This is a genomic window from Streptomyces sp. TRM70350, from assembly GCF_019219825.1.
Classification (GTDB): Bacteria; Actinomycetota; Actinomycetes; order Streptomycetales; family Streptomycetaceae; genus Streptomyces.
The window spans coordinates 623,571-726,485 of sequence record NZ_JAHUXH010000001.1; the positions used below are offsets into that span (position 1 = coordinate 623,571).

Below are 102,915 nucleotides of genomic sequence, written 5' to 3' on the forward strand. Positions count from 1 at the left end.
GCCGCCCGTCCTTCTGCTGCACTGCACCCGACCAGTCGTCACGTCGTCACGTCGTCACGTCGTCACGTCGTCACAGAGCAAGGAGCCGATTCGATGCGCGCAGCGTTCATGTCCCCCGCCGTCGCACTGACCCACACCACAAAGGACATGACGCTTCGTGCACTTGCTCAACCTGGGGATTCTCGCGCACATCGACGCTGGTAAGACCAGCCTGACCGAACGGCTGCTGCACACCGCCGGGGTGATCGACGAGATCGGCAGCGTCGACGCCGGCAGCACCCGGACCGACACCCTCGCGCTGGAGCGGCAGCGCGGCATCACCATCAAGTCGGCCGTCGTCTCGTTCCCCGTCGACGGCGTGACCGTCAACCTCATCGACACACCCGGTCACCCGGACTTCATCGCCGAGGTGGAGCGGGTGCTCGGCGTCCTGGACGGCGCCGTCCTGGTCGTCTCCGCCGTCGAGGGCGTCCAGGCCCGGACCCGCGTCCTGATGCGGACCCTGCGACGACTGCGCATCCCCACCCTCCTCTTCGTCAACAAGATCGACCGCCGCGGAGCCCGGTACGAGGACGTGCTGCGCTCGGTCTGCGAACGGCTCGGCGCACCCGCCGTCCCCATGGGCACGGCCACCGCCCTCGGCACCCGCGCCGCCGACTTCGTCCCCGGCCTCGGCCCGACCGCGCTCGACGTCCTCGCCGACCACGACGACGGCCTGCTCGCCGCCTACGTCCAGGGCACCGTCTCGGACGACCTGGTGCGCACGTCCCTCGCCGCGCAGACCCGCCGGGCCCTGGTCCATCCCGCGTACTGTGGCTCGGCCATCACGGGCGCGGGCGTGGACGCCCTGATCGGCGGCATCAGGGACCTCCTGCCCACCGCCGACGGCGACCCCCAGGGCCCGGTCTGCGGGACCGTCTTCAAGGTCGAGCGGGGCCCGGCGGGGGAGAAGGTTGCCTACGCGCGCATGTTCTCCGGCACGCTGCGCACCCGCGACCGAGTGCCGTACGGCGAGGCGCGCACGGAGGGCCGGATCACCGCGATCAGCGTCTTCGACCACGGCACGGACGCCCGGCAGGACGCCGTCCCGGCGGGGCGTATCGCCCGGCTGAGGGGCCTCGCCGACATCAGGATCGGCGACTCCATCGGCGTACCGCGGGGGCCGTACGGGCACTTCTTCGCCCCGCCGACCCTGGAGACGGTCGTCGTGCCGGGCCCCGGGACGGACCGGCGGGCCCTGCACCTCGCGCTCACCCAGCTCGCCGAGCAGGACCCGCTGATCGCCCTGCGGCACGACGAGGTGCGCCAGGAGACCTCCGTGTCCCTGTACGGCGAGGTGCAGAAGGAGGTCGTCCAGGCGACGCTCGCCGACGACTACGGACTGGACGTCACCTTCCGGGAGACCACACCGCTGTGCATCGAGCGGCTGACCGGGACCGGGGCGGCGGTCGAGTTCAACAAGAAGGACGCCAACCCGTTCCTCGCCACGGTCGGGCTGCGCGTCGCCCCGGCGCCGCCCGGTGCGGGCGTCGACTTCCGGCTGGAGGTGGAGCTCGGCTCCATGCCGTACGCCTTCTTCAAGGCCGTCGAGGACACCGTCCGGGAGACCCTCGGGCAGGGCCTGCACGGCTGGCGGATCCCCGACTGCACGGTCACCATGACCCACTCCGGCTACTCGCCCCGCCAGAGCCACGCCCACCAGGGCTTCGACAAGAGCATGTCCAGCACCGGCCACGACTTCCGCGGCCTCACCCCGCTGGTGCTGATCGACGCCTTGCGGCGCGCGGGCACCCGGGTGCACGAACCGATGCACCGCTTCCGCATCGAGGCCCCGGCCGACACCCTCGGCGCCCTGCTGCCGACGCTGGCCGCGCTGCGGGCCGTACCGCAGACGACCGGCACCCTCGGCGCCGCCTGCGTCCTGGAGGGCTCGGTGCCCGCGGCCCGGGTGCACGCCCTGGAGCAGCAGTTGCCGGGCCTGACCCGGGGCGAGGGCGAGCTGGACAGCGCCTTCGACCACTACGCGCCCGTCACCTCCGGCACCCCGGTGCCCGAGCGGCCGCGCACCGACCACAACCCGCTGAACCGGAAGGAGTATCTGCTGAACGTGACGCGCCGCCTGGGCCCGTGAGGTGGCCGAGAACGAACTTACTCCCGAGTCAGAAGTGTTGACGATGTCCGGAATTGGGCGGACTGTAGTGGACATGCCGAATAAGCGTGCGCGTTTGCTCGTTGTTCTGGTTGTCCTCTGTGGATTCCTGTCGGTCGCGGGCACCCGTCCCGCCCCCGCCGACTCCCTCCCCGACTCCCTCTGGTTCGACGGCTCCCCGCTCACCGTGCAGGGCGGCCGCTTCACCGACGCCTCCGGCCGCGAGGTGGTCCTGCGCGGCTACAACGTCTCCGGCGAGACCAAGCTCGCCGAGAACAACGGCCTGCCCTTCGCCTCGGTCGCCGACGCCCGCAAGTCGGCGACCGCGCTGCGCGCCCTCGGCGGCGGCAACACCGTCCGCTTCCTGCTCTCCTGGGCCTACGCCGAGCCGGTACGCGGCCAGGTCGACACGGCGTACCTGGCCGCCGCCACCGACCAGATGCGCGCGTTCCTCGACGCCGGCATCCGCGTCTACCCCGACTTCCACCAGGACCTCTACTCCCGGTACCTCTTCGACCCCGACAGCTGGTACACCGGCGACGGCGCCCCGAAGTGGGCCGTCGACCTGGGGAACTACCCCGACGAGTTCTGCGGGATCTGCCTCTTCTGGGGCCAGAACATCACCCAGAACGAGGCCGTCAAGCAGGCGACGTACGACTTCTGGCACAACGCGTACGGCCTCCAGGACGCCTTCCTCGCCACCGCCGAGAAGACCATGGCGTACGTCAGGCAGCACCTGTCCGCCGAGGACTTCGCCGGTGTCGTCGGCTTCGACCCCTACAACGAGCCGCACGCCGGCGTGTACGACTCCGGGCAGACCAGCCGCGCCTGGGAGCGGGACGTGCTGTGGCCGTTCTACGAGCGGTTCCGCGCCCGGATGGACGCGGCGGGCTGGCGGTCCAAGCCCGCCTTCGTCGAACCGAACCTCTTCTGGAACGCCAACCTGGGCTTCCAGAAGGAGGAGGGCGGCCTGCTCGACGCGGGCACGCTCGGGCCGCGCTATGTCTTCAACACCCACTTCTACGACCAGAAGGCCATCTCCGGCGTCTTCATGTGGGGCAAGGCGCAGGACGGCCAGTACGCCGGGGACTTCGGCACCGTCCGGGACCGGGCGGCGGCGACGGGGACGCCCGCCATCGTCAGCGAGTTCGGCCATCCACTGTCGGGCAACGTCTCCGACAAGGCGCCGACCGTCCTCAAGGCGATGTACCAGGCCCTCGACTCCCGCCTGCCCGGTGCGCGTTGGTGGTCGGACCCGACGGCGTCCGGACCCGTGCTGTCCGGCACGCAGTGGCAGTGGGACATCTACAACGGCCGCCACCACGAGTTGATGAACGGCAACCCCGGCAAGGTGCTCACCGAGGGCGACGCCTGGAACGACGAGGACCTGTCCGCGGTCCACCTCGACGACTCCGGTGCGGTGACCCTGCGTCAGGACGCCCGGCTGCTGGACCGCGTCTACCCGAGCGCCACCTCCGGCACGACGGTCGCCTTCACCTACGAGGACCGCTCCCGGGACGGCTCGACCACCCTGACCTGGAACCCGGTGCCGAGCTCACTGCCGAACGTGGGACGACTGGTGGGGCCGGGCCAGTACGCGCTGCTGCTGTGGCGCTCGAACGGCGGCTCCGCGCCGACCGAACTGCACCTCCCGGCGTCCTTCCCCACCTCGGCCACCACGGTGGTGTCGGACCTCGGCACGGCGTACGCGCCACCGGCGTACACCGGCACGACCCCGATCGGCGTGGCCGCCGAGCCGGGCGGCGCGGGCAGCCGCCGCCTGCTGCTCACCGCGCCGGACTCGGGGGTCCTGCACTACGCGCTGGTGACCAACGGGGCGACGGCTCCCTCCGCCGAGCTGCTGAGCGCGGCCCGCACGGAGCTCACGGCGTGGGCCGCGCAGGCCATCAACTAGCCGTCAACTGGCCGACGGACCGGTCCAGTCGGCGGGCACCCGGGCCAGCCGCACGCGCTGGGGGTGGTCGCCGACCGGGACCGACACGAGCTTCCTGCCGGTGGCGAAGTCGATCGCGGTGACCTGGTCGGCGCCGCTCTCGGAGACCACACAGGCCTTGCCGTCGCCGCTGACGGTCGACCAGTAGGGCTTGGAGGCGGGGACGAGCGGGCCCTGCTGGAGGGTGGCGCGGTCGACGACGACCGCGTAGTCGTCCATGGTGCCCGCGACGCACAGCTTGGTGCCGTCGGGTTTCATGGTGATGCCGTGATGGCGCGAGTCGTTGACCCAGGTGGTGCGGTCCTCGCTGGTGTCCGGGTTCTCCGGCAGGGTCTTGGTGCGGGTGATCCGGTCGGCGGCGATGTCGTACTCGAAGAAGCCGTTGAAGAACGACACCTGGAAGTACAGCTTGCTCTCGTCGGGGCTGAAGACGGCGGGGCGGACGGCGTCGGAGTAGTCGTCGAGCCCGATCGCGTCCAGCCGCTCGCGCATGTCGATCACCTTGACCTGCCGGAACGTGGTCGCGTCGACGACGGTGATCCGGCGGTCGCCCTTCGTCCAGTCAAGCCAGGGCGCGTCGAGGGCGGTATTGACGTCGCCGATGGACATGTTCCAGATGTACTTGCCGTCCTTGCTGAAGACGTTCTCGTGCGGCTTGTCGCCGGTGGTGAACGAGCCGACCTGCTCACCCGTGCCGATGTCCAGGACATGCACGGTGTTCGAGGTCGAGGCGGAGACGGCGACCCGGGTGCCGTCGGGAGAGACGGCCATGTGGTCGGAGCGGTAACCCGACACCGGGAAGCGCCAGTTGATGTCGCCGGTGGCCAGGTCGATGGAGACGACGTCGGCGAAGCTCGGGCGGGAGACCACCATCGCCGTGCCGTCCGGGGTGGCGTACATGTCGTCGACGAACTGGTCGTGGCCCTCGCCGACGCTGTTGCGGATCGCCATGAAGTAGATCCACTTGATCGGGTCGGCGTTGATCTCCGCCATCCGCTCGTCCTTGTCGGGGATGACGTTGATCCGGCCGATCTTGGCGAAGTCGCCGGTGGACTTGATGACGTCGGCGGTGCCGTCCCAGTTGTTGCCGACGAACAGGACCTCGCGCAGGGCGGCGGAGTCGGGGGTGTCGGCGAGGGCGGTGGTCGCGGGGGCGGTGAGGGTCAGGGCGAGGGCGGCGGCGATGGCGCAGAGGTGCCTGGGGCTGCTGGCAGGCATGACGGCTCTTTCCTCTGGATTCTGAATACGAGGTCGTTCAGAATTTGACTTACTGGAAAGTAAGGAGGGGGCGCCCTTCTCCACAAGACTGCGTACACGACAAAATTGGCCAACGGTTGGGGACAGGAGGGGCGTTGGCGGGCAGGCTCAGGGCGCCGACGGGCCGTTACGGCGGCAGGTCGGCGGAGGAACGGCAGGCCGAGCGGCACCGGCGGTTCCTGGACGCGGCGCTCCAGCTCTTCGGCGACAGCCCCGGCTACCGGTCCACGACCGTCGCCGCGCTCAGCGAGGCGGCGGGACTGTCCACCCGGCAGTTCTACGAGGAGTTCCGCACCCTGGAGGATGTGCTGGCCGCCCTCCATCTCCAGGTCAACGCCTGGGCGGAGGAAGCCGTACTGACGGCGGCGGCCGCCACACAGGACTCACCGATCGCCGAGCGGGCCACCGCGATCTTCCGCGCCTACGCCGGGAATGTCACCGCCGACCCCCGCCGCATGCGCATCACCTTCGTCGAGATCGTCGGTGTCAGCCCGCGCATGGAGGAGCAGCGGCTCACGCGCCGCGCCCGCTGGGTCGACCTGATCTGCGCCGAGGCCCAGGCGGCCGCCGAGCGTGGAGAGGCGGCCCGCCGTGACTACCGCCTGGCGGCGACCGCCTTCATCGGCAGCGTCAACGGCCTGATCCACGACTGGAGCGCGGGGTGGGTTCCGGCGACGCTGGACGAGGTGGTGGACGAGCTGGTGCGACAGCTGCTGGGTATCTTGCAGCCCGCGGGGTGGCGGCCGGGGGCCGGGTGAGCCCCCCCGCCGCCCTTGTCATCGCCGGTCGGTATGGCTGGTGCGGCGACCAGCTCGGTGGTGAACTGTCCTGGCCGGACGCGTGGTTCAGGCCACCCCGAGCTGCCGCTCGGCCGCGTCGACCGTCTGCTCCAGCAGCGTGGCGATCGTCATCGGCCCGACCCCGCCCGGCACCGGGGTGATCAGCGCGGCCCGTTCCACGGCCGAGTCGAAGTCGACGTCCCCGACGTTCCCGGCGTTGTAACCGGCGTCGATCACGACGGCGCCGGGCTTGATGTCCTGGCCCCGGATCAGGCGCGGGCGGCCGACGGCGGCGACCACGATGTCCGCCTCCCGGACGACCGCCGACAGGTCCCGGGTGCGGGAGTGGCAGTACGTCACGGTGGCGTCCCGGGCGAGCAGCAGCATGCCGGCCGGCCTGCCGAGGATCGCGCTGCGGCCGACCACCACGGCCCGCTTGCCGGCCGGGTCGACGTCGTACTCGTCGAGCAGCCGCATGATCCCGCCGGGCGTACACGACACGAACCCCGGCAGTCCGAAGCTCATCGTCGCGAAGGACGCGAAGGTGACCCCGTCGACGTCCTTCTCCGGCGCGATCGCCTCGAACGCGGCCCGCTCGTCGATGTGCTCGCCGACCGGGTGCTGGAGCAGGATGCCGTGCACCTCGGGGTCGGCGGAGAGGGCCCTGAGTGTGCCGACGAGTTCCTCGGTGGTCGTGGCAGCGGGCAGCGCCACATGCCGGGAGGTGATCCCGGCCTTGCGGCAGCGGTTCTGCTTCATACGGACGTAGGTGACGGACGCGGGGTCCTCGCCCACCAGCACCGTCGCCAGACACGGCGCGGTGCCGGTGCGGTCGGTGAGAGCGGCGGCGCGCTCCGTGGTGTCCTCGACGACGCGCCGGGCGGGCGCGGTGCCGTCCATGAGCCGGGCCTCAGACATGATCCACTCCTGGGTCGATCTACGGAATCGCCCAGGCGCGCGGCATCGACTCTGCGTGGACCGCTCCCCGGTGGTACCCCACCTCAGCGCCAGTCACGGCCCCGGACCAGCGTAACCGAGGCCGTGCCGCACCTGCTCTCCTGCTCTTGCGCTACTGCTCGTCCCACGCCTGGATCAGGGTCTGCTCGGTGATCTTGCCGTCGCGCAGCCTGATCATCGACTCGGCGAAGACCCGGACCCCGTCCGAGTACTCGCAGGACTCGCTGTAGGCCGCGCGGTCGCCCTGGACGACGCAGTCCTCCAGCTTGTGTGTCATGTCGCGGCCGTAGACGTCGTCGAGCAGGGTGCTGATCTCGTCGCGGCCGTGCAGCACCCGTGGGTGGCTGGGCTGTGTGTTGTGGTCCACGACGCGCAGTTCGGCGTCGTCGGCGTAGAGCGACAGGAGGGTGTTCGGATTGCCTTCTATGCCCCGGCGCAATGTCTCGGCGTCGAAGGTTGGACTTGCCGCAGTACCCATCGTGACCTCCTTCGAGGGCCGCGGCCCACGGGGACGCGGGCCGCGGAGGGCCTCTCCTACGAGATTCCTCCGCCCCGCCGCCCTCGGCAAGCGCAACGGCGGCTGCGCCTGACGGATGAGGGGGCTGGGCCGACCGCGTCCGGCGGAAAATGCCGAAAACGCGACCTCAACACGTCGATGCGGCACCGCCGTTGGTCTCACGGCCGGTGTCACCGGTCTCGCCGCCCGGTCGGTGAACGCGGCCGACGCCGACGCCCCGGGCCCCGGGCGGCTCGGACCGGTCACCGACTTGGTCGCCCCGGTCACCGGCCTGCTCCCCGCCGTCCGGTGAGCCCGCCCGCCGTGGCCGGTCAGCCCGCGGTGGCGAGGAACTGTGTGGCCGCCAGCTCCGCGTACAGCGGGTCGGCGGTCACGAGTTCGCGGTGGGTGCCCACCGCACGGACCTTTCCCGAGTCCATCACTACGATCCGGTCGGCCATCGTCACCGTGGACAGCCGGTGCGCGACGACCAGCACGGTGGTCGTACGGGCCACGTCGGCGACGGTGTCGCGCAGCGCCGCCTCGTTGACCGCGTCCAGCTGCGAGGTCGCCTCGTCCAGGAGCAGCAGTCTCGGGCGGCGCAGCAGCGCCCGGGCTATCGCCACCCGCTGACGCTCCCCGCCGGACAGCTTGGTGCCGCGATGCCCGACGAGCGTGTCGAGCCCGTTCGGCAGCCGCCCGACCAGCCCGTCCAGCCGGGTCGTCTTCAGCACCCGCGTGAGCGCGTCGTCGTCCGCCTCCGGATTGCCCAGCAGCAGATTGTCGCGCAGCGATCCCGACAGCACCGGCGCGTCCTGCTCGACGTAGCCGATCGCCGAGCGCAGCTGCGGCAGCTCCCACTCCGTGAGGTCCCGCCCGTCCAGCGTGATCACGCCCGACTCGGGGTCGTAGAACCGCTCGATGAGCGAGAAGACGGTCGTCTTGCCCGCGCCGGACGGGCCGACGAACGCCGTCATGCCCTGCGCCGGCACCTCGAAGCTCACGCCGTGGTGGACGTACGGCAGGTCGTCGCCGTAGCGGAAGCGAACGTCCTCGAAGGCGAGCGCCGCCGGGCGCGCGCCGGCCGTGGGCAACGGGGCGGCGGACGCCGGGGGTTCGGCGGGCAGCCGCAGCGCCTCCTGGATGCGGGCCAGGGCCGCGGCACCCGTCTGGTACTGGGTGATCGCGCCGACGACCTGCTGGATCGGCGCCATGAGGTAGAAGACGTACAGCAGGAAGGCGACCAGCGTGCCGACGTCGACGGCGCCGGTCGCGACCCGCGCGCCGCCGACCGCGAGCACCGTGATGAAGGCGATCTGCATCGCCAGCCCGGCCGTGTTGCCCGCGGCCGCCGACCACTTGGCGGCGCGTACGCTCTGCCGCCACGACTCCTGAGCCGCCGCGTGCAGGGTCTGCTCCTCGCGGTGCTCGGCACCGGACGCCTTCACCGTGCGCAGCGCGCCCAGCACCCGCTCCAGCGAGGCGCCCATCACACCGACCGCGTCCTGCGCCCGCCGGCTGGCCTTGTTGATGCGCGGCACGATGACACCGAGGACCGTGCCCGCGCCCAGCACCACGGCGAGCGTGACGCCGAGCAGCACCGGGTCGACCAGGCCCATCATCACCACGGTCGCGACCAGCGTGAGCCCGCCGGTGCCGAGGCCGACCAGGGAGTCGGTGGTGACCTCGCGCAACAGGGTGGTGTCCGAGGTGATCCGGGCCATCAGATCGCCCGGCTCGCTGCGGTCCACCGCGGAGATGCGCAGCCGGAGCAGATACGACGACAGGGTGCGCCGCGCGCCGAGCACCACCGACTCCGCGGTGCGCCGCAGCACGTACGCGCCCAGCGCGCCGACCGCGGCGTTGGCCACCACCAGGCCCGACATGGCGAGCAACGCGCCGGTGATGGCCCGGTCGTGGGCGAGGTCGTCGATCAACTCCCGTGCCACCAGCGGCAACAGCAGCCCGGTGGCCCCGGTGACCAGCGAGAGCACCGCGCCCACCAACAGGGCCCACCGGTGGGGTCTTACATAGCCGAGGAGCATGCGCCACGGGGGCGGGGCGGTCTCCGTCTGTGCGATGCTCACGCTGCTCCTTCACGGGTCCGGCGGGATGGTCAGAGACTACGGGGGAGCACTGACAACCGACCTCCGGATTTCACCGTCGGCCGCTACCGCGCCCTGAGCGCCGCCAAGGTGGCGGCGAGGTCGGCGGGGCGCGGCCGGTTGTACGGCAGCCTGCCGAGCAGGGCGGCCAGGCCGCACGTGTCGGTCAGCGCGGAGAAGACCAGCCCGCCCGCGATGCCCGCGGCGAGCAACTGCCAGACGGGGTGCAGCAGTCCGAGGGCGAGGCCGGTGAGGACGAGGGCGCCCGCGGTGAGCCGGACCTGGCGCTCCATGGACCAGGTCGTGCGCGGGGTCTGGTGAGGACGGCCCAGTTCGTGACCGCGCCGCGCCCACTCCTGCGTACCGCCCGCCAGTGTCATGGCGGGTACGCCCTCCTCGGCGAGGGCCACGCAGGCCTGCTCCGAACGGCGGCCGGAGGCACAGACGACGAGCAGGTCGCCGCGCGCCTCGCGCAGCGCGGGCAGGGCACGGTGGAGCTGGTCCAGGGGGATGTTGAGGGCGCCGGGGAGGTGGCCGGCGGCGTACTCGGCAGGGGTGCGGACGTCGACGACGCTGAGGTGGGGCAGCCGGGTACGGGCCTCTTCCGGGCTGAGGGCGACGGGAGCGGTCATGATGGTGCGATCCTTCCGTGGAGCGGGGAGGTAAAATACCCCCACCGGTATATGGGCCGGTAGGTGGAGGAGTGGGTGGCTGTGGAGTTGCGGTTCGAGGGTGATGAGCTCAAGTCGGTGCTGAACCGGCTGCGCCGGGCACAGGGGCAGATCTCCGGAGTGATCAGGATGATCGAGGAGGGACGCGACTGCGAGGACGTCGTCACCCAGCTCGCCGCGGCGTCCCGTGCCCTGGACCGGGCCGGGTTCGCGATCATTGCGACGGGGCTCCAGCAGTGTCTGGCCGACGCGCAGGACGAGGAGACCACGGACGCGATGAAGGCCCGCCTGGAGAAGCTCTTCCTGTCGCTGGCCTGAGCGGCCGCGCAGGTCGTCGCTCCGAGCCGCCGCACAGGTGCGTTCGTCCGAGGCTCCTCACAGGACGGCGTCCGCCAGCATGAACGCGGCCACCGCCAGCAGCGCCCAGGCGAAGATCCGCTGCAGCGAACCCGCGGAGACCCGGGCCGCCAGCCGCCTGCCGTCCCACGCGGCGAGGACGGCCGCCGCCGCGAACGGCGCGACGCGCGCCCAGTCGACGCCCACGGCCGCTCCCGCGCGGGCCGCCAGGGCGACCAGCGAGTTGACGGTGATGACCAGCAGCGAGGTGCCGACGGCCGCTCGCATGCGCAGGCCCACGACGTTCACCAGCGCCGGTACGGCGAGGAAGCCGCCGCCCACGCCCAGCACCCCGGTGACGGCGCCGAGCCCGGCCCCGGCGGTGGCGACGCGCCGACGACGGACCGGCGCGTCCTCGCGCAACGGTGTCGAGGGGCGCAGCATCCGCACCGCGGCGACGGCCGCGAGGAGGGCGAAGGCGCCGGTCAGCAGCCCGGCCGGGAGCCGCACGGAGACCGCCCCACCGATGGCGGCGGGCACCAGACCGGCGAGTGCGAACGGCACGCCGTGACGCCACCGGACCGTGCCCGCGCGGGCGTGCCCGAGCAGTGCGATGCCGGAGCTGACGGTGACGACCAGCAGGCTTGCGGTGGCCGCCGCGGCCGGGGTGAAACCGAGCAGGTAGATCAACGCGGGTACGGCCAGCACACTGCCGCCACCACCGAGGGCACCCAGGGCCAGACCGGTGACGGCACCGGCGAGCAGGGCGAGCGCCAGGGCGGTCACGTGCGGGGCGTGCGGTGCGGCGTCAGGCCCGCCTCCCGCGCCGCGTCGAACCCGTCGTCGACGGCCACCACGTCCCACCCCGCCGCGTCCAGCAGCGAGGCCGCGATGGCCGCCCGCATCCCGCCGGCGCAGTGCACCCACACCGTGCCGTCCGGCACCTCCGCGAGCCGGTCGCGCAGCTGGTGCAGCGGGATGTGCAGCGATCCCGGGATGTGCTCGGCCGCGCGCTCGGAGTCGCGCCGTACGTCGAGGATCACGACGTCCTCCCGGGCGGCGAGCTGCGCGAACGTGCCGCGCGGGAAGGAGCGCGGCCGCTCGCCCGCGGGCAGCCAGTCGGCGGGGGTGCCGGTCGCGGCCGCGGCGGGGCGGTCGATGCCGACCCGGACGAGTTCGCGCTGGGCGTCGGCCAGCTGCTCGGTGGACTCCGCGAGCAGCGTGACCGGCTTGCCCCACGGCAACAGCCAGGCCAGATGGGTGGCGAGCTGCCCCTCCGCCTCGAAGTTCAGCGCCCCGGCGACATGCCCTTCGGCGAACGCGACCCGGCTGCGCAGGTCCACCACCCACTCACCGGCGGCCAGCCGGGCGGCGATCTCCCCCGCGTCGGCCCTGCGCGGCGGCGTGAGGTCCACGGGCGCCGGGCCGTCGGCGTTGGCGGGACCCATGTGGGCGTAGTACGCCGGTATGTCGTCCAGCGCGGCCAGCAGATCGGCGACGAACGTGTCGGCGTCCTTGACGAGCGCCTCGTTGGCGGTGCGCTCCCGGCCGATCGTGGTGTGCGTCCGGCCGTCGTTCTGCGCGGCGGAACAGAAGCTGCCGAAGCCGTGCGTCGGCAGCACCTCCGCCTCGTCCGGCAGCGCGGCGGCCAGCCGGTGCGCGGAGTCGTGCTGCGCCCGCGCCAGCCGCTCGGTGAGCCGCGGCTCGACCAGGTCCGGCCGCCCCACGGTGCCGACGAGCAGGGAACCGCCGGTGAAGACGGCCACCGCCCGCCCGTCGTCCTCCAGGGCGTACGACATGTGGTGCGGGGTGTGGCCGGGTGTGGCCAGCGCGCGCAGCGCCAGGCCGTCCTCGATCCGGGTGCGGTCGCCGTCCTCGACGGCTGTCCGCTCGTACGCCACCCGCGCTCCGGCCGGTACCAGATAGCGGGCGCCGGTGACCCGGGCCAGCTCCAGGCCGCCGGTCACGTAGTCGTTGTGGACGTGGGTCTCGACGACGTACGTGATGCGCACGCCCCGTCGGGCGGCGGCCGCGATCACCCGATCGATGTCACGCGGGGGATCGACCACGACGGCGCGGTGCGCACCACCCGCCAGATAGCCGCGGTTGCCCAGACCCGGCACGTCGATGGTGTCGACGAAGTACACGGCAGCGCTCCTCTCCTAGTGGAACTGGTACCCCGGGGGGTATGTTCAGCACCGTAGCACAAGTACCCCCGGGGGTATCGAGGGAGGCGGCCGGAAGCAACCGCCCCACCTCCTCCGGCCCCACGAACCGCCCCCCTACCGATCAGTCACACGTAAGGTCGGGAGCGGGACGGACGCCCGGACACGGAAGGGGTCGGCACCATGGCGCAGGAAGTACGCGGCGTGATCGCACCGGGGAAGGGCGAGCCGGTGCGGGTCGAGACGATCGTCGTGCCGGACCCGGGGCCGGGGGAGGCCGTGGTGCGGGTGCAGGCCTGCGGGGTCTGCCACACCGACCTGCACTACAAGCAGGGCGGCATCACCGACGAGTTCCCCTTCCTGCTCGGCCACGAGGCCGCCGGGGTCGTCGAGACGGTCGGCGACGGTGTCACCGACGTGGCGCCCGGCGACTTCGTGATCCTCAACTGGCGTGCGGTGTGCGGCCGGTGCCGGGCCTGTCTGCGCGGTCGGCCCTGGTACTGCTTCGACACGCACAACGCCGAGCAGAAGATGACCCTCGCCGCCACCGGCCAGGAACTCTCCCCGGCGCTCGGCATCGGCGCGTTCGCCGAGAGGACGCTGGTCGCGGCCGGTCAGTGCACCAAGGTCGACCCGGCCGTCTCCCCGGCGGTCGCCGGACTGCTGGGCTGCGGTGTGATGGCCGGCCTCGGTGCCGCGATCAACACGGGCGAGGTCGGCCGCGGCGACACCGTCGCCGTCATCGGCTGCGGCGGCGTCGGCGACGCGGCCATCGCCGGGTCGCACCTGGCCGGAGCGGCGCGGATCATCGCGGTCGACATCGACGACCGCAAACTGGAGACCGCCCGCACGATGGGCGCCACCCACACCGTCAACTCGACCAAGGCCGACCCGGTCGAGGCGATCCGCGAACTCACCGGCGGTTTCGGCGCCGACGTCGTCATCGAGGCGGTCGGCCGCCCGGAGACGTACGAGCAGGCCTTCTACGCCCGGGACCTGGCCGGCACGGTCGTCCTGGTCGGCGTACCCACCCCGGAAATGAAGCTGGAACTCCCGCTCCTCGACGTCTTCGGCCGGGGCGGCGCGCTGAAATCCTCCTGGTACGGCGACTGCCTGCCGTCCCGCGACTTCCCCATGCTGATCGACCTGCATCTGCAGGGGCGGCTGAACCTGGAGGCCTTCGTGACCGAGACGATCCAGCTCGACGAGGTGGAGAAGGCGTTCGAGCGGATGCATCGCGGTGACGTGCTGCGCTCGGTGGTGGTGCTGTGATGACCGCCCGCATCGAACGCCTCGTCACCGCCGGGCAGTTCACGCTCGACGGCGGCACCTGGGACGTCGAGAACAACGTGTGGCTCGTCGGCGACGACCACGAGGTCGTCGTCATCGACGCCGCCCACGACGTCAACGCGATCGTGAAGGCGGTCGGCGGCCGCCGTCTGACGGCCATCGTGTGCACCCACGCCCACAACGACCACATCAACGCCGCGCCCGCGCTCGCCGAGCGCACCGGAGCCCTGATCTGGCTGCACCACGACGACCTGCAACTGTGGAAGCAGACCCACCCCGACCGCGACCCGGACGCCGGGCTGCTCGACGGCCAGGTCATCGAGGCGGCGGGCGCCGACCTGCAGGTCCTGCACACGCCGGGCCACGCCCCGGGCGCGATCTGCCTCTACGACGCGGGCCTCGGGGTGGTCTTCACCGGCGACACCCTCTTCCAGGGCGGCCCCGGCGCGACCGGCCGCTCGTACTCCCACTTCCCGACGATCATCGACTCGATCCGCGACCGGCTCCTCACCCTCCCGCCGGAGACCAAGGTCCTCACCGGGCACGGCGACTCGACGACCATCGGGGCCGAGGCACCGCACCTGGAGCAGTGGATCGCACGGGGCCACTGAAAACCGGGCGAAACTCGGCGGGAACGCCCGTACGATCACGCGTCATGACGTCCCACTCGCTCGTGACCCTGCACGACGTACGCGTGCTGCGCTGCGCCCCCGACGGTCCGCCGCTCGACGGTGAGCAGGCGGCGCTCGATCTGATCGGCGACGCGCTCGGGCAGGGGGCCGAGGTCGTCGCCGTGCCCGTCGAACGAGTCGCCGACGAGTTCTTCCGGCTGCGCTCGGGCGTGGCGGGGGCGGTGATGCAGAAGTTCGTGAACTACCGGCTGCGGCTCGCGATCGTCGGGGACGTCTCCCGCCATGTCGAGGAGAGCACCGCCCTGCGCGACTTCCTGCACGAGACCAACCGCGGCGGTCACATCTGGTTCGTGCCCAGCCAGGACGAGCTGGCGGCGAAGTTGCGCCCGGGGGAGTGACCCGCGAAGAAAGCGGAGTGCCACGCCCGGACAGTGGAGTGCCCCGCCGGGACAGTGGAGTGACCGGCCGGAAAAGGCGACAGAAGATGTCCGGCTTTCGCGTCAGGCTCGTTCCCGGGAACAGCCACACGGGAGGTCGGACATGTCACAGCCGCTGCAGGACAAGGTCGCGCTGGTCGCCGGAGCGACACGCGGAGCGGGCCGCGGGATCGCCGTGGAACTCGGCGCGGCCGGCGCCACCGTCTACGTCACCGGCCGCAGCACCCGCGCCCGCCGCTCCGAGTACGACCGCCCCGAGACCATCGAGGACACCGCCGACCTGGTCACCGAGGCGGGCGGCCAGGGCATCGCCGTACCCACCGACCACCTCGACCCGGCGCAGGTCCGCACCCTCGTCGACCGCGTCGACGACGAGCAGGGCCGCCTCGACATCCTGGTCAACGACATCTGGGGCGGCGAGAAGCTCTTCGCATGGGACACCACCGTCTGGGAGCACAACCTCGACAACGGCCTGCGGCTGCTCCGCCTCGCGGTCGAGACCCACGCGATCACCAACCACACCGCCCTGCCTCTGCTGCTCCGCCGCCCCGGCGGTCTGGTCGTGGAGATGACGGACGGCACGGCCGACTACAACCGCGACAACTACCGGGTGAACTTCTTCTACGACCTGGCCAAGGCGTCGGTCCTGCGGATGGCCTTCTCCCTGGGCCACGAACTGGGCCCGCGCGGCGCCACCGCCGTGGCGCTCACACCGGGCTGGCTGCGCTCGGAGATGATGCTGGAACACTTCGGCGTCCGCGAGGACAACTGGCGGGACGCCCTCGACAAGGTCCCGCACTTCGCCATCTCGGAGACCCCGCGCTACGTCGGCCGCGCCGTCGTGGCCCTCGCCGCCGACCCCCACGTCTCCCGCTTCAACGGCCGCTCCCTCTCCAGCGGCGCCCTCGCCCGGGAGTACGGCTTCACCGACCTCGACGGCAGCCGGCCGGATGCCTGGCGCTACCTTGTCGAGGTCCAGGACGCGGACAGACCGGCGGACACGACCGGATACCGGTGACCGATCCCACTGGGCCCGAATGTCACCGTTTCGTCGCGGTCGGCCCGCCCCCACAACCCCTTCCGCCCGGAACCGGTCTAGCTGGCAGAGACCGCGCGATTCGACGCGCATTCCCTGCGAGAGACAAGGCCACCCATGGGGGAGACACGCAGACGGGCGACCGTCGTTCTGGGGACCACCGCACTCGTGGCGCCGCTCACACTCGCGCTGGGCTCCGGCCCGGCGCAGGCGGCGAGCTGCACCACACAGACCGGGCCGTACCAGAAGCAGGTGGAGAAGTTCCTGGGCCGCCCGGTCGACGGCAGGCAGTCCGCCGCCGACTGCAAGGCGATCCAGGCGTTCCAGACCAAGCACGGCATCAAGCCGAACATCGGCTACGCGGGTCCGATCACCTGGGGCGTGATGGACCTGATGAACAAGCAGAAGGCCGTCGGGAAGAACCCGAACAAGGCCGGGAAGTGCCCGGTCAACAAGGGCCGCATCGCCTGTGTGAACCTCACGCTCCAGCTGAGCTGGATCCAGGACGGCAAGAAGCTCGTCTACGGTCCCGTCCCGGTCCGCACCGGACGCGACGGCTACGAGACCCGCACCGGCCTGAAGAAGATCTACTGGCGCAACATCGACCACGTGTCGACCATCTACGACGTGCCGATGCCCTACGCCCAGTTCTTCGACGGCGGCCAGGCCTTCCACTCCGTCGGCGTCAGCATGTGGAACCCGCCCGGCTCGCACGGCTGCGTCAACATGACCAAGACCGCCGCCAAGAAGTACTGGTCGCTGCTGAAGAACGGCGACGACGTCTACGTGTACGGGCGCAAGCCGGGCACCTGACGGGACCCGGGCCGCGCGGAGGTGTCAGGCCTCGGGCGCGTCGCCGAAGTCCGGGATCTCCCGTCGTACGCCACCCTGCCGCGCGGACTTGTGCGCGATGATGCCCGGCAGGGTGTAGCGGGCCGCCACCCAGTGCACCGGCGCCGAGCCCCGAGGTGAAGGCCGCCCGCAGAACCGGTGCGATGTGCTGCGGCGACGGGTCGTCGGGGGACATCGTCGGCGTGGGCTCCAGCACTTCGGGGAGATCACCGACGCGCCGACCGCGTGCCTCTGTCGGGTACAGCAGCGGCGGACAGCTCGCGGTCGCCTTCCAGTTCTCCTCTTCTGCCCTTGGCGATCTGGTTGCGGGCGTGCACGGTCGCCGGGTTGTACCGGCTGGTCTCGCCCATCATGTACGTCAGTCCGGTCGCCTTGACCGCGCCGACGGCCGAGGCCCCGACGGCGACCGCGGCAGCGCCGTCTCGCTGCTGACCGTCCCCGGCATCCGCTACCAGATCCGGGCCACCGGAGAAGATCCCTGCGGCGGATGCCTGAACTGCCCGGCCGGTTCGGGGAAATGGACGTGATCAGCAACACGGCCCGATATGTCCGTTTAGGTAGTGATTACTCACAACGTCTTCACCTCGGGCGCCGTATGCTTCACAGCATGTCCACCAGTGTTGAAGCCGCCACCGAGCGATCGGCAGCGGAGGTCAACGAGGAGATCCGGGCGCTGTGGCGCCGGTCGGGCGGGACACTGAGCACCGAGCAGCGCGAGGAGTACCAGCGCCTGGTCATGGAGTGGGCCGCCGCGACGCCGCATCCGGCGCGGGCCGCCTGACCCTCGCGACGGCCCCGGTGCCCCCTCGGCCCCCGGACCTCTCCGTCAGCCCCACGTTGCCGAGTAGTACCGCTGGTAGGCCTTGCGGTCCTGTTCCGTACGGATCCACCGCGTGGCCACCAGCGCGGTCAGACTGCCCCCGATGACCAGCAGGCCGGGCCCGACGTTGCGCGGGTCCGCCAGCCGGGCCAGCAGCTCCCCGCCCGCCTCCCCCGAGATCGGCGCCGCCGCCTGCGGGGGCGCGACCGCGCTCTGGGTGCCGGACGCGGACGGCGCCGGAGCGGCCGACGTGATCAGCTGGACGCCGAGCGCGGACAGCGCCTGCGGCACCGGCTGGAAGAAGGTCGTCCCGCCCGCCTCGCAGTCCCCGCTGCCGCCCGAGGTCACACCCAGCGCGATGCCCTCGGAGAACAACGGGCCACCGCTGTCGCCGGGTTCGGCGCACACGTTCGTCTCGATGAGACCGGAGACCGTGCCCTCGGGGTAGTTCACCGTGGCGTTGAGCGCGGTCACCTCGCCGTCCCGCAACCCGCTGCTGCTGCCGCTGCGGAACACCCGCTGCCCGACGGAGGCCTCACCCACACCCGTGATCCGCACCCCTTGCCCGTCGCCGATCGCCACGACGTCCGCCCCGTCGCCCGCCCGGCCCCCGGTGTACTGCACGAGGGAGTAGTCGTTGCCCGGGAAGCTGCCGGTCACCGTCCGGCCCACCGGCCGGTTGCCCCCGTTGTCCGCGAACCAGACCGAACCGCTCGGCCCGCAGTGCCCGGCGGTGAGGATGAAGTCGCTCTCCCCGTCGGTGACGTTGAAACCGGCCGAGCAGCGCCCGGCCGTGGAGAGGATGGGCAGGGCGCCGTTGATCCGGGTGGTGAAGGTGCCCTCGGTGCGCTCCATGCGGACGAAGCCGCCGATGCCGTCCGCGAGGTCGGTCAGCTCGGACCAGTCGTCGGCGGAGACGCTGCTGTCGCCTCGTACCACCACCTCGTTCGACCGGTAGTCCACCACCCACGCCGTGCCCGTCACCCTCGGCGCCGAACGCAGCGTTTCCGTGGCCGACCTCAGCTCGCGCATGCTGTGCCGCACCAGCTTGGGCGTCGCGCCCGCCTCGCGGACCTCGGCGGCCGCCTTGGCGTCGGTGACCGCGACGACCGGCCGCCCCTTGTCGTCGATCCAGCTGCCCGCCGTACGGGATGCGCCGAGCCGCTCGACGAGGTCCGCGCCGGTGTCCTCGGCGAGCACTCGGGGCGAGGCGACAGGGGGTTCGCTCGCGACCGCCTGCGTGACCATGGCCGCCCCGAGGACGATTCCGCCGACTGACGCCAGCCGTGTCACTCGCCGGACGATCCGTCGTCGTGCGTGCCTCATGCATGGCTCCCGAACCCCGAACACGCGGCGCGTCTGCGCCGCGGGGCGCCCGGGTCGTCGAGCGCCCTCTCTCCATACGTGCCGGGGTCCGGCGGCGTTCACCCCGAGGGGCGATCGGTTCAGTTCTTCCGGGCCACCCCGCCGTACATGGCGACCTCCTCCGGCTCGGCGCCATGGGTGTGCTCCGGCCGCCAGCGCGAGCACGACACGACACCCGGCTCCAGCAGATCCAGACCGTCGAAGAAGCGCGTCACGGCCTCGGGGGTGCGCTGGGTCAGCTTCGGAGTGCCGTGCTCGTTCCAGAACCTCACCGCCTCGTCCACGTCCGGCATCGACGGCGAGGTGACGGTGTGCGACAGCACCAGGTGGCTGCCGGACGGCAGCGCGTCCATCAGCCGGCGCACCACGCCGTACGGGTCCTCGTCGTCGCCGAGGAAGATGACGACGCCGAGCAGCATCAGCGCCACGGGCTGCGTGAAGTCCAGCGTCTTCGCAGCGTGTTGGAGGATCACGTCGACATTGCGCAGGTCCTCGTCGAGATAGTCGGTGCGGCCCTCGGACGTGCTGGTGAGCAGTGCGCGGGCGTGTGCGAGGACGAGCGGGTCGTTGTCGACGTAGACGATCCGGGCGTCGGGGGCGATCCGCTGGGCGACCTCGTGGGTGTTGTCGGCGGTGGGCAGGCCGGTGCCGATGTCCAGGAACTGGCGGATGCCGACGTCGGAGACCAGGTGCCGCACGGCGCGGCCCAGGAACAGGCGGTCCGCGCGGGCGTACTCGCCGATGCCCGGGTGCAGTTGGCGGATCTGGTCGCCGGCCGCCCGGTCGACCTCGTAGTTGTCCTTGCCGCCGAGCCAGTAGTTCCAGATCCGGGCCGTGTGCGGCTGGGACGTGTTGATGCGCTCGCGCAGCGACTCGGCCATGCCGTCCGCGGCTGGCGGGTTCTCGGTCACGGAATCAGCTCCTGGGGGTGCCTGGTGGCGGGGCGTGAAGACGCCTCGTGCGGTGTCAACACGCAATCTAAACCGCTGAATTGATCTTTGCCGGGCCTTGCCCGCGTTTTCGGTGGGCGGTCCGAGCCGTGCCGCCTATCGTGTGCCCATGACCAGCATCCCGCACGGAACGTCCGGTGAACCGAACCCGCTGCGCGCACTGGACCTCGACCGGCTCCGGCGCCGTACGAGCATGAAGTGGCGCACCTACCCCGACGACGTGCTGCCGCTGTGGGTGGCCGAGATGGACGTGCCGCTCGCCGAACCCGTCGTCCGCGCGCTCACCGACGCGCTGGCGCTCGGCGACACCGGCTATCCGGCGGGGACCCCCTACGCCGAGGCGCTCGCCGAGTTCGCCGAGAAGCGGTGGGGCTGGACCGGGCTCGACGTGGGGCGCACCGCGATCGTGCCCGACGTGATGCTCGGCGTGGTCGAGATGCTCAGGCTGGTGACCGGTCCGGGGGACGCGGTGGTGGTCAACCCGCCCGTCTATCCGCCGTTCTTCCAGTTCGTCGCGCACATGGACCGGCGCGTTCTGCAGGCTCCGCTGGGCGCCGACCTGCGGATCGACTTCGGCGTCCTGGAGGAGTCGTTCCGCCAGGCGGTGGCGGGCGGGCGCCGGGCGGCGTTCCTGCTGTGCAGCCCGCACAACCCGACCGGGACCGTGCACACCACCGAGGAACTGTCCGCCGTCGCGCACCTCGCCGAGCAGTACGGCGTGCGCGTCGTCGCCGACGAGATCCACGCCCCGCTGGTCGTCGGCGACACGGACTTCGTGCCGTACCTCGGCGTGCCGGGCGGCGGGAGGGGCCTGTCGCTGATGTCGGCCTCCAAGGCCTTCAACCTCGCCGGGCTCAAGGCGGCCCTCGCCATCGCGGGCCCCGAGTCCGCCGCCGACCTAGCCCTGATGCCCGAGGAGGTCAGCCACGGCCCCAGCCATCTCGGCGTCATCGCCCACACCGCCGCCCTGCGCGAGGGCACCGCCTGGCTGGACGCCCTGCTCGCCGGCCTCGACGAGAACCGGCGCCTGCTCGCCGAACTGCTGGCCGAGCACCTGCCCGCCATCGCCTACCGTCCCGGGGACGCCACCTACCTCGCCTGGCTCGACTGCCGGGCGCTCGGCCTGGGCGACGACCCGGCCGACGTCTTCCTGCACCGGGGCAGGGTGGCCCTCAACTCCGGCCTGCCGTTCGGCATGGGCGGCGCCGGGCACGTACGGCTGAACCTGGCCACATCGCCGGAGATCGTCACGGAAGCGGTACGGCGCATGGCCGCCGCGCTGGAGTGAGGGCGGCCTGCCTACACTTCCGGCCATGGACGCCACGTCGCCGGACCGGCTCGGTGCCGGCAAGTACCTGCTGATCACCAGCTACCGCAAGGACGGCACCCCGGTGCCGACACCCGTCTGGGTGGTCGCCGACGGCGACGCGCTCGGGATCTGGACGGTCGCCGACTCCTGGAAGGTCAAGCGGATCCGGCGCCGCTCCGACGTCCTCGTCGGCCCCTGCGACCTGCGCGGCAACCCGACCGGCGAGCAGGTCCCGGCCACCGCCGAGATCACCGACGCGGCGACCACGGCCCGTTATCGGCAGCTCATCGCCCGCAAGTACGGCATCATCGGCCGCCTCACCTTGCTCGGCAGCCGGCTGCGGCGCGGCCCGGACGGCACGGTCGGGATCCGGGTGACGCTGAAGGGCTGAGGGAACGGCCCGTCAGGTCCAGGCCCGGTACGGCTCGTCGACCAGCTGGAACACCGGCTCGCCCCGGACCGGGTCCTTCGCGGTGGACAGCCGCACCCGGTCACCGCTGTGGATGCCGACCGGCGGGCCCATCACCCGGCCCCGCACCACGAATCCCTCGGCCATCTCGATCAGGGACACATTGCGCGCGACGGGCGTGTTGCGGTGCACCACCGTCGTGTGGCGGACCGTGCCGGTGCCCTCGCTGCGTTCCGTCCGCAGATCGCTGCCCTGGCAGACCGGGCACAGCAGCCGGTGGTACATGGCGGTGCCGCACCAGGTGCAGCGCTGGAAGAGCATGGCCTCCCGGTCGGGGGCCCGATGGCCGAGAACGCCCGCGGCGGAGCCGGATGCCTGCTGAGCGACGCTTCCTGAGTGGTGGTACACGCTGGTCAACTCCCTGCGCTCGGCCGGAAATCCCGCGTGCGCGTCGCCGCGCGCACGCCTGTGCGCGGCTCACCGTGCCACCGTGCACGGCCCCAGCGTATGGCACTGAGTGCCACTCGTAAAGGCACTCCGTACCCCGAAAATCCCGGGGATCAGTCCCGGCCGAGCGTGGTCTCGATCTCCTGCACCACCCGCCACAGGGGAGCCCCGCGCCGGGAGACGACGACCACCACGTCCTCGGGCCGCTCGTCCACCGGGGGAGTGGGCCCGCCGCCGAAGGTGGCCTGCACCAGGCCCAGGGCGTGGTCCACCGCCGCGGTCGCGTCGCCCTTGCCGTCCGAACGGAGCCAGGACCGCAGCGCGTTGTTGTGGGCCGCGACCACGGCGGCCGCGATCACGTCCGCCCGCAGGGTGCCGTCGCGCCGGCCCGCGAAGCGCCCGCGCAGATACTCGGCGAGGGCGCGCTCGTAGCGCCACACCACCGACAGCTCGTACGCGCGCAGTCCCGGGACTTTCTTGGTGAGCCGGTAGCGCTGCACGGAGAAGGCCGGGTTCTCGGCGTACATCCGCAGCACCAGCCGGGCCGCGTCGCAGACCCGCCCGACCGGCTCGTCCTCCTCGCCGCCGGTCGACAGGAAGGCCGTCATGTCGGCCAGGCACCGCTCGTGGTCGGGGAAGACCACGTCCTCCTTGGACGGGAAGTAGCGGAAGAAGGACCGCCGCCCGACTCCCGCGAGGGCCACGATGTCGTCGACGGTGGTCTGTTCGTAGCCCCGCTCCAGAAACAGCTGGAACGCCGCCGCGACCAGGGCCTCCCGCATGGGCGGTTTCGCGCTCATGGGACGGAACGTAGCACCTGAACAGGCCCGATGGCACTCAGTGCAGCGCAGACGGGGAACTGAGTGCCCTGCGCGTGGAAGGCTCTATGTCTCCCCGTCGCCCTGTGCTCCCCGGCCGTCGGGCTCCGACAGCCGGGCCACCGCCGCGGCCACCTGACGCTGTACGGAGTCGGACAGTGGCTCTCCCCGTACGGCGGTCACCAGGTCCTGGGCGAGACGATGGAGCTTGGTGTTGGTGTTCTGCGACACCATCACCAGCACGTGCCACGCGTCCTGCGGGCTCAGCCCGAAGGTGGCCATCAGGACCCCGCGGGCCAGATCGATGGTCGGCCGGGTCTGCATGGCCCGGCGCAGTTGTACGACCTCCACGCCGAGCTCGTGGTCGGTGCCGTCGCCGGGCTCGGCGGTGAACAGCGGCAGGGTTCCGGTGAGGCTGAGGAGCCGTTCGGTCACGGGACTGGGGGACTGGATCGTCACCGTCCTGCTCTCCACGAGGGCCTGTTCGCGGAAGGCCAGCAGGACGTTCAGGGCCGAGCAGTCGCAGAAGGTGACGCCTCGCATGTCGAGGTCGATGCCGTCGGTCGCGTTCTTCAGCGCCCGGTGCAGGGTGGCACGCAGCTCGTCGGCCGCCTGCAGGTCCAACTCCCCGCTCACGGTCACGACCGAGCGGCCGCCGTCGGGCTGTGTGGCGATCGACAGCGGCCGCGGCCGCACGGCCGCGGGGGTAGCGGGCTGCGCGGAGTGCGCAGGCTCCGGCATGGCCGACACTCCTTCGAAACTACTGCCTGCCGTCTCCATCAGAGTCGACCTCACGCTGGGATACGTCAAGAGATACATGAAATATGATTCGCGTTTTTGAATGCGGGAAACGCCGGTCCTATGATGGGGCCATGGGTGGAGTGCCTGAGCCGCATACCGGATGGACCTTCCTCACCAACCACGCCCGGGTGCTGGCCGCCATCGCCGATGACCACAACGTCCGCGTACGCGACATCGCGGCGCACTGCCGGCTCACCGAGCGAGCCGTGCAGAAGATCATCGTCGATCTGGAGCAGGCCGGTTACCTGTCCCACCGGCGTGAGGGGCGGGGCAACAGGTACCGCATCGAGCCCACCAAGGTGCTGCGGCACCCGGCCGAGGCGGGGCTGACCGTGGCGTCGCTGCTCACCCTGCTCGCCCGCGACGAGGCGCACCGCGACCGGGACTCCGCGGACAGCGGGGCGTCGGCCCGCGAGAGCTGAGACCCGCGACGCCCGCTTCCTTGCCCGGGACCGCGCACAGCGGCCGTTCCGGCGTGGGATCACACGCGGCGGTCACCCCTGCGCGGGGTTCGTCGGGTCGGCTGGCACGCGGATGTCCACCACGCAGACGTCGTCCCGTCGTTCTTCCTCCAACACGGCCGCCAGCAGCGGGCCGAGTGATCCGGGCTCGTCGGAGTGATGGGTGACGAGGGCCTGCGCGAGCCGTTCCAGGCCTCGGTCAATGCCCTCCGAACGGCGCTCCACCAGACCGTCCGTGTACAGCAACAGCCGGTCGCCGGGCTCCAGTCGGCACTCCGCCTCCTCGAAGACCGGCGTGGTGCTCGCCCCGAGCAGCATGCCACCGGGTCGCCCGAGCCGCCGTACTTCACCGGCGCGCAGCAGCAGCGGCGGGGGATGGCCGGCCTGGGCCCAGACCAGCCGTCGTTCGCCGGGCAGGTAGTGGGCCAGCACCATGGTCGCCGTGCCGTGCGGGTCGCGGGAGTGCAGCAGCAGCGTGTTGAGCCGGCTGAGGGCACCGGTGAGTGAGGAGCCCGTGATGACCATGCCCTTGGCGGTGAACCGGAGTTGGGCCATCGTGGCGACCGCCTCGATGCCGTGACCGGCGACGTCCCCGACCACGAACAGCGCGGTGCCGTCGGGCAGTTCGATGGCGCTGTACCAGTCGCCGCCGACGTGGATGTCCGACTGCGCGGGCAGATACGCCACCTCCACCCGCAGCCCGGCCAGTCGCAACGGCTTGTCCGGCAGCGGCAGCAGCGCGTGCTGGAGCCGGGCGGCCAGCGCGCGTTCGGCCTGGAGCACCCCGTGCTGGGTGAGGATCGCCCGTTCGCTCGCCACCAGGGCGAGTTCGGCGCTGCGCTGTGCCGTGAGGTCCTGGACGAAGCCGTGCACCTCGACGGGCGTGCCGTGCAGGTCGGCCACCGCCTCGGCGACGACCCGCAGATGGCGTACCCCACGCGCCGTCCGGATCCGGAACGGCACGTCGACCGGACGCCCTTCGTGCACGAGTGCCCCGATGGCGCGGGTCAGGGCCGGCACGTCCTCCGGCACGGCGAGGCCGGGCAGTTCGAGGAGCCGCACCGGCCCGCGCGCGGGGTCGCGGTCGAGGACGGTGAAGATCTGGGCGGACCAGGTGACTTCGTGGGTGGCCAGGTTCCAGTTGGCCCAGCCGAGGTTGCCCAGCCGCTGTACGTCCGCCAGCCGCTGCTCCTGCCGGTCCGAAGGATCGTGCCGGATCCAGCTGATGACCAGCCCGTCGCCCAGCCGCGCCACCCGTACCGAGTACGTGGACAGTTCGGCGACACCGGCCACCACGTCCTGCTGCGCGAACGGCTCGCCCTCGTACGGCATTCCGGCGCTCAGCACGTCCAGGCACCGCTGCCACAGCGACTCGTCCGCGACCGGCGGCCAGCACTCCAGGATCCGCAGGCCCACCAGCTCACGGCCGCTGCGCCCGACGACGTCGATCGCCTCCGGGGTGGCCGCGTCGATGCGGTAGTCCTCGATGTCGCCGGAGGGGGCGCGCAGCGGGGTGAGCAGCATCGCCGCGCCGGGCAGGGTGTCGAACACGGCCTGTACGGCGTCGGCGGGGCCGTTGGCGGCGGGTTCCGGCCGGGCGCCGAAGGCCCGCAGCCGGCCCGCGCACAGCCGGACGACCGCCCGCAGATGCTCGCGGGTGCGCGGCGTGAACGGGCCGGGGCGGGTGCGCAGCACGCCGATGGAGATGTCGGCGGTGTCTCCGGTCACCACCGGCAGCCAGGCACGCGACCGCCAGCGCTCGGGCGGGTCGCCGATGAGCAGGAACCGCTTCCGGTCCTCCTCGAGGTCCTCCAGCCAGCGCGCCTGACGGGTGCGCAGCGTGTCCAGCGCGGCGATGCCGGTCAGTGGGGGCACCTGACGCCACTGGGCGGCCAGGGTGGCGTCGACGCCCGCGTGCCCGACCAGTTCCAGGCCGCCGGCGGGGAGCCGGGCGAAGATCATGACCGCGTCGGCGGCGGCGGTTTCCGCGAGATGCTCCAGCAGGCAGCCTGCCAGCTCCTGCGGGGTGCGGACGCCGACGAGCGCTCTGCCCAGCCGCCCCAGGGCGGTGGACCCGTCGTCGGACGGCTCGCGGGCGGGAGGGCAGACCGGGACGCCACGGTCGGGCGGCTGCGTGGCCCGGTCGGGGGCCGGGACGGCCTTGCCGGGGGAGCCGCTGCCGAGCGTGATCCAGCACTCCTCGATCAGCGTGCGGTTCCCGGCGTGTGCGCGCCTGAGGAGTTCCTTGTGCGCCGCGTCCGGGGAGCACCCGGTGAGCGCCATGACCGCGCCCTTGGCCCGCTCCAGAACAGCCGAGGTCGTCGCCAGGTCCCGCAGCCGGTCCGGCTCGGCGCGTGGCCCGGTCACGGCTCCGGCCGATGTGACCGTCTCGGACCCGGTGCTGTTCTCCGCCGGGATCGCGGGGTCGCTCGTCACGCGTCGAGCATCGCACAGAGACCCCCCTCAGAGCGCAAGGTCGTCGGCACGGATCCACTCGAAAGTGCAAGCCGTGGCCATGGCCGGTCATGGCGAGCGAGGACAGGGACCGCCCGACGCGGGCCGACCCCAAAGCGGCGCAGGCCCGGACCCGGCGCTGCCTCGGACGTGGGCGGACAGCCCGCGGGGCCGCGCTCGGGCAAGCCCTTGCCGGGATCGCGGTGGCCTTTCGTGTGTGCCGGTCTTGGCCTTCTCGGGTGCAGGGCAGGGCGTGGGGGACCGCCTTGGGTGGGGGTGCGACGGGGCCGCGCTCGGGTAAGTCCGTGCCGGGATCGCGGTGGCCTTTCGTGTGTGCCGGTCTTGGGCGCGCCCTCGGGCGCACGCTACGGACTGGGGGCCGCCTCGGGTGGGCGTGCCGTGGTCTGGGGGGCTGCCCAGGGAGGTGCCCACGGGGCCGTCGCTCGGGCAGCGCGCGGCAAGGCCCGTGCGTCGCCGCCCCCGATCGAGCCCGGCGCGCTGCGAAGGTCGTCTGGGACTGCCCCTCAGCGCCCCGAGTTGCGCTCCACCAGCGCGTCGGTCACCGCGCGTACGCTGCGCGCGATGTGCTGCAGTTGCAGCACCTCGGCGGCGTACAGCTTGATCGTGTGCTCGATGACCGACTCCGGCATGCCGAGCCGCGGCAGGTCGGCGCGGGCGGTCTGCAGGGCGGTGCGGGCGACCCGGATCTCGTGCTGGACCTGGATCTGCGCGTGCCGGGCGAGCAGCACGGGGTGGCGGATCAGCGCGGGATAGCCGGCGTACCGTGCCGGTACCAGCTCGCGCAGCCACTTGGCCGCCGACCGCTCCCAGTCGTAGCTGCCGGGGGTCTTGACCTGGCACGGCCAGTCCGGGCTGGTGCGCGGGGACGTCAGGGGCATGATCATCGCTTCCGGTGTGCTGCGGTGCGGCGGTGGTCCGCGGTGGTGGGGCGGCCCCGGCCTAGGGGATGACCGGGGCCGCCCCGACCGAACACCCAGGGCACCGACGCGGGTAGGGGTCATCGGCTTCGGGTGTTCGTGCGGGCGCCCTGGAAAGCAGGCCAGTGCATGGGCAGATGGTCGGCTCTCTCGGACGGTGCGGATCCGCGAGCAGTATTTATATATGCCGATCACTTTGCAAGACGTATGAAAACATTCATGCGTGCTTTGAAATGAAAGGTCCCTTTGTAATGCCGCTCGGGCAAGAGGGGGGCTCAGTCGCGCAGGAAGAACTGGTGCTGGTCGGAGACCTGCTCGTACGCCTCCAGCCGGGCCTGGGTGCGTTCGGGGTCGGCGTCCGTCATGGCCTGGAGCAGCGCGGCCGCCATCACACCGGGCGCGGCGTAGGAGTCGAAGACCAGCCGGGAGCCCGTGCCGGTGGCGAGGGTGACGTCGGCCTCGTCGGCGACCGGTCCGAGCGCCAGGTCGGTGATCAGGGCGACGCGCAGCCCGGCGCCCCGCGCGAGGCGTACCGCGGCGAGGGTCTCGTGGGCGTGCCGGGGCATCGAGAACGCCAGCACCCAGGTGCCGCCGGCCTCGCGGGACTGCAGCAGCGCGTCGTAGGCGACGCTGCCGCCCCGCGTCACCAGCCGTACGTCGGGGTGGATGCGCCGCGCGGCGTACGCGAAGTACTCGGCGAGCGAGGCGGAGATGCGCAGACCCAGGACCGTCAGCGGGGCCGACGCCGACAGCTGCCGACCGACATCGATGACCTGGTCGGGGTCGGCGAAGTCGCGGCGCAGGTTCTCCAGGTTCTCGATCTCGGCGTCCACCGCCGCCTGGAGTTCGTTGCCGCGGTCCTCCTCGGCGGTCGCGTGGCCACCGGCCAGCGCGCCGAGGGCGATGGACTGGAGCTTCTCCCGTAGCGCGGGGTAACCGCTGAAGCCGACCGCGGCGGCGAAACGCGTCACCGACGGCTGGCTGACCCCGGCCCGGTCGGCCAGCTCGGTGATCGACAGGAACGCCGCCTCGGTGAGGTGCTCGATCAGGTACTGCGCGATGCGCCGCTGCCCCGGCGACAGTCTGGGCTGGTCGAAAAGCGCCCTGAGCTGGGAAGTAGGGGCGGCCTCCGCCTCCGGTGCGGTCTTCCCCGAGGTGATCGCGGACGCCTGTGCGCGTGCCTGCTGCGGCGATGGCACCGGTGCGCCTCCTTTGCTTCCCACGGAGCTTCAACATAGCTCACGCACCGTGGCGACCAGGGGCGCACACCGATCACGGGGGCGGCCGGAGCCGGTGCGGGAGCCGGGGCGACACCCCCGCTGCCGCACCGGCCGGGCGTCACCGCTTCAGCAGCCGCACCGACAGACCGCGCGCGGTGTACACGGGCACGGCCCGCACCGTGTCGGAGTCCAGCTCGACCCGGTCGAACTGGCCGCGCAGCACCGGCGCGTCCAGCACGCGGACCGTCCTCCCCGCGGCCGGGGGCTTGTCCGCGTCGAGCCGCAGGGACAGCGTGCTGCCCCGGCCGAGCATCGCCCGCCGCGTCACCTCCAGCACGGGCTCCTTGCCCGAGCGCAGGGTCACCTCCAGCGTGCCGGACTCCTGGGCGTAGGTGCCGTGCACCTGCACCGACTTGGTGAGCCTCAGCGTGCCGCCGGTCACCCGCACGTCACCGTGGCCCAGCGCGTGGCCCGAACCGGCCACCAGCACACCGCCCGCGACCTCGGTGCCGCCGGTGTACTTGTTGTGGCCCGTCAGGGTCAGCGTGCCGGTGCCCCGCTTGGTCAGCCCGCCCCGCCCGTCGATGTCGTTGCGCCAGGCGTCGGCCGCGCCGAAGCCGCCGGCCGCCGCGTCCAGCGTGACCGTCACGTCGGAGTCGAAGGCGCCGTAACCGTCCGCCGCGGCGAACAGGTTGAGCCGGCCCCACTGCTCGAAGCCGTCCAGCAGCACGTACCCCGAGGGCAGCGCGGTCGTGCGCAGCACCTCGCGGCGCTGCTCGGCGGTCAGATACGGCAGCCGCGTCTCCAGCAGCACCTCCGCGCCCTTGGGTACGGTCATCGGCTTGCCGCGGCCGTGCCGGGTCAGGATGTACGTCAACCGGGGCCGCACGGAACGCGCGTTGGCGGTCCGGTCCGCGTACGGGTCGGAGTCGGTGTCGGCCGAGTGCGCGTAGGCGTACAGGGTGTCGGCCGTGGTGCCGGTCCGCGCCCGGAAGTAGGCGAGGGCCTGGGCGCGCGCCGCGGCCTTCAGCTCCGCGTTCGCCGGGTCGGCCAGCGCGGCCGCCGCCAGGGCGGTGGACATGACGCGGCCGCCGATGACGTCGACGGGGGAGTGCATACCGGCCACGATCCGGGTGTGGGCGAGCGCGAAGGCGTGCGTCACCAGCTCCTGGAACCGCTCGGGTATCGCGTAGGCGAACGCCAGGCACGCCAGGTGCAGGGCGTTGGCGTGACCGCTGGGGAAGCCGCCGTCGTCGGCGGGGCTGGTGCTGCGCTGGCGCAGCAGCTGCGGGGCGACGATCACCTCGGAGTCGTACACCGGGTAGCCGAGCGCGTCCGTCCGCCCGGTGTCGACGACCTCGCTGTCCTCGTTCAGGCGCCACGGGCGCGGGTACTGGAACGTGGACTTGGCGGGGTTGCTGGAGGCGAACGGGCCGCGCACCGTGTTGACCAGCTCGGCCACCTTGCCCAGCTCCGAGGTGGTCGAGCCCGCGCCGAGCGCCGATCCGGCGGGCGCGTCGGCCGGAACCGCGTCGCTGATCTTGGTGGCCGGCGTGCCGTCCGGGGCGCTGGTGATCGAGGTGACCGCCTTGGCGCCCTCCCGGTACAGGTCGGCCAGCGGGCCGAGACCCGCGATCATCGCGTAGCTCTGGTGCTGCCGGTCGACGATGAACGCCTGCTTGGCCTGCTCCGGTGTGCGCCCGGCCGTGATCCGGGCGCAGTAGCGCATGTTGGCGCGCAGCACCTCGGGTCGCAGCGGTGTGCCGGTGTTCCAGGCGTCACCGGTCTTCCACACCTCGGCCATCCCGCCGAGGATCCGCACCACGGCGTTGGTCTCGGGCGTCCGGTTCGCGGTGACGTTGCTCTTGTAGTCGTCGACGAACGCGGCGAGCGGGGTGGCGGCCTTGGCGTCCGCGGCGGCCAGCCAGCCGGCGAAGGTCGGGGCGGCGAGCAGCCCCGCGGAGGTGCCCAGCGAGGTCCTGAGGAAACCCCGGCGGTCGAGGGCGAGCTGACCCGCCGACGCGGTGGACGGGTGTCCGGCTGGTGACGGCATGAGAGTGCCTCTCTGGAGTTCAGGTGGGTGGGCGCGGTGGCGACGGGGGAGGCCCGTAAGGCGTGCCAGCGAAGATCTACGGGCGAGTTGTGTCGGCCCGGGGAGGGTCCGGCGACGGCGGCATGTCCTGCGGGTGAACGAGATCTGGTGATCTCTGTGCGGACGCGTTCGTTCCCCCTGGCGGACGTTGATGTCCGCTGTGCGGATAGGTGCGGTCGTACTCGGTCCCACGTTCGCGGAGGCGGCCGCGCGGAAAAGCTGACCGACGTGCATCTCCCTTACCAGCGCCGTCCGTTGCACGATCTGCCGGACACCCCCGAGGCCTACGACGCCGTCCTCGCCGCTGTCACCGAGCAGGCCCTCGCGCGCATCACGCCCGACGGCAACCTCGAACACCCCGCCGCCGTCCTCGACGTCGGCGACACCTCCCTCGGCGTCACCTCCCTGCTCGCGCTCGCCTGGCAGCTCGGCCGGGACCCCCGCCTGCCGGAGGCGGTGCACCGCAGCCTCGCCGGTCAACGTGCTGGACGCGGCGGACGGCCTCCTCGACGGCGAACCAGTCCGCGAGCTGCGGGAGTTGGCCCACGGCTACTGGCACTGGCTGACCGAGGCCACCTTCTTCAACCCGCAGCGGGCCGGTAACCAGGCGATCGCCTGCGTCGTCGGCGGCCTGATGCTGGCCCGCCACCTCCCGGCCGGAGAGGGCAAGGCGGTCCGGCTCCGCGCCATGCGCCTGTACGACCACGAGATCCGCGCCCGCCGGATCCGCGACCGGGGCGCCCTGCTGCCCCCCGAGCACGGAGGGGCGTACGACAACAACTACGGCCCGATCTCCCTGTCCTTCCTCGCCCAGGCCCACCGGGTCAGCGGCGAGGAGGTCTTCGCCGAGGACGGTGACATGCTCGCCCGCTATCTCGACGCCCGCCTGACCAACGGCGGGTTCGACATCGGCGGGCCCCGCTACAGCGAACAGCACTGCGGCTTCGAGGCGGTCCTGGGCCTGCGCCACTTCGGCCGCCGCATCGGTGCCGACCTGGGCCGCTACCGGGGCGACACCCGCTGGGCCCGGCACGCGGCACAGCCCGACGGCGGCCTCGACGGCCACTTCGCCTTCATGCTCGTCTGGCAGATCCAGGACACCCCGGGCTGGCACCGCACGCCCTCGACGACCCCGGCCCGCCACCAACTGCGCGCGGGCGGCGTCTCGGTGGCGTTCGACGACCGGATGACCCCGTCACTGATCGAGGCGGCGGGCACCTACTACCTCCCCGCCGCCGTCCACCGCCGGCACGGCTTCGGCCCGGTGACGGACGGTTTCCTGCTGTGCCGCCCCTTCGGCGAGGTCCGCGTCCGCGACCTCCGCACCGGCGGCCTCACCGGCAAGCTGGTCACCCAGCCGGTCGTGGACCGCGCGCACGTCCTGCGCCATGTGCGGTCCCTGTACGTCACCGACGGCACGCGTCTGTGGGTGACGGTCGCCGTGCAGCGGCTGGCCGGGACGCCGTATCTGCTGGCCGGAATGCCGTACGCGGCGGACGACGGCGACCGGGTGCGCAGGACCGCACAAGCGGCCCACGTGTCCTGCGCCGGTGCGCTGCGGCTGACTCATCCGCCGCTGCCGGGCACCGACCACTTCGACGCCCGCGCCGAGACCACCCAGGAGCAGGCGGCGTTCGCGCTCGCCGCCGACCCGCGTGTCTTCGGCAACCCGGACGAGAGCTGGCGGCACCTGGTCTCCTCCACCGCCCTGGAGGCGGACCCGGCCCCAGGGGCACCGGCGGACCTGCATGTCTTCGCCGTGCGCTTTGGCGACGCGACCCCGTTCGCTCCGGCCTTCGAGCCCTGCCCGCGCGGTCTGACGGCGTGCACCGAGGCCTTCACGGCCCTGATCGGCGACGCGGCGGGCGACGCCCACGGCGAACCGGAGCTGACGCTGGAGCCGTCCTAGCCCGTGGCCACGACCAGGTCCGCACGGTCCCGGGTCGTGGCCACCAGCTCGGCGTTGCGCTGGTCCGTCCCCAGCACCCACGCCACCGCCTCCTCGTGGCCCTTGCCGAACTCCTCGTGCCGGGCGACGAGGCGGCGGATCCGCTCAGGCTCGGGCAGCTCGCAGAACCACACCTCGTCCAGCTGCGGCCGGACACGCGCCCACGCGCCCGAGTCGAGCAGCAGGTAGTTGCCCTCGGTCACGATCAGCCGGGCGGTCGGCGGGACCGGGATCGCGCCCGCGATCGGCTGCTCCAGGACACGCTCGAATCCGGGCGCGTACACCACGTCGTCACCGTCCTCGTGCAGCCGCCGCAGCAGGGCCGCGTACCCGGCCGCGTCGAAGGTGTCGGGCGCGCCCTTGCGCTCGCGGCGGCCCAGCCGGTCCAGTTCGATGTCGGCGAGGTGGAAGCCGTCCATGGGGACGTGCGCGACCCAGGGCCGGACGGTGTCGTTCAGTACCCGCACCAGGCGTTCGGCGAGGGTCGTCTTGCCCGCGCCGGGGCCGCCGGTGATGCCGAGCACGGCCCGGTGGCCGTCCGCCGTGAGGGCACGGGCGCGGGCGAGGAGGTCGTCGAAGGTCACCGGCACACAGCAGAGTGTGTCACCCGGCCGACGGGCGATGAGTTCCGGCTCCGGGCGGAGTCGGACCAAGCAGGAGAGACCAGTCGGAAGGGAGCCACGGACATGTCCGACGACGAGACCCGGATCCGCGACCTCATCACCCGGTGGGCCGAAGCCGTTCACCGCGGAGACCTCGACGGCGTCCTCGCGGACCACACCGAGGACATCGTCATGTTCGACGTGCCGCCGCCGCACGAGGGCGTCCGCGGGATCGACGCCTACCGTGAGAGCTGGCCGCCGTTCTTCGAGTGGCAGTCCCAGGGCGCCTCCTTCGAGATCGAGTCCCTGGACGTCACCGCGGGCACCGACGTGGCCTACGCGCACGCCCTGCTGCGCTGCGGCACGCCCAAGGAACTCGCCGCGCAGCCCACCCTGCGCCTGCGGCTGACCATCGGCCTGCGCAAGGAGGACGGCCGCTGGCGGGTCGCGCACGAGCACCACTCGTTCCCACTTGACTGACCGTCGTACGGCCGTCGTTCGGCGGGGAAACGTCCCGTGTGGCCTCCGCCACCCACTGGACCCCGCCGTGCGGGGAACCGGTCCTGTATGACGGAGCTCGGTCTTCCCGAAGAAATCCTGGCCTGCCTCTTCGACCTCGACGGGGTCGTCACCAAGACGGCCGTGGTCCACGCCGCCGCCTGGAAGGAGACCTTCGACGCCTTCCTGCGCGAGCGGGAGGGCGCCGACTTCCGGCCGTTCGACCCCGTCGCCGACTACGACGAGTACGTCGACGGCCGCCCCCGCGCGGACGGCGTGCGCACCTTCCTCGCCGCCCGCGGCATCCACCTGCCCGAAGGCGGCCCCGGCGACCCGCCCGACGCCGCGACCGTGCACGGCGTCGGCAACCGCAAGAACGACCTCCTCCTGGAGAGGATCCGCACCGGCGGCGTCGAGGCCTACGACGGCACCCTGCGCTACATCGCGGCGGTGCGCGCCCAGGGCCTGCGCACCGCGATCGTCTCGTCCAGCGCCAACTGCCGCGACGTGCTGCGCGCGATCGGCGCCGAGGACCTGTTCGACGTACGCATCGACGGCGTCGTGGCGGCCGAACGCAGGTTGCCCGGGAAGCCGCGACCGGACACCTTCCTGGCCGCCGCCCGCGACCTCGGCGTCGAGGCGCGGCAGGCGGCCGTGTTCGAGGACGCGCTGGCCGGCATGGACGCGGGGCGCGCGGGCGACTTCGGTCACGTCGTCGGCGTCGACCGCGCCGGACAGGCGAAGGCCCTGTACGCGCACGGCGCGGACCGGGTCGTACAGGATCTCGCCGAACTGGGGGGCAAGGAGTGATCGCACAGGGGGCGTACGCCGTCGAGCCGTGGACCGTACGGGAGACGGACCTCAAGCTGGACGTGCTGGCACAGAGCGAGTCCGTGTTCGCGCTGTCCAACGGCCATGTCGGCTGGCGCGGCAACCTCGACGAGGGCGAGCCGCACGGCCTGCCCGGCTCGTACCTCAACGGGGTGCACGAGCTGCATCCGCTGCCGTACGCCGAGGCCGGGTACGGCTATCCGGAGTCCGGTCAGACGGTCATCAACGTCACGAACGGCAAGGTCGTCCGGCTGCTGGTCGACGACGAGCCGTTCGACCTGCGCTACGGGCGGCTCGTCGCGCACGAGCGCACGCTGGATCTGCGCCGGGGTGTCCTGGAGCGGGTCTGCGAGTGGACCTCACCGGCCGGTTCGACGGTCCGGGTGCGCTCGACGCGGCTGGTGTCGCTCACACAGCGGGCGATCGCCGCCGTGGCGTACGAGGTGGAACCCGTCGACCGCCGTACACGCGTGGTGATCCAGTCGGAGCTGGTCGCCAACGAGAGCCTGCCCGAGCCGAACGGCGACCCGCGTGCCGCCCGGGCGCTGAAGTCGCCGCTGGAGCAGGAGGAGGACTTCGCCGACGGCCCCCGGCTGCGCCTCGTGCACCGCACCCGGCGCAGCGGCCTGCGCGTCGCCGTGGCCGCCGACCACGTCGTGACCGGCCCCGAGCGGACGACCACGAGCGGCGAGAGCAACGTGGACGTGGCCCGCCTGACCGTCACCTCCGTGCTCGGCCCCGGCGAGCGGCTGCGGCTGGAGAAGCTGGTCGCGCACGGCTGGTCCGGCGTCCGCTCCCGGCCCGCGATGAGCGACCAGGTCGAGGCGGCGCTCGCGGCGGCCGCACACAGCGGCTGGCAGGGGCTGCTCGACGAACAGCGGGCCTACCTGGACGACTTCTGGGCGCGGGCCGACGTCGAGGTCGACGGCGACGAGGCGATCCAGCAGGCGGTCCGCTTCGCCCTCTTCCACGTCCTGCAGGCGGGCGCCCGCGCGGAGGGCCGGGCGATCCCGGCGAAGGGACTGACCGGGTCCGGCTACGACGGCCACGCCTTCTGGGACACCGAGACCTTCGTGCTGCCCCTGCTGACCCACACCTCGCCCGGTGCCGTCGCCGAGGCGCTGCGCTGGCGGCAGAACACCCTGCCCGCCGCCCGCGAACGCGCCGCCCAACTCGGCCTGCGCGGGGCGGCGTTCCCCTGGCGGACGATCGACGGCTCGGAGGGCTCGGCATACTGGCCCGCCGGTACCGCCGCCTTCCACATCAACGCCGACACCGCCGACGCCGTGGTCCGGTACGTGGCGGCCACCGGCGACCACGACTTCGAGCGGGACACCGGCGTGGAACTGCTGGTGGAGACCGCCCGGCTGTGGCGCTCGCTCGGCCACCACGACCACCACGGCGCCTTCCACATCGACGGTGTCACCGGCCCGGACGAGTACAGCGCCGTCGCCGACGACAACACGTACACCAACCTCATGGCCCGGGCGAACCTGCTGGCCGCCGCCGACGCCGTCGAACGCCACCCGGAACAGGCCGCGCGGCTGGACGTGGACGCCGAGGAGAGCGCCGCCTGGCGGGACGCGGCCGCCGCCATGCACATCCCGTACAACGACGACCTCGGCGTGCACGAGCAGCACGCGGGCTTCACCCGCTACCAGCGCTGGGACTTCGCGGCCACCGGCCCCGACCGGTTCCCGCTGATGCTGCACTTCCCCTACTTCGACCTGTACCGCAAGCAGGTCGTCAAGCAGGCCGACCTGGTCCTGGCGATGTACACCTGCGGAAGCCACTTCGACGACGAGCACATCGCCCGCAACTTCGCCTACTACGAGCCGCTGACGGTGCGGGACTCCTCGCTCTCGGCCTGCGTCCAGGCCGTCATCGCCGCCCAGGCGGGTCACCTGGGCCTCGCCTACGACTACACCGTCGAGGCGGCCCTGATGGACCTGGCCGACCTGCAGCAGAACACCCGCGACGGACTGCACATCGCGTCGCTGGCCGGTACGTGGATGGCCCTGGTCGCCGGTTTCGGCGGGATGCGCCACGACGGTGACACCCTGCGCTTCGCGCCCCGCCTGCCCGAACAGTTCAGCAGGCTGGCCTTCACGATCCAGCTCCTCGACCGCCGCCTGTGCGTGGAGATCACCCCCGACAAGGCCACGTACACCCTGCTCTCCGGCCCGCCCCTGGCGATCAGTCACCACGGCGAGCCCCTGAGCGTCAGCCCCGAAAGCCCCGCCGTGCGCACGGTCCCCCCGACGCCCACGCGCCCGGCCCCGGAACAACCCCCGCACCGCGCACCGAACGCCCGCTGAGCCGCTCCCGTGAGCTAGGGTTCTTGCTGTTTTCCATGAATTCGCCCGTAGTTCATGGATGGTGGGGGGTTTCAGCAACCCGGTGAACTTGGGGGAGGGGCCGGACCATGGCCGACAGTACGAGGGTCACCCGTGTCGGAACGCCGCGCCTCGGCTCGCCGGGCGCCCCGGCGCTGGTGGCGGGCGCCTTCACCGTGGCGCAACTCCTGCTGGTCCCACCCGGCATGGGCCTCGGCTGGGACGAGACGGTGTACGTCAGCCAGGTCGGCGACCAGGCTCCCGCCGCCTTCTTCAGCGCACCCCGCGCCCGGGGCGTCTCCCTGCTGGTGGCGCCGATCGCGTCCTGGTCGACGTCCACCGCCCTGCTCCGCGTCTACCTCGCCCTCCTCGCCGGGCTCGGCCTCTACCTCGCCCTGCGCTCCTGGCGCGGCCTGTTCCCGCCCCGCGTCCTGGCCACCGCCGGCGCCCTGTTCGGCACCCTGTGGGTGACGCTCTTCTACGCCCCGCAGGCCATGCCCAACTACTGGGTGGCGGTCGGCGCGCTCATCTGCGTCGGCTGTTTCCTGCGGGCCGGGGGAGCGGCGTTGTGGGGGATCGGCGCGAGCGCCGCGCTGATGGCGTTGATGCGGCCCACGGACGCGGTGTGGGTGACCGTTCCGCTGCTCGTCCTCGGCGTGTGCGTACGGCGGTGGCGGGCCCTCGCGGCACTGCTGGCGGGCCTCGCGGTCGGGGCAGCGCAGTGGATCGTCGAGGCGTACGTCAGCTACGGCGGCCTGGGCGAGCGCCTCGCCGAGGGCTCCCGCATCCAGGGCGGACTCGGCCTGAACTTCGCCGTCGACGACCAGCTGCGCAGCCTGGTCGGCCGCACCCTGTGCCGTCCGTGCACCGCCCCGATGCCCCACCCGGTCATCACCCTGTGGTGGTACGCCCTCCCGCTCCTCGCCGCGCTCGGCCTCGTGATCGCGATCCGCGCCGGCCGCACCAGAACCACCCTCGTCGCCCTGGCCTGCGCCACGACGGCCGCCGTCCCCTACCTCTTCCTGATCGAGTACGCGGCGCCCCGCTTCCTGCTGCCCGCCTACGCCCTCCTCGCCCTGCCCATCGCCGACGCGCTGTGGCACCAGGTCACCGCACCGGACGGCCGATGGCGGCCCGTGGCGGCGACACTGGTCGCGCTCGGGCTGGTCGGCCATCTGGCGGTGCAGTACGTCGTCCTGGACCGCACCGCGCAGCGCACCGTCGCCGACCGCGAGGACTGGGCGCGCACCGCCGACCGACTGCACCACCTCGGCGTGCGCCCGCCCTGCCTGCTCACCGGCCACCAGGCCATCCCCCTCGCGTACTACACCGGCTGCTCCTCCGGCGCGGTCCGCGGCCACAACGCCAACACCACCGAGGCGGAGATCCTGAGCAGCGCCCGCCGTATCCCCGTCGCCGCCCTGACCACAGCCGACGGCCGCCCACCGGCCTACGCCCGTGACTGGACCGTGCACCGCCTCGACGGGCTCCGGGTGTACGTCGCACCGGCGGCCCGCAGTGGCGGAGCGACGTGACGCCCCACCGGCCCTGCCCCAGTGGCAGGCCCTCCTCACCCGCGCCGTCCTGCCCGGCGCCACCACTGTCGCCGCGACCCGGTCGTGTGCGGTGCTCGCCAGCAGGGCAGCGGTTGCGCATGGGCTGCCCGCCGGACTTGGCGCGGGTGCGGTGAACCCGCGCTTCCTCATGCGTTGGGGCGCGCAGCGGCCCGCTGGGCGGCCACGCTCGCGGTCAAGGCCAGGGCGCGCGGACTGGTGCGCGGCGCCCTGATCGCCGTACACGCTCCGGCCTGCCCCGGTGTCCTGCGGTTACCGCACGTCCCCGGCGCATACCCGGCCGCCCCTCACGTCGCGGCCGGCGGACATCCGGCGGTCCACGCCACTGTGACCCGGCCGGGGCGTTTTCGCCGTGCCCACCTCAGGTAGGACTCCGGAAGTCGGCTCGGACGAGGGGGAGTGGCATGGCAGGACATGACAGCGCCGGACGACTGGGGGACGAGTTCCGCGTCCCCGGCAGCTCGTCCTTCACGGAGTTCCTCGCGGCGCACCGCCCGGAGTTGCTGCCCATGCGCCGCCCCCTTCCCGACGGCGTCCGCGCGGCCGACGGCCGGTTCCCGCACGGCACCACCGTGCTGGCACTCGCCTACCGGGACGGCGTGCTGATCGCCGGGGACCGCAGGGCCACCATGGGCAACGTCATCTCCCAGCGGGACCTGGAGAAGGTGCACCCCGCGGACGACCACACCGCCGTCGCCTTCGCCGGCAGCGTCGGGCTCGCCGTGGACATGGTGAAGCTGTACCAGGTCGAGCTGACGCACTTCGAGAAGATCGAGGGCACCCCGATGACCTTCAGCGCGAAGGCGACCCGGCTGGCCGGCATGATCCGGCAGAACCTCGGTCAAGCCATGCAGGGCCTCGCCGTCGTGCCGCTCCTCGCCGGTTACGACGTCAGGGGCGCCGGGCGCGCGCGGGGCCGCATCTTCGGCTTCGACGTCGCCGGCGGCGCGTACGAGAAGTCGGACTTCCACGCCGAGGGCTCCGGCTCGCCGTACGCGCGGGGCGCGTTGAAGAAGCTGTTCCGCCCGGGCATGTCCCGGCGCGAGGCCGCCCTGGCCGCCCTGCAGGCCCTGTACGACGCGGCCGACGACGACTCCGCGACCGGCGGCCCGGACCTCAGCCGCCGCATCTTCCCGGTCGTCTCCGTCATCACCGAGGACGGCTTCGAACGCCTGCCCGCGCAGGAGACGGGGGAACTGGCCCACGAGATGGTCGAACAACGCCGCACCCGCCCCGACGGGCCCAACGCGGCGCCCTGACAGCGGGGTTCAGTGAGCGAGCCGCCGAGGTGTCACGCCCCGCTCCACCGCCTCACCCCGACCGTCCGGCTCCACCCGGTACAGCCGGGCGCCCGGCGTACCCTCCCTGAACAACGCCCCCACTCCGTCGTCCACACCCCACCCGGCGGGCAGCGCACCGGCCGCCACGGCCGCCCGGTACGAGGGACGGCGGCCGGGCTCGCTGTCGTAGTGCGGGCAGACCGACCCGGGGAGCAGACCCAGCCCGTCCGGCAGAGAGGTGAGCGGGCCGAACGAGTCGGTGTGGGAGCCCTCGGCCCAGCAGTTGGCGCCGGCGCTGATCCCGCACAGCAGAGTCCCGCGGTCGTAGGCCTCGGCGAGCACCCGGTCGACGCCGTGTGTGCGCCAGACGGCCAGCAGGTTGGCGGTGTTGCCGCCGCCGACGTACACCACGTCCTGTCCGAGGAGGAACTCGCGCAGTGCGGAGTCGTCCGACTCCCGCCGGAACAGCGGCAGCACGGACGGCTCGCACCGCCGGGGCCCGAACGCGGCGAGGAACCGCTCGACGTAGCCGAGCGCGTCGCCGCTCGCGGTGGGGACGAAGCACACCCTCGGCCTGGACGCGCGCACCTGGCCGAGCACCCAGTCGTCAAGCAGCCCGTCCTCGTCGGTGGAGAACCCTCCGCCGAGCAGCGCCAGACGACGAGGGGGAGCGGCGGTCACGAGCATGCCTCCCGGGCGCGGGACGGGAACGTCGGGGGAAGACCCAGTCTGCCAGTGCTCACACCCTCAGCTGTCCCCGCCACTTGGCGATCTCCTTCGCCGGGTCCCCGGTGTACGACCAGGGAGTCCGGGTGCACCGGCGGCCGAGCACGCGGAGCAGTTCGGCGGCGATGTCGAAGGCTCCGGCGTGACAGGCGGCGTGTGTCAGGTAGTTGACGTCGCGCAGCTCGACCGGGGTGACCGGGGTGTCCGGGCGCTCGAGGATCCAGCGCTGCCAGGTGCGGCGTACGTCGCTGACGGCGCCGTCGTGGTCCCAGTGCTGGCCGAGACCGACGGCGGAGCGGTGGCCGCGCGCGGCGTCCAGGGCGTAGCGGAACTCCTCGACGCGGGCGTACTGCACCAGCACCGGCAGCGCGCAGCCGGGCGGGGCCACTCCGGCGGCGTCGCGGGCGAAGTCGTACATCAGGCCGTGGGTGCCGTGCCAGCGCGCGGAGTAGTAGTGCAGGATCTGGAGGTGGCCCTCCATGCTGTACGGGTCGCGCTGGTGCAACTCGTCCCACCAGCGGGCCAGTTCGCGTCGGCGTACCCCCTGCGGGTACAGGCGGGCCACGGAGATCAGCGAGGTCCACGGCGTCGGGTCCGCCGGGTACGCCTCTGTGGCGCGCATGCAGGCCAGCACCGTGCTGTCGATGCGTTCCCGGTCGATCGGCACGCCCCGGCCCGCCGCGATGGCCAGGTTGAACGCCCGGGCCGTCTCGGTCGCGGCCCGCAGGACCAGCGCGTCGGCGCTGTGCGGTTCGGCGGCCAGCCAGGACTCCACCGCCGAACTGCTCGCGCAGGCCTGCGCGAGCATCCGCACCCGGTGCCCCCGCAGGAGCCAGTCGGGGCCGGTGGACCGCAGCAGTTCGCGCAGCCCCTGCCAGCGGCCGATGACGATGTCGTGGCGGGCCGCGGTGAGGTCCGCGTCCCCGCAGTCGGGGTCGAAGTCGGGGGCGAAGCGGTCGCGCGCCATCGGGGTCTCTTTCAGAAGTCGGTGGAGAGACCCTCGTGGCTGCGGGCGCCCGCGGCCGCGTGGCCGTCGGGTGGGTAGTCCGGCGCGATGGCCCGGGTAGCGTCCAGCCGGTACGGGCGGTAGTAGTCGCTGCCCCGGTGCCAGTACCAGAGCATCGGCACCACGCCCACGGCGAGCCCGCCGACGCCGATCGCGACCGCCGCCGCGCTCAACTCGCCCAGGGACTCCACGAAGCCCCAGAACATGAACAGCGAGCCCAGCAACGGCCACACCCCGCCGAGCAGGAAGTGCGCCGGCGAGCGGAGCAGCATCCCCCGGTAGGCGGCGACCGCGGCGAGGCCCGCCAGGCCGTAGTACACCGCGATCTGCAGACCGATCGCCGAGATGGCCTCGGACAGGATGTCGCCCACCGAGCCCAGCGCATTGGCGGCGACGAACAACGCCAGCGCCACCGCGCCGACCACGGTGACCGCCACCCACGGCGTGTTCCACCGGCGGTGCACCCGGCCCAGCGCGGCCGGCATCGTACGGTCCCGGCCCATCGCGAACAGTGACCGCGTGACCTGGATCAGCGTCGTCTCCAGCGTGGCGATGGTGGACAGCATCACCGCCACGACGATCAGCTTGCCGCCCCAGCCCGGCCAGATCTCGTCGCCCAGCACGGCCAGCACGTCCGAGCCGCTCTCCTCGATCTGCCGGGTGGAGAGCACGATGTTCACGGCGATGGTGAACACCAGGAACAGCAGGAAGACGATGCCGACGCCGATGAGCCCCGCGAGGCCCGTCGTACGGCGGCTGTTGCGGGTCTCCTCGCTGAGATTGCAGGCGACGTCCCAGCCCCAGTAGTAGAACGCCGCGACCAGCGCGCCCGAAGCGAAGCCCGACAGGCCGTCGAAGTGTCCGAACCCGAGCCAGGACCAGTCGAACGCGCGGGCGTTGTCCGAGTGCAGCAGGGCCAGCACCGCGAAGACCGCGAGGATGACCAGCTCCACACCGGACATCAGCAGCTGCGCGCGCACGGTCAGCCGGGCGCCGCCCAGCACCACCAGCAGCATCAGCAGGAACCAGCCCGCGCCGACCACCGAGGCGAGCGCCGTGTCGCCGGCCAGGTCCTCGTCGAACAGGGCCAGCGTCATCGACCCGGCGGGCAGCGAACCGGCCACCATGAAGATGGTCGCCGACACCACCAGCGCCCAGCCGCTGATGAACCCCAGGAACGGGTGGAGCGTACGGCCCACCCAGGAGTAACTGGCGCCCGCGTTCACGTCGATACGGCTCAGACGGCTGAACGCCAGTGCGATGCCCAGCATGGGGATCGCGCAGTACAGCAGAGCCGCCGGGCCCGCCAGCCCCACCGCCGCGAACAGAACGGCCGTGGTCGCGGCCAGCGAGTACGCGGGGGCGCTGCCCGCGACCGCCATCACCACGGTGTCGAACGTACCCAGGGCGCCTGCCTGCAGCCCTCTGCCCGTGCTCTTGCTCATGCCTTGCGCTGCTTTCGACTTGCACGACGCGAGGGCGAACGCCCCGACGGCGTAAGGAGTGTGGGGGGGGTGAACCCGCCACCGACCAAGAGGGATGGCCTCGGGCCCGGGGCGGCAGAAAAGGGGAGGGTGCGGTGATGGCCGCCCTGTTGTCGGACGGTCACACCGTGTGTGCGAGTGATGATAGCCCCGCGCGTCGGCCGTGCACGATTGATCTCCGTGGAAATCTCGCGGACCGCCACCTGGCCAACTCCGATGCCGGTCAGGTGCCTTGCCGCCCGAGAAGCGGAACCGGCGTGGCGCGGTGCGATCCGCCGTGCCGGAAGCGCGCATGGAGCGCGCCCGACGGGAAACGCGGACAGGGACCAACGCCGAGACCGACGAGCCGACGCAGCAGGGAGGCAGCCATGGGCAGCGAAGGGACGCGCCCCGAACCGGTGGCGGACGACGCGATGGCCGACGACGTCTACCAGCCCACCGGGACCAACGAGGAGCAGGAGGACGCCGCGCCCCTCGACCTGCAGGACGCCGTCGACGAGCGCACGTACGACGACACCCTGGACGAGGGCTACTCGCCGCCGGAGAAGCCCCTCGGCGTCAGCAAGCACGGCACCACGGCCGCCGAGCAGCACACCGGCGAGACCCTCGGCCGGCGCCTCGCCCAGGAGCGGCCCGATGTGGCCGAGCCCGCCGGTGACGACATCGGTGACCTCCCCGGTGGCGAGGGCGAGCCGGTCGACCCCGAGGCGGGCGCCGAGCGTGCTGGGCGCCTGGTGGCCCCGGACGAGGGGGCGCACCCGGACACGACGAAGGAGGCGGTCGCCGAGGACAAGGGCGTCGACGCCGGTGCGGCGGGCGCCGAGGAGGCGGCCGTGCACGTCGTGGACGAGGACACGACCTGACCCGTCAGTCGGCGATGCGGTCGATCTGGCGGAGCTTGTTCGTGGCGTCCAGTGCGGCCACCTTGTAGGACTCCGCCAAGGTCGGGTAGTTGAACACCGCATCGACCAGGTAGTCGACCGTGCCGCCGCACCCCATCACGGACTGCCCGATGTGGATCAGCTCGGTCGCCCCCGTGCCGAAGCAGTGCACGCCGAGCAGCGTGCGGTCCTCGGGTGAGACGAGCAGCTTCAGCACGCCGTGCGAGTCCCCGATGATCTGCCCGCGGGCCAGCTCCCGGTAGCGGGAGACACCGACCTCGAACGGCACCCGGTCCTCGGTGAGCCGGTCCTCCGTACGCCCCACGAAGCTGATCTCCGGGATGGTGTAGATACCGATGGGCTGGAGGTTGTGCATCCGCCCCACCGGCTCCCCGAAGGCGTGGTACGCCGCCGCCCGCCCCTGCTCCATGGAGGTCGCGGCCAGCGCCGGATAGCCGATGACGTCGCCGACGGCGTAGATGTGCGGCACCTGCGTCCGGTAGTGCTCGTCGACCGCGATCCGGCCGCGCGCGTCGGCGGCCAGGCCCGCCCTGTCGAGGTCGAGGCCGTCCGTGAGGCCCTGCCGGCCCGCCGAGTACATCACCGCGTCCGCCGGTATCTTCTTGCCGCTCTCCAGCACGGTCAGGGCACCCCGGGGATGCCGCTCGACCGCGGCGACGGTCTCCCCGAACCGGAACGTCACCGCGAGGTCCCGCAGGTGGTACTTGAGCGACTCGACGACCTCGACGTCGCACATGTCGAGCATCCCGGCCCGCCTCTCGACCACCGTCACCTTGCTGCCGAGGGCGGCGAACATGCTCGCGTACTCCATGCCGATCACCCCCGCACCCACGATGACCATGGAGCGCGGGACGCGTTCGAGGGCCAGGACGTTGTCCGAGTCCATGATCGTGCGGCCGTCGAACTCCACGCTGTCCGGCCGGGCCGGCCGGGTGCCGGTGGCGATCACGATGTGCTCGGCGCTGATCAGCCGCTCCCGGCCGCCGACCTCGTGCAGGGCGACGGTGTGCGGGTCGACGAAGCGGCCCGTGCCGGAGAACAGGGCGACGTGATTGCGGGACAGCTGGCTGCGGATGACGTCCACCTCGCGGCCGACGACGTGCTGGGTGCGCGCGGTCAGGTCGGCGACGGTGATGTCCTCCTTCAGGCGGTAGCTCTGTCCGTACAGGTCGCGCTGGGTGAGACCGGTGAGGTAGAGCACCGCCTCACGCAGCGTCTTGGAGGGGATGGTTCCGGTGTGGAGGGAGACCCCGCCGACCATGTCGGGGCGGTCGACGACGGCGACACGGCGGCCCAGCTTGGCCGCGGCGATGGCGGCCTTCTGGCCACCGGGGCCGGATCCGAGGACGAGCATGTCGAAGTCGGGCACCCTCGGAAGTGTGACAGCCCGACCGGTCCCTCCGTAAGGGCGACAGCCATGGCGCAACCTCTACGTGGCGTGGGTCAACTCCCGCGGGCCACGGGGGAGCCGGACCTGCGGGCGCTCACCTACGCAGGGCTACGGCAGCAGCTTGTCGAGCGCGGCGTCGCCCTCCTGCGCCAGCTTGCGCCGCGCCCACTCCAGGTTCTTCGGCGTGAGGTCCTTGCCCGAGGCAAGCACCACGTCCTCCGGCGACACGTCCGTGCCGGTGCGGGTGTGGAGCAGGGCGTCCGGGGTGACGCGGTCCGCGGGCCTCCGGGACGCGTCGGGCTGTGGCGTAGACATGATCTCTGCTCCTCCGGTCCGGGGGTTCTGCTGTGGACCCGGTGCGGTCATCGGGTCCACTTACACCATTCAACGCCGGAGCACACCCTGCATCCGGAAGGCTCCGCGCCCGGCCTTCTCTGAAGGCCCGGGAGGGTGCCCGTCGAGAGCCTGTGCTGCCGCGCATCCGCGCCGAGGGAATCAGGGCCGCTCCGGCGGCCGGGGAGCGAGAACGAGCATCGTGACGTCGTCGTGGATGCTCCGGGTGTGCCGCAGCAGGTCCTCCCACACGCGGTCGGGCAGGGTGGCGCGGTCGTCCCCGTTCAGCAGCGCCAGCCGCTGGGTCAGCGGGTAGAACGCGCCGGCCGGGTCACGGGCCTCGAAGACGCCGTCCGAGGCCAGGAAGAGCCGGTCGCCCGGCTCCAGCCGCACGGTGACCCCCCGGTGCGGGGTGCTGTCGGCGAGGCCCAGCCCCAGCGGCGTACACGCCTCGACCTTGATGTCCGTGGCCGTTCCCGCGCGCAGCAGCACCGGCGGCGGATGCCCGCAGGCCAGCACCCGGACGGAACGCACGTCGCGGGCGAACTCCAGCAGCACGGCGGTCGCGAACAGATCGGCGTGCCGGGCGGCCGCCGAGTCCACCGTCAGCCGGCGGTCCAGCCGGCCGGCCACCGACTCCAGGTCCGGCTGGTCGAGCACCGCCTCCCGGAAGGCGCCCAGCAGCGAGGCCACCGTGCCGATGGCCGCCAGACCGTGCCCCTCGACGTCGCCCAGCACCGCGCGCACCCCGTACGGGCCGTCGCGCACGTCGTAGAAGTCACCGCCGACCAGCGTCCCGCGCTGCGCCGCCCGGTACAGGCCCGTACAGCGCACCGGGCCGACCGCCTCCGGCAGCGGCGGCAGCAGGGCGCGCTGCGCGGCCTCGGCGGTGGTGCGTTCGAGGTCGAGCTGGGCGTCGCGGTGACTGCGGACGAAGGACACGAACACGCTCAGCGCGGCGACGAAGCCGAGCGTCCACAGGTCGGTGTCGCCGGGCCGGTTCAGCTGGAGCGCCGGGATGTTCAGCAGCGTGATCGCCGCCGTGCCGAGGAGCGCCGTCGCCAGCGGCCCGTACGACAGGACGGCCAGCGGCGGGATGGCGCCCAGCAGGAAGCCGATGTCGAGCGGATCGTGGCTGACCGCCGTCGCCACGGCCACGCCCGCGATCAGGGCCACCGGCAGCACCCGCACCCAGCGTGGCGGCGGTGCGCCCCGCAGCCAGCCCCGCCGGTCCGGGCGCCGGAGCGGTGACAGGACGTGCGCCGTATCCACAGCACCACGCTACGCCGGGCCGGGGGTGTCGGTGCCGGGTGTCATGCGGCCTGCACCGCCGTACAGGACCTGTTCGCCCGCGAACCCGCCCTGGCGAAGCGAAACGACGAGGGCACCGGGAGACGGTGCACGGCGGGCGCAACGGTCGTCCGGTTTCTGGTTTGACAACGGCTTTTCGGTGCATCCGGTAGGGGAACACAGTTCCGACGGATGGTGGAGGAGACGTGGGCATCATCGCCTGGATCCTGATCGGGCTACTGGCCGGTGCCATCGCCAAGCTGCTGCTGCCGGGCAAGGACCCGGGCGGGATCATCATCACGATGCTGATCGGTGTCGCCGGTGCTCTGCTCGGCGGCTGGCTGGGGATGGTCATTTTCGGCATCGACTCGATCGGCGGGTTCTTCGACCTGTCGACGTGGGTCGCCGCGATCGTCGGCTCGCTCATCCTGCTCCTGCTGTACCGGGCGTTCACCGGCGGCCGGCGTTCGCACCGGCACGCCTGAGGCGTGACCCCCGAGCAGAGCGGGCCGCGGCCCGAGAGCCCCCCGTGCGGGGGCGCGGAACGGACGTCCGTTCCGCGCCCCCGCACTGTCACGACCTGCGGCTCAGTCGACGGGCCGGTCGAGCACGTCCTGCACCGCCGCCAGGATCTCGGTGACCCGCAGCCCGAACGCCGCGTCGCACGCGTGCGGGCGGCCGGTGCGGGCGGCGGTCAGCAGCGCGTCGGCGGCCCGGGAGAAGGCGGGCAGCGCGCCTTCGGAGCTCTCCGGGAGGGACGTCACCCCGCTCGCGCCCCGCAGTTCGACGACGGCGCCCGCCGCCGCGGGCGGGGCGGTGAGGCTGAGCGTCAGGGTGCTGGAGGCGCCGGTGACGTGGTCGAGGACGGCGTGCACGGTGTCCTGCGGACCGTGCGCCGCGGCCGACACGCCGGTCACGTCCCCGAGCACCGGCAGCAGGACGGACAGGGCGTGCGGGCCCACGTCCCACAGGGCGCCCTTCTCCCGCCGCCACGGTGAGGCGGCGAACGGGCTGTCGCCGCTGGTGAACACCGCGCCCAGCCACTGGGCGCGGCCGACGAACCAGCCGTCGCCGCCCGCCTGTTCGCTGATCCAGGCCTCGGGCTCGGTCTGGAAGCGGGTGGTGAAGAAGACGACCGAGGCGACACCGGCCCGGCGCGCGGCCTCCGCCACGGCCTGCCCTTCGGCGACCGTCGGGGCGAGGGGCTTGTCGAGCAGCAGATGACACTCCGCCCGCGCGGCCCGCACCGCGAGGTCCGCCTGCACCGCCGGGGGCAGCGCGACCGCCACCGCGTCCACCTCGCCGAGCAGGGCGTCCACGTCGTCGTAGGCACGTGTGCCATGACGGTCCGCCAGCTCCTTGGCGGCGGCCGGGCGGCGCCCCCACACACCGACGAAGTCCAGCCCGTCGTGCCCGCTCAGGGCGGGGGCGTGCACCATCTGTGCCCAGGGGCCGGTGCCGAGCAGTCCGATACGCATGCGTCGCCTCTCCCACGGTGCGGAATCCTGCGAGGACCGGCGTCGTGGGAGCCGGTCGGGGTGAGCGTGTCACACGGACGGGGGAAAGGGGTACCGCGTGCTGACGTGGGGGGTGGGTGCGCGGGCGTCGGGGATCACACTGGGGCCGGGGCGTAAGCGGGGGCGTTCGGGGACTGCGCCGGCGTGGGCGTTTGGTGGGCGGATCGGCCGGTGCGCGGGCGCGGGGATGCCACCGAGTGTCCCACCAAGTGCGCCGACGCCGCGGGTGCACTGGGGCCCGCGGGGCGTACGGCACGGGGCTCGGGGCCCTCGATCGACATGGGCAGCGCGCCCGGACCGCCGCGCCGACCTCCACGTCACCGATGCGGCGAGTGTGCATGGGTTCGTGATCTCTTCCGGCTGTCGCGCGGTACCGGTGTGGCTGGGGCCCCCGGGTGGACACCCTGGCTCCGCCAGCGTGACTGACCGTGCGGCCGCGGTCCAATACAGGAATGGGAACGGATGCAGTGCTGCGAGTGCTGAACAGCGGCGGCCCACCCGGCCCGCGGACGGCGGCGGGGTGCGGGTAGGGCGCCGACGATACGCGGGGGGACGTCGGGCGGCGCGTTCCCTCGCCACCGTGCACGCCGCCCTGGACGTGCGTCACGCCGATCGACACCGCCGACGCCCACCACCTGCCTGCTGACGAGGTGGGCCACAACGAGGCCCTGGTGGCCAAGGCTCGGGGCGCCTGCGACGTCCTGGTCGCCGCCAAGGGCGGCCACCTGCGCCCCGGCGACGGCGGCTGGACCCTCGACGGCAGCCCGGCCCACATCAAGGCGGCCTGGTCCGTCGGCGAGGTCCGCGACCTGTGGGACGAGGGCAAGATCCGGGTGGCCGACGACATCCTCGGCGGCCACCCGGTCTCCGTACAGAACGAGTCTTCCCCGGCGTTCCGCTCCAGCCGGCCCGAGCTGCGCCGGTGCGACGAACTCGGCATCGTCTCCTGCCCTGGAGCCCCTCGGCGGCCTCGCCCGGGTCGGTGAGCCGGGCTCCGCGCAGGCCGCGTTGCTCCGGATCGCCGAGGCCCCCGGCGTGAGCCCGCAGTGCGTGTGCCCGGCCTGGACGCTCGCCAAGTCGCCCCGTGGTCGTCCCCGTTCCGCGTGTCGGCCGCCCGGAGAACCTCCGCGACTGCGCCGCCGCCTCCGGCCTCGTCCGCCCTCCCCGAGGAACTCGCCGAGGCGGACGCCGCCTGTGTCGACGGGCGCGGGCAACCGGCCGCGGGCCCACGCCCGCTGCCCGCGCCCGCGACAACGTACCCGTTTCGCAGATGGGCTGGCACCGGCCGTCACCGCATCCCTAGGATGTACTCCCTGTCAGGCCAGTCGAGTTGGCGCTCGGCGCGAACAGGGGGATCCATGCACACCGACAAGCCGCTGTCCAAGGAGATCGACGCCAACGTCCCGACGGCCGCGCGGATGTACGACTACTACCTCGGGGGCAAGGACAACTACGCCGCGGACCGCGCGGCGTGCGACGAGCTCGACAAGGTCGTTCCCAGCACCCGCCGACTGGCCGTCAACAACCGCCGCTTCCTGCAGCGCGTCGTACGGACCCTCGCGGGCGAGTACGGCGTCCGCCAGTTCCTCGACCACGGCTCCGGCCTGCCCACCCAGGACAACGTCCACCAGGTCGCCCAGAGCCACGACCCCACCGTGCACGTCGTCTACGTCGACAACGACCCCATGGTGCTGGTGCACGGCCGCGCGCTGCTGGAGCAGGACGAGCGCACCTGTGTCATCCACGCCGACATGCGGGACACGGACACGATCTTCTCCCACCCCGACACCCAGCGCCTGATCGACTTCTCGCAGCCGGTCGCCGTGCTGTTCAACTCGGTCTTCCACTGCATCCCGGACAGCGACACCGACGGACCGCGGGCCGTGGTCCGGCGTGTCACCGAACGGCTCGCCCCGGGCAGTTTCCTGGTGATGTGCCAGCTGGTCAGCGAGGACCCCGAGGTCCGTGACTTCGTCACCAACTTCATGGACCAGGTGACCCAGGGACACTGGGGCCGGGTCCGCCAGGAGAAGGACGTCGCCGACCTGTTCGAGGGCCTGGAGATCCTCGAACCGGGCCTCGTGGAGGTGTCCACCTGGCGGCCGGACAGCGAGGTGGCACCCCGTCAGCTCACCCACGAGTGGATCGAGTTCGGCGGCGTGGGCCGTATGCCGATCCCGTAGTCATCCCGTAGGCAGGACCCCGTAGGCGTCACCCGCCGTCACGATCCCGTAGGCGCTCCCCGCAGTCACTCCTGCGGGTAGCGCCGCTCCATCGTCTCCCGCAGCAGCGCCAGCGACTCGCGCGGCGTGAGCGCCTCGTCGGCCAGCCGGTCCAGGGTGACCCGGTACTCCTCCGTCTCGTCCCGGTCCTCCAGGAAGTTCGCACTCCTGATGTGCTCCAGGTAGACGACGTCCGGCAGATCGAGGCCGTCGAAGCGGAGGTAGGTGATCGGGATGGACGGTGCCGACGCGTTGGTCGCGTCCAACGGCACGATCTGCACGCTGACATGGGGCCGCTGGGCCATCTCGATCAGATGCGCGAGCTGCTCGCGCATCACCGCCCGGCTGCCGAGCACCCGCAACAGCACGGACTCGTCGATGACCGCCCACAACTGGGGCGCGTCCGCCCGCAGCAGCAACTGGGCACGCCGCTCGCGCAGTTCGACCCGGCGCCGTACCTCGTGCGACGGCGCGATCGGCAGCCCGCGCTCCACGACCGCCCGGGCGTAGTCCCGGGTCTGGAGGAGTCCGGGCACGTACTGGATCTCGAACGTACGGATCGAGGCGGCCGCCTCCTGCAACCCCACCAGCCGGTCGAACCACTCGGGCATCAGCCGCTTGTCGTACCGCTGCCACCAGCCCGGCTCCCCGGCCCGGCGCAGCAGCTGGAGCAGCACCGACGCCTCGTACTCGTCCGCGCCGTACAGCTTCAGCAGCGCCTGGACATCGGTCTCGGTCGGCGGCCTGCGGCCCTTGCCCGACTCGATGCGCGACAGCTTCGCCGGGCTGAACCCCAGGGCGCGCGCCGCCTGGTCCTGCGCGAGCCCGGCGTCCTCGCGGAAACCCGCCAACTGCACACCGACGAGCATCTTCAGCAGAGTCGGGGCGGGCTCCGCCCGGTCGAGATAGGGTCGGAGGCGGGAGATGCGCTGTGACTCGGCGGACATCATGGCTCCCTGCGGACCGGCAGAAGTATCCATCACGCTACCGCACTTCGCCGATCCGCAGCAGGCGGAGCTCACACCAGATGGTCGAACTCGCCCTCCTTCGCACCGGCCAGGAACGCCGCCACCTCGGCCGCCGTGTACACGAGCGCCGGCCCGTCGGGATCGCGGGAGTTGCGCAGCGCGATGCCGCCGTCCACCAGCGGGGCGACCTCGACGCAGTTGCCCTCGGCGTTGCTGTGCCGGCTCTTGATCCAACGGGCGTCCAGCGAACTTGCCCGCACTCCGTTCGGCATCACTGGCATGGCGTCCTCCCTCAGTTCACGGTGCTGAGTTCCCTACCCGATTTTCGCGCAATTTCTCGTGCAATTGCACGCGGGCGCTCACGGCGTGGATAATAGCCGTGGCGTCAACCCGCCGGAAGACGCCCGATCATGACGCTGCCTCAGGGAAAAGAGCAGGTCCACGGACCTGTCTCCCCGTCCGACATGACTGCCGCGGAAAGGCCCGACGCCATGCGTACCGCTTCGACCCAGCAGCCGAGCAACGAGCGCACCGACCGCGAGACGCGGCCGAGTGGCGAAGTGACGCCGCTCCGGGCGCTGGGCGAGGTGCCGTGGCGGGAGATCCAGGACTCGACCGGATCCGCGGCCGCGATCCCGCTGCTGCTCAACACCATCGCGTGGGGCGGCCCCGAAGCCGCGAGCGGCGCGCTGCACGAACTGCGCGACCGCATCTGCCAGTACGGCTTCGTGGTGGAGCAGGCCACGGCCGCAACCGTGCCGTTCCTGTGGGAACTCGCCCAGCTGCCCCAGGTGACCTGCCGCGCCCGGATCATCCAGCTGCTGAAGAACATCGCCGACGCCCGCCAGTGGGAGCACACCGCCTCGGCCTACCCCAAGCTGCTCAACCACCGTGAGAACCACGTGGTCTGGGAGCGCGCCGCCCGCTGCGCCGTCCATGCCCACAGGGGTGTCCTCCGGCAGCTGATGGCCGAGGAGGACGCGGAGATCGCCCGTGCCTCCACCGAACTCGCCCGTTCTCTCGGCGAGTAGCCGCACCGCGCCGCCAGTCCACCCGCTCCTGGTACACCCCTGGCCGAACGAGGGGAGTAAGCGCTTTCACGCGCTTGTGCTCACCGCACCGCGCTTGCGCTCACCGCACGCACTCGGCCAACGGAGAGGACCACCGCGGATGGCGTCGTCGATGGAGCAACCGCTCGACCATCACTACCGGGGCGAACACCCGATACGCACCCTCGCCTACCTCTTCCGCGCCGACCGCCTGCGGCTCGCCGCAGCCGTCGGCGTCTTCACCGTCAAGCACAGCCCCATCTGGCTGCTGCCGCTGATCACCGCGTCCATCATCGACACCGTCGTCCAGCACGGGCCGATCAGCGGAGACCCTGTCGTCCCGCGTCACGGAGATGACCCGGCTCATCCCGGTGACCCGCGCGCACGGCCTGGAGGGCAAGGCGCTGCGCCGCATGGACGGCACCCTGCGCCGCCTGCTCACCTCCGGCATGCGCCTCGACCTGGTCAACGGCCGGTTCGGCTCGCTCGCCTGGGTGGTCCTCAACGTGATCGGCGTCCTCGTCCTCGCGGGCGCCGCACTGATCTCGTACTACGACGTCTGGGGCGTCACCCCCGGCGGCGTCGTCATGCTCAGCGCCTTCCTGACCACCCTCACCAACTCCACCACGACCCTCGCCGGCCTGGCCCCGGTCATCACCAAGGGCCTCGAATCGGTCCGCTCGGTCGGCGAAGTGCTCCAGGCGCCCGAACTGGAGGACAACGAGGGCAAGGCCCGGCTCACCGAACTGCGCGGGCAGGTCACCTTCCACACCGTGTGCCACGCGTACGAGGACGGCGGCCGGGCGGCGGTCCGCGACTTCACCCTCTCGGTCAGCCCCGGCGAGACCGTCGCCCTGGTCGGCGCGTCGGGCGCGGGCAAGTCCACGGTGCTCAACCTCGTCATCGGCTTCATCCGGCCCACCTCCGGCCGCCTGCTGCTCGACGGCACCGACATGACCACCCTCGACCTGCGCACCTACCGGCGGTTCGTGTCGGTGGTGCCGCAGGAGTCGATCCTGTTCGACGGGACGGTCCGGGAGAACGTCGCCTACGGCATGGACGACGCCGACGAGGAGACGGTCCGGGCGGCGCTGCGGGACGCCAACGCGCTGGAGTTCGTCGACGCGCTTCCGCAGGGGCTCGACACCCTGGTCGGCGAGCGCGGCGCACGGCTGTCCGGCGGGCAGCGGCAGCGCCTCGCCATCGCCCGCGCCCTGATCCGCGACCCCAAGGTGCTCGTCCTGGACGAGGCGACCTCGGCGCTGGACACCCGCTCCGAGGCCCTGGTCCAGCAGGCGCTCGCCCGGCTCATGCGGGGACGTACCACGTTCGTGGTGGCCCACCGGCTGTCCACCGTGCGCGGCGCGGACCGGATCGTGGTCATGGCGGACGGCCGGATCCAGGAGATCGGAAGCCACGAGGAGCTGCTGCGCCGGGGCGGGGCGTACGCGGCGCTGCACAGCGGTCAGGTGGCCTGAGATGTGAACGGCGGGCCGGCGGGGCTGTCCCGGTAGGCAACGGTATTGCGCCAAATGGGTGCCCCGGACTCGGGGAGGTGAATGGTCCGGCTCCGTTCGGGCATACGGTGCGCAAAAGTCGAGAGAGGGGCGCCCCGTGCTTGTTCCGGACCCGAAGGTCGTCAGGAAGCTGCTGACCAGGTACGCATCGCTGCGCATCGCCCAGGCGGAGAGCGAGACGTCGACGACTGCACGGGAGTTGGAGGACGTCAGTTACACACTGTGCGTGATGATGGGCACCACCAGCATCCATGACGCGATCGCCAAGGCGGACGCCCTGCTGATGAACGGGCGCCCCACCGATCCGGACGGAGAGAGCGGACTGTCGCTGGCCGTCTGAATCACGGCACGGCCGTCGTGGTGCCATTGATCCGCCGCTGCTTGTCGGCGGCGGGTCTCGCCAGCCACTCGGTGATGGTCCGGGCGATCGGCTGCCCCGTGTCGGCCTCGATGAAGCCGAACTGCCCGGACTGGTTGCACTCCAGGAACCACCACGTCCCGTCGGCGTCCTCGACGAAGTCGAAGGCACCGTAGGCGAGTTCCGCGTCCCGCAGATACGCCCGCACGCCCTCGGCGACCCGCGGCGGCACCTCGGTGCACCGCCAGGGCGTCCTGTCCGCGGCGAAGCGGACGTCCACCTCGTCGGGATCGGCGTCGGGCGCGGTCGGCTTGCGGGCGGCCAGCAGCCGCTCGCCGACCACCGTGAGCCGGAGGTCGGCCCGCTTGGCGATACGCCGCTGCAGCAGCGTCGGTCCGAAGGCGACCGCGGCGAAGTCGGCGTCCGGTGCCACCCGGCTCGTCGGCACCGCCCTCGGCGGCTCCTGCGGATGAGCCCCTGAGACCGGTTTGACCACAAGGTCGGGGAAGCGCTCGGCGAAGTCCCGCGCGGCCTGCGGGAACGTCGTGATGAGCGTGGCCGGCACGGGCAGCCCGCAGCGCTGGGCGAGGCGCAGCTGCCACGGCTTGTGCCGGGCCCGGCGGGCCGCGTCCGGGTGGTTCATCCAGCGCGCGCCGGAGCTGCGCAGCATGCCGTACAGCGCCTGTGAGGACTCCTCCGTCAGCCACGCGGACGGCTCGGCCACCCGCGTGGCCGGAGTTCCCGGCCGGCGCAGCCACACGGACCGCAGTCCGTCCATGCTCACCAGCCGGCCCGCGGACCACAGGTGTCCGCGGAACGTGCCGTGCACAAACTCGCCCGACAGGGCGGCCCCGCCGATCAGATCGGCGGGATCGAGGCGGACCACCGGAACCCCGGACGCGTTCAGGTGGACCACCACCATGTCCGCCGTGACGTCCTCGGCGTTGGTCAGGATCAGTACGGTCATGTCGGCGGCCCGGGGTCAGTCGTCGAAGTGCGTCTTCGAGCCGGCCGTGGAGGTCGTTGTCGCCAGCTCTCTGAGCAGCGCGAGGTCCGTGGCGGCTATCCGCCCGTCGAACAGCACGTTCACCTGCAGGCCGGGGTCGTACGCGTACGGCGTGGCGACGTCCAACTCCGCCGCCGGGCGTGCGTAGTTGAGCGCGAACGGTTGCATCGTCTCTCCCTCTCGGTGCTGCCCCGGTCAGGCCGTCGGCCTGCCGTGTGGTGGCATCTCCCGCTCGTTGTCCGGGGCTTCCATGGACTTATACGAATCGAACGGGTGGTTGGTTTCCTTACGCTCCGTGATTGCGGGCGAGTTGGCCGCTCTGAACCTGAGACGGCCGACGGATTCGGTCGGTTGACTGGTCGTGGGGTCGGGAGCCGCGCACACGCGGCGGCGGTGGGGCGCATCGGGGCGGTCGCGGGGGCGCGTGGCTCGGGCCGCGCCCTTGAGTGAGGGTGCGGAGTGCGGGGATCCGTCCGGAAACGTCAGGCGGGTTCGCCGGGCCGGCCGACCTCGGCAGGGGTGCGGTGCGTTCGTGCGGCAACGGGGGCGCGCAGGGTGCGCAGAGCGAGCAGGAGTACGCCGATGTCGTCCAGGTACACCGGATCGGGCAACAGGTCGGTCGGCAGTACGAAGTACAGGACGGCGCCCCAGAACACCCAGCGTGGCCCGGTCGGCAGCCCGGCCCGCCGCAGTCCGCGCCGGGCCCGGACCAGCCGTACCAACAGCCCCACGGCCGCGGCGAGCAGAAGCGCCGCGATCACGGCGACGACGGCGAGCACTGCAGTGGTGGAATCCACGGGCCCTCCTCGAATCCGGTGCAGCGCTACGCGCGTGCCCTACTTGGATTCCCTGATACGGCTCCGGTATTGCCTCCGTTGCGGCGTTTGTGCCCCTCGGCACGTCCCGTCCCGGTACGGGAGTGCCTGGGCTGACGCCCGTGAACGCGAGGAACGGGGCTGCCGGGGCGGCGCGGCCGCGCGGCGCGGTTCAGGTGGCCGCGTCCGTTGCGCGGGTGCGCCCGCCCGCCGCGCGCGCCTGCTGTGGCCGAGCCCGCCCGGCCGCGGCGTGCGCCCCGCTGGTGCGTCCGTCGGGACGCGGCCGTTCAGCCGGCCGGGCCGCCGGAGCCGCTCTCCCCGCCGCCCTCATCCGTCGCACGCCGGGCCTTCCCGCCGCCCTTGAGGCGTTCCAGGGTGCGGGTCAGCTGCTGCAGTGGGGACGCGGGGGGCGGGTCCTGGCGCTGTTCGCGGGAGGGCGGCTCGGGGATGACGGCGGCCGACTCGCGGTAGGCGGCGAGGGCCTCATGGGCGCGTTCGGCGGCCTCCCGGTACAGGTCCCGGGACCTGGTCATGGCCTCCAGCGCCTCGGCGTACATCTTCACCAGCGCCCGCTCGCGCGCCAGCTCCTCCTCCAAAGTCAGCAGATGCCAGTCCTCCCGCAGCACGGTCAGCACCTCCTCGGCCCCGTCCGGCAGCGGCCGCGCCGCGGCGGTGAACCGGCTCAGCGCCTCGATCAGCTCGGCCGGTTCCGAGCCGTCCAGGAAGACACTCCGCACGGCGAAGGCGTCACCGTCGTAGCCCTCCGGCGCCGGGGCGCCCGGCAGCACCACGGCACCACCGCGCGGCACCTGCGCCCCCGAGTCCCGCAGCGCCCAGTTCACGGCCCGCAACTGCTGCGGCGCGGCCCGGTGCTCCACCACCCGGTGCCGCAGCCCCGGCGGCAGCAGCCGGGCCAGCGGCAGGCGGCCGCGCGCGTCGGGCGTCATGGCCTCGTGGACGACGCAGTGGACGGACCACCCGCTGCGCGCGGCCGCCCTGAGGACGCGGCGCAGCTCCTTGTCGTCCGACGGCAGCGGGTTGACGTCCCGGAACCGCAGCTCCGCGCCCGTCTCCGCCTCGTGGTCCCAGGTCGCGTCGGAATCGTCCGGCCAGAACACCGTCGCGGGCGACGGCCACCGCGGATCCCAAGCGGCCTCCGCCTCCGCCACCAGCACCCACTCCCGCCCCTCGGCCGGGCCGTGCGCCAGCGACAGCCTGGCCCGCACGGTCACCCCTTCGCCGGTCTCCCAGCGCGCCTCGAAGACCCGCTCCCGCGCGCCCACGGCCTCGGGCAGCTCCAGCCAGTCGCGGATCACCCCGCTGTCCTTGAGCTGCTGCACATGCCGTCGGAGTACGTCTTCCGCGGCGGGCCCGACATGGCGGCCGCGGGCCAGCCACACCGTGGGGGGAGTCATGGGGCGGACAGAGGTGGAGGTCGACATGGGTCCATCTGTGAACGGGGGCGACGTGTGACTGCCAGTATCGTCGCCGCGGACGGTCGGGATCACCCGGGGGCACCCGGCGGGAGGCGGTCCGCCTGCGGTCATGTGCAAGGTCAGCGATGGTGGGCAGGAGGACATCGGCCGATCGTACGGTGGAGACCGGACAAGGAGTGACTCCTGTGAACGTGGACCTCGGCGGGCGAACCGCGCTGGTGACAGGCTCCTCCCAGGGCATCGGAGCGGCGATCGCGGTGGGCCTGGCCCGGGCCGGCGCCCGCGTCGGCGTCAACGGACGGGACGCCGAACGCCTCGAAAGGAGTGTCGAGAAACTGCGGGCCGAGGTGCCGGACGGCCTGTTCGTGCCCGTCGCCGCCGACCTGGGCACCGAGGAGGGCGCCGCCCGCGCCGTGGCCGCCCTGCCCGACGCCGACATCCTCGTCAACAACCTCGGCATCTTCGGCCCCACCCCCGCCCTCGACATCACCGACGACGAGTGGCGCCGCTACTTCGAGATCAACGTCCTGTCGGCGGTCCGGCTGATCCGCTCGTACCTCCCCCGGATGATCGACCAGGGGTGGGGCCGGGTGCTGAACATCGCGAGCGACTCCGCCGTCGTCATCCCCGCCGAGATGATCCATTACGGCATGTCGAAGACCGCGCTGCTCGCGGTGAGCCGCGGGTTCGCGAAGGAGGCGGCGGGCAGCGGCGTCACCGTGAACTCGGTCATCGCGGGCCCCACCCACACCGAGGGCGTCGAGGACTTCGTCTACCGGCTGGTCGACCGCGACCTGCCCTGGGACGAGGCCCAGCGCGCCTTCATGCGGGACCACCGCCCGCAGTCACTGCTCCAACGCCTGATCGAACCCGAGGAGATCGCGAACCTCGTCGTGTACCTGAGCTCCCCGCTCGCGTCCGCCACGACGGGCGCGGCCGTGCGGGTCGACGGGGGATACGTGGACTCGATCCTGCCCTAGCCGCTCACCAGCCCGTCCACAACAGGTGGTTGACGAGCAGCGCGACCACGGCCTGCGCCGCGAGCCAGCCGCGGGGGCGGGGCAGGAAGGCGCAGGCGGCCAGCAGCCAGAGGGCGAACGGCAGCCAGATCCGCTCCGTCTCCGCCTTGCTCATCCCCGACAGATCGGCGACGAGGAGAGCGAGGAGAGCGGCGAGGAGGAGGACGGCGAGACGGGGCTCGGGCGAGCTCAGGAAGCCGTCCCGCCCGCGCTGCCGCCGCAGCACCCCACCCGCGCGCACCAGCCCCGCCACCGTCGCCAGTCCCACGACCAGCACCGTGCACGCCGGATTGGCCCACACCCAGTACCAGTACGGCCGAACACCCCCCGCCCCTTGGTTGTAGCGCTCCACCAGCAGGTGGTACGCCTCCCAGTAGTTGAACCCGGCGAGGGTGAACGCCAACGGCACGACGATCACCCCGGCCACCAAGGGCAGCACCACCGCCCGCCGATTCCGCCCCAGGACGAGCACGCCCACCCCGATGATCCCGATCAGCGTCAGCCCGTACGACAGGTAACAGGTGAGCCCGTAGAGCAGTCCCGCCCCGAACGCCGCCGCCCGCGGCCGTCGCCCCGTCACCGCGAGGGCGAACAGGGCCACCGCCCAGGCGGCGACCGCCGTGAAGTACCCGTCGGCCGACGTCCCCATCCACACCGCGCCCGGCGCCAGCACCAGAAACGGCGCCGCCCGCCGCGCGAGCCGCTCCGCGGCCAGTGCCCGGACCGTCACCAGCACGGCCATCACCGTGGTGGCCCCCACGGTGATGCACCAGACGCCCGCCCAGGCACCGCCGCCCAGCCCGATCCGGTCGAGCAGGACGAAGGTGAGGGTGGCGCCGGGCGGGTGACCGGCGACGTGCGCGGGCCAGTGGTCGGGGCCCTGGATCACGATGTACTGGGTGAAGTTCCGCAGGGCCGCCGGAATGTCGTGGAACCGGTCGATGACCTGGAGGTACTCGTACCGCGTGGTCAGCCGGGCGGCGACGCCCCGGTGCCAGCCGTCGATGAGCGCCAGGGACCACGTCCAGGCCATCGCGGCGCCACAGGCCACGGCGAGCAGCGCCCGCCACGGCAGCCGGGCGGCGAGCCCGGGCCCGTACGCCACCACCGCCACCGCCACCACCACGGCGGCCGGGGTGCCGGGGCCCACGTGCGGGCCCCAGGAGGCGAACAGGGGAGGCCAGTTGAGGAACAGCGTGCCGTCGGTGTCCTGGATGTGGCGGCCGACCAGCACCGCCGCCACGAACAACAGCACGGCGGCCAGCGCGGCGGCCAGGTCACGGAGATGAGAGGAGCGGATCACACGCAGGACGCTAGGCCGCCCCCGGCCCGGCCAGGGCGTCCGGCGCCCCGATGTCAGCGTTTCGTCATGGGTTGCGCGGCCCCTTTCGCGCCGGTCCCGGCCTACCGTCAGGACATGCGAGACCAACGGCTTCCCTCCTCGCCCGGCTTCTGGCGCAGCCCCCTGCGCGGCCCCCGGTTCACCGCCGTGCTCGGAGTCGTGCTGCTGGTGGGCATCACGGTGCTGTTCGTGACCGGACTGCTGTCGTACGCCGCCTACAACCCGAACCTGTCGCCGGTGAACGACAAGACTCCGGACAAGGGGATCCTCGGTTTCTACCTGTTTTCCTGGCCGACGAGCCCGCACTGGCTGTACCGGCTCAACCAGGGCGTCCACGTCACCCTCGGGATCACGCTCATCCCCGTCCTGCTGGCCAAGCTGTGGTCGGTCATGCCGAGGCTGTTCACGCTGCCCCCGGCCCGCTCCCTGGCGCACGCGCTGGAGCGGATCTCGCTGCTCCTGCTGGTCGGGGGCGCCCTGTTCCAGTTCACGACCGGTGTGCTCAACGTCCAGCTGGACTACGTCTTCCCGGGCTCCTTCTACACGCTGCACTTCTACGGCGCCTGGGTCTTCTTCGCCGCGTTCGTCGCGCACGTCGCCCTGAAGCTGCCGACGGCCCTGCGCAATCTGCGCCGACTCCGCGGAGAAGAGGGCGACCTGGTCCCGCCGCGCCCCGCCGAGCCCACCGTCTCGCGCAGGGGTGCGTTCGGGCTGGTCGGAGGCGCCTCCCTGCTGCTGTTCGCCACGTCCGCGGGCCGCAACTTCGACGGGCCGCTGCGCCGGACCGCCCTGCTGACCCCGCACGGGGGACCGGAACCGGGCAGCGGTCCCGGCGGCTTCCAGATCAACAAGACGGCCGCCTACGCCGGGATCGACACCCGGGAGACGGCCGGTGACGTCTGGCAGCTGGTCGTCACCGGCCGTACCGGCGTCGTCCGGCTCGGCCGGGAGGAACTGCTGCGGCTGCCGCTGCACAGTGCCGCGCTGCCGATCGCCTGCGTGGAGGGCTGGTCGACGTCCGACCAGTGGTGGCGCGGCGTCCGGCTGCGGGACCTCGCCGCCCTCGTCGGGTACGACGACCCGGCCGACGTCCTGGTGGAGTCCCTGCAACGGCGCGGCGCCTTCCGCCGGGCCGCGCTGCGCGCCAACCAGGTGGCCGACCCGCGCTCCCTGCTCGCCCTGGACGTCAACGGCGAGCCGCTGACCCTCGACCACGGCTACCCGGCGAGGATCATCGTGCCTGCCGCGCCGGGCGTGCTGAACACCAAGTGGGTGGCACGGATGACGTTCGGAGACCTCTGATGCGCCCCATCCTCACCCGGCCGCGCCTCGTCGTCGGCAGCCCGTTCCAGCTGCTGCTGCTCGGCTGTTCGTTCGCGCTCGCCGGGTACGCGGGCGTACGGCTGCTCGCGGGTGACTGGTTCCAGGTCGTGCTCTGGTTCGTGGGCGCGGCCGTGCTGCACGACCTGGTGCTGGTCCCGCTGTACACGGCGGCCGACCGGGCGCTGACGGGCGCGCTGGGCGCGGTGCGGCGGCGGGAGTGGACCGGGTACGTCCGGGTCCCGGCCGCCCTGTCCGGGCTGCTGCTGCTCGTGTGGTTCCCGCTGATCAGCGGCCGGGTCGACGAGCGCTACCGGCTGGCCACCGGGCTGTCGGCGGACGGTTTCCTCACCCGCTGGCTGCTGATCACGGCCGTCCTGTTCGGCGGCTCGGCGCTGCTGCTGGCGCTGCGGGTGCGCAGGGCGACGAAGCAGCGGCCGCCGGCCGACCACTGACCGTCCACGGCAAGGCCCAGCACGCGCGCGTGCCGCAGCAGCGCCGGCGTGCCGAGGCGGGCCCACGGGAAGGGGGCGCCCGCCGTGCCCCGCCCGTCGGTGACATGGACCTGGACGCGTTCGTCGACGTCCGCGGGGACCGTCTCGGCGATCACCAGACCGCCGGGCGCGAGAACCCGGGCCAGCCGGTCGAGCAGGGCGTGCGGGTCGCCGCCGATGCCGAGGTTGCCGTCGATCAGCAGGGCGGTGCCCCACCGGCGCTCACCGGGCAGCGGCTGGAAGACCGAGCGACGCAGGGCCTGGCCGCCGAGGCGCGCGGTGTGCGCGACGGCGGCCTCGCTGACATCGATGCCGAGCGCCGTACGGCCCCGGGCGGCGAGTTCCGCGACCAGCCGGCCGGGGCCGCAGCCCACGTCGAGCACGGCGCCCTCGCAGCGGTCCAGCACGGTGAGGTCGGCCTCGTCCGGGCGGGCGCACCACCGCTCCACGTCCAGCGGGAGGAGCCAGCCGTCGCTGCGGCGCAGGAAGAGCGGGCCGCGGCCGGTGCGCAGGGCGTGCACATAGGGGTCGTCGGCGGTCCAGGGGAGCAGGCGCCGGGTCTCGTAGGGGGCGCTCATCGGTGGGTGGCCGCCCGCACCCGGGCCAGCTCCGCCGCGAACCGGCCCCGCGGCGCCAGCCCGGCCACCGCGTAGGCGTCGGCGGCCGTGTCGACGTCCCGCAGCCGGGGCAGATCCCGCACGCGGAGCCCGGCGGCGATCAGCCGGTCGCGCTGGACGGCCCCGGTGACCGGCGTCGACATCGGGACTCCCCGCAGCAACTGGGGGGCGGGCTCGGCGAGCCCCAGCGCCCAGAAGCCCCCGTCCTCGGCCGGACCGAGGTACGCGTCGCACCCGGCGAAGTCCACGGTGAGCAGCTCCGGCGTCACCTGCGGCGTGTCCATCCCGATCAGCAGCGCAGGTCCCGCACACCCGGCGAAGGCCGCGGCCAGCCGTTCGTCCAGCCCGCCCGCACACTGCGGTACGACGTCGAAGCCCGGCGGCAGCCAGGGTCCCGGACGGCCGTCCAGCACCAGGACCCGGCGGCGCGCCGGGGTCGCGGCCACCGTGCGCAGGGTGTCCGCCAGGGCCGCCTCGGCCAGCGCGGCCGCCTCGCCGGGCGTGAACGGCGGCGTCAGCCGCGTCTTGACGCGCCCCGGGCGCGGCTCCTTGGCGATGACGAGCAGCGTGGTCACCGGCGGCTCCCTTCGAGGGCGGCGGGCGGTTCGGCCAGAACGCGGCGCATGTCCCGTACCGCCTGCCAGGTGCCGCGCCAAGTGCCGGTGACCTTGGACGCGCCGGCGCGGGGCAGATACGGCACGTCGTGCTCGGCGACGCGCCAGCCCGCGTCGGCGGCGCGCACGACCATCTGGAGCGGATAGCCACTGCGCCGGTCGGTGAGCCTCAGGCCGAGCAGCGCCGCACGCCGGGCGGCCCGCAGCGGACCCAGGTCGTGCAGCCGCAGCCCCGTGCGCCGGCGCAGCAGCAGCGCCAGCGCGGCGTTGCCCACGCGCGCGTGGGCGGGCCAGGTGCCCCGGCTCCGCGGCCGGCGCCTGCCCAGCACCAGGTCGGACTCACCGGCCCGCACCTCACGCACGAACGGGACGAGGAGGGACGGGTCGAGCGAGGCGTCGCAGTCGCAGAAGCACACGATGTCGGCGGTCGCGGCGGTCAGGCCCGCGTGACACGCGGCGCCGAATCCGCGGCGCGGCTCGTGGACGACGGTCGCCCCGAGTGCGCGGGCGAGGTCCGCCGAGCCGTCGGTGGAGCCGTTGTCCACGACGAGGGCACGCCATCCGGCCGGGATGCGGTCCAGCACCCACGGCAGGGCCTCGGCCTCGTTGAGGCACGGCAGGACCACGTCGACGGGCGGCGGTGGGGGAGGGGTTGTCACGGCTTTCACCCTACGAATGGAAAGCGGGCATATCGGACTTTGGCTGCTTACGAAACACGGACGTCGGAGGGCGGGCGCAGCCCTCGCCTCACCCCTCGCGCAGCCCGGCCCGCGCGAACTCCCGCATCCCGTCCTCGAACCCGACCTCGGGCTTCCAGCCCAGCTCGGACCGCAGCCGCGAGGAGTCGGCGGTGATGTGGCGGACGTCCCCCAGCCGGTACTCCCCGGTCACCACGGGCTCCGGCCCGCCGTACGCCTCGGCCAGCGTCCGCGCCATCTCGCCGACCGTGTGCGGCTCACCGCTGCCGGTGTTGTACGCCGTGAGCGCGCCCGGCGCCGAAGTCGCCTCCAGGGCCGCCACGTTGGCCGCTGCCACATCGCGTACGTGCACGAAGTCCCGCCTCTGGCGTCCGTCCTCGAAGACGCGCGGGGCCTCGCCCCGGGCGAGCGCCGAGCGGAAGAAGGAGGCCACCCCGGCGTACGGGGTGTCGCGGGGCATCCGGGGCCCGTACACGTTGTGGTAGCGCAGCGACACCGCCGACCCGCCCGTGGCCCGCGCCCAGGCCGCCGCCAGATGTTCCTGGGTGAGCTTCGTCGTCGCGTACACGTTGCGCGGATCGACCGGCGCGTCCTCGGTGACCGGACCGGGCGCCAGCTCGGCGCCGCACGCGGGGCAGACGGGTTCGAAGCGTCCCGCCGCCAGATCGGCCACGGCCCGGGGCCCGGGCCGCACCACGCCGTGCCCGGCGCAGCTGTACCGGCCCTCGCCGTAGACCACCATCGACCCGGCAAGCACCAGCCGCCGTACGCCGGTCTCGGCCATGGCGGTGAGCAGTACGGCCGTGCCGAGGTCGTTGACGCGGACGTAGTCCGGCGCGTCGGAGAAACCGGTCCCCAGACCGACCATCGCCGCTTGGTGGCAGACGGCGTCGACGCCGGACAGCGCACGGCGGACGGCGTCGGCGTCCCGCACGTCCGAACCGGCGTCCACGCGCACGTCGTACACGACGGGCTCGTGTCCGCCCGCCGTCAGCGCCTCGACCACATGGGACCCGATGAACCCGGCACCGCCGGTGACCAGTACTCGCATGCCCACACGCTAGGTCCGCGGACCGGCCCCGCCGCCGATCCGCGCCCGGCACGTCACAGGTCCGTAAGACACGCGAGGGGTCCGGCGGCACAGCCGCCGGACCCCTGCGGAACGGGCTCGCCTACGCGCCGCTCTCCCGGAGCATGTCCTCACGCTCGACGATCTTCACACGCTCGCGGCCCTGCGGCTCGCCCAGGGCCTTCTCGGCGGCGTCCAGCCGGTACCAGCCCTGCCACGTGGTGAAGCGGACGTTCCGCTCGGCGAGGAAGGCGTCGACGGCCTCGCGGTCCGGCGCCGAGGGGGTGTGCAGACGGCCGCCCGCGTAGTCGTCCAGCAGGTTGGACACCGTCTCGTTGGCGTCGCCCTTGGTGTGGCCGATGAGGCCGACCGGGCCACGCCGGATCCAGCCGGTGACGTACACCGACTGCAGGTGCGTACCGCCCTCCTCGATGACCCGGCCGCCCTCGTCCGGGACCGTGCCCGAGTCGATGTCCCAGGGCAGCTTGGGCAGTTTGTCGGAGAGGTAGCCGACCGCGCGGTAGACCGCGGTGACGTCCCAGTCGGTGAACCTGCCGGTGCCCCTGACGTTGCCGGTGCCGTCCAGCTCGGTGCGCTCGGTGCGCAGGCCGACGACCTTGCCGTCCTCGCCCAGGATCTCCGTCGGCGACTCGAAGAAGTGCAGGAACAGCTTGTGCGGGCGGTTGCCGACGTCGCGTATCGCCCAGTTCTCCAGCGTCTTGGCGACCATGTCGGCCTGCTTGTTGCCGCGCCGGGTCTCGATCGAGCCCTCGTCGTAGTCGATGTCCTCGGGGTCGACGACGACCTCGATGGTGGGGGAGTGGTCCAGCTCGCGCAGCTCCATCGGGCTGAACTTCGCCTGCGCCGGGCCGCGTCGGCCGAAGACGTGGATCTCCTTGGCCGGGTTGGTCTTCAGGCCGTCGTAGACGTTCGGCGGGATCTCCGTCGGCAGCAGTTCGTCCGCGGTCTTGGCGAGGATGCGCGCGATGTCGAGCGCGACGTTGCCGACGCCCAGGACGGCGACCTTCTCGGCCTGAAGCGGCCAGGTGCGCGGCACGTCCGGGTGGCCGTCGTACCAGGACACGAAGTCGGCGGCGCCGTACGAGCCGTCGAGGTCGATGCCCGGGATCGGCAGCGCGCGGTCGGCCGTCGCGCCGGTGGAGAAGATCACGGCGTCGTAGAACGAGCGCAGGTCGTCCAGGCTGATGTCGGTCGGGTAGTCGACGTTGCCGAAGAGCCGGATCTGCGGCTTGTCCAGGACCTGGTGAAGGGCCGTGATGATGCCCTTGATCCGGGGGTGGTCGGGGGCGACTCCGTAACGGATCAGCCCGAACGGCGCCGGCATCCGCTCGAAGAGGTCGATGGACACACCGGGTTCGGCGGCCACGTCGGACTTGAGCAGGGCGTCGGCGGCGTAGATACCGGCGGGGCCGGCCCCGACGATTGCTACCCGCAGGGGGCGGGGCATGATCAGGTTCCCTTCGAGCGATGACAAGCAACTCGACGGGAAGCCTAAGCTGAGGCAAGCCTAACTTGGTACACGGGTCCGGCCTATGACCCCATAAGGCCACCTTATGGGATCCATAAGGTGGCTCACGGGGCTTCCGGGCACGCCACCCGCCGCGGTGCTTTCCTTCTGCCTGTGGCCGTGAACGAATCCCGCGGCGGTATGCCGCCCCTCGATCTGCTGTCGACGTTCCTGGAGATCTACCGGTCGGGCTCGCTGTCCGCCGCCGCCCAGCGGCTCGGCGTGACCCAGCCCGCGGTCACCGGCCAACTCGCGCGGCTGGAGGAGCAGATCGGCGAGCGGCTGTTCGTCCGTACGCACAAAGGCGTCACGCCGACCCAGCGGGCGGCCGCGCTCGCCTCCCGCATCGGCGTCCATGTGGACGGCCTGCGCGAAGCCCTGCACCCGGCCGACACCGAGCCGCCCCTGCAGGGGACGGTGAGGGTCGGGGGAGCGGCCGAGGTGATGACCCTGCGGGTGCTGCCGGTGCTGGCCGAACTGGTCGGCCGGGGCGTGACCGTCCAGGTGGTCCTGGGGCTCGCCGACGACCTGCTGTCCCAGCTGGCCGACGGCCGGCTCGACCTCGTCGTCTCGGCGGTACGGCCGTCCCACCAGGCCGTGCTCGCGGTGCCGTTGGTGGACGAGGAGTTCGTCCTGGTCGCCCCGCCCGCGCTGGCCCACACCATCGACGCCGACCGGCTGCGGGCCGAACCGGTGGCCGCGCTCGCCCATCTGCCGCTGGTGGCGTACGCCGAGGAGTTGCCCATCGTGCGCCGCTACTGGCGCAGCGAGTTCGGCCGCCGCCCACCGAACCCGGTGGCCATGGTCGTCCCTGACCTGAGGGCCGTCCTGGCGGCGGTGGTCGCGGGCGCCGGGATCTCCGTCCTGCCCCGCTACATCGCCGCCCCGGCCCTCGCCGCCGAGGAGGTCGTACAGCTCCACCACCCCGAGGTGGCGCCGCTCAACACGCTGTATCTGGCGGTACGGCGGGGCGCCCCGGCCGGCCCCGCCGTGACCGTGCTCCGCGACCGCCTCCAGCAGGCCGCGCGCCGCTGGAGCACGCTCTGACCTTCACCCTCCCTGCCCGAGGCCATAAGCATTCTTATGGCCTGCTGCATGCGCTTCTCTGATCGCTGATGGACCCTGGAGCCATGACGAAGATTCTGATGGTCATCTCGGGTGCGGACAGCATGCAGCTGGCCGACGGTTCCAGCCACCCCACCGGCTACTGGGCGGAGGAGGTCGCCGCCTCCCACCAGGTGCTCACCGCCGCGGGCGCCCAGGTGTCGATCGCCACCCCGGGCGGCGTACGCCCCACCGTCGACGCCCTCAGCCTCGACGAGCGCGGCGGCGTGCCGGAGGCCGACGCCCAGCGGTTCCGCACCTACCTCGACGGCCTCGCCGACCAGCTGGCCGCACCGCTCGCCCTGTCCGACGTACGCCTCGACGACTACGACGCCCTCTACCTACCCGGCGGCCACGCCCCGATGGCCGACCTCACGCAGGACGCCGACCTCGGCCGGTTGCTCACCGAGGCCGACGCGGCAGGCAGGACGGTGGCGGCCCTGTGCCACGGGGTCGCCGGGCTGCTCAGCGCCGAGCGACAGGACGGCGGGTTCACCTTCGCCGCCCGCACGCTGACGTCGTTCAGCGACGAGGAGGAGCGCCAGGGCGGTCTGGGTGACAAGATGCCCTACTACCTGGAGAGCAGGCTGCGCGAGCGGGGCGCCGGGGTCGAGACCGGCCCCGCGTGGAGCACCACGGTCGTGGTGGACGGCAACCTGATCACCGGTCAGAACCCGCAGTCCAGCACGGCGACCGCCGAGGCCGTACTGAAGGCGCTGGGCCTGCGCTGAACCGGGCCTGTGCGTCGTCGTCGGCCGTCAGCCCGCGTCCGCGCGCGCCGACAGAGCGTGGCGCAGGCACTCGGTCAGGTCGGCGGCGATGCTCCCGTCGGGGTCCAGGCGGGGGTTGAAGATCGTGACGTCCAGGCCGACGGCTCGTTCGTCGGCCAGGGCCGTGCTCAGCACATCCTCCAGCTCCCGCCACGTCAGTCCACCGGGCTGGCGGTAGTCGACGGCCGGCATGATCGCGTCGTCCAGGACGTCGACGTCGAGGTGCACCCAGTAGCCGCCGGGCACGCGGGCCAGCCGCTCGACCGCCTGGCGTGCGGCCGTGCCGGCGCCGACGGCACGGACCCCGTGGAAGTCCACGGCGTACAGCTCGGGCGGCAGGGGCTGCATACCGAACTGGGCGGACTCCGCGGCGTCACGGTAGCCGAGTACGACCACGTCCTCGTCGCGCACCAGGGGTCCGCGGCCCGCGAGGTCGGTGAGCAACCGGGGGCCGCGGCCCGTGACCAGGGCGAGTTCCATCGAGGCGGCCTCGCCCGCCGGTTCCGCCTCCGGCTGGTAGAAGTCGGTGTGGCCGTCGAGGAACAGCAGGCCGTGCCGACCGCGCCGCTTCAGGGCGAGCAGGTTGCCGAGCAGGATGCTGCAGTCGCCGCCGAGCACGACGGGAAAGCGGCCGGAGTCGAGCACAGCGCCGACCGCGTCGGCGAGCCGCTGGGAGTACTCCGCGATGCCGGTGCTGTTGAGGACTCCGGTGCCGGGGTCCCGCCTCGGGTCGTAGGCGGGCGGTTCGACCCGGCCGACCCGCACCGCGCCCGGGACGTCCAGCAGACCGGCGGCGAACAGGGCCCCCGGGAGCTCCTCGACGCCGGACGGCTGCAGCCCCAGGACGGACGGCGCCTCGACGATCGCCAGTTCCCGCACGTCACAGTCCCTTCGCCGGTGGGCGTCCACCTGGCCATCGTCGCGCAGGAAAGGGGACGCCGCCCGGCATGCGCCGGTCAGTCGGCCGGGTCGCCGTCACGTCGGCAGTACAGGAACAGGTGCGGCTCGGGGGTCGCCTCGGGATGTGCGGGAGTGAAGACCGTGCGGTCCTGCCGGAGCACCGTGAGCCCGGCCCGGCTCGCCATCTCGGCGAACTCCTCGGCGCCGAAGCTGGTCACTCGTACGGGCTGCCCCATGAAGACGGCCTCGACGTCCTCCACGTCCAGCGGCACGGTGGCGAGCACCAGATGACCGCCGGGCCGCAGCGCCCGCGCCAGCCGCCGTACGAGCGCGGACTGCTCCTCGCGGGACATCTGGAGCAGGGAGAAGTACACGCAGACCGCGTCGAACGACCCGTCGGCGAGCGGCATTTCGCGGATGTCGGCGCACTGGAAGGCGGCGCCCGGCACCTGCTGGACGGCGAGGTCCACCATCACGGGCGAGACATCGACGCCGAGGACGTCGTGGCCCGCCTCGGCGAGCGTCCGCGCCGTGGGGCGCCCGGTCCCGCTGCCGACGTCCAGCACCCGGCTGCCGGGTTCCAGTTGCCCGAGCAACCACTCCAGCGACGCCCGGTGCGCCTCCGACCCCGCGAACGCCTTCTCGTACGCCGCCCCGATCGCGTCGAACGCGGTTGCGGCGGGCGGCCGGTGATCCCCGTCGGTCACGATGCTTCCCCTTCGTCACGGGTGTGCCGGGCATCGTTCCATTCACGGGCCGGGGCCACAACAGGGTTACGGCGGGCGGGGCTGTGGTGCGTGGCGGGGTGGGGCGTGGGGCTGGGCTGTGGTGCGCGGCCGGGCGGGGCGTGGGGCCGGGTGCGGGGCCGGGCGTGGCGTCCGGCGCCGGGGCGGTTGCGGTCGGGTGGGGCGTCACGGCAGGGTGCGGGCGTGACCACCTTGTTGATCGTGCATCACACGCCCTCGCCCAACTGCCAGGCCATGCTGGAAGCGGTGATCTCCGGTGCGACGACCCCGGAGATCGAGAACGTCCGGGTCGAGCGACGGGCGGCGCTGTCCGCCACGGCCTCCGACGTGCTGGCCGCCGACGGCTACCTGCTGGGCACCCCGGCGAACCTCGGCTACATGTCCGGCGCTCTCAAGCATTTCTTCGACCAGGTCTACTACCCGTGCCTGGACGAGACGCGCGGTCGGCCCTTCGCCTACTACGTGCACGGCGGCAACGACGTCACCGGCGCGGTGCGCGGCATCGAGTCGATCACCACCGGCCTGGGCTGGCGACGCACGGCCGAGGCGGTCACCGTGACCGGCGAGCCGGACCGGGCCGACATCGAGAGGTGCTGGGAGCTGGGGGCGACGGTCGCGGCCGGGCTCATGGAGCCGTAGGGGCGGAGCCGACGGCCCCCGCCCGGCCGCCGTGGTCGTCGCCAACCCCGACGGTGCCGATCACTCCGTCGCCCGGCTCGCCCCGGCCGCCGGTTGCACCGCCGGATAGCGCTCCGCCACCTGAACCATCAGCAGCAGGAGCAGGGCCGCCAGTGAGGCCAGCGAGGCGCACACCGCCGTGAGGCCGGCACTCCAGGGCGGGGCCACTGTGAGGTGCATCGCCTGCGAGAGCCCCGTCGAGTGGACCCGGCTCTCCAGAAGCCCGGCCCCCGCCAGCCCCGCCGGCAGCAGCATGCCCGTCACCAGGGCCGGGACGCTGGTCCGCAGCGCCAGCACCACGGCGAGCGTCAGGCACATCCCGGACATGCCGAGCGTGATCGCGAAGACGCTGAGCGGCGCGCCGTCCCGGCGCAGCGGGAAGTACGCCGCACCGCACACGACGAGGGCCGCGGCGGCGAGCCAACCCGGCCAGAAGACCGCCCTCCTGGGCTGCTCCGGGGGCCGCGCACGCCGTACGCGCAGGGGCCGCCTGGCGCGCGGACGTGCCACCTCGGGGTCCGGCGCGGACGCGGCCCGTGCGAAAGCTGTCTCCGAGGCGGCCACGGACGGCGGCAGCCCGGCCGCTTCCGTGCCGCGCTGTCGCTCCTGGGCCAGTCGGCCGATCAGTTCCACGAGTTCCTCTATGGGCCGCCCGGTGGCCGCCGCGCGCACCGCCTCCTGTCCGCAGTGCGGCTGCAGCGAGGTCTGGTGCAGCAGCGCCATCAGCCGGGACACGTCCTCCAGGCACCGCCGCTCGACCGCCGCGCGGATCGCTTCGTCCGCGCTGTCCGCCTCGCGCGGCGGCCGGGTCAACTCGACGACCAGACGGGCCACGTCCTCGACGGGACGGTCCACCGCGACCGCCCGCAGCACCGCGACGACGGTCTGGGCGTACTCGGGCGACTGCTCCATCAGCGTGATCAGCCGGACGATCTCCTCCAGCGGCCGATCGCTGACGGCGGCGTGGACGAGGTCACCGACCGGGTCCAGGAACGCCGGGTCCGGCGCCGCGGGGCGCTGGCGAGCCGGGTCGTCCAGCGGGCCCGCGGGGTCGGGGAGTGCCGACGTGCCGTCGCCGAGCGCGGTGCCGACGCCGAACGCCGTGTCGGCGGCCGGGGTGGTGCTGGTCGGTGGCTTGTCGGTGGGGGTGGTGGTGATCGGTGGCTCGCCGACAAGGGCGGTGTTGATCGGTGGCTCGCCGACAAGGGCGGTGTTGATCGGTGGCTCGCCCAGAGGGGTGGTGCTGGGGGGCGGTTCGCCGACGGGGGTGGTGCTGGGGGGCGGTTCGCCGACGGGGGTGGTGCTGGGGGGCGGTTCGCCGACGGGGGCGGTGCTGGGGGGCGGTTCGCCGACGAGGGCCGTGCCGGGTGACGGTTCGCCGAGGGGGGCGGTGCTGGGGGGCGCTTCGCCGACGAAGGCCGTACCGGACGGCGGCTCGCCCGCGGAGGCGGGGGCGGGCTCGCCGAAGAATATGTCGGACGGGTTCGACTGCTGTGGTGAAGAGCGCGTGGTCATCCTGAGCTCCAAGGGAGTCGTGCGGCCGCTCCTGCGCTGCCGAAGCGCGACACGCGATGTCCCTGACCATTACTGGGTCCCGCCCGACGCCTCGCCACCTGGGTGAAGCGACCGTGTGACAGGACCGGTGAAGGGGCCAAGCGCAGGGTCCACCGCTGACCCGGCCGCCGACATGTGGCCGAAACCACGCCATTGATGCCCTTCAGGCCATGTCCTTTCCGCAGGGTCGCGGGCTACCGTTTTTGCCCAGACCCTTCCCCTCGCACAGCGGCGCGGACGTTCTCACGCGCCCCGGACTCGGACGGCTCGGCAGTGCTCGCAGATCTCTCCCCGCTCATCGCGGCGACCGCCCAGTGGCTCACGCGCGCCTACCCGGCGTCCGGCGGTGCCCTGGCCTCCGCCCTGTGCGAGGTGCAGGCGCGGCAGGCCGTGACGGTCGCGGCGTGGCTGCGGTATCCGACGCAGATGGACGCCGCGCTGGTCGGGATGGCGGGGCCCGGAGGCTCCGACCGGCTCGACTGGATCACCGGCGCGGACCCGGGCGGTACAGCGGACCCCGAGGCGCACGCCTGGCGGACCTGGGTGGACGAGGTCGTGGCGAGCTGGGCCGCGTGCCTGCTCACCGACCCGGAGCTGGCCCGCCAAGCCGTGGCCGCGCTGGTCGGCGGTGGTCATACGGCGGGTACGCCGACGGAGTTCCGCCGCTTGGTCGCGCCCGACGCTCACGACCGGCAGGCGGCGGTGCTGCTGCGCCACCCCGACCTCCTGGCACCGGTCGCCGAGCTGCACCAGGACCGGCTGCTGGACCGGCTCGGGCCGGGGCAGGCGCTGATCGCCTGAGGCGGCGGCCGACGGGCGGAGGGCGTCCGCCGACCGGACAGCCTCGGCGCCTTACTCCGTTGCCGTCAGTTCACGACTCTTTCCCGCGACCCGTCAGCGCGTCCCGCACCCGGTCCACGAGCCCCGCGCCCGGCGCCAGCAGCTTGTTCAGCGGCGGCTTGTCCGGGGCCGAGGGGTGCGGACGGGTCGGCGCCATCGTCTTCGCCTGGCGGACCTTGTCGCCCAGTTCGTCCAGGGCCTGCGGCGAACACGCGGCGCGCAGCTTGGGGAAGAGGTTCTCCTCCTCGTCGGCCACGTGCGCGCGGATCTCGGTCATCAGCATGCCGATCAGGCGGTCGAACTCGGGATCGTCCGCGTCGCAGCTCTCCAGGTCCTTCATGATCTGCTCGGCCTTGGAGTGGTCGTCGATCTCCTTGTCGGCCAGCGCGTCGCCGTTCGGCACGTGCTCCCGTACTGCCGGGTAGAGGTAGGCCTCCTCGGCCACGGAGTGCCGGACCAGCTCCATCGTGACCTGGTCGGCGTGGAGCTTGCGGTTCTTCTCACCGGGCGGCAGGGCCTCGATGCGACCGAAGAGCTCCTCGACCTCACGGTGATCGGTCACCAGCTCGTCGATGACGTTTCCACCATGTCCCATGATCATTGCCTCCTGCGTGAGGACGGCGGCTCCGGATGAGAACCGCCACGGCGACCGAGTGCCCTGCTCCGGCGGACTGACACAGGAGGGGCCGCGCGTCACACGCGCCAGCTGTACCGCCGCTCGGGCCGTCCGGCCACGCCGTACCGCAGGGACACGTCGGCGTTGCCGGTGGTGTGGAAGTACTCCAGGTAGCGGCGGGCGCTGACGCGGGAGACGCCGGTCAGGGTGGCGCACTCGGTGGCGGAGAGGGTGCCGTCGGTGGTGCGCAGGGCGCGTTCGACCAGTTCGGCGGTCTCCACGCTCATGCCCTTGGGCAGTCCTCCGGCGGGCGTCGGCGCGGCTCCGGCCAGGACCCGGTCCACGTCCGCCTGGCCGCGGACGACGGTGGTGAGCAGGCGGCCGCGCTGGGCGGCGTACCGCTCCAGGCGGGCCCGCAGGTCCTCGAACTCGAACGGTTTGAGGAGGTAGTCGACCACGCCGTGGCGTACGGCGCCGCGCACCGTGTCGGCCTCGCGGGCGGCGCTGATCACCATGACGTCGCAGTCGTGGCCCGCGGTGCGCAGCCGGGGGATGACGTCCAGGCCGAAGATGTCCGGCAGATACAGGTCGAGCAGGACCAGGTCGGGGCGCAGCTCGTCGACGGCGTCGATGGCCTGCCGACCGCTGCTGGCGACGCCGACGACGCGGAACGGGCTGACCCGTTCGACGAAGGTGCGGTGCACCCTGGCCACCATGAAGTCGTCGTCGACCACGAGGACGTCGATCGCGTCCGGCGTCCCGGACGTTTCGTCTCTGCCGGTCATCGGTCCGCTCCTTCCGCCACCGCGTCGGTGAGGTGGCTGACGGTCATGCGTGCGGTGAACAGGGCGCCGTCGGGGGTGTTGCTCACCGAGATCTCACCGCCGTGACGTTCGCAGACGAGCCGGGTCAGCGCCAGGCCGATACCGCGCTCACCGTTCTGGGCGGCTTTGGTGGTGAAGCCGTGCGAGAACACCTCCCGGGCCAGCTCGGGCGCCACACCGGGCCCGGAGTCCCGCACGGCGATCTCGACACTGGCCGCGTCCTGCCGCAACTCGACCTCGACCCAAGCCCCACGGCTCCCATCCCGCCGACCACCACCCGGGCCCCCATCACGACCGCCGGTCCGACCACCACGCCGCTCCTGGTCCGGGCCGCTGGGCCGACCGCCACGCCGGGGCGTGCCACGGCCGCCGGGTCGGCCATCGTGCCGGGTCTCGCCCGGGGTGCCGGGTTGGCTGTCGTGCCGGGTCTCGCCCGGGGTGCCGGGTTGGCTGTCGTGCCGGGTCTCGCCCGGGGTGCCGGGTTGGCTGTCGTGCCGGGTCTCGCCCGGGGTGCCGGGTTGGCTGTCGTGCCGGGTCTCGCCTGGCCCGCCGGTGTGGGTGTTCCGTCGTTCCTCGTCCGGACCACCGGGTTGGTCGTCGCGCTGGTCGTCGTCGTGCTCGCCGGGTTGACTGTCACGTCGGTCGTCTTCGCGCCCGCCGGGCTGGCTGTCGTGCCGGTTCCCGCCCGGCCCGTCGGTGGGGCCGTTCCGCCGGTCCCCGTCCGGAGCGCTGCGTCGACCGTCGCGCCGGTCCTCGCCACCCCCGCCGCGCAGGCTGCCGCGCCAAGACCCACCCCGGCCCTCTGGCCGGACATCACCCCCCACCGCCGCCGCATCCACCGCGTTGTCCACCAGGTTGCCCACCACGGTCGCCACGTCCGCCGCGTCCTCCGGTGTCAGCCGGTCCAGGGCCGTGTTGTCCGAGATGCGCAGGTGGACCTTGCGTTCGGCGGCCTGGGAGGACTTCGCCATGAGGAGGGCCGCCACGGTGGTGTCACGGACGCGGCGGCTCAGGGTGATGTCCAGGGACTGGCGGCGCTGGTTCAGGGCGCGGATGTAACGCACCACCTCCTCCTGTTCGCCGATCTGGATCAGCCCGGAGATGGTGTGCAGCTGGTTGGCGAACTCGTGCGCCTGGGCGCGCAGCAGCTCGGAGGAGCTGCGGAAGGAGCCGATCTCCCGCTCCAGCCGCGCCAGTTCCGTACGGTCCCGCAGGGTGGTGACCGAGCCGAGCAGCCGCCCGTCCTTGCGTACCGTCATCCGGTTCATGACCAGGACCCGGCCGTGCCGGATGACGACCTCGTCCCGCTTGTCGGCCGCGCCGTCCCGGTCCCCCGCCAGCACATCCCGCAGCCGCCCCTCGACCCCGAGGTCGGCCAGGCTCCGCCCCACGCAGTCCTCGGGCAGGTCGAGCAGCCGCCGCCCCATCTCGTTCACCAGCGTGAGCCGGTGCTGCGGGTCGAGAGCGACCACGCCCTCGGCGATCCCGTACAGCATCGCCTCCCGGTGCTCGGCCAGCCCGGCGATCTCCCGGGGCTCCAGGCCGAGCGTCTGCCGCTTGACCCGCCGGGCCAGCAGCAGCGAGCCCGCCAGCCCCAGCCCGCTCGCGATGCCGAGATAGGCGAGGAGATACGAGGAGGCGCCGCTCAGCCGCTGCCACACGGTGGGGGAGGCCTCGCCGATCATCACCGTACCCAGGTGCCGCCCGAGGTTCTCCCGTGTCGCCCCCAGCACCGGCACCTGGGCCACCCGCTCGCGCCCGCCGTCCAGCGTCAGCTCGCCCGACCAGCCGCGCCCCTCGACTGCGCCGTCCCCGAGCGGCAGCGCCTCGCCGATCGCCGTCGGGTCCGTCGAACTGACGATCTGCCCGTCCGCGTCCGCGACCGTCACCGAGGTCACCCCGGACTGCGACTGCGTGGCGTTCACCAGCGGCGCCAGCGCCTCCCGCGGCAGCGGCAGCACCAGCTGGCCGCGCACCAGCGGGTTCGCCGCCAGCTGCTCGGCCAGCGCGCTCACCCGGCGGCCCTCCACCCGGTCGAAGGTCGCCTCCGACTGCGCCAGCGAGACCGCGGCGACCGCCACCAGCACGACCACCACGATGGCGAGCTGGAGCACCAGCATCTCGCCGGCGAGGGTCTGACGACGGAAGGTGGCGACCACGGCGGACTCGATCTCTCGACAGGGAGGCTTCAGGGGCGGGGTCGCCCCATCATGGCCTCCACCTGCGCTGCAGGAAAGAGATCGGCCGACCGGTAGCCCCTGGGCGGCGTTGACACAAAGACCAAAACCTTCGTTGGTTCCGCAAGCGGGACAGCCCGTTGACGCGGAGGCAACATGTGGCCCACCTCACCCTCCCCCACAGGGCTTTCCCCAACCGCATCGACCAACCGACAGGTGGTGGCACTCGTGCGCCTGCGCACACCCCTCGCCCTGCTCGGGGCCGCCGTGCTGGTCCTCCTCGGACCGCCGCTGCTGACCACCGGCAGCGGCACCGAGACCGGCACCCAGATCCCCGGCCTGCGCTTCATGGTTCCCAACACGCCCGGCGGCGGATACGACATCACCGCGCGGACGGCCGCCAAGAACGCCGAGGACGCCGGACTCACCCCCAACATCGAGGTGTTCAACCTGCCCGGCGCCGGCGGCACCGTCGGCCTCACCCGTCTGGTCAGCGAGCACGGCAACGGCAAGCTCGCGATGTCGATGGGGCTCGGCGTCGTCGGCGCCGTCCGCTCCAACGACGCGCCCAAGACCCTCGCCGACACCACCCCGATCGCCCGCCTCACCGAGGAACAGGACGTCGTGGTGGTCGCCAAGGACTCCCCGTACCGGACGATCGACGACCTCATCGACGCCTGGAAGGCCGACCCCGGCAAGCTCCCGGTCGGCGGCGGCTCCTCACCCGGCGGACCCGACCACCTCGCGCCGATGCTGATGGCGCAGGCCGCCGGGATCTCACCGAAGCAGGTCAACTACATCCCGTTCGACGGCGGCGGCGAACTCCTCGCCTCCATCCTCGGCAACAAGGTCGCCTTCGGCGTCTCCGGCGTCGGCGAGTACCTCGACCAGATCAAGGCGGGCGAGCTGCGCCTCCTCGCGGTCACCGGCCCCGAGCGGGTCGACGGCCTGGACGCGCCCACCCTGCAGGAGGCGGGCTACGACGTGAACTTCACCAACTGGCGCGGCATCGTCGCCCCGCCCGGCCTGACCGACGCCGAGCGCGACAAACTCGTCCGCCTCATCGAGGAACTCCACGACTCGCCCGAGTGGCAGGCGTCCCTGAAGCAGAACGGCTGGGACGACGCCTTCCTGTCCGGCGAGGAGTTCGGGGACTTCCTGCACGCCGAGGACCAGCGGGTGGTCTCGGTACTGAAGGAGCTGGGACTGTGATGACTCGGACCACCGACCTCTCTCCGGCGCCCGCCCCGGCCCGCCGCTCCTGGCTGCGTGACCACTCCGAAATCGGCGTCAGCGTCCTGCTGCTCGCCCTCGGCGTGCTGGTCCTCACCGACGCGCTCACCATGGACGTCGACATCACCCAGCGCGGCCCCGTCGGCCCGAAGACCGTGCCCGTCGTCGTCGGCGCCGGGCTGCTGCTCATCGCCGCCCTGCTCGCCGTCGACGTGCTGCGCGGCGGCCGCGGCCAGGCCGAGACCGGCGAGGACATCGACCTGTCCGAACCCGCCGACTGGCGTACGGTCCTGCTGCTCGCCGGTGTGTTCCTGGGCGCCGCCGTCCTGATCGAACCGCTCGGCTTCCCCATCGCGGGCGCCCTCCTCTTCTGGGGCGCCGCGTTCGCCCTCGGCAGCCGCCGCATCGACCGCGACCCGCTCATCGCGGCCGTGCTGTCCCTCGTCACCTACGCCGTGTTCAACAACCTGCTCGGAGTGCCGCTGCCCGGCGGCCCCCTGATGGGAGCGCTGTGAGATGAACGCCCTCAACTCCCTGATGGACGGCTTCGGCACCGCGCTGACTCCGATCAATCTGCTCTGGGCCGCCATCGGCGTCCTGCTCGGCACCGCGATCGGCGTCCTGCCCGGCATCGGCCCCGCCATGGCGGTCGCGCTGCTGCTGCCGGTGACGTACGGACTCGACCCCATCGGCGCGTTCATCATGTTCGCGGGCATCTACTACGGCGCCATGTTCGGCGGCTCGACGACCTCGATCCTGCTCAACACCCCCGGCGAGAGCGCCGCCGTGGTCGCCGCGATGGAAGGCAACCCGATGGCCAAGTCGGGGCGCGGCGCACAGGCGCTGGCGGCCGCCGCCATCGGCCACTTCGCCGGCGGCATGGTCGGCACGATCCTGCTGGTCGCGCTCGCCCCGACGGTCGCCCGACTCGCCGTCGACATCGGCGCGCCCGACTACCTCGCCATCATGGTGCTCGCCTTCATCGCGGTGACGTCCGTCCTCGGCTCGTCCCGCATCCGAGGGCTCGCGTCCCTGTTCATCGGGCTGACGCTGGGCCTGGTCGGCCTGGACCAGATGACCGGACAGCAAAGACTCACCTTCGGCTCCCTCCAGCTCGCCGACGGCATCGACGTCGTGATCGTCGCGGTCGGCCTGTTCGCGATCGGCGAGGCCCTGTGGGTCGCCGCCCATCTGCGCCGCCGGCCGGCCGAGCCGATCCCGGTGGGCCGCCCGTGGCTGGGCCGCGGCGACGTGCGGCGCACCTGGAAGTCCTGGCTGCGCGGCCCGTTCATCGGCTTCCCCTTCGGCGCGATCCCGGCGGGCGGCGCCGAGATCCCCACCTTCCTCTCCTACGTCACCGAAAAACGCCTTTCGAAGCACAAGGACGAGTGGGGCAAGGGCGCCATCGAGGGCGTCGCCGGACCCGAGTCCGCCGCGTCGGCCTCGGCGGCGGGCACGCTGGTGTCGATGCTGACGCTGGGCCTGCCGACCACGGCGGTCGCCGCGGTCATGCTGGCCGCCTTCCAGCAGTACGGCATCCAGCCCGGCCCGCTGCTCTTCGAACGCGAGCCCGAGCTGGTGTGGGGGCTGATCGCCTCGCTGTTCGTCGGCATGGTGCTGCTGCTCGCCCTCAACCTGCCGCTCGCGCCGCTGTGGGCGAAGCTGCTGCGCATTCCGCGGCCGTACCTGTACGCGGGGATCCTCTTCTTCGCGGCGGTCGGCGCGTACGCGGTCGGCGGCGAGGTGATCGACCTGGTGATCCTGCTGATCATCGGGCTGATCGGCTTCGGTATGCGCCGCTACGGGCTGCCCGTGCTGCCCGCCGTCATCGGCGTCATCCTCGGCCCCAACGCCGAGCAGCAGCTCCGCCGCGCCCTGCAGATCAGCGACGGCAGCGTCACCGGCCTGGTCAACACGCCGTTCGCGGTGACCGTGTACGCGGTGATCGTCGTGCTGCTGGCGTGGCCCCTGCTGAAGCGGCTCGTACGCCGCGACCGCACCGCGGCGTCGTAGAAGACGCACTCCCGGGGGCCGGGCCGCCATACGACCCGGTCCCCGGGAGCACGCGCTCACGACGTGCCGTCCATTCTCCGCCGGTCCTGCTCGTCCCAGGCGCGGGTGTCCCGCGGCTCGGTGTACGGCTCGGCCTCCGGGGGATGGCCGCCGATGATGGCTCGCTGACGAGCGGTTTCGGCGTCGAACTCCAGGCCGAGCAGGATGGCCAGGTTGGTCACCCACAGCCAGATGAGGAAGACGATGACGCCGGCCATCGTGCCGTACGTCTTGTTGTACGAGGCGAAGTTGGCGACGTAGAAAGCGAAGCCCGCGGACGCGATCATCCAGATCACCAGCGCCAGGAAGCTGCCCGGGGTGATCCACCGCCACCCCCCGACCCTGGCGTTCGGGCTGGCCCAGTACAGGAGCGCGATCATGAGTGTGACCAGGAGCACCAGCACCGGCCACTTGGCGAGCGACCACACCGTCAGCACGGTGTCGCCCAGGCCCAGGAACTCCCCGGCCCGGCGGGCCAGACCGCCGGTGAAGACCACGATCACCGCACTGATCGTGGCCAGCACCATCAGGACGACGGTCAGCCCGAGGCGCACCGGCAGGATCTTCCACATCGGCCGGCCCTCGGGGATGTCGTACACGGCGTTCGAGGCGCGGATGAACGCCGCCACATAGCCCGACGCCGACCACACGGCCAGCACCAGGCCGACGATGGCCATGATCGAGCCGATCCCGGCGTTGTTCTGCAGTTGCTGCACGGCCTGGGTGATGATGTCCCGGCCGGCGCCGGGGGCGAACTGCTGGAGTTCGTCCAGCAGCCGGTCCGTGACGGACCTGCCGGTGACGCCCAGCAGCGACACCAGCACCAGCAGTGCCGGGAACAGCGACAGCACCGTGAAGTACGTCAGGGCCGCCGCCCGGTCGGCCAGCTCGTCGTCCTTGAACTCGCGGAGGCTCCCCTTCAGCACCGCGCCCCACGACTGCATCGGCAGCTGCGTCGGCGAGTCGGGCGCCGCCCGTTCCACCTCAGGCCGGGGCCCGGCCTCCTCCGGCGCCGGATTCGCTCCGTCGCGCTGATGTTTCCGCCCTGGGAGATGCAGCTTCGCCATGGCCACCGAGTAACCCGTGCGCGCCGTCCCAAGGGTGCTGGGTCACGGTGTTGTGGGGGAACGCGGCGGTGCCGTGGCTCTGGTCCGAACCACGACACCTGACGAAGCCGATTCCGCGGCATCGGTTTCGTCTGCCCTCCACGTACCCCTCCTCGTGCGCGGCTGAATCGCCTTTGTCGGCACTTCGGACATCGCCGTGTGGGCGTGGGCGGACGCGGACGGCTCAGCGTTCCGGGACGGCCCTGGCGCGAATGGACTGGGCGACCTCGCGCAGCTTGACGTTGTGCGTCTGGGAGATGCGCCGCAGTACGTCGAAGGCCTCCTCTTCGCTCAGGTGGTGCCGCTCGCGCAGGATGCCCATGGCCTCGCCGATGGCGTGCCGGGTGTCCAGGGCGTGTTCGAGCTGGTCGACCGTGCGGGCGCTGGCCAGGGCCACGGCGGCGTGCGAGGCGAGCAGCCAGCCGGCCGTCTCCATCTCCGGCGTGAAGGCGCCGGGCCGGGTGGAGTAGAGGTTCAGCGCGCCGAAGTCGTCGTCCCGGGTGTAGAGCAGGAAGCCCATCATGCTGCCCACGCCCAGGTCCCGGGCGGCGGGCGCGAAGCGCGGCCACTGCGGCTGCGGCTTGGTCATGTCGGTGATCCGGAACAGCCGCTCGCCGTTGGTGCGACGGGCGGCGTCGAAACACGGGCCCTCGCCCAGCTCGCCCTGCAACCGGTCGGACGCCTCGACCAGGTCCCCGCACGAGGCCAGTGTCACCGCGCGGCCCTTGCGCAGGGCCAGGACACCGGCCGCGTCGCACCCGTCGAGCAGCTCGACACCTCGCTCGGCGATCGCGTCGAGCGTCTCCTGCGTCGAGCCCTGCGCCAGCAGATGCCGGGCGAGTTCGGCCATATGTTCGGCAAACGCACGCCAGTCCATCTGTGTCCACCGTCCCGCTCGTCGTACCTTCGCGTCGGACGCCCGAAGGCCGAACGCCGGGACCCGCCCGTCCGACCCGGCTGCTCACAACGTCGACCGGTCACCGGCTCGGCTGCCCTGTCCGCAGCCTACCGCTCGCCGCCGACCCACGTCCGCACAGCGGACCACGCCCCCACCGGCCTGCCGAGCCGCCCTGCCCACTCGCCGACGACGTGCCGCCCTGCCGACCCGCGAGGGCTGACGTGGCCGACCGCCACCGGACCATCACCGACGCGCCGAGGGCTGCCGGGCCAGCCGCCAAGCGCCGCCCCGCCCTGCAGACCTTGGTGACGGCGTGCCGCTCTGTCGAGGTGTCGACGGCGGGGGCTTGCTCGGCCGACCGGTGCCCGGCTGTCGCCGACGTGCGGAGGGCTGGTGTGTCCGTTCGCTGCTGGGCAGCCGTCGAAAGCTGAGCTGCCAGTGCCGGTCCGCCGAGCGCCGCCCCGCCGAGCGCCGCCCCGCCGAGCTGCGCCGCCCCGCCCTGCAGACTCGGTGACGACGCGCCGCCCTGCCGACGTGCCGGGGCTGGCGCGGCCGCTCGCTGCCGGGCCAGCCGCCGAGCGGCACCTCGCCGCCGCACCGAGGCCGACGTGGCCGACCGCCGAGCCGCCCAGTCGCCGAGCGGCACCTCGCCGCCCCACCGAGGCCGACGTGGCCGACCGCCCAGACGCCCAGTCGCCGAGCGCTGTCCGCCCCGCCGGAGCCGCCGACCCGTCGCCCGCCGTGTCGCTCCCCGCAGGCACCCCGGGCCCTCAGCGCTTCCCCGCCCGCCCGTACGACTGCGCCGGAACCGTACGCTGATCGCCCGGACCGGAGGCCCGCAGTGCCGTCCAGTCGAGGCGCAGGATTGCCAGGTCGTCCGTGTGGCGCTCGGCGTTGAGGCCGCGGACCCGGCCGATCAGCTGGTCGAGATGCTTGCCGGGGTCCGCCTCCCGTGTCTCGTCGAGGATGCGCAGCAGCCCGTCGACCCCGAGCCGCGCCCCGGCATCGCCCTCGTAGCCCTCGATCAGGCCGTCGGTGTATGCGATCAGCGCGCCGTCCGGCGGCAGCGGCACGGTCGTCGACGGCCACTGCCCGAGGCCGGGCACGATGCCGAGGGCGATGCCGTGCGGTGCGGCCACGACCTCGGCGCCGGCGGGGCCGACGAGCAGTGGCTCGTGATGGCCCACCAGGTGCAGGGTGACCGTGGCCGTCGCCGGGTCGAGGGTGATGAGCGTGCAGGTGGTGAAGAGGTCACTGCCGGTGCGCTCCGCCGTGTGGATCTGCTCCAGCAGATGCAGCAGCCGGCGGCCGCGGTGCCCGCCCAGCGTCAGCGCCCGCCAGGCGATCCGCAGACAGACGCCGAGGGCGGCGGCGTCCGGTCCGTGCCCGCTGACGTCGCCGATGATGGCATGGACCTGCCCGTCGTCGGTCTGTACGACGTCCAGGAAGTCGCCGCCGAGCAGCGCCTGTTCCCGCCCGGGGAGATAGCGGCTGGTGGCCGTGACGGAGGCCGTGGACAGGATCGGCGTGGGCAGCAGGCCACGCTCCAGACGGGCGTTCTCCTGGGCGCGCAGCCGGCCGACCTGCAGGTCCGCGCTGGCCCGCTCCGCCTGCTTGCGCTGGACGGCGTACCGCACGGCCCGCTGCAGGAGGTCCGCGTCGACCTTGCCCTTGACGAGGTAGTCCTGGGCACCGGCGGCCAACGCGTCCACGCCCGCGTGCGACTCGGCCAGGCCGGTGAGCACGATGACCGCGGCGTGCGTGTCCGTCCGCTGGATCGCCTCGACCGTGCCGAGGCCGAGCGCGTCGGGCAGGTGCAGGTCGAGCAGCACGCAGTCGAAGTGACGTGCCATGAGCTGGACGCGTGCCTCGGCGAGCGTCCGGCAGCGCACGAGGGTGTGCGGGAGTTCCGTGTCGTACAGCAGTTCCTCGACCAGCAGGGCATCGCCGTCGTCGTCCTCGACCAGCGCGATGCGGTAGTGCGTCTCCTGCTCGACGGCTGACTCTGTCACGTATGGGCCTCTCGCGCGCCGTCCGCCGCGGCGGAATGCTCAACGGGAAGGGTGAACACGACACGGGTACCGGCCGTGTGATCGGGGTCGATCCAGATGGTTCCGCCGTGGAATTCCACGACCTTCTTGCACATGGCCAGTCCGATTCCGGTGCCCGGATAGGCGTCCCGGGTGTGCAGCCGCTGGAAGAGGACGAAGACCTTCTCCTGGAACTCCGGGTCGATTCCGATGCCGTTGTCGGTCACGGCGAATTCCCAGAGGCCGTCGTCGGTGGTGCGGGCACTGATCCGGATGTCCGGGGACCGGTCGGGCCGACGGAACTTGATGGAGTTCGACAGCAGGTTCTGCCAGAGCATGCCCAGTTGGGTCGCGTCACCGACGACCTTCGGCAGCGGATCGTGCGTGATCTCCGCGCCGCTCTCCTCGATCGCCACGCCGAGGTTGTCCAGCGTGCGGCCGACGACGTCCTCCAGGTCGACCTCCTCGTGGTCGTTGAGCACCCGTCCCACCCGGGAGAACGCGAGCAGGTCGTTGATCAGGACCTGCATACGGTTGGCCCCGTCGACGGCGAACGCGATGTACTGGTCGGCCCGCTCGTCGAGTTGCCCGCCGTACCGCCGCTGCAGCAGCTGGGTGAAACTGGAGACTTTCCGCAGCGGCTCCTGCAGATCGTGGGAGGCGACATAGGCGAACTGCTCCAGCTCGGTGTTGGAGCGTTGCAGATCGGCCGCCTGCTCATCGAGCAGTTGGCGTGACTTCTCACTGAATTCGAGTTCCTCCAGCAACCGCCCGCGCATCGATTCCACGTCGGAGCCCAACTGCCGCAGATCGGCGGGGCCGCTGACGGCGATGGGCTGGTCGAAACGGCCCTTGGCCACCTCCCGCGCCGTGTGCCCGAGCTGGCTCAGCGGAGTGGTTATCCCGCGCCGCAGCGCCTCGAAGACCAGCGCGGCGACCAGCACGATGACCAGCGCGATCCCTGTGAACGTCCAGTTGCGCAGACTCGTGGCCCGCCGCAGCTCACGAGACGCGGCCGCCCGTTCCTGCTCCAGATGCGTCTGCTGCGCGGTCAGCGCCCGGCGCAGGGCGTCGAAACCGGCCTTGCCCTCCTCCGCCCGGGACGAGGCCAGCGACACGGCACGGTCCGGGGCGGCGTTCGCGATGGGCACGGCGACGCGGTTCTGCCACCGCTCCGACAACTGCCGTACGGTCGCCAGCTCCTCACTGGCCCGCGGGTCGTCCGCCAGGAGCGCCCCCAGCCGCCGCAGCGCCTCCTTCTCCTCGGTCACCCCCCGGCCGTACGGCTGGAGGAAGTCCCGTTGTCCGGACAGGCCGTAACCGCGTACGCCGGTCTCCTGGTTGACCAGTGCGGTCTCCAGCCGTATCGCGTACGTCAGCGCGGGCAGCCGCCGGTCCATGATCTGGTCGGTCAGCTGGGACGTCCGCGTCATCGCCCACGTGCCCAGCGAGCCGAGCACGGCCAGGACGGTCAGCGTGACGGCGACGCTCACCCGCAGCCAGCGGCGGGTGGTCCAACCGACGGTGACGTTGCGGGCGCCGGGCGGCTGCTCGGTCCTCACGGCGTGCTGAACTCCTTCGCCTGTGACAGGGCCGCGTCGAGGGCCCATGCGGAACGCACCTTACCCACGTCCGACAACAGCTGTTGTCGTGCCATGTGACGGCCCCTTAGGGTAGTGCCATGTCTGCCTCCCACTTCTCTCTGCCCAGGACTGAAGGGGAGATGACCGATCTCGTCACCGAAGCGGTCGACGAACTCGCCCTTCGCTGTGCCCAGTACGCGCTCCCGAGGGGCGGTCCGGACGACCCGGCAGGCTCGGCGCGACACGACGCCCTCCCCCAACTGCACGTGCTGGTTCAGGTGGAGCGGGCGGCCCTGACCACCAGCGGCACCTCACGTCATACCCCTTGCGTCCCCCGGAGTTCACAGCCATGTCCGTCCCCGCCCCCACCCGCCCCTACGACGTGCTGCTGGTCGAGGACGACATCGCCGACGCGATGCTCATCCGGGACGCCCTGACCGAGCGCGGCGCCCGCAACCTCACCCAGGTCGCCGACGGCATCGAGGCCCTGGAGTATCTGCGCGACCCGGCGAACCAGCGCCCCGACCTGATCGTCCTCGACCTCAACATGCCCCGCATGAACGGCCGGGAGTTCCTGGCCGTGGTCAAGGAGGACGCCGATCTGCGCACCATTCCCGTGGTGGTGCTGACCACCTCCTCGGCGCCCGACGACGTCTCCGGCGCGTACCGCCACCACGCGAACGCCTATGTGACCAAGCCGGTCAACCTGGAGGAGTTCGAGGAGGCGGTACGCAGCATCGACACGTTCTACCTGGACGTGGCGGTGAAGCCGCCGCGGATGTGACACCCGGCGGCAGCCGCTCACTGACGGCTCTCCGTCACCACCCGGATATCTCCCTGCACGGCTCTGGGAACCTCTGCCGCGCATCGTTACCCTCCGCCCATGATGTCCACGGTTGTGTGGGGTACCGGCAATGTCGGCCGCGCGGCCATCCGTGCCGTCGACGCGCATCCGTCGCTCGGCCTCGCGGCCGTGCTGGTCGCCGACCCCGCCAAGGTCGGCCGGGACGCGGGCGAACTGAGTGGACTGGGCCGCCCCCTGGGCGTCCCGGCGACCGACGACGTCTCCGCGGTGCTCGCCACCGGCCCCCGCGCGGTGGTGTACGCGGCCTCCGGGGACGTACGACCCGACGAGGCCCTGCGGGACATCGAACGGGCCGTCCGGGCCGGGGCGGTCGTCGTCACCCCGTCCGTCTACGGGATGTACGACCACCGGAGCGCCCCGCCCGAGATCAGGGAGCCGCTGCTGGAGGCCGTCGCGGCCGGTGGCGGATCCCTGTTCGTCTCCGGCGTGGACCCCGGCTGGGCGAACGACACCCTGCCCCTGCTGATCACCGGCCTCGGCTCGCGGATCGACGCGGTGCGCTGCCAGGAGATCTTCGACTACGCCACGTACGACCAGGAGGACTCGGTACGGCACCTGGTCGGCATGGGGCATCCGATGGACTACCAGCCGCCGATGCTCGCCGAGGGCGTGCCGACGATGGTGTGGGGCGGGCAGCTGCGGATGATGGCCAGAGGCCTGGGCGTGGAACTGGACGGGATACGGGAGACCTTGCAGCGGCGCCCGCTGGAGGCCACCGTCACCACGCCCACCATGGGCGAGTTCGCGGCCGGTACGCAGGGAGCGGTGCGCTTCGAGGTGCAGGGCGTCGTCGGCGGACGGCCCCGTATCGTGGTCGAGCACGTCACCCGCATCCACGCCTCCTGCGCCCCGGACTGGCCGCGGGCCGCGGGCGGCGGCGCCGGAGCGCACCGGGTCGTGATCGAGGGCCGCCCCCGTGTCGAGGTCACCGTCGAGGCGAGCGACGAGGGCGGGAACCGGTCGGCGGGCGGCAACGCCACCGCTGCCGGCCGGCTGGTCAACGCCATCGACTGGCTCGCCGAGGCGGGGCCCGGCCTCTATGACGCACTCGACGTCCCGCTGCGCCCCGCGGCAGGCCGACTGGGAAGGACCGACCCGTGACCCTGCGCATCGACATCCCCGAGGGAGCGGACCCCGTCCCGTACGTGTGGGGCGAGCTGGTCCCCGAGATCGGCGCGGCGGCGTCGAACTTCTCGCTGGCCGTGTACGCCCACACGACCCTGGGCCTGCGCGAGTTCGAGGCGGCGCGGCTGCGCGTCGCCCGGATCAACGGCTGCGCCTTCTGCCTGGACTGGCGCACCGAACGCGACGGGCAGAAGGTGGAGGACGACTTCGCGGAGGCGGTCACCGCCTGGCGCACCACGGACGCCTTCGACGAACGCACCCGCCTGGCCGCCGAGTACGCCGAGCGCTACGCCCTGGACCACCACGGCCTCGACGAGGACTTCTGGAGCCGGATGACGGCCCACTACAGCCAGGCGGAGATCGTGGAACTCAGCATGAGCATCGGCTCTTGGCTGGTGTTCGGCCGGCTCAACCATGTGCTGGGGCTGGACAGTGTCTGCGCCCTGCCCCAGCGTTGAGGCGGTTCAGAGGTCGGCGGCGATGATCTCGTCGATGTTCCGTTCGGCGAGCGCCGTGATGGTGACGAAGGGGTTCACGCTCGTGTTGCCCGGGATGAGCGCCCCGTCGATGACGTAGAGGCCGGAATGGCCGTGCAGGCGGCCGTAGTTGTCCGTCGCCTTGTTCAGCACCGCGCCGCCCAGGGGATGGTAGGTGAGGTGGTCGCCCCAGATCTTGTACGCGCCGAAGAGGTCGGTGCGGTAGATCGTGCCCTCTTTCGCGTTGATCCGGTCGAATATCGACTTGGCCATGGTGATGGACGGCTGCTTCCAGGACGTCCGCCAGTTGAGTTCCACCTTTCCGCTCGCCGGGTTCCACGAGAACTCCGCGCGGTGCGGATTCCTGGTGATCGACAGATAGAAGGAGGCGTACGTCTCGATTCCGGTGGGCAGCGGCGCGACCTCGGCGAATGCTCCGCCCGCGGCCCAGTTGTCGATACCGGCGGTGGGAATCGCGGACTGCAGGGCGCCGGTCGGATCCCACATGTGGTTGGCCCGCCCGCACATCACGTTGCCGTTGTCGCCCCAGCCCTTGCCGATCTCGCCGTTCAGGCCCGGCAGCGCGCCGATTGCCTTCAGCCGGACCAGAAGCTTGCTGGTGCCGACGCTTCCGGCGGCGAAGAACACGCGGCCCGCGGTCACCGTTTTCGTGGTCGCGACGGCGCCGCCGGTGTCGAGTTGCTCCATGCCGACCGTGTAGCCGCCGGAGGCGGCGGGAGCGACGGAGACGACCCTGTGCAGCGCCGAGACGGTCACCTTTCCGGTGGCCCGGGCCCGGGCGAGATAGGTCTGCTGGAGCGTCTTCTTGCCGTGGTTGTTGCCGTAGAGGATCTCTCCGGCCAGCGCCGATTTCGGGACCGTACCGGCGGCCTCCTGCTTCATGTAGTCCCAGTCGTAGACGTCCGGGACGAAGACGAAGGGGAACCCGGAACGCTGGGCGTGTCTGCGGCCCACGCGGGCGTACTGGTAGCAGGCGGTCGTCTCGAACCACGCCGGGTCGATGGTGCTGACGCCGAGTTCGGCGTTGGCGCGCGGGTAGTACACGTCGTACATCTCGTCGGCGTCGACGGACGGCAGCACGGCGCCGAAGTTCTCGCGCTGCGGCGTCACGGCCATGCCGCCGTTGACGAGTGATCCGCCGCCGACTCCGCGTCCCTGATAGACCGTGATCCCGCCCATTTCCTCGGCATCGAGAATGCCGGTGTAGCGGGGCACGTCCTTGTCGAGCGGATAGCCAAGGAAGGTGCTGAGGGGTTGTTTGGTTCTGGTGCGCAGCCAGAACGACCGATAGTCGGGACTGGTCGTGTTGGCGAAGATCTTTCCGTCCGGACCCGGGGTGTCCCAGGCCATTCCCATGTCGACCATATGCACTGCGACACCGGCCTGCGCGAGCCGGAGAGCGGCGACCGAGCCGCCGTATCCGGTGCCGATCACGAGGACCGGAATCCGCGCGCCCGGTTCGATGACGGCGGTGTTCTGTTGCCGGGCCGCCAGGGACGGAGAGTTGTGGCCGCCGATCACAGCCGCGCCCGTAATGACACTGGTTCCAGCGATGAATCGGCGGCGGGAGATTCCGCTTGGTGGGGGTTTGATCTGGAGGTCAGCGCTCATACGGCACTCCTCGTTTTCGAGTGGATCGAAACGGGTTCTACTGCCGTCGGCATGCGAAGTCACGACATACCTATAGGTAACTTTTCGCGCCCACCTCCCGACGCCCCGTCTTTCCTTGCGCACCCGTTCGACCCCGCCGCAGGCGTCGCGGCCCGCTCCTCGCCGAGCAAGGTCAACGCCGGTGCCCGGCCCTGGAAGGGCGCCTTCGACCGGATGATGGGCAGAAGGAAAGCCATCAAGCTGATGGGCGCCTGGTCGGCCGTGATCCGCGACCACACCAACAGCAACGCCCCGCTCCAGACCGGCTGGGCGGGCTCCTCCTGGCCCAAGGCCGCCGAGATCATCAAGTACACCTACCCGGGCGGCTGGGCGAACTCCGGCCGCTTCGCCACCCTGCTCCGCACCGTCTGCCTCCCCGAGGTCATCAACGGCTCGAACTCCCACGGCAACGGGGAGCTGTCGATGATGGAGGCCGCGATCGGCACCTACGGCATCTCGGCCATCTCCCAGGTCGCCGAGACCAGCCGCATCCAGGGCCAGGACCTCTACTGACCTGGCGCAACCGCCCGTCCGGCAGCAACAACCTCTTCGTGGCCCGGGAGACCCTCACGCATGACCCGCCCCGACCCGCCGCCGGGGCGGGCGGACCGCACCGGCCGCCCGCCCCCTGGCACGCACGTCAGGAGATGCGATGCACGCGCTGGGTCGTCAGCTCGTAGCGGGCGCCCACGATGGCGAGTTCACCGGACCTCACCTTGGCCGCCAGGTCGGGCTCGGCGGCGAGGCGGGACCGGACCAGCCGTATGTTCGCGTCGATGCTCGCGTCGACGCGGGCGTCACCCTCCTTGGTGTGGTCGATGGCCGGGCTGATCTCGTCGGCCAGGTACTGGATGTGGGCCGGCAGCCGCTCCCCGGACTCCTCCGCCGCGACGGCGGCCCCCACGGCACCGCAGGACTGGTGGCCGAGGACCAGGACCAGCGGTATGGCCAGTTCGAGGACCCCGAAGGCGATGCTGCCGAGCACGGCCTCGTCCAGGACCTCACCGGCGCTGCGCACCGTGAGCAGGTCGCCGAGCCCCTGGTCGAAGACCAGCTCCGGGGGGACGCGGGAGTCGACGCAGCTGAGGATCACCGCGAACGGATGCTGACCCGACGTCAGCGCCTGCCGGACGGCCGGTGTCTCGTCCGGGTGCCGCTCCCGGAAGGTGCGCCAGCGCCGATTGCCCGCCTCCAGCGCGCGCAGGGCCTGCGCGGGGGTGCTGGGGCGGTGGTGCGGCGCTGCGGTGACTGCGGACGCGGGGGAGGCGTCGAGGGCGAGGCCGGCACCGAGCGCCGCGGCGCCGGTCAGAGCGGCGCGCAGAAGGCCACGGCGGGCGGGCGCCGCCGTGGCGGACGAGGTCGGCTCAAGGCCGGTGCCTCTGAGGAGGGTGTCATCGAGGTTCACGGCCATGAACGTATGCCTGGGGCGGAGCCGCCGGGTTCACGATACTGAATCATGGTCTGGCATGGTGAATTCATGGCCAGGGGTTGATCCGTCCTTGGCGGACACGAGGGACGGACTTGGCCCGACGTCTCCGAGCGATCCGGGGCGCATGATCCCTCTTTCGTGTCGTCGCTGTCGCCCACGCGTGCGTACGGCCCGCCGACGCCCTGGCAGCACCTGAGAATCATCCAGGTCGGGAGCCGGCGAGCCGGTGCCGCGATACCCGCGCGATCACAGGAGACACGGATGGACTACTACGCCCTCGGCACCCACACCCGTCCGGTGACGACCTCGTCCCCCGAAGCCCAGCTGTGGTTCGACCGCGGCCTGATCTGGACGTACGCCTTCCACCACGAGGAGGCCGTCTCCTGCTTCGAGGCCGCCGCGGCCGCCGACCCGGACTGCGCCATGGCCCACTGGGGCATCGCCTACGCCCTCGGCCCCAACTACAACAAACCCTGGGAGGCCTTCGACGCCCAGGAACTGGTCCGCACCGTCGACCGCACCCACGCCGCCGTGGAACGCGCCCACGAGAAGTCGGCCGACGCCACGCCCGTCGAACGCGCCCTGATCGAGGCCCTGCGCGCCCGCTACCCGCGGTCGGAGGCCGTCGAGGACTGCTCGGTGTGGAACGAGCCCTACGCCGACCGTATGCGCGCGGTGTACGACCTCGCCCCCGACGACCTCGACATCGCCACCCTGTACGCCGACGCCCTGATGAACCTCACGCCCTGGCAGCTGTGGGACATCCGCACCGGAGAGCCCGCCGAGGGCGCCCGCACCCCGGAGGCCAAGGCCGTCCTCGACCGGGCGATCGCCACCGAGGACGGGGCACGGCATCCCGGCGCGCTGCACCTGTACATCCACCTGATGGAGATGTCCGCCACCCCCGAATCGGCCCTGACCGTCGCCGACCGGCTGCGCGGCCTGGTGCCCGACGCCGGGCACCTTCTGCACATGCCCTCGCACCTGGACGTCCTGTGCGGCGACTACCGGCGCGTCGTCGCGGGCAACAGCGACGCGATCGCCGCCGACGAGAAGTTCCTCGCGCGCTCCGGCGCGATGAACTTCTACACCCTGTACCGGTCGCACAACTACCACTTCAAGATCTACGGCGCGATGTTCCTCGGCCAGTCCCGGACCGCCCTGGAGACCGCCGCCAAGCTGGAAGAGACCATCACGGAGGAACTGCTGCGGGTGCAGAGCCCGCCCATGGCCGACTGGCTGGAGGGCTTCCTCGCCATGCGGGTCCACGTCCTGATCCGCTTCGGCCGCTGGACGGACATCCTGGAGCTGCCCTTCCCCGAGGACGCGCAGCTCTACTGCGTGACCACCGCGATGCTCCACTACGCCCGCGGCATCGCCCTCTCCGCGACCGGCCGGATCGACGAGGCCGAGGCCGAACGGCTGCTGTTCCGCGAGGCCGCCGCCCGGGTCCCGCAGTCCCGCACCCTGTTCAACAACACCTGTGTCGACATCCTCGCCGTCGCCTCGGAGATGCTCGACGGCGAGCTGGAGTACCGCAAGGGCAACCACGCCGAGGCCTTCGCCGCGCTGGAACGGTCGATCGAACTCGACGACAGCCTGCCCTACGACGAGCCCTGGGGCTGGATGCAGCCCACCCGCCACGCCTACGGCGCCCTGCTCCTCGAACAGGGCCGGGTCGCCGAGGCCGAGGCGGTCTACCGGGCCGACCTCGGACTCGACGAGACCCTGCCCCGCCCCTTGCAGCACCCCGGCAACGTCTGGTCCCTGCACGGTTTCCACGAGTGCCTGATGCGGCTGGGCAAGACGGCGGAGGCCGGGATCGTGGCGCAGCAGCTGAAGATCGCCGCTGCCCTGGCGGACGTACCGATCGAGTCGTCCTGCTACTGCCGCATGGGGCGGCCCGCCGAGCCCGCGCAGTGACTCAGGCGATGGTGAGCCGGTACCGCAGTGGGGACCTCCCGGTGATCAGGACGCGGATGCCGTCGGGCGTGAGGGAGCCGTTCATCCACGAGTAGCGTTCCCCCGCGTCGACGACGGGTGGCTGCTTGCCGCCCGCGCCGTTGCCCGGCCCGAACACGATCCGGTCGTCACCGACGGTGTACGCGGCCTCCCCGCTCACCAACTGGTAGGTGTCGGCCTGCCCCGCCACGGGCGTGAGCCCGTCGCCGGTCAGCGAGCCGCCGCGCCGGAAGCACAGCTCCAGCGCGAGCGGCACCGCCGACTGCGACACGTCGAAGTCCAACTGCCAGCCGCCACCGGCGATGTGCCGCACCAGCACCTCGGTGCGCAGGGTCCGCCACTCCTTGGGACGGTGCGGGAAGTCCATCGCCGACCAGAACCGCCCGTCGTCGGAGAGCGGATAGTCGCCGTCGGCCCGGCGGTGCTGGGGCGGCAGCGGCTGGTGGAACGCGGCCCGCACCTCGGCGTGCAGCCGCCAGCCGCCGTCCACCCGCTGCAGCCCCTCGGCGCGGAAGTGCCCCAGGGAGAAGAACTGCGGCGACAGCCGCAGCGAGTCCAGGATCGCCGCCCCCTTGCGCATCTTGAAGAACGTCGGATTGGTGGACAGCCCCGAGGAAATCGCCTGCTCTTCGGGGAAGTCGGTGCCGCCGAAGATCGTCGCGGTGTCCGTGCCACGCCGCACCCGGACCAGTCGGCAGTCGGTGTCGTGATGCACGAACTCCTCGGGAAGCGGGGCGGCTTCGGGCAGCGGCCGGGCCAGCTCCGGCCGGTCCAGCACCTCCGCCAGCCGGTCGCCGAGCGGCGTCTCGCCGAACGTCTGCTCCGTGCCGCGCTCGTGCAGCAGCGCGGCCACCGCGGCGAACCGCCCGTCGCCGTCGCGGATCGCCATCTCCCGGTACTGGAGCCAGAACTCCGGCAGGTAACGCAACGCCGTCTGGTCCTGGCGCCGCGAATGCACGCTCTCCACCTCGCCGTTGGGCTCGATGACGAAGAGAGTGGCCTTCAGGTTGGCCCGCACATGGTCGTACAGATCTGTACGACCATAGTGGCGGGCCAGTGTCAGCAGCGCCGGGTTGGTGACGACGGCCGAGTAGGTGGGGCTGCGTTCGCTGTACTCGCCGCCCGGCAGTCGGTCGATGCCCTCCGCCAGCCAGGCGTCGATGCGCCGCGCGTACGCCGGGTCGGGCCAGCGGCGGTGGATCCGGGCGAGCGCGGAGCACACCAGCCAGCGGTGGTTGGCCGTGTGGACGCCCCCGTGCGCGAGCCCCGGGCCCGCCTTGCGCAGCACCCCCGCGACGGTCCGGCGCACGCCCTCGGTCGCCCGGTGCCCGTCCCGCTCCAGCAGGGCGTACGCCAGGTTCAGATCGACCACCGAGAAGGCGGTGTCCGGCGGCGAGTGCACGGCCCCCTGGTCGTACAGGCCGTCGTCGTACTGCTCCGCCGCGAGCACGTCGGCCAGCTCACCCAGCGGCCCGAGCAGGTCGCGGGCGTGGTGGTACGCCGAGTCCTCGTGGACGTAGACGGAGGTGAACGTCCGCAGCGCGCGGGCGGCGGCCCGCGCCCGGCCCCGGTCGCGCAGGTCGGTGACGGTGTCGCCGTACGTCGTGCGCAGCTCGGCGGCCCGCCGGTCGGCGGTCTCGGTCAGCAGGGACATGAAGGCGGCGTCCGTACGCGATCCGGCCGCGGCGGGCGCGCCGCTGATCCCGGTGGCCGCGGCGGCCGTCGCGGTCGTGGCGAGGAAGGTTCTACGGGCGATCATGCGCTCTCCTGTCGTACGTCGACGGCGGTCAGAGCCAGGGCCAGCGGCCCCGGCGCGAGAAGGGCCAGCGGCAGCAGCATCCATCCGCACAGCACGGCCGCGGCGAGAGCGAGCAGGACCAGGCCGCTCCCGCCCGGATCCCGTACGGCGTCCCGGGCCGCCTCGCGCACGGCCGCGGGCCAGTCGGTGAGCGAGGCCGGCCGGGCGCACGCGCGCAGTCCCACGACCGTCGCGCCCGCCCCGATCGCCCCCGCGAGCACGGCGAACAGCCGCGCCCCCGGCAGCCCGGCCCCCGCCAGCGCCAGATCCGCGACCAGCAGCAGCACCCCGGCGAGGAGCACTGCCCCGGCGGCCAGATCCCCGCCCCGCAGCCGCTGCCGCAGCAGGGCGAAGTACCGCCCGGCCGTGGCGGGCCGGTCCTCGCGTACGCCGCGCAGCACCGCGCACGCCGTGGACAGCGCCGCCGGTACGGTCACCAGCGGCAGACACGCCACGGTCGTCGCCAGGCCCACGCTGAGCACATCCGCGAACAGCGTCGCGCGGGGACCGAACAGCTCGCCCGGCTCCCGGGGCGTGCGCACGCTCATCCCTTGACCCCCGAACTGGCCATGCCCTCCACCAGGAACCGCTGGAAGGCCAGGAAGAACAGCACGATCGGCAGCAGCGCGATCACCGACATCGCGAACATCGGACCGAACGACGACTGGCTGGAGGCGTCCACGAACGTCCGCAGCGCCAGCGTCAGCGTGAACTTCTCCGGCGAGAAGAGGTAGATCAGCTGGGTGAAGAAGTCGTTCCAGGTCCAGATGAAGGTGAAGATCGCCGTGGTGATCAGCGCGGGCCGGGTGAGCGGCAGGATCACCAGGAAGAAGCTGCGGAACGGACCGCAGCCGTCGATGCGCGCCGCCTCCTCCAGCTCGCGCGGCAGCCCGCGCATGAACTGCACGATCAGGAAGACGAAGAAGGCCTCCGTCGCCAGGAACTTGGGCAGGATCAGCGGCCAGTAGGTGTTCACCATGCCGAGCTGGTTGAAGATGATGTACTGCGGGATCAGCACCGCGTGGTGCGGCAGCATGATCGTGGCGATCATGAACGCGAACAGCGGGCCCCGGAAGCGGAACCGCAGCCGCGCGAAGGCGTACGCGGCCAGCGAGCACGACAGCACGTTGCCGACGACCGCGCCGCCCGCGATCAAAAGGGAGTTGCCGAGCAGCCGGGCCACGGAGACGTCGTTGACGCCGTCCAGGGCGGTGGAGTAGTTCGACCACTCCAGGCGGCTCGGCAGCAGCCGCAGGCTGGCGATCACCTCGTCCGCGGGCTTGAGCGAGGTCGCCAGCAGCCAGGCCAGCGGGTACAGCATCACCAGCAGGGCGGCCAGACAGCCGACGTGCAGCGCCACACGACGCCACGGAACAGAGTTGCGGACGGCGGGAGTTGCCGTAGTCATCGGTCCCCCTCGGAGGCGTAGAAGACCCAGGAGCGCGAGGTGCGGAACAGCACGGCCGTGACCGCGCCGATGACGATCAGCAGCACCCAGGCCATGGCCGAGGCGTAGCCCATGTGGGAGGCGACGAAGCCGCGGTCGTAGAGGTAGAGCGTGTAGAAGAGGGTCGAGTCTGCCGGTCCGCCCTTGCCCGCGCTGACCGCGAAGGCCGGGGTGAAGACCTGGAAGGCCTGGATGGTCTGCAGGACGAGGTTGAAGAACAGCACCGGCGACAGCATGGGGATCGTGATGTGCGCGAACTGGCGCCAGCGGCTCGCCCCGTCGACGGCGGCCGCCTCGTACAGCTCGCCGGGTATCTGCAGCAGTCCCGCGAGGAAGATGACCATCGGCGCGCCGAACTGCCACACCGTCAGCAGCGCGACCGCGAACAGCGCCCAGCCCGGCTTGTTGACCCAGCCGCCGGTGCCGAACAGGTTGTCCACGGTGCCGCCGTCGTTGAAGATCGCCCGCCAGACCAGGGCGATCGACATCGAGGCGCCCAGCAGCGAGGGCGCGTAGAAGGCCGAGCGGTAGAAGGCCCGGCCGCGGCGCATCGACTTCAGCGCGAGCGCCACGGTCAGGGCGAGCGCGAGCTGCAGCGGTACGGCGACGACGACGTACGTCAGCGTCGCGACCACCGAACGCCAGTAGCGCGGGTCCTCGGTGAACATCTGCGTGTAGTTGCGCAGGCCCACCCAGCTCGGCGGGTTGAACAGGTCGTAGTCGGTGAACGACAGGTACAGCGAGACGGCCATCGGCAGCAGCGTCAGCACGCACGCGCCGAGCACCCAGGGGGACAGGAACACCCAGGCGGCGCCCTCGCGTCGGCGGCGCGCGGGCCTGCCCGGCACGGCAACGCGCTTCGGGGGTGCGGCCGTCGGCACTTCCGTGGTGGTCATGACCTCAGCTCCGCCTTCGCCTCGGTGATGTAGTTCTCGGCCGCCTCGCGGGGCGACATCCGCTCGTACGAGACCTGGTCGTAGTCCCGCTGGAAGGTCGTCTGCAGGGCGCTGTCGCCCGAAGGCGGCGCCTGCGGCGGGGCGTTGAGCTTGCCTTCGACGGTGGCCTGGTACTCGTAGATGACCTTGTCGAAGTCCGTGAGGTCGGGGGCGATCTCCTCGCGCAGGGTCTCGTTCACCGGCATGCTGCGCGTCGCGCCGAGGACGCGTGCGGCGCCCGGGTCGTTGAGCATGAAGTCGATCAGCCGGGCCGCCTCCTCGGGATGCTCGGTGTTGGCGGCGATGCCCATGAACATCGACGGCTTGAAGTACTGGCCGGGCGTGCCGTCCTCGCCGGACGGCATCGGCGCGAGCGTCACGCCCTCGCCGACCAGGGCGACGAAACCGCTTGCGGGCGCGTCCCAGTTGATGTCCACGATGGCCTTGCCGCGGCCCAGCGGGGTGTTCTCCACGGTGCCGTCGAGCTGGGTGGTCTGCTCGGCGGGGGAGACCACACCCTCCTGGCGGAGCCGGTCGGTGAAGGTCCACCAGCGCGTCAGGTCGTCGGCGGTGAAACCGAGTCCGCCGTCCTCGGTGTAGAGGTCCTTGCCCTGACCGCGCAGCCACACCTCGAAGGCGTCCTCGCTCTGCCCCGGATCGGTGGCCGCCGGCGCGCCCGTCTTCTCGGCCAGGGCCCGCATCGCGTCGGCCCACTCGCGCCACGTCCACGCCCCGCTCGGCAGCGGAACGCCGGTCGCCTTCCACTGCTCGGCGTCGTAGATCACCGCCTCGGTGCCGCGCCCCTGCGGAACGGCGTACAGCCTGCCGTCCGACGCGCCGGTGGCCAGCAGGCCCGCGTCGATCTCGTCGGTCCGCAGCACGGACCTCTGACGGCCGAGGTCGTAGAGCACACCGCCCGACGCGTACTGGTCGATCATGCGGTAGTCGAGCTGCATCACATCGGGGGCGTCGCCGCCGGCGGCCTGCGTGGCCAGCTTCTGCTTGTAGGTGTCGTAGCCGGAGAACGACGACTGCACCTCGATGCCGGGGAACTTCTTCTCGAAGAGCCCGATCGCCTCCTCGGTCCTGGCCGCCCGGTCCGGATTGCCCCACCAGGTGTAGCGCAGCACGACCTTGCCGCCGCTGCTGCCCGACTCGGTCCCACCCGAGCAGCCGGACAGCACCGCGCACAGTGCGAGCACGACCGCCGTGACACAGGACCTCCTCGTCCTGTTTCCGGGCATGCGGGTCACCCCTCTCCAGACTGTAGAAAGCGCTTGCGCCCTTCTGGGACCCTAGGGACGTCCGGATGTCACGACAAGACCCGCGCACGCATCATCGGAACGAAAGGCTCCGCATGCCCCTGGACCCCGCGCCCCGACGCCGCTGTGCCGTGGTGGGCCTCGGCGCCCGCGCCCGGCTCCACACCCAGGCGCTCACCGGCCCGCACGCCGACCGGGCCGAACTCGTGGCGTTCTGCGACGTCAACGCGCACCGCATGGCCGTGCACAACGCATGGATCGCGCCCGCCGGGGCGGTCCCGGCGTAACGGGCCGAGGACTTCGACGAGATGCTGCGCCCCGAGCGGATCGACCTCGTGGTGGTGTGCACGGTGGACCGCACGCACGACGAGTGCATCGTGCGCGCCCTGGAGACGGGCTGCGACGTCGTCACCGAGAAACTGATGACGACGGACACCGACCGCGCCCGCCGTATCCCGGACGCCGGGCGGCGCACCGGCGGCCGAGGGTGACCCCTTCGCCCTGCGCCTCGCCGACGAACCGCTGCTCAAGTCCCTCTACCTGGACGCCGAGTCGGAGGACGGCTACCACCGCGACCAGAACGTCTTCGCGCCGGGCGTGACCATCGAGGACGACATGGCGGTCCTCGTCCGCTACGACTCCGGCGCCACCCTGACGTACCACCTCACCGCCTACGCGCCCTGGGACGTCAGCACCGGCACTCACACACACCGGTAGCGGGGCGACACCCGCATCGTCGACCGGCCGCTGTCCCGGAAGGAGTTCCTCGCGCCCGTCGACCAGGGCCTGTCCGGCGGATCGGGCAGCTCCAAGGGGCGGTGTCTCATCAGCGCGGATCGGCGTGCCAAGCCCCGCGATCCCGGCATGATCCGCCGCACAGGCCCTTGGCGGCGGCGTCGGATCATCCGGTCGCCGGGCGCCCGCGCCCTGCCGGTGATCCGACGCCCAGGACGCCGAGCATGGCCCGGGTCGCCGGGCTGGGGTTGAAACGGCTCCACGCCAGATACTCGACCCGGCGCGGGCCGTCGACCACCGGGACCAGCGCCAGTTCCGGATCGTCGGCGGCCAGCGGGCGGATGTACGCCGACGGCATCAGCGCGATGCCGAGTTCCCGGCCGATCAGCCGGGTCATCAGCTCCACGACGGCGGCCTCGTAGGCGACGTCGCGGACCAGGCCGGCGGCGGTGAACGCCTGGTCGGACTGGGCCCGGGCGGGTGTCCCGGCCGCGAAGTCCACGAAGGTCTCCCCGGCGATCTCCTCCAGCGTGACCCGGGGCGCGCCCGCGAGCCGGTGCCCGGTCGGCACCACCAGCACATGCCGGTCGTGATCGAGCACGACGCTCTCCACCCCGGCCGGCCGTTCGCCCTCCGGCAGGCCGAGGAAGGCGATGTCCAGGTCGCCCGCGCGGATCGCCGTCACCAGGTCGTCGCTGCGGCCGGAGCGCAGGGCGACGCGGACCTCAGGGTGCTGGGCGCGGTACCGCTGGAGCAGCTCGGGTACGTCCACCGCGGCCGCCGTCACGATCACCCCGACGGCGAGCCGCCCGCGTACCACGCCGGTCGCCGCGGCGGCGTCGGCGGCCGCGCGCTCGGCGGCGGCCAGGCACTCACGGGCACCGGCGACAAATGCCGCTCCGGCACTGGTCAGTTCGACGCGGCGGCTGGACCGGGCGAAGAGCTGGACCCCCAGCTCGCGTTCCAGACCGGCGATCCGGTGGCTGAGCGAGGACTGCACCACCGAGCAGCGCTCGGCGGCGCGGGTGAAGTTACGGGTTTCGGCGAGGGCGACGACGTAGCGCATCTGCTGCAGATCCACACATCCATCGTTGTCGTTCATGGCTGCCATGACAAGGATGCTTTGGACTCATGGCACCGGGGATCGAGACTTCCTCGCATGGAGACTCTGACCGAGCGGTCACCGGGCCCGCCGCGGACCGCGTCCGCGCAGCGGATGGCGACCGTCGCACTGACCGCGCTCGCCCCGGCGGCCTGGGGCACCACGTACGCCGTGACCACGGAACTGCTCCCGCCCGGGCATCCGCTGTTCGCCGGGCTGATGCGTGCCCTGCCCGCCGGGCTGGTGGGGCTGGCGCTCACCCGGGTGCTCCCGCGCGGGGACTGGTGGTGGAAGGCCGTGGTCCTCGGCGTGCTCAACATCGGCGCGCTGTTCCCCCTGCTGTTCCTGGCGGCCGAACGGCTCCCCGGCGGGGTCGCCGCCACCCTCGGCGCCACCCAGCCGCTGCTGGTCGCCGGGCTGGCCATCGCGGTGCTGCACGACCGGCCGACGGCCTGGCGGTGGACCTGGGGTGTGCTCGGCGCGCTCGGCGTCGGACTTGTCGTGCTCGGACCGCAGGCACGGCTGGACGCCGTCGGGATCCTCGCGGGCCTCGGCGGTACGGCCGCGATGGCCGCCGGGGTCGTCCTCACCAAGCGCTGGGGCCGCCCCGCGGGGGTGGGGGCCCTGACCCTGGCGGGCTGGCAACTGACGGCGGGCGGACTGCTGCTGCTCCCTCTCGCCCTCGCGATCGACGGGGTGCCGCAGCGGATCGACGCCGCGGCGGCCGGAGGCTACCTGTGGCTCGGCAGCATGGGTGGGCTGATCGCGTACACGCTGTGGTTCCGCGGGATCGGGCGGCTGCCCGTCGGCGCGTCGGCACCGCTGGTCCTGCTGTCCCCGCTGGTCGCGACGGTCGTCGGCATCGGGCTGGGCGAGTCGCTGAGCCTGCTGCAGTCCCTCGGTTTCGTCGTCGCCCTGACCGCGTTGCTCGCCGCGCAGTTCAACTCCCCGATCCCGCGCGGCCGCGTCGCGCGTGGTGGGCCTGTGGGAGACCACCTCCGAGAGGAGCGGATTCGATGACGACAGGTTCGATGAGGACAGGTTCGATGAGGACAGGTTTCATGGAGACCGGTTCTAGGGCGACCCGCAGGACGATCGCCGTGCTCGGTGCCACCGGCATGGTGGGCAGCCGGGTGATCGACGAGACCCGTGCACGCGGGCACCGGGTGCTCGCGCTGTCCCGGAAGCCCGCGAGCGACGACCCGAACGTGACGCCGGTCGCGGTCGACGCGAACGACCCGCACGCCCTGCGTGAGGCGCTGGCGGGCCCCGCGGCCCACGGCGCCGTCCCGGACGCCGTCGTGGTGACCGTCCGGACCTTCCCGGCCGACCAGGAGTTCCTGGTCGGTACGACCCGTACCGTGCTGGACATCGCGGCTCCACGGGGTATACGGGTCCTTGTGGTCGGTGGCGCCGGTGCCTTGCGCAGCCCCGGCGACGGGGATCTGCTGGTCGCCGACAACGCCGCATACGTGCCCGCCGAGTACCGGGCCGTCGCCGTCGCCGGGGTCGCCCAGTTGCGGGCCTGCCGGGCCCACGGCGGCGCGGACTGGGTGTACCTGAGCCCGCCGGCCCTGCTCGAACCCGGTGAACGCACCGGCCGCTACCGGCGCGGCACCGACACCCTGCTCACCACCGCCGACGGCCGGTCGTGGATCAGCGCCGAGGACCTGGCCGTCGCCGTGGTCGACGAACTGGACGACCCCGGTCCCGAGCGCCACATCACGGTGGTCCACCAGGACGCGGAGCCCGATGGTTCCGGCCGGGAGGGGTCCCCGACGGACGCTGTCAGCCTGTCCCCATGAAGCGTTGGCAGTCAGCGATCGGACTCGTGTTGTGCTTGTCGGCCATGCAGCAGGCCAACACCCTGTCCTACCCGGCGTTCTGGAACGACGTCGGCCTGCTCGGGTTCATCTTCTTCCTCGTGATGCTGTGCATCGGACCGAGGGGGCTGAGAAGGAAGCGGGGAGACGCCCGGGAACAGGATGTCCAACGGCCCCATGACGGT

General features: G+C 72.3%; 95 protein-coding genes, 5 pseudogenes and 1 riboswitch. Of the genes and pseudogenes, 45 read left to right on the forward strand and 55 right to left on the reverse strand.

The window, feature by feature from the left end; translation table 11 throughout:
* Positions 1-157: 157 nt before the first annotated feature.
* Together KWI83_RS02890 and KWI83_RS02895 are read left to right on the forward strand one after the other, a co-directional pair.
* Positions 158-2,131 (forward strand): translation factor GTPase family protein, encoded by a 1,974-nt coding sequence (locus tag KWI83_RS02890; protein ID WP_218512607.1) that lies wholly within the window; start codon positions 158-160, stop codon positions 2,129-2,131.
* A 73-nt stretch (positions 2,132-2,204) separates the two neighbouring features.
* On the forward strand, positions 2,205-4,064 hold the full coding sequence (locus KWI83_RS02895) for a cellulase family glycosylhydrolase (RefSeq protein ID WP_218512608.1): 1,860 nt from the start codon (positions 2,205-2,207) through the stop codon (positions 4,062-4,064).
* Positions 4,065-4,067: 3 nt separating this feature from the next.
* Here KWI83_RS02895 and KWI83_RS02900 read toward each other — a convergent pair whose 3' ends face one another.
* Positions 4,068-5,321 carry a YncE family protein gene (locus tag KWI83_RS02900; protein WP_218512609.1) on the reverse strand — a complete coding sequence of 418 codons (1,254 nt, stop codon included), beginning with the start codon at positions 5,319-5,321 and terminating at the stop codon, positions 4,068-4,070.
* Positions 5,322-5,455: 134 nt separating this feature from the next.
* On the opposite strand from KWI83_RS02900, the gene KWI83_RS02905 reads away from it, so the two are divergent.
* A complete protein-coding gene (locus KWI83_RS02905) occupies positions 5,456-6,118 on the forward strand; it encodes a TetR/AcrR family transcriptional regulator (protein WP_218512610.1) in 663 nt (220 codons plus the stop codon).
* Between the two features lie 87 nt (positions 6,119-6,205).
* Here KWI83_RS02905 and KWI83_RS02910 read toward each other — a convergent pair whose 3' ends face one another.
* The 4 genes from KWI83_RS02910 to KWI83_RS02925 form a co-directional block, all read right to left on the reverse strand.
* Complete coding sequence (locus KWI83_RS02910) at positions 6,206-7,057, reverse strand: bifunctional 5,10-methylenetetrahydrofolate dehydrogenase/5,10-methenyltetrahydrofolate cyclohydrolase (protein WP_218512611.1); 852 nt, start codon at positions 7,055-7,057, stop codon at positions 6,206-6,208.
* A gap of 22 nt (positions 7,058-7,079) precedes the next feature.
* A riboswitch (ZMP/ZTP riboswitch) is annotated at positions 7,080-7,164 on the reverse strand.
* Between the two features lie 44 nt (positions 7,165-7,208).
* Positions 7,209-7,574, reverse strand: coding sequence for a nuclear transport factor 2 family protein (locus tag KWI83_RS02915; RefSeq protein WP_218512612.1), 366 nt, complete (start codon positions 7,572-7,574; stop codon positions 7,209-7,211).
* 350 nt (positions 7,575-7,924) lie between these two features.
* The gene (locus KWI83_RS02920) at positions 7,925-9,679 is read right to left on the reverse strand and encodes an ABC transporter ATP-binding protein (protein ID WP_218512613.1); all 1,755 of its coding nucleotides are present in this window, start codon (positions 9,677-9,679) and stop codon (positions 7,925-7,927) included.
* A gap of 83 nt (positions 9,680-9,762) precedes the next feature.
* Positions 9,763-10,329: a rhodanese-like domain-containing protein gene (locus KWI83_RS02925; protein WP_218512614.1), complete on the reverse strand. Its 567-nt coding sequence runs from the start codon at positions 10,327-10,329 to the stop codon at positions 9,763-9,765.
* A gap of 81 nt (positions 10,330-10,410) precedes the next feature.
* Here KWI83_RS02925 and KWI83_RS02930 point away from each other — a divergent pair, with 81 nt between their 5' ends.
* Complete coding sequence (locus tag KWI83_RS02930) at positions 10,411-10,686, forward strand: metal-sensitive transcriptional regulator (protein WP_218512734.1); 276 nt, start codon at positions 10,411-10,413, stop codon at positions 10,684-10,686.
* A gap of 57 nt (positions 10,687-10,743) precedes the next feature.
* Here the strand turns inward: KWI83_RS02930 and KWI83_RS02935 are convergent, their stop codons facing one another.
* Together KWI83_RS02935 and KWI83_RS02940 are read right to left on the reverse strand one after the other, a co-directional pair.
* The gene (locus KWI83_RS02935) at positions 10,744-11,490 is read right to left on the reverse strand and encodes a sulfite exporter TauE/SafE family protein (protein ID WP_218512615.1); all 747 of its coding nucleotides are present in this window, start codon (positions 11,488-11,490) and stop codon (positions 10,744-10,746) included.
* Positions 11,487-12,851, reverse strand: a complete 1,365-nt coding sequence (locus tag KWI83_RS02940; protein WP_218512616.1) for a rhodanese-like domain-containing protein — start codon at positions 12,849-12,851, stop codon at positions 11,487-11,489. The genes KWI83_RS02935 and KWI83_RS02940 overlap by 4 nt, the downstream gene beginning before the upstream one ends.
* Before the next feature lie 201 nt (positions 12,852-13,052).
* Here KWI83_RS02940 and KWI83_RS02945 point away from each other — a divergent pair, with 201 nt between their 5' ends.
* The 5 genes from KWI83_RS02945 to KWI83_RS02965 all read left to right on the forward strand — a co-directional run bounded on the left by KWI83_RS02945 (position 13,053) and on the right by KWI83_RS02965 (position 17,077).
* On the forward strand, positions 13,053-14,141 hold the full coding sequence (locus KWI83_RS02945; RefSeq protein WP_218512617.1) for an S-(hydroxymethyl)mycothiol dehydrogenase: 1,089 nt from the start codon (positions 13,053-13,055) through the stop codon (positions 14,139-14,141).
* Positions 14,141-14,770 carry an MBL fold metallo-hydrolase gene (locus KWI83_RS02950; RefSeq protein ID WP_218512618.1) on the forward strand — a complete coding sequence of 210 codons (630 nt, stop codon included), beginning with the start codon at positions 14,141-14,143 and terminating at the stop codon, positions 14,768-14,770. The genes KWI83_RS02945 and KWI83_RS02950 overlap by 1 nt, the downstream gene beginning before the upstream one ends.
* Positions 14,771-14,814: 44 nt before the next feature.
* On the forward strand, positions 14,815-15,189 hold the full coding sequence (locus tag KWI83_RS02955; protein WP_218512619.1) for a DUF4180 domain-containing protein: 375 nt from the start codon (positions 14,815-14,817) through the stop codon (positions 15,187-15,189).
* Positions 15,190-15,331: 142 nt separating this feature from the next.
* Positions 15,332-16,246, forward strand: coding sequence for an SDR family oxidoreductase (locus tag KWI83_RS02960; protein ID WP_218512620.1), 915 nt, complete (start codon positions 15,332-15,334; stop codon positions 16,244-16,246).
* 135 nt (positions 16,247-16,381) lie between these two features.
* Entirely contained in the window at positions 16,382-17,077 is a 696-nt protein-coding gene (locus tag KWI83_RS02965) for a L,D-transpeptidase (protein WP_218512621.1), read from the forward strand.
* Between the two features lie 24 nt (positions 17,078-17,101).
* Here KWI83_RS02965 and KWI83_RS02970 read toward each other — a convergent pair.
* Positions 17,102-17,580: pseudogene (locus tag KWI83_RS02970) on the reverse strand (hypothetical protein); the annotation flags it as partial.
* A 131-nt stretch (positions 17,581-17,711) separates the two neighbouring features.
* Between KWI83_RS02970 and KWI83_RS02975 the strand changes: the two are divergent.
* The gene (locus KWI83_RS02975; protein ID WP_218512622.1) at positions 17,712-17,897 is read left to right on the forward strand and encodes a hypothetical protein; all 186 of its coding nucleotides are present in this window, start codon (positions 17,712-17,714) and stop codon (positions 17,895-17,897) included.
* 45 nt (positions 17,898-17,942) lie between these two features.
* Here KWI83_RS02975 and KWI83_RS02980 read toward each other — a convergent pair whose 3' ends face one another.
* Both KWI83_RS02980 and KWI83_RS02985 read right to left on the reverse strand, forming a co-directional pair.
* Positions 17,943-19,262, reverse strand: coding sequence for a S1 family peptidase (locus KWI83_RS02980; RefSeq protein WP_218512623.1), 1,320 nt, complete (start codon positions 19,260-19,262; stop codon positions 17,943-17,945).
* Positions 19,263-19,381: 119 nt separating this feature from the next.
* On the reverse strand, positions 19,382-20,212 hold the full coding sequence (locus tag KWI83_RS02985; RefSeq protein ID WP_218512624.1) for an SAM-dependent methyltransferase: 831 nt from the start codon (positions 20,210-20,212) through the stop codon (positions 19,382-19,384).
* A 148-nt stretch (positions 20,213-20,360) separates the two neighbouring features.
* On the opposite strand from KWI83_RS02985, the gene KWI83_RS02990 reads away from it, so the two are divergent.
* Both KWI83_RS02990 and KWI83_RS02995 read left to right on the forward strand, forming a co-directional pair.
* Complete coding sequence (locus KWI83_RS02990) at positions 20,361-21,539, forward strand: MalY/PatB family protein (RefSeq protein WP_218512625.1); 1,179 nt, start codon at positions 20,361-20,363, stop codon at positions 21,537-21,539.
* A 25-nt stretch (positions 21,540-21,564) separates the two neighbouring features.
* Complete coding sequence (locus tag KWI83_RS02995) at positions 21,565-21,951, forward strand: PPOX class F420-dependent oxidoreductase (RefSeq protein ID WP_218512626.1); 387 nt, start codon at positions 21,565-21,567, stop codon at positions 21,949-21,951.
* A 12-nt stretch (positions 21,952-21,963) separates the two neighbouring features.
* Here the strand turns inward: KWI83_RS02995 and KWI83_RS03000 are convergent, their stop codons facing one another.
* From KWI83_RS03000 to KWI83_RS03010, 3 genes are all read right to left on the reverse strand, one after another.
* On the reverse strand, positions 21,964-22,377 hold the full coding sequence (locus tag KWI83_RS03000) for a Zn-ribbon domain-containing OB-fold protein (protein ID WP_218512627.1): 414 nt from the start codon (positions 22,375-22,377) through the stop codon (positions 21,964-21,966).
* Between the two features lie 152 nt (positions 22,378-22,529).
* Positions 22,530-23,198 (reverse strand): TetR family transcriptional regulator, encoded by a 669-nt coding sequence (locus KWI83_RS03005; protein WP_218512735.1) that lies wholly within the window; start codon positions 23,196-23,198, stop codon positions 22,530-22,532.
* A 102-nt stretch (positions 23,199-23,300) separates the two neighbouring features.
* Positions 23,301-23,975: an anti-sigma factor antagonist gene (locus KWI83_RS03010; RefSeq protein ID WP_218512628.1), complete on the reverse strand. Its 675-nt coding sequence runs from the start codon at positions 23,973-23,975 to the stop codon at positions 23,301-23,303.
* 131 nt (positions 23,976-24,106) lie between these two features.
* Between KWI83_RS03010 and KWI83_RS03015 the strand changes: the two genes are divergently transcribed.
* A complete protein-coding gene (locus tag KWI83_RS03015; RefSeq protein ID WP_218512629.1) occupies positions 24,107-24,457 on the forward strand; it encodes a helix-turn-helix domain-containing protein in 351 nt (116 codons plus the stop codon).
* A 72-nt stretch (positions 24,458-24,529) separates the two neighbouring features.
* Here the strand turns inward: KWI83_RS03015 and KWI83_RS03020 are convergent, their stop codons facing one another.
* The 4 genes from KWI83_RS03020 to KWI83_RS03035 form a co-directional block, all read right to left on the reverse strand.
* The gene (locus tag KWI83_RS03020) at positions 24,530-26,932 is read right to left on the reverse strand and encodes a SpoIIE family protein phosphatase (protein WP_374106267.1); all 2,403 of its coding nucleotides are present in this window, start codon (positions 26,930-26,932) and stop codon (positions 24,530-24,532) included.
* Between the two features lie 542 nt (positions 26,933-27,474).
* Positions 27,475-27,855, reverse strand: a complete 381-nt coding sequence (locus tag KWI83_RS03025) for a hypothetical protein (protein ID WP_218512630.1) — start codon at positions 27,853-27,855, stop codon at positions 27,475-27,477.
* A 308-nt stretch (positions 27,856-28,163) separates the two neighbouring features.
* Positions 28,164-29,087, reverse strand: coding sequence for a MurR/RpiR family transcriptional regulator (locus tag KWI83_RS03030; RefSeq protein WP_218512631.1), 924 nt, complete (start codon positions 29,085-29,087; stop codon positions 28,164-28,166).
* A 139-nt stretch (positions 29,088-29,226) separates the two neighbouring features.
* Positions 29,227-31,161 carry a phosphatase PAP2 family protein gene (locus KWI83_RS03035; protein ID WP_218512632.1) on the reverse strand — a complete coding sequence of 645 codons (1,935 nt, stop codon included), beginning with the start codon at positions 31,159-31,161 and terminating at the stop codon, positions 29,227-29,229.
* 267 nt (positions 31,162-31,428) lie between these two features.
* Between KWI83_RS03035 and KWI83_RS03040 the strand changes: the two are divergent.
* Positions 31,429-33,109 (forward strand): annotated as a pseudogene (locus KWI83_RS03040) (hypothetical protein).
* On the opposite strand, the gene KWI83_RS03045 reads toward KWI83_RS03040, so the two are convergent.
* Complete coding sequence (locus KWI83_RS03045; RefSeq protein ID WP_218512633.1) at positions 33,106-33,738, reverse strand: nucleoside/nucleotide kinase family protein; 633 nt, start codon at positions 33,736-33,738, stop codon at positions 33,106-33,108. The pseudogene KWI83_RS03040 and the gene KWI83_RS03045 sit on opposite strands and share 4 nt — an antisense overlap.
* Before the next feature lie 96 nt (positions 33,739-33,834).
* Here KWI83_RS03045 and KWI83_RS03050 point away from each other — a divergent pair, with 96 nt between their 5' ends.
* The 5 genes from KWI83_RS03050 (at position 33,835) to prcB (ending at position 40,248) form a co-directional block, all read left to right on the forward strand.
* On the forward strand, positions 33,835-34,230 hold the full coding sequence (locus KWI83_RS03050; protein WP_218512634.1) for an SgcJ/EcaC family oxidoreductase: 396 nt from the start codon (positions 33,835-33,837) through the stop codon (positions 34,228-34,230).
* 87 nt (positions 34,231-34,317) lie between these two features.
* Positions 34,318-35,058 carry an HAD family phosphatase gene (locus KWI83_RS03055; protein ID WP_218512635.1) on the forward strand — a complete coding sequence of 247 codons (741 nt, stop codon included), beginning with the start codon at positions 34,318-34,320 and terminating at the stop codon, positions 35,056-35,058.
* Positions 35,055-37,397, forward strand: a complete 2,343-nt coding sequence (locus KWI83_RS03060; protein ID WP_218512636.1) for a glycoside hydrolase family 65 protein — start codon at positions 35,055-35,057, stop codon at positions 37,395-37,397. The genes KWI83_RS03055 and KWI83_RS03060 overlap by 4 nt, the downstream gene beginning before the upstream one ends.
* A 107-nt stretch (positions 37,398-37,504) precedes the next feature.
* Positions 37,505-38,950 carry a hypothetical protein gene (locus tag KWI83_RS03065; RefSeq protein WP_256361619.1) on the forward strand — a complete coding sequence of 482 codons (1,446 nt, stop codon included), beginning with the start codon at positions 37,505-37,507 and terminating at the stop codon, positions 38,948-38,950.
* Between the two features lie 443 nt (positions 38,951-39,393).
* Entirely contained in the window at positions 39,394-40,248 is an 855-nt protein-coding gene (gene prcB / locus KWI83_RS03070; RefSeq protein ID WP_218512637.1) for a proteasome subunit beta, read from the forward strand.
* Positions 40,249-40,257: 9 nt separating this feature from the next.
* On the opposite strand, the gene KWI83_RS03075 is transcribed toward prcB, so the two are convergent.
* The 3 genes from KWI83_RS03075 to KWI83_RS03085 are packed head-to-tail and all read right to left on the reverse strand — an operon-like array spanning position 40,258 to position 43,446.
* Positions 40,258-40,956, reverse strand: a complete 699-nt coding sequence (locus KWI83_RS03075) for a peptidase E (protein ID WP_218512638.1) — start codon at positions 40,954-40,956, stop codon at positions 40,258-40,260.
* Positions 40,957-41,008: 52 nt separating this feature from the next.
* Positions 41,009-41,962, reverse strand: a complete 954-nt coding sequence (locus KWI83_RS03080) for a hypothetical protein (protein WP_218512639.1) — start codon at positions 41,960-41,962, stop codon at positions 41,009-41,011.
* Positions 41,963-41,973: 11 nt separating this feature from the next.
* Positions 41,974-43,446, reverse strand: coding sequence for an APC family permease (locus tag KWI83_RS03085; RefSeq protein WP_218512640.1), 1,473 nt, complete (start codon positions 43,444-43,446; stop codon positions 41,974-41,976).
* 407 nt (positions 43,447-43,853) lie between these two features.
* On the opposite strand from KWI83_RS03085, the gene KWI83_RS03090 reads away from it, so the two are divergent.
* A complete protein-coding gene (locus KWI83_RS03090; RefSeq protein WP_218512641.1) occupies positions 43,854-44,348 on the forward strand; it encodes a DUF5709 domain-containing protein in 495 nt (164 codons plus the stop codon).
* Between the two features lie 4 nt (positions 44,349-44,352).
* Here the strand turns inward: KWI83_RS03090 and sthA are convergent, their stop codons facing one another.
* The 3 genes from sthA to KWI83_RS03105 form a co-directional block, all read right to left on the reverse strand.
* Positions 44,353-45,756 carry a Si-specific NAD(P)(+) transhydrogenase gene (gene sthA, locus KWI83_RS03095; protein ID WP_218512642.1) on the reverse strand — a complete coding sequence of 468 codons (1,404 nt, stop codon included), beginning with the start codon at positions 45,754-45,756 and terminating at the stop codon, positions 44,353-44,355.
* Positions 45,757-45,885: 129 nt separating this feature from the next.
* Positions 45,886-46,092: a hypothetical protein gene (locus KWI83_RS03100; RefSeq protein ID WP_171115077.1), complete on the reverse strand. Its 207-nt coding sequence runs from the start codon at positions 46,090-46,092 to the stop codon at positions 45,886-45,888.
* 180 nt (positions 46,093-46,272) lie between these two features.
* Positions 46,273-47,382 (reverse strand): PP2C family protein-serine/threonine phosphatase, encoded by a 1,110-nt coding sequence (locus KWI83_RS03105; protein ID WP_308121970.1) that lies wholly within the window; start codon positions 47,380-47,382, stop codon positions 46,273-46,275.
* 224 nt (positions 47,383-47,606) lie between these two features.
* Here KWI83_RS03105 and KWI83_RS03110 point away from each other — a divergent pair, with 224 nt between their 5' ends.
* The gene (locus tag KWI83_RS03110; protein ID WP_218512643.1) at positions 47,607-47,885 is read left to right on the forward strand and encodes a GlsB/YeaQ/YmgE family stress response membrane protein; all 279 of its coding nucleotides are present in this window, start codon (positions 47,607-47,609) and stop codon (positions 47,883-47,885) included.
* 102 nt (positions 47,886-47,987) lie between these two features.
* On the opposite strand, the gene KWI83_RS03115 is transcribed toward KWI83_RS03110, so the two are convergent.
* The gene (locus KWI83_RS03115) at positions 47,988-48,878 is read right to left on the reverse strand and encodes a Gfo/Idh/MocA family protein (protein ID WP_218512644.1); all 891 of its coding nucleotides are present in this window, start codon (positions 48,876-48,878) and stop codon (positions 47,988-47,990) included.
* Positions 48,879-49,482: 604 nt separating this feature from the next.
* Between KWI83_RS03115 and KWI83_RS03120 the strand changes: the two are divergent.
* A pseudogene (locus KWI83_RS03120) lies at positions 49,483-50,110 on the forward strand (aldo/keto reductase); the annotation flags it as partial.
* A 165-nt stretch (positions 50,111-50,275) separates the two neighbouring features.
* Entirely contained in the window at positions 50,276-51,100 is an 825-nt protein-coding gene (locus KWI83_RS03125) for an SAM-dependent methyltransferase (protein WP_218512739.1), read from the forward strand.
* A gap of 65 nt (positions 51,101-51,165) precedes the next feature.
* Here KWI83_RS03125 and KWI83_RS03130 read toward each other — a convergent pair whose 3' ends face one another.
* Together KWI83_RS03130 and KWI83_RS03135 are read right to left on the reverse strand one after the other, a co-directional pair.
* Positions 51,166-52,086: a helix-turn-helix transcriptional regulator gene (locus KWI83_RS03130; RefSeq protein WP_218512645.1), complete on the reverse strand. Its 921-nt coding sequence runs from the start codon at positions 52,084-52,086 to the stop codon at positions 51,166-51,168.
* A 71-nt stretch (positions 52,087-52,157) separates the two neighbouring features.
* Positions 52,158-52,388 carry a DUF397 domain-containing protein gene (locus KWI83_RS03135; protein ID WP_218512646.1) on the reverse strand — a complete coding sequence of 77 codons (231 nt, stop codon included), beginning with the start codon at positions 52,386-52,388 and terminating at the stop codon, positions 52,158-52,160.
* Between the two features lie 210 nt (positions 52,389-52,598).
* Between KWI83_RS03135 and KWI83_RS03140 the strand changes: the two genes are divergently transcribed.
* The 3 genes and pseudogenes from KWI83_RS03140 to KWI83_RS03150 all read left to right on the forward strand — a co-directional run bounded on the left by KWI83_RS03140 (position 52,599) and on the right by KWI83_RS03150 (position 55,013).
* Entirely contained in the window at positions 52,599-53,138 is a 540-nt protein-coding gene (locus tag KWI83_RS03140) for a hypothetical protein (protein WP_218512647.1), read from the forward strand.
* Positions 53,139-53,277: 139 nt separating this feature from the next.
* A pseudogene (locus KWI83_RS03145) lies at positions 53,278-54,634 on the forward strand (ABC transporter ATP-binding protein).
* Between the two features lie 136 nt (positions 54,635-54,770).
* Entirely contained in the window at positions 54,771-55,013 is a 243-nt protein-coding gene (locus KWI83_RS03150; RefSeq protein ID WP_218512648.1) for a DUF5133 domain-containing protein, read from the forward strand.
* Between the two features lies 1 nt (position 55,014).
* On the opposite strand, the gene tgmB is transcribed toward KWI83_RS03150, so the two are convergent.
* The 4 genes from tgmB to KWI83_RS03170 all read right to left on the reverse strand — a co-directional run bounded on the left by tgmB (position 55,015) and on the right by KWI83_RS03170 (position 58,294).
* The gene (gene tgmB / locus KWI83_RS03155; protein ID WP_218512649.1) at positions 55,015-55,998 is read right to left on the reverse strand and encodes an ATP-grasp ribosomal peptide maturase; all 984 of its coding nucleotides are present in this window, start codon (positions 55,996-55,998) and stop codon (positions 55,015-55,017) included.
* Between the two features lie 15 nt (positions 55,999-56,013).
* Complete coding sequence (tgmA, locus tag KWI83_RS03160; protein WP_218512650.1) at positions 56,014-56,205, reverse strand: putative ATP-grasp-modified RiPP; 192 nt, start codon at positions 56,203-56,205, stop codon at positions 56,014-56,016.
* 314 nt (positions 56,206-56,519) lie between these two features.
* On the reverse strand, positions 56,520-56,834 hold the full coding sequence (locus KWI83_RS03165) for a DUF1232 domain-containing protein (RefSeq protein WP_218512651.1): 315 nt from the start codon (positions 56,832-56,834) through the stop codon (positions 56,520-56,522).
* Positions 56,835-57,139: 305 nt separating this feature from the next.
* Positions 57,140-58,294 (reverse strand): hypothetical protein, encoded by a 1,155-nt coding sequence (locus KWI83_RS03170; protein ID WP_218512652.1) that lies wholly within the window; start codon positions 58,292-58,294, stop codon positions 57,140-57,142.
* Positions 58,295-58,473: 179 nt separating this feature from the next.
* Here KWI83_RS03170 and KWI83_RS03175 point away from each other — a divergent pair, with 179 nt between their 5' ends.
* On the forward strand, positions 58,474-59,268 hold the full coding sequence (locus KWI83_RS03175; RefSeq protein ID WP_218512653.1) for an SDR family NAD(P)-dependent oxidoreductase: 795 nt from the start codon (positions 58,474-58,476) through the stop codon (positions 59,266-59,268).
* A 4-nt stretch (positions 59,269-59,272) separates the two neighbouring features.
* On the opposite strand, the gene KWI83_RS03180 is transcribed toward KWI83_RS03175, so the two are convergent.
* Positions 59,273-60,607 carry a hypothetical protein gene (locus tag KWI83_RS03180; protein ID WP_374106270.1) on the reverse strand — a complete coding sequence of 445 codons (1,335 nt, stop codon included), beginning with the start codon at positions 60,605-60,607 and terminating at the stop codon, positions 59,273-59,275.
* A 117-nt stretch (positions 60,608-60,724) separates the two neighbouring features.
* Here KWI83_RS03180 and KWI83_RS03185 point away from each other — a divergent pair, with 117 nt between their 5' ends.
* A complete protein-coding gene (locus tag KWI83_RS03185) occupies positions 60,725-61,951 on the forward strand; it encodes a molybdopterin-dependent oxidoreductase (protein WP_218512655.1) in 1,227 nt (408 codons plus the stop codon).
* A gap of 328 nt (positions 61,952-62,279) precedes the next feature.
* On the opposite strand, the gene KWI83_RS03190 is transcribed toward KWI83_RS03185, so the two are convergent.
* From KWI83_RS03190 to KWI83_RS03210, 5 genes are all read right to left on the reverse strand, one after another.
* A complete protein-coding gene (locus KWI83_RS03190; RefSeq protein ID WP_218512656.1) occupies positions 62,280-63,041 on the reverse strand; it encodes a bifunctional 2-polyprenyl-6-hydroxyphenol methylase/3-demethylubiquinol 3-O-methyltransferase UbiG in 762 nt (253 codons plus the stop codon).
* The gene (locus tag KWI83_RS03195; protein ID WP_218512657.1) at positions 63,038-63,655 is read right to left on the reverse strand and encodes a DUF2064 domain-containing protein; all 618 of its coding nucleotides are present in this window, start codon (positions 63,653-63,655) and stop codon (positions 63,038-63,040) included. The genes KWI83_RS03190 and KWI83_RS03195 overlap by 4 nt, the downstream gene beginning before the upstream one ends.
* Positions 63,652-64,362 (reverse strand): glycosyltransferase family 2 protein, encoded by a 711-nt coding sequence (locus KWI83_RS03200; RefSeq protein ID WP_218512658.1) that lies wholly within the window; start codon positions 64,360-64,362, stop codon positions 63,652-63,654. Before KWI83_RS03200 ends, KWI83_RS03195 begins: the two co-directional genes overlap by 4 nt.
* A 79-nt stretch (positions 64,363-64,441) precedes the next feature.
* Positions 64,442-65,443: an NAD(P)-dependent oxidoreductase gene (locus KWI83_RS03205; RefSeq protein ID WP_218512659.1), complete on the reverse strand. Its 1,002-nt coding sequence runs from the start codon at positions 65,441-65,443 to the stop codon at positions 64,442-64,444.
* Between the two features lie 121 nt (positions 65,444-65,564).
* The gene (locus KWI83_RS03210) at positions 65,565-66,929 is read right to left on the reverse strand and encodes an FAD-dependent oxidoreductase (protein ID WP_218512660.1); all 1,365 of its coding nucleotides are present in this window, start codon (positions 66,927-66,929) and stop codon (positions 65,565-65,567) included.
* A 174-nt stretch (positions 66,930-67,103) separates the two neighbouring features.
* Here KWI83_RS03210 and KWI83_RS03215 point away from each other — a divergent pair, with 174 nt between their 5' ends.
* Both KWI83_RS03215 and KWI83_RS03220 read left to right on the forward strand, forming a co-directional pair.
* Entirely contained in the window at positions 67,104-68,036 is a 933-nt protein-coding gene (locus KWI83_RS03215; RefSeq protein ID WP_308121971.1) for a LysR family transcriptional regulator, read from the forward strand.
* 83 nt (positions 68,037-68,119) lie between these two features.
* The gene (locus KWI83_RS03220; protein ID WP_218512661.1) at positions 68,120-68,824 is read left to right on the forward strand and encodes a type 1 glutamine amidotransferase domain-containing protein; all 705 of its coding nucleotides are present in this window, start codon (positions 68,120-68,122) and stop codon (positions 68,822-68,824) included.
* 27 nt (positions 68,825-68,851) lie between these two features.
* Here the strand turns inward: KWI83_RS03220 and KWI83_RS03225 are convergent, their stop codons facing one another.
* Both KWI83_RS03225 and KWI83_RS03230 read right to left on the reverse strand, forming a co-directional pair.
* Positions 68,852-69,742, reverse strand: a complete 891-nt coding sequence (locus KWI83_RS03225) for an arginase family protein (protein ID WP_218512662.1) — start codon at positions 69,740-69,742, stop codon at positions 68,852-68,854.
* Positions 69,743-69,819: 77 nt separating this feature from the next.
* The gene (locus KWI83_RS03230; RefSeq protein WP_218512663.1) at positions 69,820-70,470 is read right to left on the reverse strand and encodes a bifunctional 2-polyprenyl-6-hydroxyphenol methylase/3-demethylubiquinol 3-O-methyltransferase UbiG; all 651 of its coding nucleotides are present in this window, start codon (positions 70,468-70,470) and stop codon (positions 69,820-69,822) included.
* 222 nt (positions 70,471-70,692) lie between these two features.
* Between KWI83_RS03230 and KWI83_RS03235 the strand changes: the two genes are divergently transcribed.
* Positions 70,693-71,148 (forward strand): NAD(P)H-dependent oxidoreductase, encoded by a 456-nt coding sequence (locus KWI83_RS03235; RefSeq protein ID WP_218512664.1) that lies wholly within the window; start codon positions 70,693-70,695, stop codon positions 71,146-71,148.
* Positions 71,149-71,208: 60 nt separating this feature from the next.
* On the opposite strand, the gene KWI83_RS03240 is transcribed toward KWI83_RS03235, so the two are convergent.
* Positions 71,209-72,702 carry a hypothetical protein gene (locus KWI83_RS03240; protein ID WP_256361621.1) on the reverse strand — a complete coding sequence of 498 codons (1,494 nt, stop codon included), beginning with the start codon at positions 72,700-72,702 and terminating at the stop codon, positions 71,209-71,211.
* Between the two features lie 312 nt (positions 72,703-73,014).
* Between KWI83_RS03240 and KWI83_RS03245 the strand changes: the two genes are divergently transcribed.
* Entirely contained in the window at positions 73,015-73,542 is a 528-nt protein-coding gene (locus KWI83_RS03245; RefSeq protein ID WP_218512665.1) for a hypothetical protein, read from the forward strand.
* Between the two features lie 70 nt (positions 73,543-73,612).
* On the opposite strand, the gene KWI83_RS03250 is transcribed toward KWI83_RS03245, so the two are convergent.
* From KWI83_RS03250 to KWI83_RS38080, 3 genes are all read right to left on the reverse strand, one after another.
* Positions 73,613-74,176: a hemerythrin domain-containing protein gene (locus KWI83_RS03250; protein ID WP_218512666.1), complete on the reverse strand. Its 564-nt coding sequence runs from the start codon at positions 74,174-74,176 to the stop codon at positions 73,613-73,615.
* 98 nt (positions 74,177-74,274) lie between these two features.
* The gene (locus KWI83_RS03255; RefSeq protein WP_218512667.1) at positions 74,275-74,982 is read right to left on the reverse strand and encodes a response regulator; all 708 of its coding nucleotides are present in this window, start codon (positions 74,980-74,982) and stop codon (positions 74,275-74,277) included.
* The gene (locus tag KWI83_RS38080; RefSeq protein WP_308121972.1) at positions 74,979-77,180 is read right to left on the reverse strand and encodes an ATP-binding protein; all 2,202 of its coding nucleotides are present in this window, start codon (positions 77,178-77,180) and stop codon (positions 74,979-74,981) included. Before KWI83_RS38080 ends, KWI83_RS03255 begins: the two co-directional genes overlap by 4 nt.
* Before the next feature lie 246 nt (positions 77,181-77,426).
* On the opposite strand from KWI83_RS38080, the gene KWI83_RS03270 reads away from it, so the two are divergent.
* From KWI83_RS03270 to KWI83_RS03280, 3 genes are read left to right on the forward strand one after another with little or no spacing between them, the layout of a single operon-like run.
* Complete coding sequence (locus KWI83_RS03270; RefSeq protein ID WP_308121976.1) at positions 77,427-78,410, forward strand: tripartite tricarboxylate transporter substrate binding protein; 984 nt, start codon at positions 77,427-77,429, stop codon at positions 78,408-78,410.
* Positions 78,410-78,946: a tripartite tricarboxylate transporter TctB family protein gene (locus tag KWI83_RS03275; RefSeq protein ID WP_218512669.1), complete on the forward strand. Its 537-nt coding sequence runs from the start codon at positions 78,410-78,412 to the stop codon at positions 78,944-78,946. The genes KWI83_RS03270 and KWI83_RS03275 overlap by 1 nt, the downstream gene beginning before the upstream one ends.
* A 1-nt stretch (position 78,947) precedes the next feature.
* Positions 78,948-80,444, forward strand: a complete 1,497-nt coding sequence (locus KWI83_RS03280) for a tripartite tricarboxylate transporter permease (protein WP_218512670.1) — start codon at positions 78,948-78,950, stop codon at positions 80,442-80,444.
* Positions 80,445-80,500: 56 nt separating this feature from the next.
* On the opposite strand, the gene KWI83_RS03285 is transcribed toward KWI83_RS03280, so the two are convergent.
* The 4 genes from KWI83_RS03285 to KWI83_RS03300 form a co-directional block, all read right to left on the reverse strand.
* Positions 80,501-81,550 carry a YihY/virulence factor BrkB family protein gene (locus KWI83_RS03285; RefSeq protein WP_218512671.1) on the reverse strand — a complete coding sequence of 350 codons (1,050 nt, stop codon included), beginning with the start codon at positions 81,548-81,550 and terminating at the stop codon, positions 80,501-80,503.
* Between the two features lie 223 nt (positions 81,551-81,773).
* Positions 81,774-82,466, reverse strand: coding sequence for a GAF and ANTAR domain-containing protein (locus tag KWI83_RS03290; RefSeq protein WP_218512672.1), 693 nt, complete (start codon positions 82,464-82,466; stop codon positions 81,774-81,776).
* A 791-nt stretch (positions 82,467-83,257) separates the two neighbouring features.
* Positions 83,258-84,499, reverse strand: a complete 1,242-nt coding sequence (locus KWI83_RS03295) for a PP2C family protein-serine/threonine phosphatase (protein WP_218512673.1) — start codon at positions 84,497-84,499, stop codon at positions 83,258-83,260.
* Positions 84,496-85,950 carry an ATP-binding protein gene (locus KWI83_RS03300; protein WP_256361739.1) on the reverse strand — a complete coding sequence of 485 codons (1,455 nt, stop codon included), beginning with the start codon at positions 85,948-85,950 and terminating at the stop codon, positions 84,496-84,498. The genes KWI83_RS03295 and KWI83_RS03300 overlap by 4 nt, the downstream gene beginning before the upstream one ends.
* Before the next feature lie 499 nt (positions 85,951-86,449).
* On the opposite strand from KWI83_RS03300, the gene KWI83_RS03305 reads away from it, so the two are divergent.
* From KWI83_RS03305 to KWI83_RS03315, 3 genes are all read left to right on the forward strand, one after another.
* Positions 86,450-86,884 (forward strand): response regulator, encoded by a 435-nt coding sequence (locus tag KWI83_RS03305; RefSeq protein WP_218512675.1) that lies wholly within the window; start codon positions 86,450-86,452, stop codon positions 86,882-86,884.
* 99 nt (positions 86,885-86,983) lie between these two features.
* Positions 86,984-88,066: a dihydrodipicolinate reductase gene (locus tag KWI83_RS03310; protein WP_218512676.1), complete on the forward strand. Its 1,083-nt coding sequence runs from the start codon at positions 86,984-86,986 to the stop codon at positions 88,064-88,066.
* Between the two features lie 2 nt (positions 88,067-88,068).
* Positions 88,069-88,548 (forward strand): carboxymuconolactone decarboxylase family protein, encoded by a 480-nt coding sequence (locus KWI83_RS03315; protein ID WP_218512742.1) that lies wholly within the window; start codon positions 88,069-88,071, stop codon positions 88,546-88,548.
* 6 nt (positions 88,549-88,554) lie between these two features.
* Here the strand turns inward: KWI83_RS03315 and KWI83_RS03320 are convergent, their stop codons facing one another.
* Positions 88,555-90,198: a GMC oxidoreductase gene (locus KWI83_RS03320; RefSeq protein WP_218512677.1), complete on the reverse strand. Its 1,644-nt coding sequence runs from the start codon at positions 90,196-90,198 to the stop codon at positions 88,555-88,557.
* Positions 90,199-90,249: 51 nt separating this feature from the next.
* On the opposite strand from KWI83_RS03320, the pseudogene KWI83_RS03325 reads away from it, so the two are divergent.
* A pseudogene (locus tag KWI83_RS03325) lies at positions 90,250-90,747 on the forward strand (hypothetical protein); the annotation flags it as partial.
* 130 nt (positions 90,748-90,877) lie between these two features.
* Here the strand turns inward: KWI83_RS03325 and KWI83_RS03330 are convergent.
* Positions 90,878-91,642 (reverse strand): carbonic anhydrase, encoded by a 765-nt coding sequence (locus KWI83_RS03330; RefSeq protein ID WP_308121973.1) that lies wholly within the window; start codon positions 91,640-91,642, stop codon positions 90,878-90,880.
* 285 nt (positions 91,643-91,927) lie between these two features.
* On the opposite strand from KWI83_RS03330, the gene KWI83_RS03335 reads away from it, so the two are divergent.
* Positions 91,928-93,589: a hypothetical protein gene (locus KWI83_RS03335; protein ID WP_218512679.1), complete on the forward strand. Its 1,662-nt coding sequence runs from the start codon at positions 91,928-91,930 to the stop codon at positions 93,587-93,589.
* Between the two features lies 1 nt (position 93,590).
* Here KWI83_RS03335 and KWI83_RS03340 read toward each other — a convergent pair whose 3' ends face one another.
* Genes KWI83_RS03340 through KWI83_RS03360 form a run of 5 tightly spaced genes read right to left on the reverse strand, consistent with a single transcriptional unit; the run spans position 93,591 to position 99,052 of the window.
* Positions 93,591-95,387, reverse strand: coding sequence for a hypothetical protein (locus KWI83_RS03340; RefSeq protein ID WP_256361623.1), 1,797 nt, complete (start codon positions 95,385-95,387; stop codon positions 93,591-93,593).
* Positions 95,384-95,974, reverse strand: a complete 591-nt coding sequence (locus KWI83_RS03345) for a hypothetical protein (RefSeq protein WP_218512680.1) — start codon at positions 95,972-95,974, stop codon at positions 95,384-95,386. The genes KWI83_RS03340 and KWI83_RS03345 overlap by 4 nt, the downstream gene beginning before the upstream one ends.
* Complete coding sequence (locus KWI83_RS03350) at positions 95,971-96,834, reverse strand: carbohydrate ABC transporter permease (RefSeq protein ID WP_218512681.1); 864 nt, start codon at positions 96,832-96,834, stop codon at positions 95,971-95,973. Before KWI83_RS03350 ends, KWI83_RS03345 begins: the two co-directional genes overlap by 4 nt.
* Complete coding sequence (locus tag KWI83_RS03355) at positions 96,831-97,769, reverse strand: carbohydrate ABC transporter permease (protein ID WP_218512682.1); 939 nt, start codon at positions 97,767-97,769, stop codon at positions 96,831-96,833. The genes KWI83_RS03350 and KWI83_RS03355 overlap by 4 nt, the downstream gene beginning before the upstream one ends.
* Positions 97,766-99,052, reverse strand: coding sequence for an ABC transporter substrate-binding protein (locus KWI83_RS03360; RefSeq protein ID WP_218512683.1), 1,287 nt, complete (start codon positions 99,050-99,052; stop codon positions 97,766-97,768). The genes KWI83_RS03355 and KWI83_RS03360 overlap by 4 nt, the downstream gene beginning before the upstream one ends.
* A 113-nt stretch (positions 99,053-99,165) precedes the next feature.
* On the opposite strand from KWI83_RS03360, the gene KWI83_RS38085 reads away from it, so the two are divergent.
* Together KWI83_RS38085 and KWI83_RS38090 are read left to right on the forward strand one after the other, a co-directional pair.
* Positions 99,166-99,357, forward strand: a complete 192-nt coding sequence (locus KWI83_RS38085) for a hypothetical protein (protein ID WP_256361624.1) — start codon at positions 99,166-99,168, stop codon at positions 99,355-99,357.
* Between the two features lie 21 nt (positions 99,358-99,378).
* Positions 99,379-99,561, forward strand: coding sequence for a Gfo/Idh/MocA family oxidoreductase (locus tag KWI83_RS38090; RefSeq protein ID WP_256361625.1), 183 nt, complete (start codon positions 99,379-99,381; stop codon positions 99,559-99,561).
* A 410-nt stretch (positions 99,562-99,971) separates the two neighbouring features.
* Here the strand turns inward: KWI83_RS38090 and KWI83_RS03370 are convergent, their stop codons facing one another.
* Positions 99,972-100,886, reverse strand: a complete 915-nt coding sequence (locus KWI83_RS03370) for a LysR family transcriptional regulator (protein ID WP_218512744.1) — start codon at positions 100,884-100,886, stop codon at positions 99,972-99,974.
* A 78-nt stretch (positions 100,887-100,964) separates the two neighbouring features.
* Between KWI83_RS03370 and KWI83_RS03375 the strand changes: the two genes are divergently transcribed.
* The 3 genes from KWI83_RS03375 to KWI83_RS03385 all read left to right on the forward strand — a co-directional run.
* Positions 100,965-101,927, forward strand: a complete 963-nt coding sequence (locus tag KWI83_RS03375; protein ID WP_218512684.1) for an EamA family transporter — start codon at positions 100,965-100,967, stop codon at positions 101,925-101,927.
* A gap of 41 nt (positions 101,928-101,968) precedes the next feature.
* Positions 101,969-102,712 (forward strand): NAD(P)-dependent oxidoreductase, encoded by a 744-nt coding sequence (locus tag KWI83_RS03380; RefSeq protein WP_218512685.1) that lies wholly within the window; start codon positions 101,969-101,971, stop codon positions 102,710-102,712.
* Positions 102,709-102,915 (forward strand): hypothetical protein (locus KWI83_RS03385; protein ID WP_218512686.1); only part of this gene is annotated, 207 nt, incomplete at its 3' end. The genes KWI83_RS03380 and KWI83_RS03385, both read left to right, overlap by 4 nt.

Bases quoted from the DNA above. Each gene is read 5' to 3' on its own strand.
- KWI83_RS02980 (WP_218512623.1), bottom strand. From the start codon at position 19,262: ATGAGGCACGCACGACGACGGATCGTCCGGCGAGTGACACGGCTGGCG.
- KWI83_RS02900 (WP_218512609.1), bottom strand. From the start codon at position 5,321: ATGCCTGCCAGCAGCCCCAGGCACCTCTGCGCCATCGCCGCCGCCCTC.
- KWI83_RS03220 (WP_218512661.1), top strand. From the start codon at position 68,120: ATGACGAAGATTCTGATGGTCATCTCGGGTGCGGACAGCATGCAGCTG.
- KWI83_RS03205 (WP_218512659.1), bottom strand. From the start codon at position 65,443: ATGCGAGTACTGGTCACCGGCGGTGCCGGGTTCATCGGGTCCCATGTG.
- KWI83_RS03310 (WP_218512676.1), top strand. From the start codon at position 86,984: ATGATGTCCACGGTTGTGTGGGGTACCGGCAATGTCGGCCGCGCGGCC.
- KWI83_RS03050 (WP_218512634.1), top strand. From the start codon at position 33,835: ATGTCCGACGACGAGACCCGGATCCGCGACCTCATCACCCGGTGGGCC.
- KWI83_RS02960 (WP_218512620.1), top strand. From the start codon at position 15,332: ATGTCACAGCCGCTGCAGGACAAGGTCGCGCTGGTCGCCGGAGCGACA.
- KWI83_RS02965 (WP_218512621.1), top strand. From the start codon at position 16,382: ATGGGGGAGACACGCAGACGGGCGACCGTCGTTCTGGGGACCACCGCA.
- KWI83_RS03185 (WP_218512655.1), top strand. From the start codon at position 60,725: ATGCGAGACCAACGGCTTCCCTCCTCGCCCGGCTTCTGGCGCAGCCCC.
- KWI83_RS03140 (WP_218512647.1), top strand. From the start codon at position 52,599: ATGCGTACCGCTTCGACCCAGCAGCCGAGCAACGAGCGCACCGACCGC.
- KWI83_RS03250 (WP_218512666.1), bottom strand. From the start codon at position 74,176: ATGGGACATGGTGGAAACGTCATCGACGAGCTGGTGACCGATCACCGT.
- KWI83_RS03240 (WP_256361621.1), bottom strand. From the start codon at position 72,702: ATGACCACGCGCTCTTCACCACAGCAGTCGAACCCGTCCGACATATTC.
- KWI83_RS03190 (WP_218512656.1), bottom strand. From the start codon at position 63,041: ATGAGCGCCCCCTACGAGACCCGGCGCCTGCTCCCCTGGACCGCCGAC.
- KWI83_RS02945 (WP_218512617.1), top strand. From the start codon at position 13,053: ATGGCGCAGGAAGTACGCGGCGTGATCGCACCGGGGAAGGGCGAGCCG.
- KWI83_RS02910 (WP_218512611.1), bottom strand. From the start codon at position 7,057: ATGTCTGAGGCCCGGCTCATGGACGGCACCGCGCCCGCCCGGCGCGTC.
- KWI83_RS03025 (WP_218512630.1), bottom strand. From the start codon at position 27,855: ATGATCATGCCCCTGACGTCCCCGCGCACCAGCCCGGACTGGCCGTGC.
- KWI83_RS03055 (WP_218512635.1), top strand. From the start codon at position 34,318: ATGACGGAGCTCGGTCTTCCCGAAGAAATCCTGGCCTGCCTCTTCGAC.
- KWI83_RS03015 (WP_218512629.1), top strand. From the start codon at position 24,107: ATGGGTGGAGTGCCTGAGCCGCATACCGGATGGACCTTCCTCACCAAC.
- KWI83_RS03080 (WP_218512639.1), bottom strand. From the start codon at position 41,962: ATGGCGCGCGACCGCTTCGCCCCCGACTTCGACCCCGACTGCGGGGAC.
- prcB (WP_218512637.1), top strand. From the start codon at position 39,394: ATGGCAGGACATGACAGCGCCGGACGACTGGGGGACGAGTTCCGCGTC.
- KWI83_RS03125 (WP_218512739.1), top strand. From the start codon at position 50,276: ATGCACACCGACAAGCCGCTGTCCAAGGAGATCGACGCCAACGTCCCG.
- KWI83_RS03345 (WP_218512680.1), bottom strand. From the start codon at position 95,974: ATGAGCGTGCGCACGCCCCGGGAGCCGGGCGAGCTGTTCGGTCCCCGC.
- KWI83_RS03035 (WP_218512632.1), bottom strand. From the start codon at position 31,161: ATGCCGTCACCAGCCGGACACCCGTCCACCGCGTCGGCGGGTCAGCTC.
- KWI83_RS03100 (WP_171115077.1), bottom strand. From the start codon at position 46,092: ATGTCTACGCCACAGCCCGACGCGTCCCGGAGGCCCGCGGACCGCGTC.
- KWI83_RS03275 (WP_218512669.1), top strand. From the start codon at position 78,410: ATGACTCGGACCACCGACCTCTCTCCGGCGCCCGCCCCGGCCCGCCGC.
- KWI83_RS03360 (WP_218512683.1), bottom strand. From the start codon at position 99,052: ATGCCCGGAAACAGGACGAGGAGGTCCTGTGTCACGGCGGTCGTGCTC.
- KWI83_RS03280 (WP_218512670.1), top strand. From the start codon at position 78,948: ATGAACGCCCTCAACTCCCTGATGGACGGCTTCGGCACCGCGCTGACT.
- KWI83_RS03300 (WP_256361739.1), bottom strand. From the start codon at position 85,950: ATGACGCGGACGTCCCAGCTGACCGACCAGATCATGGACCGGCGGCTG.
- tgmB (WP_218512649.1), bottom strand. From the start codon at position 55,998: ATGACCGTACTGATCCTGACCAACGCCGAGGACGTCACGGCGGACATG.
- KWI83_RS03355 (WP_218512682.1), bottom strand. From the start codon at position 97,769: ATGACCACCACGGAAGTGCCGACGGCCGCACCCCCGAAGCGCGTTGCC.
- KWI83_RS03075 (WP_218512638.1), bottom strand. From the start codon at position 40,956: ATGCTCGTGACCGCCGCTCCCCCTCGTCGTCTGGCGCTGCTCGGCGGA.
- KWI83_RS03380 (WP_218512685.1), top strand. From the start codon at position 101,969: ATGGAGACCGGTTCTAGGGCGACCCGCAGGACGATCGCCGTGCTCGGT.
- KWI83_RS38085 (WP_256361624.1), top strand. From the start codon at position 99,166: ATGCCCCTGGACCCCGCGCCCCGACGCCGCTGTGCCGTGGTGGGCCTC.
- KWI83_RS03305 (WP_218512675.1), top strand. From the start codon at position 86,450: ATGTCCGTCCCCGCCCCCACCCGCCCCTACGACGTGCTGCTGGTCGAG.
- KWI83_RS03085 (WP_218512640.1), bottom strand. From the start codon at position 43,446: ATGAGCAAGAGCACGGGCAGAGGGCTGCAGGCAGGCGCCCTGGGTACG.
- KWI83_RS03285 (WP_218512671.1), bottom strand. From the start codon at position 81,550: ATGGCGAAGCTGCATCTCCCAGGGCGGAAACATCAGCGCGACGGAGCG.
- KWI83_RS03090 (WP_218512641.1), top strand. From the start codon at position 43,854: ATGGGCAGCGAAGGGACGCGCCCCGAACCGGTGGCGGACGACGCGATG.
- KWI83_RS03340 (WP_256361623.1), bottom strand. From the start codon at position 95,387: ATGATCGCCCGTAGAACCTTCCTCGCCACGACCGCGACGGCCGCCGCG.
- KWI83_RS03320 (WP_218512677.1), bottom strand. From the start codon at position 90,198: ATGAGCGCTGACCTCCAGATCAAACCCCCACCAAGCGGAATCTCCCGC.
- KWI83_RS03115 (WP_218512644.1), bottom strand. From the start codon at position 48,878: ATGCGTATCGGACTGCTCGGCACCGGCCCCTGGGCACAGATGGTGCAC.
- KWI83_RS03010 (WP_218512628.1), bottom strand. From the start codon at position 23,975: ATGCCGGAGCCTGCGCACTCCGCGCAGCCCGCTACCCCCGCGGCCGTG.
- KWI83_RS03335 (WP_218512679.1), top strand. From the start codon at position 91,928: ATGGACTACTACGCCCTCGGCACCCACACCCGTCCGGTGACGACCTCG.
- KWI83_RS03290 (WP_218512672.1), bottom strand. From the start codon at position 82,466: ATGGACTGGCGTGCGTTTGCCGAACATATGGCCGAACTCGCCCGGCAT.
- KWI83_RS02955 (WP_218512619.1), top strand. From the start codon at position 14,815: ATGACGTCCCACTCGCTCGTGACCCTGCACGACGTACGCGTGCTGCGC.
- KWI83_RS02990 (WP_218512625.1), top strand. From the start codon at position 20,361: ATGACCAGCATCCCGCACGGAACGTCCGGTGAACCGAACCCGCTGCGC.
- KWI83_RS03255 (WP_218512667.1), bottom strand. From the start codon at position 74,982: ATGACCGGCAGAGACGAAACGTCCGGGACGCCGGACGCGATCGACGTC.
- KWI83_RS03135 (WP_218512646.1), bottom strand. From the start codon at position 52,388: ATGCCAGTGATGCCGAACGGAGTGCGGGCAAGTTCGCTGGACGCCCGT.
- KWI83_RS03170 (WP_218512652.1), bottom strand. From the start codon at position 58,294: ATGTCGACCTCCACCTCTGTCCGCCCCATGACTCCCCCCACGGTGTGG.
- KWI83_RS38090 (WP_256361625.1), top strand. From the start codon at position 99,379: ATGCTGCGCCCCGAGCGGATCGACCTCGTGGTGGTGTGCACGGTGGAC.
- KWI83_RS02895 (WP_218512608.1), top strand. From the start codon at position 2,205: ATGCCGAATAAGCGTGCGCGTTTGCTCGTTGTTCTGGTTGTCCTCTGT.
- KWI83_RS03375 (WP_218512684.1), top strand. From the start codon at position 100,965: ATGGAGACTCTGACCGAGCGGTCACCGGGCCCGCCGCGGACCGCGTCC.
- KWI83_RS02995 (WP_218512626.1), top strand. From the start codon at position 21,565: ATGGACGCCACGTCGCCGGACCGGCTCGGTGCCGGCAAGTACCTGCTG.
- tgmA (WP_218512650.1), bottom strand. From the start codon at position 56,205: ATGCAACCGTTCGCGCTCAACTACGCACGCCCGGCGGCGGAGTTGGAC.
- KWI83_RS02925 (WP_218512614.1), bottom strand. From the start codon at position 10,329: ATGACCGCTCCCGTCGCCCTCAGCCCGGAAGAGGCCCGTACCCGGCTG.
- KWI83_RS03350 (WP_218512681.1), bottom strand. From the start codon at position 96,834: ATGACTACGGCAACTCCCGCCGTCCGCAACTCTGTTCCGTGGCGTCGT.
- KWI83_RS03130 (WP_218512645.1), bottom strand. From the start codon at position 52,086: ATGTCCGCCGAGTCACAGCGCATCTCCCGCCTCCGACCCTATCTCGAC.
- KWI83_RS03065 (WP_256361619.1), top strand. From the start codon at position 37,505: ATGGCCGACAGTACGAGGGTCACCCGTGTCGGAACGCCGCGCCTCGGC.
- KWI83_RS02950 (WP_218512618.1), top strand. From the start codon at position 14,141: ATGACCGCCCGCATCGAACGCCTCGTCACCGCCGGGCAGTTCACGCTC.
- KWI83_RS02915 (WP_218512612.1), bottom strand. From the start codon at position 7,574: ATGGGTACTGCGGCAAGTCCAACCTTCGACGCCGAGACATTGCGCCGG.
- KWI83_RS03005 (WP_218512735.1), bottom strand. From the start codon at position 23,198: ATGCGGGAGGCCCTGGTCGCGGCGGCGTTCCAGCTGTTTCTGGAGCGG.
- KWI83_RS02975 (WP_218512622.1), top strand. From the start codon at position 17,712: ATGCTTCACAGCATGTCCACCAGTGTTGAAGCCGCCACCGAGCGATCG.
- KWI83_RS03210 (WP_218512660.1), bottom strand. From the start codon at position 66,929: ATGCCCCGCCCCCTGCGGGTAGCAATCGTCGGGGCCGGCCCCGCCGGT.